Raw genomic sequence first — 113,863 nt, forward strand, 5'->3', positions numbered from 1 at the left:
TACGAGCGGGGCGGCGACGGGCTGCTGCGCTCCCGCGCCGACTCGGTGTACGGCTACTCCGACGCGCTGCGCGACGGCGTGGTCCGGCCGGTGCTCTTCCTGGCGTACTCCGGGGAGACCCGCTGGCGGACCAACGCGGGCGAGGAGTTGGCCGCCCGCCTCGGTGAGCCGATGACGCAGGATCTGGTGGCGCAGGCGTGGCGCACCGCCCTGGACCCCGCCGGGGACTGGATGCCACAGGTGCTGCGAGCCGCCGACGCCCGACTCACCGTGCTGCGCAATGCGGGGATGGCCGACGCCGGTGGTCTGATCATCGCCACCGACCAACAGACCGCCCGCTCGTACGCCAAACTCATCGAGCAGGTGACCGGCGAGAAGGCCGCCGTGGTGCTCTCCGACGACCTGGGCGCTTCCGCACGGATCGCGACCTTCGCGGCGTCCGACCAGCGCTGGATGGTCGCGGTGCGGATGGTGTCCGAGGGGGTCGACATCCCGCGACTCGCGGTCGGGGTCTACGCCACCAGCGCCAGCACACCGCTCTACTTCGCCCAGGCGATCGGCCGGTTCGTGCGAGCCCGCCGGCCCGGGGAGACCGCGTCGGTCTTCCTGCCCAGCGTGCCGCACCTGCTCGGGTTGGCCAGCGAAATGGAGACCGAGCGGGACCACGTGCTCGGCAAACCCAAAGAGTCTGACGGTTTCGACGACGACCTGCTGGAACGGGCACAACGCGACGACCAGGCCAGCGGGGAGTTGGAGAAGCGGTTCGCCGCGCTCTCGGCCACCGCCGAACTGGACCAGGTGATCTTCGACGGGGCGTCGTTCGGCACCGCGGCTCAGGCCGGCACCCCCGAGGAAGAGGAATACCTCGGCCTGCCCGGCCTGCTCACCGCCGACCAGGTCTCCCTGTTGCTGACCAAACGGCAGGCAGCCCAACTCGCCGCCCAGCGCCGCCGAACCGCCGACGGGGCCGCTCAACCGGCCGCTGCGCCCACCGCGGCGCCCCCGGCACCCATGAGCGCCGCCCAGCGTCGCGTGGCGCTCCGACGCCAACTGAACGCTCTGGTGGCCGCCCGACACCACCGCACCGGCCAACCACACGGCAAGATCCATGCCGAGTTGCGCCGACTCTGCGGTGGCCCTCCGAGCGCCCAGGCCACCATCGAGCAGCTCGAGGAACGCATCGCCACCGTGCAGACCCTCTGACCCACCCGCCCCACCGGCACCGCCCTCGCGCCTGCCAGCGTTCTGCGTCTGGGCTGCGCCTACTTTGCGCGTTTCCGTTTCCGTCTCCGGCTTCCGTTTCCGTCCGCGCTGCGTCAGCTCTGCGCGCCTGCGCTGCGACTGGACCGCAGCGGGCCGGTTTACGGGTCGCGGCGGGTCCGGGGCCGGTGACCTGCGGATGCCCGTCCCGGTGGCACTCAGCCGGCCAAGATCGTGCCCGATCCAGGATCGAGTGGTGTCGGCGCCGGTGAGGCCACTACTTCATGGATCGAGCACGATCTTGGCGCGGGGCGCGGGGCGCGGGGCGCGGGGCGCGGGGCGCGGGGCGCGGGGCGCGGGGCGCGGGACGCGGACATGCGAGGCGCGAGGTGCGGGGCGTGGGCGTGCGGGGCGCGAGGGTGGACCTGCGAGGCACGGGCGGGGCGTGCGGGCGCGGGCGTGCGGGGCGGCGGGCGCGGGCGTGCGGGGGCGAGGTTGCGGCGGGCGCGGACACGCGGGGCGCGAGGTGCGGCGCGCGGACGTGCGAGGCGCGAGGTGTGGCGCGCGGGCGTGCGGGGCGCGAGGTGCGGGGCGCGGGTAGGAAAAAGCCGACCGGAGGCACCCACGGGGTGCCTCCGGTCGGCTATGTCGGTTTGCGGATCTAGTTCGCCATCAGATCGGCGCCACGCCAGCTGAAATCGGGCTCCGTTGCGAACCGCTCGGTGATCTTCACGAGATCCTCCGCGTACTTGTTCGCGTGGTGCCCGCAGAACACCAGCTCACTCCCACCCACCAGGGTGATCCGGAGCTTGCCGGCAGCATTGCAGCGGTCGCACCGTTCATCGGCGGCTGGGGGCGCCACCGTCTCGGGCGGCGGCGTGAGGGTCGAGTTCATCGCCTTCCTCCTCTGGTCGTCACCGATGAACAATCTCTTCGGTCGTTGCTCACCTATCGTGCAACACCCTTGCTAGGCAGTGCCTTCCCTGTGTGCCCGCGGGGGACCGAGGTCACACCTGGCAGGGACAGTGTGCCGTGCACCCAGGGTGCCACGTCAACGATCACATTCGTGCATCCAGACGATCACCATCTGGTGTTGCACACCAGGTGATCAAAACGACACGTTCAGTTGACGAAACCCGCTCAGTCCAGGTAATCCCGGAGGACCTGCGACCGGGACGGGTGACGCAGCTTGGACATCGTCTTGGACTCGATCTGCCGGATCCGCTCCCGGGTCACCCCGTAGACCTGGCCGATCTCGTCCAGCGTCCGCGGCTGGCCGTCGGTCAGGCCGAAGCGCAGGCGTACCACACCCGCCTCACGCTCGGAGAGCGTCTGCAGCACCTGCTGAAGCTGGTCCTGCAGGAGCGAGAACGAGACCGCGTCGACCGCGACCACGGCCTCGGAATCCTCGATGAAGTCACCGAGCTGGCTGTCGCCCTCGTCGCCGATGGTCTGGTCCAGAGAGATGGGCTCCCGGGCGTACTGCTGGATCTCCAGCACCTTCTCCGGTGTGATGTCCATCTCTTTGGCCAGCTCCTCCGGAGTGGGCTCACGGCCCAGATCCTGGAGCAGCTCGCGCTGTATGCGGCCGAGCTTGTTGATGACCTCGACCATGTGCACCGGGATGCGGATGGTGCGGGCCTGGTCGGCCATCGCGCGGGTGATCGCCTGCCGGATCCACCAGGTGGCGTACGTGGAGAACTTGTAGCCCTTGGTGTAGTCGAACTTCTCCACCGCGCGGATCAGGCCGAGGTTGCCCTCCTGGATCAGGTCGAGGAAGGCCATTCCGCGACCCGTGTACCGCTTGGCCAGCGACACCACCAGTCGGAGGTTCGCCTCCAGGAGGTGGTTCTTGGCCCGCTCGCCGTCACGGGAGATCCAGCCCAGGTCACGGACCATGTCCCGGACGAGCTTCTCCTCGCCCTCGTCGGCCGCACGCAGCCGCTCGGCGGCGTAGAGCCCGGCCTCGATCCGCTTGGCGAGCTCCACCTCCTGCTCGGCGTTGAGCAGCGGAACCTTGCCGATCTGCTTCAGGTACGCGCGAACCGAGTCGGCGGAGGCGGTCAGCTCGGCGTCCCGCCGGGCCTGCTTGAGGGCCTCGGACTCCTCGTCGTCCCACTCGAAGTCGTTGTCGGTCGCCGAGGCGGCGGCGTCGGTCTCGGCGGCCTGGGCCAGCTCCGCCGGCTCCTCGACCACCACGTCCTCGATCGCGGCGGCCAGTTCCTCCGGATCGATCTCGCCGTCGGCACCCTCGCCCTTGGCCTTGGTGCCGGCCTTGGCACCAGCGGCGGCGACCGTCGCCTTGGTGGCCCGGGTCGACTTGGTGGCCTTCGTCGGCGTGGCGGCAGGGCCCTCGCCGGTGGCCTTACGCGCGGCGACCTTGCGCGGCGTCGACGGCGCATCGTCGGCGGCGGGAGCCTGCTTCGGGGCCGGCGCGGCGGCCTTCTTGGTGGTCTTGGCGGTGGTGGCTCGGGACGCTGGCGTTGTCGAGCGGGCGGCAGCGACACGGCGGCGGGTGCTCGCCGAGCCGTCGACCACGACGGTCACTCCCGCCTCGGAGAGCGCCCGCAGGATCTTCTTGGCCTGCGCCGGAGTCACCTCGGCGGACTCGACGGTGCGCGCGAGCTGGGCCGACGTGAGCTGACCACCGGCGCTCTGCGCGTGGGCGATCAGGGTGTCGGTGAGCGAGCGAACGTCGGCGCCGGTCTGGCGGGGTTCTGTCACGAATGACCTTCCGGAGGCGAAGAGCGGGCACGGCCGGGTCGTCCGGCACAGCGGGGGTCAACCGTGGCCGGGCGATGTGGTTGAGGGACCCTCGCGTCGCGGGCCGGCCGGTGACCGGCGGTCCGTGGCGCGTGGGCAGGGGTGAATTGTAACGCCGTCTGCGGCGATCATCCTGCGCCGCACTGTGTAACGACGGTGGGACCGCTGATTCGGCGCTGATGTGGACTTTGTAAGGATGATACTCGCGCGTGGCCGGGAACACCCCGGTCGTGCGGGAAGGGGACGTTGGGATGCACCGTTCGGCGCCGTCAAGTCGGGAACTACTGGCGATCGCCCTCGACGTGGCGCGGGCCGCGGCGGCCACCGCGTACCGGATGCGGGTCGAGGGTGTCTCCGTGGCCGCGACCAAGAGTACGGCCACCGACGTCGTCACCGCGGCCGACCGGGCGGTGGAGCGGCAGGTGCTCGACGCGCTGAGGCAACTACGGCCGGACGACGCGGTGCTCGGCGAGGAGTACGGCACGGGGGAGACCGGGCCGGTCGCGCCGGGCGGAGTGCGGTGGATCATCGACCCCATCGACGGCACCGTCAACTACCTCTACGGGCTGCCGTACAGCGCGGTGTCGCTGGCTGCCGAGGTGGACGGGGCGGTGGTCGCCGGCGTCGTGCGCAACGTGAACACCGGCGAGGAGTGGACGGCCACGGCCGGGGGCGGCGCCTGGCGCGACGGTGTGCGGCTGCGCTGCTCCGATGAGGCGGACCTGGGGCAGGCGCTGGTCGGCACCGGCTTCGGCTACGCCGCCGACCGCCGCGCGCACCAGGCCACGGTGGTGGCCGGGCTGATCGCACACGTACGGGACATCCGCCGGCTCGGCGCCGCCGCGTTGGACCTCTGCCTGGTCGCGGAGGGGCGGCTCGACGCGTACTTCGAGAAGGGCCTCGCGGCGTGGGACCTGGCGGCAGGTGGCCTGGTGGCCGCCGAGGCGGGTGTGCGCGTCGCCGGCCTGGCGGGTCGGCCGCCGGGACCGGACCTGGTGGTCGCGGCCCCGCCCGCGCTCTTTGCGCCGCTGCACGACCGGCTGGCCGAGTTGGACGCCGCCGGCGGCCCCTGATCGGCCGACCGGCGACGGGACCGGCTCGTTACGCGGTCACTTGGCGGCCGGCGACGGGCAGGAGCCCTTGGGCGCCTCCGGCGGGCCCGAGTCACCGAGGGACTGGTTGACCTCGGTCGTGGTGGCGAGCTGCTGGAAGTTGTTGCCGAGCACCACGTCCACGACGTCATCGGTGCGCTTCTCGTCGTAATCCCACTTGGCGTTGTTGAGGAAGTACGCCTGCAGCAGGTGCGCGGAACCGACGGCTTTGGGGCCGTAGCGCAGCACCGCCACGTTGGCGACTCCCTTGGGAGCGTTGCCGACCTTCTGGACCTGGAACTTCCGGTTGCGGAAGTCGTCCGCGACGGTGCCGGCCCGGCCAGGCTCGTCGGTCGCGTTCAACACATTGATCTTGACGTCCTTGGGCTCGTGCAGAGTCAGGTCGGCAAGCGGCCAGCCGTCCGGGCACCCCGCGGCCGTACCTGCGTTCCCCTGGCTGTCCCGGACGATGGCGGTGACCACGAATGCCAGAGCCAGCACCCCCAGCAGGCCGACGACGACGAGTGCTCGCACTCGCGCAAAACTCATCTGGGCACTCCCGGGACTTCAGGTGGGTGGCGGCAGCCGGCAACCATCGGACTGGCCGTCGGCCGTCGAATACGCCGCTGAGGTTAACGGTTGTCCGGCCGTCGCGTGGAAACAGCCCGACATGCCGGCGCGCCGACCGCGAACCAGGTACTACTACCCCTATCTTCGTGTCGCCTGAATCACATTGGGAACAACTTCGCGTGCGGGGGCGTACATCTCAGCCGCAAGGGCGGTATACATGCCTCGCCCAAGGGGGGGTAAGGTTCCGCGCTCGCAGGGGAGTCGCCCCAGCGAGCTCGACCCGTTCGGTCCTCGGGTCGGGTGCCCGACACAAGTGGTGGCCGGCCAGCGGAACCGAAACAGCGTCGTCCGGCGTTACAACCGGAAGCGACAACATCGATATGGGAGAGTGAAAACCGATGGCCACCGACTACGACGCCCCGCGTCGCGACGAGGTCGACCTCGGCGAGGACAGCCTGGAAGAGCTCAAGGCCCGGCGCGTCGACTCACAGTCGGGCGCGGTGGACGTCGACGAGGCCGAGGTGGCCGAGAGCTTTGAGCTGCCCGGTGCCGATCTGGCCGACGAGGAGCTCACGGTCAAGGTGCTTCCGATGCAGCAGGACGAGTTCCGGTGCGCCCGCTGCTTCCTGGTCCACCACCGTAGCCAGCTGGCAGTCGAGCGTAACGGCGAGCTGATCTGTCGCGAGTGCGTCTGACAACAACTACGACACCAGCGGCGGCCTCCTGAAAGGGGCCGCCGCTGCCGGTGTAGGCATGCGGCCGCGGTGGGTACCTGCTTGACTCGTAACGGGTAGCCACAGCACCGGGAGGTCCGATGAGCGATCGAGGCGACACCACCGACGGCGGCGCGGACGACCTCGGCGCCACTGGCGCGGACGAGCTCGGCGCCACTGGCGCGGACGAGCTCGGCGCCACCGTCGCGGCGTTGACCGCGGACGACATCGAGCCGGCCCGACGCCGTCAACTGCTGACCCGGATGGTCGGGCAGGCCCGGGTCCGGGGCATCTCCGACCTGTTCAAGCCGCGTGCCGCCGTGCGGTGGATGGTCGACACCGTCGCCGAGGTCGCCCCGCACGTACCTGTGCGGGACCTGGACACCCTGCGCGGGCACTTCCCCGGCCTGGACGACGCCGCATTGGCCGACAGGCTCATCCGCAACGCGTCCCGGACCACGGCCGCTATCGGCGCGGCCGGTGGGGGAGTCGCCGCCGTCGAGTGGGCGGTCGCGCCGACCCTGCTCTCCGCCCCGGTGCTGCTCGCCGCCGAAACGGTGGCCGTGGCGGCGGTGGAGCTGAAACTGGTCGGTGAGCTGCACCAGGTCCACGGTGTGGCGCTGCCGGCCGGGGGCAGCCAACGGGCGGTCGCCCTGGTGCACTCCTGGGCCACCCAGCGCGGGGTCAACCCGATGGTGCCTGGCGTGGGGGTGGGCGCGGTGCTCGGCACCGCCGCCCGCAAGGAGTTGCGGGACATGCTGCTGCGGCGCTTCGGTCGCAACCTCACCACGCTCGGGCCGTTCCTGACCGGTGCCGCGGTGGCCAGCTTCCTCAATCGGCGGGCCAGTCAGCAGATGGCCGACCAGCTTCAGGCGGACCTCCGCCGACGGGGCATCGCCCGGCCCGCGCCTCCGTCGGCCCTGCCGGGCCCGCCGACCGGCACCTGAGCGGGCCGTCGGCGTCGGGTCAGCCCGGCACCTGAGCGGGCCGTCGGCGTCGGGTCAGCCCGGCTCGCCGGCCGGAGGACCGGAGAGCGTCAGAGCGTCCCGTGCGGTCAGCACCGACTCGGCCAACTCGACCGGGTGCCGCGTGCTCACCACCCAGAACGGCGTCGGGTCGGCCGGATCGTCGAGCACCACCTGCACGGCGCCGCCGATCCACGGCCGCTGCACCACGAAGGCGAGCGGGTCCGCGCCAACCCCGAGCACCTCACGGCGACCGGCCGCGTCCAGCGGCACCACGTCGGCCACGAAGCGCACCGGTAGCCGGGCGTCGTCCACCCGCAGCTCCGAATCGGCGACCCCGACCCGGATCCGGCCCAGCCACCACATTCCGGCCGCGGCGAGCGGCAGCAGCACGGCGAACGGCAGCCAGGAACGGACGCCGGAGGCGCCCATCCAGATCTCGACGGCCAACAGCGCGGCGGCCACCAGCCCGGCCAGCCACAGCCACCAGGGCAGGTCCAGCCGTTCGGCGTACGCCGTGCGGGCGGCGACCGGCGGCTGATCGGTGGACGGGGAGGGCGACATGCTCACTCCTGCGAGGGTACGGCGCACGACGGCTCGGCGAACCGGCAGGATGGCAGGGTCACCCCGCGAATCGGACGGAAGAGGGGACCTGTGACCGACGTCGTACCCGTGCCCGTACAGCTGCTCGACTCTGAGCTGCCGCTGCCCACGTACGCCCATCCCGGCGACGCCGGGGCCGACCTGGTGGCGGCCGCGAACGTCGAGCTGCCGCCCGGCGGCCGTGCCCTGGTGCCCACCGGTGTGGCCATCGCGCTGCCGGAGGGGTACGTGGGCCTGGTCCATCCCCGATCCGGTCTGGCGGCCAGGCTCGGCGTGACGGTGCTCAACGCGCCCGGTACGGTCGACGCCGGCTACCGGGGTGAGATCCTGGTCAACCTGATCAACCATGATCGGGAGGTGCCGGCGAAGATCTCCCGCGGTGACCGGATCGCGCAGCTCGTGATCCAGCAGGTCGCACGGGCTCGGTTCGAGCCGGTGGCCGAGCTGCCCGCGTCCCGGCGCGGGACCGGTGGGCACGGGTCCACCGGTGGGCACGCCGGGCTGGTGCCGTCGCCGGCGGGCCAGGACCGGGTCGAGCAGCGGTCAGACGAGCCGGGCCGCGGTCAGACGGAAGAGATGGCAGGGTGAGCGTGAACAGCGGAGGGCGGGCGCAGTGATCTTCTCCCGAAAGCGGGCCGATGCCGAGCGGCAGACCCGTGACGAGCGGGCCACCGAGGTCCCGGACCAGGGTGCCGCGGCACCGTCGCTGGTGCGCGGCCCGTACGACATCTCCGAGAGCTACGACGACGTGCAGCGACTCGATCTGGGCAGCCTGCACATCCCGGCGATCGCCGAGGTCGAGGTGCGGGTGCAGGCCGACCCGCAGGGTGTGATCCAGCAGGTGGTGCTGGTGCATGGCGACAACGCGCTGCAGCTGGGTGTCTTCGCCGCCCCCCGGTCCGAGGGGATCTGGGACGAGGTGCGCGAGGAGATCCGCCAGTCGCTGCTCCGCGACGGCGCGAGCGCGCAGGAGGTCGACGGCGAGTACGGCCCGGAGCTGCACGCCCAGGTGCGTACCCCGGACGGCCCGACCAACCTGCGGTTCGTCGGCATCGACGGGCCGCGCTGGATGGTCCGTGGCGTGTTCCAGGGCCCGGTGGCCACCGATCCGGCGATGGCCGGGCCGCTCGTCGAGTGCCTGGACGGCCTGGTGGTCGACCGTGGCCAGGAGGCGAAGCCGGTCCGCGAGCCGCTGCCCCTGCGGCTGCCCCAGGAGATCGCTGACCAGGCCGGTGCCGAGGCGGGCGACGCCGCCGAGCCGCGCCAGGTCTGACCCGCGCGCACCGGCCCGCCGGAACCAGCCCCGTCGGCGTAGGCTGGCGGCACGGTTCCGGCGTCGCCGGGATCGGCGAGCGTGGAGAGGGTGACGCGGAGGTCATGACGACCGACGAGAGCCGGGTGTCGCTGCGGCGCATCCTGCAACGGTTCACCGCCAGCGAGGCTGAGATCGACGCGCAGGAGCTGCGCCGGGAGAGCGCCCAGTGCGGCGGGATCCCGGCCCAGCAGTGCTCCCGGGGCCAGTTGGTCTCGGTCGCTGGTCGGCTTCGCACGGTGGTCTACACGCCGCGCACCAATCTGCCCACCCTCGAGGCCGACCTGTACGACGGCACCGACGTGGTCACCCTGGTCTGGTTGGGTCGACGGCACATCGCCGGGATCGAGCCGGGCCGGCATCTGACCGCGCGTGGCCGGGTGGCGGTGCGTGATGACCGCAAGGTCATCTACAACCCCTACTACGAGCTGGACTCGCCGAAGTGACGGCGCTGCGGACGAAAGGCCGGCGATGACGACGGGACAGCACCGGGCGGCACAGCCGGAGACCGGCCCTCAGGACGAGGAGCGGCTGCCGACGATCGCCGAGCAGATGGCCGACCAGCTCGGCGGCTGGCGTGGGCTGGTCGAGTCCAGCATCCCGGTCGTGGTCTTCGTCGTCGCCAACATCATCGGTGAGCTGCGGCCGGCGGTGATCGCCTCGGTCGCCGTCGCGCTGCTGATCGCCGGGCTGCGGCTGGCCCAGCGCCGGCCGATCCGGCACGCCGTCAACGGGCTGTTCGGCGTCGCCATCGGCGCGGCCATGGCCTGGCGCAGCGGCGAAGAGCGCGATTTCTACCTCCCCGGCATCCTCTACGGCATCGGGTACGGCGTCGCCCTGCTGGTCTCGGCGGCCGTCCGGCAACCGCTGGTGGGCTGGATCTGGTCGGTGCTGGTCGCCAAGGGCCGCTCGGAGTGGCGGCACGACCCGAAGCTGGTACGGACCTTCACCCAGCTGACCGTGCTCTGGGGTGTGGTCTGGTTGGCGAAGGTGGGCGTGCAGGCGGGGCTCTACCTGGCCCACCAGGACACCGCGCTGGGCGTCGCCCGGCTGGTGCTGGGCTTCCCGCCGTACGCGCTGCTGCTGCTGATCACGGTCTGGACGGTGCGCCGGGTCACCCGGGAGCCGCAGCCGGCCCCTGTGCCCGGCGCCTGAGCGTCACCCGGCTGCCCCACTCGCGACCGCTGGCCTCAGCGTGAGCCGCGGGTCCGCTCGACGCTGTCCGGTCCCAGGATCACCGCGCGGACCGCATCCTCCACCTCGGCGGTGCAGACGAAGATCAACTCGTCGCCGGCCTCGATCGGGTCGTCCGGGCTGGGCACCAGGACCCGCTTGCCGCGCAGGATCGCCACCAGTGCGGCGTCGCGGGGCAGCGGCACGGCGTGGATCGGCTGACCGACGTAGGGCGCGGTCGGCGGCAGCGTGATCTCGACCAGGTTCGCCTCGCCCTGCCGGAAGGTCATCAGCCGGACCAGGTCGCCCACGGTGACCGCCTCCTCGACCAGTGCGGCCATCACCCGGGGCTTGCTCACCGCGACGTCCACGCCCCACTGCTCGGTGAACAGCCACTCGTTCTCGGCCCGGTTGACCCGGGCGACCACGCGGGGCACCGCGAACTCGGTCTTGGCCAGCAGCGACAGCACCAGGTTGGTCTTGTCGTCGCCGGTCGCCGCGACCACCACGTCGCACCCGGCGACGTTGGCCTCCTCCAAGCTGGTCAGCTCGCAGGCGTCAGCCAGCACCCACTCGGCGGCCGGCACCCGGTCGGGACGCAACATCTTCGGTTGGCGCTCGATCAGCATCACCTGGTGGCCGTTGTCGATCAGTTCCTGGGCGATCGAGCGGCCCACGTTGCCCGCGCCCGCGATGGCGACCCGCATGGCTCAGTGCCCCCCTTCCGGCGGCGTTGCCGCCACCGACGTGACCGTCGCCACGATGTCATCGCTGACCAGCATGAACACCTGGTCACCCTCCTGCAGGACGGTGGAGCCGGTCGGGAGCGTGCCGATGCCGAAGCGGATCAGATAGGCCACGCGCGCTCCGGCGGCCTCCTCCAGCGTTCGAACCGACCGGCCGATCCAGTCCTTGTGCACCGGCACCTCGACGATGGACACGGTGCTGGTGGGATCGCGGAAGATCTCCACGTTGCCCTCCGGCACCAGATGCCGCAGCATCCGGTCGGCCGTCCAGCGCACGGTCGCCACGGTGGGGATGCCCAGCCGCTCGTAGACCTGGGCCCGGCGCTGGTCGTAGATCCGGGCAGCGACCCGGGACACGCCGAACGTCTCGCGCGCCAGCCGGGCCGAGATGATGTTGGAGTTGTCGCCGCTCGAGACCGCCGCGAAGGCGTCCGCGCGCTCGATGCCGGCCTGGCGCAGCACCTCGCCGTCGAAGCCGGCCCCGGTCACCGTGATCCCGGCGAAGTCGGGGCCGAGTCGGCGGAAGGCGTCGGCGTCCTGGTCGATCACCGCCACCGAGTGCCCCCGGGATTCCAGGCTGTGGGCAAGGGTCGACCCGACCCGACCACATCCCATGATCACGACGTGCACGCTGTCCCTCCCAAGGTGCGTACCGCTCCCGCTGCGGTGACCTGATGAGTGCGAGCCTGCCACGTCCGGGTGCGAGGCGGGGACCGACCGTACCCCGTCGTGTCGGGCAGCGACGATCGCCCACCCCCGCGCCGCCGCCGTGGTGGTCGTACTCTTGGCGTTCGTGGCCAGTCCCACCTCGCTGCTGAAGCGGCTGCTCCTCGGTCGACCGTTCCGGTCCGACCGACTGCAGCACACCCTCCTCCCGAAGCGCATCGCGCTGCCCGTGTTCGCCTCCGACGCGCTGTCCAGCGTCGCGTACGCGCCTGACGAAATCCTGCTGACCCTCTCCATCGCCGGCGCCTCGGCGTTCCTGTTCTCCCCGTGGATCGCACTGGCCGTGGTCGTGGTGATGCTCACCGTGGTGGCGAGCTACCGGCAGAACGTGCACGCCTACCCCTCCGGTGGTGGCGACTACGAGGTGGCCACGGTCAACCTGGGTCCGAAATTCGGGGTCGGGGTGGCCAGCGCGCTGTTGGTCGACTACGTGCTCACGGTGGCGGTGTCGGTCTCCTCCGGGGTGGCCAACCTCGGGTCGGTGGTGCCGTTCGTGGCCACCCACAAGGTCCTGATCGCGGTGAGCGCGGTGGTGTTGCTGACCGCGGTCAACCTGCGCGGGCTTCGCGAGTCGGGCACGGCGTTCGCCATCCCCACCTACGGCTTCGTGATCGTGATGCTCGGGATGCTGCTCACCGGGCTGTTCCGGGTCTTCGTGCTGGGCGACGAACTCCGCGCGCCGAGCGCCGACCTGGTCATCCAGGCCGAGCACAGCGTGACCGGTTTCGCGCTCGTCTTCCTGCTGCTGCGGACGTTCAGCTCAGGCGCCGCCGCGCTCACCGGCGTGGAGGCGATCTCCAACGGGGTGCCGGCGTTCAAGGCGCCGAAGAGCCGCAACGCCGCCACCACCCTGCTGCTGCTGGGCACCATCTCGGTGAGCATGCTGGTCGGGATCATCTGGCTGGCCCGGCTGACCCACCTGCAGTTCGTCGAGGACCCGGCCCTCCAGATCGTCTCCGGCCCCGACGGGTACGTGCAGAAGACCGTCACCACCCAGCTTGGCGAGACGGTCTTCGGGTCAGGGTCGATCCTGCTCTACGTGCTGGCCGGGGTGACCGCCCTGATCCTGTTCCTGGCCGCGAACACCGCGTTCAACGGTTTCCCGGTGCTCGGCTCGATCCTCGCCCAGGACCGCTACCTGCCCCGCCAGTTCCACACCCGGGGCGACCGGCTGGCCTTCTCCAACGGCATCACCTTCCTGGCCCTGTTCGCGATCGTGCTGATCGTCGGCTTCCAGGCCGAGGTGACGAAACTGATCCAGCTCTACATCGTCGGGGTGTTCGTCTCGTTCACCGTCTCCCAGGCCGGCATGATCCGGCACTGGAACCGGCTCCTGCGCACCGAGCGGGACCTGGAGGCGCGTCGCCGGATGTACCGCTCCCGGGCCATCAACACGTTCGGCATGGGGCTGACCGGCACGGTGTTGGTGATCGTCCTGATCACCAAGTTCCTGCTCGGCGCCTGGATCGCGATCGTCGCGATGGCGGTGATCTACGTGCTGATGCTGGCCATCCGCCGGCACTACGACCGGATCGCGGTCGAGCTGACCCCGCCGGACGAGGGCCGGGCCGTGCTGCCCGCCCGCAACCACGCGATCGTGCTGGTCAGCAAAGTGCACCAACCGACGTTGCGGGCCATCGCCTACGCCCGGGCCACCCGGCCGGACACGCTGACCGCCGTTACCGTCAACGTGGACGACAAGGACACCCGGGACCTGCAGGCCGACTGGGAACGGCGGGAGATGGCCATCCCGCTCACCGTCATCGACTCGCCGTACCGGGAGATCACCCGGCCGATCCTGGACTTCGTCGCCTCCACCCGCCGCAAGTCACCCAGGGACGTGGTCACCGTCTTCATTCCCGAGTACGTCGTCGGCCGCTGGTGGGAGAACCTGCTGCACAACCAGAGCGCACTGCGCCTCAAGGGCCGGTTGCTCTTCGAACCGGGAGTGATGGTGGTCAGCGTGCCGTGGCAGCTCGCGTCGACAGCGAGTAAGAACCTGGACCGGCTGGACGCCACGCTGTCCCGGACCCCGGCGCGCGGACCGCGCGGCGGCGGCCTGCCACCGAACGACCTGCCGGTGGCCTCCGCACCGGCCCCCGAGAGCCGCCCGATCGACGGCGGCCCGGTCGGGACCAGCCGTGACTGAGCCGGGCGCGCGGCGGGCCGCGACATCAGTGCCCCCCTCGGCGTCTTCGGTGCCGTCGGTGCCCGAGCGTGGCCTGGCCGAGGCGGAACGCGTCGAGCTGACCGTCGATGCGGTCGCCCCCGGTGGGCACTGCGTGGCACGGGTCGACGGTCAGGTGGTCTTCGTCCGGCACGCGCTGCCCGGTGAGCGGGTCATCGCCGAGGTCACCGAGGTGCACCGGGGGTTCGTCCGGGCCGACGCGGTGACCGTGCTGGAACCCTCACCGGACCGGGTCGAACCGCCCTGCCCGTACGCGAAGCCGGGCGCCTGCGGTGGCTGCGATCTGCAGCACGTCGCCCCGGAAGCGCAACTGGCCTGGAAGACCGCCGTGGTGCGCGAACAGTTGGTCCGCCTCGGCGGGCTGACCGACGTCGAGCTGGACCGGCTCGGCGTCCGGGTCGAGGCGCTGCCCGGCGGGCTGCTCGGCTGGCGTTCCCGGGTCCGCTACGCCGTGGACGCCGCGGACCGGGCCGGCCTGCTCAAGCACCGCTCGCACGAGGTGGTACCGATCGACCGTTGCCGGATCGCCCACCCGGCCATCCAGCAACTGCCGGTGCTCAGCCCCACCGGGACGCGCTGGCCGGCTGCCGAGGCGGTAGAGACCGTCGCCAGCACCGGTGGGGACGTGACCGTCACGGAGGTCCGCGACGGGGTGCCCACCCCGGTGAGCGGCCCGACCGAGGTCCGTGAGGTGGCCGCCGCACGGGACTGGACGCTGCCCGCGTCCGCGTTCTGGCAGGTACACCCGGCCGCGGCGGACACCCTGTCCACGGCGGTGCTGGAGCTGCTGGACCCGCAGCCGGGCGAGATCGCCTGGGACCTCTACGGCGGCGCCGGGCTGTTCGCCGCCGGGTTGGCCGCCCGGGTCGGTGCGACCGGCCGGGTGACCCTGGTGGAGGCCGCGGCGCAGGGCGTCGCCGCCGCCCGGGAGAACCTTGCCGACCTGCCCACGGTCGAGGTGGTGTCGGCCCGCGTGGAGACCGCGTTGGCCCGCCGACGGATCACCGGCCCGGTCGACGTGGTGGTGCTCGACCCGCCCCGCGCCGGCGCGGGCGCCCCGGTGGTCCGCGCGCTGGCCGCCGCCGGCCCGCGGGCGGTCGCGTACGTGGCCTGCGACCCGGCGGCCTTCGCCCGGGACGTCCGCACCTTCACCGACCTCGGTTGGCGGCTGGCAGCGCTGCGGGGCTTCGACCTGTTCCCGATGACGCAGCACGTCGAGCAGGTCGGGCTGCTGCTGCCCCCGCTCGGGCGTTAGCAGGGGCCTTGGTCACCGCCGGTGGCGCTGTGCGCAACCCCACCGCGCCGGGCTGGCTCGCCACCCGGCCGGCGTACCCCCGGGTGTCGTGGCCGACCCGCCGCGCAGGCTGCGGATCCGGGCCTGACCAGGCGCGCCGGAGGTCGCCCTGGTGCCGGCCTGCGAACGCCTGATCGGGTGCCCAGCCGCCGGCCCCCCGGCCCAGCTCCGATGCCCGGGGCTTGGGCCGGGCTGCGGAGTACGGCACGGCCGATAGACTCTGCGGTCATGAGTGTTGAAGAGGACACGGCCAACCACGGCCGGCTGCTGGGGACGGTGCGCGGTCCGCAGGACGTCAAGCGGATGTCGGGCGAGGAACTGGACGTCCTTGCCGCCGAGATCCGGGACTTCCTGATCACCAAGGTCTCCCGCACCGGCGGGCACGTCGGACCCAACCTCGGTGTGGTCGAGCTGACGCTGGCCATGCACCGCGTCTTCGACTCCCCCCGGGACCGGCTGCTGTTCGACACCGGCCACCAGTCGTACGTGCACAAGATCCTCACCGGCCGGCAGGCCGGCTTCGACAAGCTCCGCCAGCGCGGTGGCCTCTCCGGCTACCCCAGTCAGGCGGAGAGCGAGCACGACCTCATCGAGAACTCGCACGCCTCGACCGCGCTCTCCTACGCCGATGGCCTGGCCAAGGCGTACGCCCTGCGTGGTGAGGCGCGCAGCGTCGTGGCCGTGGTCGGCGACGGCGCGCTCACCGGTGGCATGTGCTGGGAGGCGCTGAACAACATCGCGACCGCCGGCAACCCGCTGGTCATCGTGGTCAACGACAACGGCCGCTCGTACGCCCCGACCATCGGCGGGCTGGCCGACCACCTCTCCTCGCTGCGGCTCAACCCGGGCTACGAGAAGGTCCTCGACACGGTCAAGGACGCCCTCGGCTCCACGCCGGTGGTGGGCCGACCGATGTACGAGGTGCTGCACGCGGTCAAGAAGGGCATCAAGGACGCGGTCGCCCCGCAGGCCATGTTCGAGGACCTCGGCATCAAGTACGTGGGCCCGGTGGACGGGCACGACGTGGCGGCGGTCGAGGTCGCGCTGCGCGCGGCGAAGAACTTCGGCGGCCCGGTGATCGTGCACGCCGTCACCCGCAAGGGCTACGGCTACCGCCCCGCCGAGGAGGACGAGGCGGACTGCCTGCACGGCCCGGGCAGCGCCTTCGACGTCGAGACCGGCGCCCTGCTGGCCGCCCCGTCGGTGAAGTGGACGCACGTCTTCGCCGACGAGCTGCTCGCCGTCGCCGACGAGCGCCCGGACGTGGTGGGCATCACCGCCGCGATGGCCGAGCCGACCGGCATCGCCAAGCTGGCCCGCAAGTACCCCGAGCGGGTGTACGACGTGGGCATCGCCGAGCAGCACGCCGCCACCTCGGCGGCCGGGCTGGCGCTCGGCGGCCTGCACCCGGTGGTCGCGGTCTACGCCACCTTCCTCAACCGCGCCTTCGACCAGGTCCTGCTGGACGTGGCGATGCACAAGCTGCCGGTGACCTTCGTGCTGGACCGGGCGGGCATCACCGGCCCGGACGGCCCCAGCCACTACGGCATCTGGGACATGTCGGTCTTCGGCGTGGTGCCCGGCCTGCGGATCGCCGCCCCCCGTGACGCCGCCACGCTGCGGGAGGAGCTGCGCGAGGCGGTGGCCGTCGACAACGGCCCCACCGTGGTGCGCTTCCCGACCGGTGCGGTCACCGCGGACCTGCCGGCGCTGCGCCGGGTCGGCCCGGTCGACGTGCTGGCCGAGGCGGCACGTACCGACGTGCTGCTCGTTGCCGTCGGCTCCTTCGGCCAGCTGGGCATGGAGGTCGCCGCCCGGGTCGCCGAGCAGGGTTACGGGGTCACCGTCGTCGACCCCCGCTGGGTGCGTCCGATCCCGGCGGAGCTGGTCGAGCTGGCCGCACAGCACCGGCTCGTGGTCAGCGTCGAGGACGGCGTCCGGGTCGGCGGGGTGGGCGACGCGCTCGGCCAGGCGATGCGCGACGCCGACGTCCGCGTGCCGCTCAAGGACCTCGGCGTACCCGCCGACTGGCACCCGCACGGCACCCGCGCGCAGATCCTCGCCGACCTCGGTCTGACCGCCCAGGACGTGGCTCGCAACGTCACCGGCTGGATCTCCGGCCTGGACGCCACCCCGGACCGCCTGACCCCCGCCAGCCAGGCGTCCGCGCAAAACTGACCCACGGCACAACGACGGCGGGCGACCCCTCCCGGGGCCGCCCGCCGTCGCACGTCTGACCGCGCCCGCCCTCGCCCCTCGTGCCCTCTGCTGCGGGGCGTCGCGGGGGAGGGCGGGTGGGGTTAGTTTGGTTTTACTGAGCGGTAGTGGGTCTTGTCGGAGTTGGCGAGGCTGTAGGTCTGGGAGCGGGACGGGCTGGGGATGACCACCAGGCCGGGACGCTCGACCAGCAGAGGTGTTCCCGGTGGGACGGACAGGGAACTGTCCCGAGTGGCCCGCCAACTGAGCACCACCAGCGGCTGGCCGGGCATGGGCAACTGGTACGCCTGCAACGGGGTGGCCCGGTCGGCGGGCGACACGACGGGCGGGCCGCCGTCGGCCGGTCGGTAGACCACCGCGGTCATCGCACCGGCGTCGGTGTCCCAGCTCAGCTGCTGCAACTCGGCTGCCGCGCCACCTCCGAGGGCGACCTCGCCGAGCGAGCGAACCGTGAGCTTCGCCATTGGCCAGGACGTCGGCACCGAGCGCGGCGCATCGCGATCGCCGATCCGGCGCGGAATGCTGCCGAACGGACCCCGGTCACCGGCCAGTACGCAGGTGTCCAGGCCGGTGAGTGCCCGCCGTCCCGTGCCGGACTCGTCGCGGACCAGTGGGTAGCGCGGATCGACGGTGCCGGTGCCCAGGTCGAGCAGCCGGTCGGCGGCCCTTCCCCGGGGCAGCGACTCGGTGGCGCGCAGGGTCGCGGTCACACCGACAGCTGTGCAGGACGGTACGTCGACCGGCGCGCTGAGGCCGTCCGCGACGGTCAACGTCCGGTCCTGTGGCCCCACCAGGGTCTGCACCCGGGCCGAGACCAGGTAGCGCCGGCCACCCGGGGTCTGCACCGGCAGCACGTCGGAGTAGACGAGGTAACCCGGGTCGGTGTACTCGGTTGCGCGGGTCACCGCGTACCGGTCGCCGTCGCGGGTGAGTTGCAGCAGCCAGGAGGCGCTCTCGCCGGGCACGTCGGCGGCCACGATCGCCACCGGGGCGGCGTCGACCCGACCGGAGAAGAGGATGCCGGACGAGGGGAGGTGCACCCGGTCGTCGGCCGGCGAGCGCCAGTCACGGACCGCCTTGGTGACCGCCGCCGTTACCGCGGCGTCGCCCGAGAGGTCGCCCCGGGGCGGCCACACGGCCAGCGTGCCATCCAGGCTGTCGTACCCGACCCGCAGGTCCTGCGGCTTGCGGTCGGCTACCGGACCGCACGCCGTGGTGACCAGCAGCGCGCTCAGCAGTACGGCAGGCACCCTGCCGTACCGACGGCCTGGAGTCACCTGGCCCGCCCCCGATCGCCTCGCCGTCCCTGTCGGAAAGCGCCATAGTACGAGATGTCCGATGCGGGGCCTGAGGTGGCCGTCCGTCAGGCGACCACAGTGGACATCACCGGGGTTTTAGCATGTTTTCGTTGCTCCGGTAGACTCCGCCGACTGTGACGCCTGCCGAGTCCCGCGCCCTGCCCGCGCCGCACCCGGAGGCGGCAGCCGGCTCCGACGAGATGGTGAGCTATCGCACCCCGGTCGGCCTCCTCGCCGGCCCCGCCGCACTGACCGGCACCTCCACCGCACCGGTAGCGGCCCCCGACACCACCGAGGCCACGCTCGCCGCCCCAGCCGATGCCGCCACGGCGGCCCCCACCGAGGCACCGGCTCCCGCCGAGGCGCCGGCTGAGCCTGTCGCGCCGGCTGAGGGCGCACCGGCTCCCACCGAGGCGCCGGTCGAGCCTGCTGACGGTACGCCGGCCGTACCGACGCGGGCGTGGTGGCGTCGGTGGACTCGGCGGCGGCAGCACCTGGCGGTCGGCGGGCTGTTTCTGCTCGCCGCGCTCTGGGTGACCAGCCGGATCTGGCTGGACCCGTCCGGCCGGGTGGCTTCGCTCTACACCGGTGACCCGGCGCAGGTGCAGTTCTTCCTCGCCCACTCGGTACGCGTGGTGCTGCACGGTGAGTACCCGTTCTACACCGAGCAGTTCAACTATCCCGACGGCGTCAACCTGATGGCCAACACGGCCGTGCTGGCGCTGGGCATCCCGATGGTCCCGGTGACGCTGCTGTTCGGGCCTGCTGTCTCCTTCGTGTTGCTGGTGACGCTCGGCCTCGCCGGCACGGCCATGGCCTGGTACCTCATGCTCTCCCGCCATCTGGTGCGTACCCCGCTCGCGGCCGCGGTCGGCGGTTGGTTCTGCGGGTTCTCGCCGGCGATGCTCTCGCACGCCAGTTGGCACCCGAACATCATCAGCCAGTTCCTGCTGCCGTTCATCGTCTGGCGAGTGCTGGTGCTCACCCGTTCGCGCCGGCCGGTCCGGGACGGGGCAGTGCTCGCCCTGCTGGTCACCGCGCAGGCGTTCATCAACGAGGAGATCCTGCTCTTCACGGCGCTGGCGTGTGGCGTCTTCCTGCTGGCGGTGCTCGTGCAGGAGCCGGCCCGCTGGCGGACCGCCTGGCGGCCCCTGGGCGCCGGTGTGGTGACCTGTGGGCTGCTGGCCGGGGCGCTGCTGGCGTACCCCCTGTATGTGCAGTTCGCCGGGCCGATGGCCTATCACGGGCTCAGCGACGCGGTGAAGGACTACGGCAACGACATCGCCGCCTTCTTCGCCCCCGGCTCGCCCACCCTCGGCGGCAACCAGCGAGCCAACATCAACCTGGCGCCGAACTACTCCGAGGAGAACGCCTTCTTCGGCTGGAGCCTGTCGCTGCTCGCCATCGGCATCGTGGTCTGGCTGCGCCGGGAGTTGATCGTCCGGGCGCTCGCGGCGACGGGCCTGCTCTTCGCCGTGCTCTCGCTCGGCGAGCGGGTCTCCTGGTGGGACCGGGAGCTGGTCAATGGGCCGTGGCAGTGGTTGGTCCACCTGCCGCTGCTGGACGCGGTGGTGCCGACCCGGTTCGGTCTGATCACCAGCGTCGTGATCGGTCTGCTGCTCGCGCTCGCCGTCGAACGGGCCTGGGCGTTGCGGCCGGCGGACCGGCGCACCGTCCGGGTGCTCACCGCCGCAGGACTGGCGTTCGCGCTGCTGCCGATCGCCCCGATGCCGCTGCGGATGGTCGGCAGGCCGCCGGTGCCGGACTTCATCACCGCCGACCGCTGGCGGGCGTACGTCGGGCCGGACCAGACGCTGGTGCCGATCCCGGTGCCCAGCATGGGCAACACGCACGGCATGCGCTGGGCGGCGGCCACCAACCTCGACTTCAAGATCCCCGGCGGTTACTTCCTCGCACCCCGAAACGGCAACACCGGTGACGCCGGTCGGTTCGGCGGCCGACCCAGCGGGGTGGGCCAGATGTTGGAGGAGGTGGCGACCACCGGCCGTACGCCGAAGCTCGACGACCGGCAGCGCCGCCGATTCACCGACGAGTTGCGGCACTGGCGGGCGGCGATCCTGGTGCTGCCGGTGCGGCAGCAGAACGCGGAGCCGCTGCGACGCACGGTCGAGGAGTTGGTCGGCCCTGGCCGCCAGGAGCTGGATGTCTGGGTCTGGGACGTCCGGGCGCTGACCGACCGCTCGGTCTGATGACCACCGGGACGACGTCACCGGTCACCTCGCCCCCGGCGGCGGCCCGCGCGGCCCGGCCGGCCTGGCTGTCCGACGTGCTGGTGGTGGTCGGCTATCTGGGGCTGGCCGCGGTGCTGACCAGCGCGCAGTGGGGTCACCCGTGGCGGCTGTTCCACCAGGCGGGTGACCAGATCCTCTTCGAGTGGATGCTGGCCCACGCGGCCCACGCCCTGGCCGAGGGGGAGAACCCGCTCTATGGTGCTGCGCTGAACGCGCCCGACGGGGTCAACCTGATGGCGAACACCTCGGTGCTCGGCCTGGGTGTCCCGCTGGCCCCGCTCACCCTGCTCTTCGGCTCCCAGGTGGCGTTCTGCGTGGCGGTCGTCTGCTGCCTCGCCGGCACCGCTGCCGCCTGGTACGCACTGCTGCGCCGCCGACTGGTCAGCAGCCGGTCCGCGGCGGCGGTCGGCGGGCTGATCTGCGGCTTCGCCCCGGGCATGATCGCCCAGGCGGGCGCCCACCTGCACATCGCCGCCCAGTTCCTGGTGCCCGCGATCCTCGCCCTGGTGTTCCGGCCCGCCTCGAATCCAGCACGCCGGTCCGACGAGCTGCGCGGGTCCGACGGCCTGCGCGGGTCCGACGGGCTGCGCGGGTCCGACGGGCTGCGCCGGATCGACGGCCTGTGGCGATCTGACGGCGTGTGGCGGCCGGGCGTCGGTCTCGGGCTGCTGCTCGTCTGGCAGGTCTTCATCGGCGAGGAGGTGCTGGTCTTCCTCGCGCTCGCGGCCGGAGTGTTCGCGCTGGGCTACGCGCTCGCCGACCGGGCGGCCGCCCGACGGCTCGCTCCGGCCCTCTTCGGGCGGCTCGCGGTGGCGGCCGGGGTGGCGGCGGTGCCGCTCGCGTACCCGCTGTGGTTCCAGTTCTACGGCCCGCAGCACTACTCGGGCATGGCGTTCGCCACGCGCGGCTTCCAGTTGGACGCCGCGTCGTTCACCGCGTCGGCCCGGCAGACCGTGCTCGGTGACGACTGGCTGCCGGGGTTGCTCTCGCCGAACCCGACCGAGGAGAACTCGTTCTTCGGCCCGGGACTGTTGGTCCTCGCCGTGGTGATCGTGATCTGGCAGTGGCGACGACCACTGGTCCGGGCGCTGGCTGGTTGTGGAGTGGTCTTCGCCCTGCTCTCGCTCGGCACCGAGCTGCGGGTGGACGGCACAGCCACCGGCATCCCCGGGCCGTACCGGCTGGTCGCCGGGCTGCCGCTGCTCGACCTCGCGGTGCCGGCACGGTTCGCGCTGGTCTGCGTACCGGTGCTGGGTGTGCTGGTGGCGCTGTCGCTCGACCGGCTGCGTACCGCGCGCGGGCCGGCCACGGCGCCGGGCCTGCCGGTGCGGTTGCTGTGGGCCGGCGCGGTCGCCGCCGCGTTGCTTCCCCTGGTGCCGACGCCGATCCGGGTGGTGCCGGTCGCGCCGGTACCGGCGTTCCTCGCCGACGGTGGCTGGCGTCCCCTGGTGCCGCCCGGCCGGACGGTGGTCGCGCTGCCCCCGGTCACGGGTGCCGGGCGCAGTGCGGTGATGCTGTGGTCCGCCCGCACCGGTCTGGCGTTCCCCGCGCCCGGCGGTTACTTCATCGGTCCCAGCGGTCCGGACGACCCGGCGGCCCGCTGGGGTGCCCCGGACCGGCCCACGTCGGTGCTGCTTCGCCGGGTGGCCGAGTCCGGCGCGGTGCCGGTGCTCGCCGACGCCGACCGCGACCAGGCCGTCGAGGACCTGCGGCACTGGCGCGCCGCGGTGTTGGTGCTCGGCTGGCTGGAGCACGGTGACGCGGTGCGCCGGACCGTCGACGACCTGCTAGGCCCGGGTCGACCGGTGGACGGCGGGTGGATGTGGGACGTCCGGGACCGGGTGGGTTAGTCAACCCACAAGTGCGCGGACGTCCCAGACCCAGACGTCGTCGACCCGTTGCGGCGACCCGAGCAGGCCGGTGACCAGTTCGCGTAGCACCGCCTCGCGTGGGTGTGCCCCGAGCACCACCACCGAGGCCCGCCAGAACCGCAGGTCCTCGATGGCCTGGCGGCGGTTCTCGTCGGTGAGCACCGGGACCGCGCCCTTGTCCATCGTGGAGTAGATGAGGGTGCTGGTGGGCCGGTTCGGTGCGCCGAAGACGCCCTCGCCCAGCTCGTTGGGGCCGATGAAGTAGCCGCCCGGGACGGGGAACTCCTGCCCGGTGAGCGCACTCCAGCGCAGTGTCGGCAGGCCGTGCACGTTGCTCGGGATCGGCACCGGTACCAAGGTCCGGCCCGCCGGCACGTACGGCCGCCAGCCGCCCGCGGTGATGAAGTGCGGCGGCGGGTCGATCTGCTGGGCGGGCAGCGGCCGCGGAAAGAGCGGCAGCACGGCGAGGGCGACCGCCGCGTACCCCACCGGGCGCAGCCACCGACGGCGGACCGCGACCGGCGCGGGCGCGGCCAGCTCGTCGGACGTCGCCGGCTCGGCGGTGCGCTGGGCCGGCACCCGCGGCCGGTCGGCCACCGGGCGCCCCTGGCGGTGCGCGGCGTCCCAGGTCAACGCGAGCAGTACGCCCACCGCGGCGGCGACCACCAGCGTCAGTCGGGTCGGCATCATCATCTCGACCAGCGGCAGGTCGTCCGGCACGTACGACCACGGGCCGCGCACACCGGTCTCCATGCCGTCGAAGCGCACCCACGGCCCGATCGCGGCGACGCTGAACACCACGATCAGCACCGCGACGATCCGCGTGGCCAGCGACCGGCGCACGAGCAGCACCAGAGCCACCAGCGAGAGCAGCACCAGCGGCCAGCCGAACCAGGTGTTCTGCTCGGTCAGCCCGATCGTCTTCTCCACGGCCGGGTCGCCGGCCCAGGTGTCCCGAGCGAAGGTGACGAAGGCGACCAGGTCCTCGCCCCAGTTGTGGAAGACGCCACCCTGCAGCCCCCGGTAGGACTGCGGGCCGTTGAACTGGTACCAGATCGGGTATGCCGCGAGCACCAGGGTCAGTCCACCGGCGACGCCGAGCCCGGCCAGGAACGTGCCGGCGGCGGCCCGGGTGGCCCGCGGTCGCTGCACGGCGTACGCCAGCACGACGACCAGGCAGGCCAGCGCGGTGAGCAGCAGCATCTCCTCGTTGATGAAGATCTGGTACGTCACCAGGGCCCCGAGGACCAGCCCGTTGCGCCGCCACCGGCCCGGCTCACCGAGGCGTAGCACCCGCACCACGATCAGCGGCAGCAGGAAGTTGGACACGAAGTTGGGCTGCCCATTGGCATGGTGGATGACTCCCGGCGCGAAGCCGAGGAACGCGCCGCCGACGAAGGCCGCCGCCCGGGAGCGCACCAGGTGGCGGGAGAGCATCCAGTACCCGGTGCCGGCGGTGGCGGCGAGGGCCCCACCCAGGTAGAGCGCGTACATCACCTGCGGGCCGAGCAACATGGTCAGCGGGGCGAGCGGCAGGGTCACCCCGAGCAGCGAGGTGTTGGCGATCATGTTCACCCCGTCCGGGGCGTTCTGCCGGGCCGTGAAGAGTGGGTTCTCCAGGTGCCGCACCGAGTACGCGCCGTGCGCGAACAGCCACTCGAACCAACTGTGGTCGGTGGGCAGGTGCGAGGAGACCCGGCCGGTCACGTCGCCCCAGTAGTTGAGGCAGACGAAGATGCCCAGCAGCACATAGGCTCCGAGGGCCAACAGGTCGGCTCGGGCCGGACGGCGTCGAGGCCGCCGTGTCGGCTCGACCTCGGCCGGGTCGGCGTCGGTCACGGGATTCAGCGAAGGGTCTACCACCGGCACGGCCACGACGCGCCATCGTACAGGCGAGGGTCCGTCGCTTTTGCCGGGCCGGTGCGCTCACGGCCGGTTTGCCGGACGTCGACCTGTCAGCGAGCCGTACGTGGTGACGAAAGGGCGGTCGTTGTCGATCATCGAGTTGGGTGAAGTCAGGGAACTGCCGACAGTCGCGCCGCCGGTCCGCCGGCCGCGCGCCGCCGGCCGCCCGCTGCACAACGCCGCCGTGCTGCTGCTCGCCCTGGTGGTGCTGACCGGCACGACCGCGCTGTGGCGGTTGCGACCGTGACGGGCCCGGTGATCGACCTCGGCGAGCTGCGGCACGGGGAGGACGCGGACCCGCTGCCCCGTCCACCCCGCGCCAACGGCCGGCCGCTGCGCTGCGCGTTGGTCCTGCTGCTCGTGCTGGTCACCGTCGCCTCCGCCGGACGGCCGCCCCGGCGGAGCATGGTGACGATGCCGGCACAGATCGCCGCCGAGACCTTGCTCGCCGACGACCTGTTCGTGGTCCTCGACCCGAATCCCGCCCAGCCGACACAGCGGCGCTTGAACGCCTACCGGCTGCCCGGCGGCGGGCCGGCCTGGCAGACCGCGGTGCCGGCGGAAGGCCGGTCCTGGGGGATCATGTCGATGGCCGGGATACTGCTGGTCACGGCCTACGAGAGGACCACGACCGGTCAGGGTGCCCTGTCCCTGGCGTTCGATCGGGAGACCGGGGCGTACCAGTGGCAGCAGCCGGGCAGCCCCATCCGGTTGGCCGACGGCAACCTGCTGCTGCAGTCCGGCGACGAGGAGGAGCCGGTCAGCCTGCGCGCCGTCGATCCCTGCTGCGGCACCGTGCGCTGGCAACTGCTCGACGCCGCCGCCCACATCAGCCTCCGGGACAACGGCGGCGGGGCGGACCGGGTGGTCCTCAACCAGCCGGACGGGTCGATCGAGGTCCGTGACGCGAGCACCGGCGCCGTGCTGGCCCGCGGCAACCTGGGCGCACCCGGCGGCAGGTCGCCCGGTTTCGCGCAGGTGGTGAACGACCTCCTTGTGTTCATCAGCGAGTCACCGACCACGATCACCGCGTACGGACTGGACCGGTTGGACCGGCGCTGGAGCAGCACGACCGGCCCGGTCGACTACGTACAGGACTGCGGTCCCGTCCTGTGTTGGCAGACCCGCTCCGCCGGGCTGCGGGCCGTCGATCCCGCGACCGGCCAGGAGCGGTGGCGCAGCGACCGCTGGGCGTGGCTCTTCCCGTACGACGGGCGGCTGGTGGCCACCGTGCTGGACAGCTCGGCCACCGCCGTGCGGCAGCTCGCCGTGCTCGATCCGATGACCGGCCGCGAGCTTGCCGAACTGGGCAGTTGGGAGCTGGCCCACTTCGCCCTCGGCGGCCCGCTGGTCGGTGTGCGCCGACACCCGGACGGTGGGCTGCTCGTCGCGGACTTGGACGTCCGCACCGGAGAGGCGCGCCTGCGGGACGTGCTGCCGGACGCCGCCGGGATCTGCCAGGCGACCGCCGGCGCCCTGCTCTGCCCGCGCATCGACGGCTCGTACCGGCTGTTCGAGATACCCGACTGATCACCAGTTGGCCTGGGCGGGCGGCGGGGGCAGCGGCACCGACGCGGGTCGCAGCACGTACGTCACGCCCCCGCTGCCGCGCTGCCAGACCGCCTCGAACCGCTGCCGGGGCACGGTCCGGCGGACCGCGTCGTCGTCCGGGGCGTACGGGTCGTTGAGCACCGGGTCGCCGTCGACGGTGAAACCGACAAGCACCATCAGGTGGCCGCCGGTGTCGTAGGCGAGCCCCGGCACCTCGTCGGCCCGGAACGCGGCGGAGACGATCAGGGGGATGCCGGCCGCGATGAACGCCTCGGCCTCACCCAGTGACCGTAGCCGGGTGACGAACGCGTCCACCCCGTGCAGACCGGCGTACGCGGTGTTGAACGGCCAGTTGCCGGCCCCGGCGTACGCGTGGTCGTAGCAGTGCCGGGCGGCGTGCACCACCACCGGACGTGGGCCGGACGGCTCCACCCAGGCGTAACGCTCCGGTGCCGGCTCGGCACCCCAGTAGGCGAGCACCATGGACGTGCAGGTGGGGCTGCACCAGGAGTCGCCGCCGCCACCCCACTGCGGGTACTGGCCGGCGTGCAACCGTTGCGAGTACCGGGGCACGTCCAGCACCCGCCCACGGGCGTCGACCGAGTCGGGTCCCTGCTCGTACCCCTGGTCGGTCGCAGTGGCGCCGGTGGCGACCGCGCCGATGCCGCGCAGCACCGGGCCGGTCGGGCTGCCGGCCGGCCGGCACAAGGTCACCCGCGCCTGCCAACCGGTGACCGTCGCGCCGGTCACGATCAGGGTGTCGGTGTCGACCCGGGCGTCGCCGTCGCGTTGCCCCGGCACCGAGGTGCGTCGAACCGCGTGGTCGCCCGCAGCCCAGCGGGCCAGCAGATACCAGTCGGTGCTGGCGGCGTCGTCGTGCCAGCCGCGCAGCTCGACCTCGATCCAGCAGTCGTCCGGGGTGTCGGCGGTCCAGGACGGCACGACCTCGGCGACCGGGAAACCGACAGGCACCGGCGGTGCCGTCCAGGTCCCACGCTCGACGGCGCCGTCGAGGGTCAGGCCCCGATCGGTCGCGAGCAGACCGTCGCCGCTGCCGGCCGTCGTGTCCGCCGGCAGGTGGAAGCCCCGGTAGGCGATGTCGCGCCGGGTGGGTGGTGCCGCGATGGTCATGATCGGTCCGTCCGTCGCTCGGTGCCGCCGCACAGCATCGCGTACGCCGCGGTGGTCCGCAACGCCGCCCGGCGCGGGCGGCGAGGGACGATGGTTGCCAGCCGGCACTAGGTTGTCGGTGGTCAGCAGCGAGGAGGCCGGGGATGCGGGTACTGGTGGTGGAGGACGAGCGCAACCTCGCCGACGCGATCGCGCGCGGGTTGCGCAAGCGGGGGATGGCGGTCGACGTGGCGTACGACGGCGACGCCGGCCACGAGGCGGCGTTCGTCACCCGCTACGACGTGGTGGTGCTGGACCGCGACCTGCCGGGCGTGCACGGTGATCAGATCTGCGCCGATCTGGCCGCCTCCGGCGCGTTGACCCGGGTGCTGATGCTCACGGCGAGCGGCACGGTGGCCGACCGGGTGGAGGGGTTGCAGCTCGGCGCGGACGACTACCTGCCCAAACCGTTTGCCTTCGACGAGTTGGTCGCCCGGGTGCAGGCGCTGGGCCGGCGGGCCACCCCGGCCGCGCCGCCGGTGCTCGAACTGGCCGACCTGGTGCTCGACCCGGCCCGCCGGGTGGCGACCCGCGCGGGGGTGCCGGTCGACCTGACCAACAAGGAGTTCGGGGTGCTCAGCGAACTGCTCAAGGCGCGCGGCGCGGTGGTTTCCAGTGAGGAGCTGCTGGAACGGGTCTGGGACGCCAACACGGACCCGTTCACCACCATCGTCCGGGTCACCGTGATGACGCTGCGCAGGAAGCTCGGCGACCCGCCGCTGATCGAGACGGTGGTGGGCGCGGGCTACCGCACGGCCGAGGTGGGCCTGTGAGCCGCAGGGTGCGGCCCACCCTGCGGCTGCGGCTGACCCTGCTCAACGGGGTGCTGCTGGTCGGCGCGGGGGCGATCCTCGTGCTGCTGGCCTGGCTGTTGGTCCGTGACGCGCTGCGGCCCACCGACGAGCTGCTGCCCGGCACGGTCGTGCTGCTCTCCGACGGCCGACGGATGGACGCCGGCGAGTGGCAGCGGCAACTGGTCGACGCCGCGTCCGGGGAGTTGTTGGCCAAGGGACTGGTCGCGCTGCTGGCGATCAGTGTGGTCGGGGTGGCCGGCGCGTACGCGGTGGCCGGTCGGGCGCTGCGCCCACTGCACCAGGTCACCGCGACCGCGCAACGGCTCGGCGAGGCGACCCTGGACCAGCGGATCGGCTACTCCGGCGCCGACGACGAGGTGGCCGAGTTGGCCAAGACGTTCGACGCCATGCTGGACCGGATCGCGTCGGCGTTCGAGGCGCAGAAGCGCTTCGTGGCGAACGCCTCGCACGAGCTGCGTACCCCGCTCGCCGTCATGCGCACCGAGATCGATGTGACGCTCAGCGATGACGACGCGGACGCCGCCGAGTATCGACGGATGGCGACAGTGGTCCGGGACGCGTCCGAACGTGCCAACGGCCTGGTGGACGCGCTGCTGGTGTTGGCCCGCAGCGAGGCGCAGGCTGGGCGGCAGCTGGGCCGGCGTACCGAGTGTGACCTTGCGGCCGGCACCGCGAACGCGCTGTCGGCGATGCGCCGCGAGGTGGAGCGGATCGGCCTGCGGGTGCAGACGTCGTTGGAGTCCGCGCCCGTCGTCGGTGACCCGGGGCTGCTCGACCGGTTGGCCGGCAACCTAATCGAGAACGCGGTCCGCTACAACCACCTGCACGGCCGGCTCTGGGTGCGTACCGGCACCGACGGCGACCGGTCCTGGCTGGTGGTGGGCAACACCGGGTTCGAGGTGGACCAGGCCGACGTGCCGGGGCTGTTCGAGCCGTTCCGGCGCGGCGGCCGGGAACGCACCGGCGCCCGCGGCTCCGGCCTGGGGCTGTCCATCGTCCGGGCGGTCTGCACGGCGCACGGCGGCACGGTACGGGTCATCGCGCAGCCCGGCGGTGGCCTGGAGGTGACGGTCACCCTGCCGTCGGCGGACGCTCCGGCGGTCAACGGGTCGGTGCCCAGCCACGGCTGACGGGGTTGCGCGCAGCGCTCGGCCGCTGGCAAGATCACTGCGTCAGCCCAAGAAGCGAAGGGGGGTGCGTCGATGTCCACCAACCATGACTCCGCACCCCGGGTCTGCGTCGGCTGACTCCCGGAAGCGGAGCGTCCCATCCCGTTCGGAGGGAACACCCGTGTATCCACGGATCCGCAACATCAGTTTTGACTGCCACGACACGTACGCCCTGGCTGGCTTCTGGGAAGCCGTGCTCGGCTACGCCCCGCACGGCGAGAACGCCTCCGGTGAGCCGGAGGCAGCCCTGCTGCCGCCGGACGCCGCCACCCCGAACCTGTTCTTCCAAGAGGTGCCGGAGGACAAGGTGACCAAGAACCGGCTCCACATCTGCCTGGAACCCGTCGACCGGACCAGAGATGAGGAGGTCCAACGGGTGCTCGGCCTCGGGGCCACCCTGGTCACCGACTGTCGGAACGCCGATGGCACGGGTTGGGCGGTGCTCGCCGACCCGGAGGGGAACGAGTTCTGCGTGCTGCGCAGCGCCGGGGAACGTGTCGCCACCACCACTGTGGAGGAACAGCTGTGAGTTCGACGATCCACAACATCAGCATCGACTGTCACGACACGTACGCCCTGGCCGGCTTCTGGGCGCAGGTCTTCGACTGCCCCCGGCAACCTGACGACTTCCCCGGTGACCCGGAGGCCATGCTCCTACCGCCGGGCGGCCCGGAGGTGCTGTTCATCGCCGTGCCCGAGGGCAAGGCGGTGAAGAACCGGCTGCACCTCGACCTGCAACCCGCCGACCGGACCCGGGCCGAGGAGGTCGAGCGGTTGCTCGGCATCGGCGCGACGCTCGTCGCCGATCACGTCGGCCCGACCGGCGGAGGCTGGGTGCTGCTCGCCGACCCGGAGGGCAACGAGTTCTGCGTGCTCGGCAACAAGGCTGAGCGGGCGGCGGCAGCGGCGGCGCGGGCCGCGGCGGGAGTCGGCGAACCGGCCTGACCGCCGGCGTACGGCCCGCGGCCCCGGTCATCGAAGGTGGCCGGGGCCCCGGAACCACTCTGCCGGGGCGGGGATCCGACCGGCGAGTTGCGAGCGCGGTGAGGGCGGCCCTGATGGCGCACCCTGGCTTTCGGCGACCCCGGCGAGTTGTGCGGTGACCGAACCCCAGCCGTCCGCGAAGCCGATCTTCTCGTGCAGGTCACGAGCGGCGGGATCACCGTGGCGGACGATGACCCGGTAGTCCGTGCCGTCCGGGTGATCGGGATCCATTGCTGATTCTCCTGATCGGTGACGAGGCGTTCGAGGCGATCCGTGCGCTCCGGGCGCAAGGGCAAAGTATTTGCCCATGATCGACCGGGGGCGGCGGGGCGGGCGGCGGTGGTGTTAGATGAGCGGCCACAGCGAGCCAGCGAAAGGCGTGGGCAGATGGACACGACGGCGACGGAGCCGGTGCGGGCGTACCTCACCGCGACCGGTGAGCGGCTTCGGGCCGACGGCTGCGAGGTGCGGACCGAGGACTGGGGCGGCGTACCGGTGCTGATCGGGCACCGGGGCGATTTCCGGATGCGGTGGATGGCGACCAAGCTGCACCTGTTCACGGTTGCCGCACCGGCGACGCTCGTCACGGCGGACGCCCTGCAGAGGTTCACCGCCACGGCGATGGACTACGTGTTGGCCCGCAAGGGGCAGCTGCGTGGCTTTCAGAACGGCGTGGCGGTGTTCCCCGCCCTGGTCGGCACCCAGGTCGAGCCGGCGGCCTCGGCGTGGGCGCAGGGGGGTCAGCAGGTGAAGTTCGCCGCGGTGGCCCGGCCGGTGGCGGTGGAGGTCGGCAGCGGGACGGCCAGCGCATACCGCGGCAACCCGGTGCTCGGCTTCATCTACGCGGCCCACCTCCGGAGCAAGCTGAACGCGTACTTCCCGGTGGTCTGAGCCTGAGCGGTCCGGTGGAGTACGGCACGGGGCCTCGGCCACCCTGAGGTGGTCGGGGCCCCGGTCGCGTACGGCTCAGGAGCGCTGCTCGACCTGGCCCCGGATCGTGGCGAACTCGGCCTCCACCTGCTCGGCGGTCTTGAAGTAGATCACCACCATGCCCAGGCTGCCCCGGTCGACCCAGACGCAGACACCCAGTGGTACGTCTCCGGCGGCCTTGCCGTCGCCGCAGCGCGCGTCACCGCCGAGCGGGCCGGCCTCGGCCACCGCCATGTTGGTCACGCTCAGCTCGGTGGAGAGCCCGTTCACGGCGTCTTCCAGTTCTTTCTTCGGGTCCGTCATCAGGCCGGACACGGCGGCAACCATGACCAGATCCCTCTTGATCGGGTCACCGTAGAAGGCACCGATCGTGCTGGTCTCGTTCTGCACCTCCGACTTCATCTGGGTGACCAGATCGTCGGCGGCCGACTGCAGCTGCGGATCAGTGAGCTTCGGCCGGCCGGCGAGGGTCGCCGGCGCGACCACCCGGGTCTTGGTGGCGTCGACGACGTCGCCCACGTCGTCCTTGACAGCGAACCAGGTGATCGCCACCCCGCCGAGGCAGAGCACCAACACCACCGCCAGCACGATCAGCACGATCTTGCCGACGTTCGACTTCTTCGCCGGCGGCGGGCCGCCGGGCAGGTACGGGTCACCGTACGGCTGACCCGGCTGCGCGGGAGGGAAGCCCTGCTGCTGCGGTTGCGGCCAACCACCGGGCTGCGGCTGCTGCGGCTGCTGCGGCCAACCACCGGGCTGCTGCGGCGGCTGCGGCTGCTGCGGCCAACCACTGGGCTGCTGCGGCTGACCCGGCTGGCCGGGCTGCTGCGGCGGGGTGGGGGAATCGTGCGGCGGGCCGTAGGGATCGGCCGGCGGCTGAGACATCAGTTAGCTCCAGGTTGGGGGTGCAAAACGCGTGATCATAACCCAGGGCGGCTACCGGTGTTGTCCCTGCTGAAGCCCTCTACGACCGTCGGATGATCACAAACGGTCGCGGTGGCCGGCCGTCCACGAGGGACGATCCGACCACCGCGACGGTGGTGCTGCGAAGCCCTCAGGCGGGCAGGCTCGCCGCCCCGCGCGGCAGGAACCGCTGACCGGTGACCCGCTCGGAGGTGCCGGTCCGGTCCAGGTACGGGGTGACGCCGCCCAGATGGAACGGCCAACCGGCACCGAGGATCATGCACAGGTCGATGTCCTGCGCCTCGGCGACCACACCCTCGTCCAGCATCAGCCGGATCTCCTGCGCGAGCGCGTCGAGTGCGTTCTGGCGTACCTGCTCGGCGGTCAGCGGCTGATCACCGACGACGAGCAGCTTGGCGACCTCCTCGTCGATCTGGTCGTCGACCACGATCGGCCGGCCGGAGTCGGCGATCCGCTTGAGGTTCTCGCTGACGCCGAACCGGTCCGGGTACGCCGCGTGCAGGGTGCCGCCCACGTGGTACGCGACGGCCGGGCCGACCAGTTGGAGCAGGGCCAGTGGCCGCATCGGCAGGCCCAACGGGTCCAGTGCGCTGTTCGCCACGTCCAACGGGGTGCCCTGGTCGACGGCGGCGAAGACGGTGCCCAGGAAGCGGGTGAGCAGCCGGTTCACCACGAACGCCGGGGCGTCCTTGACCAGCACCGAGGACTTCTTGAGCTGCTTGCCGACCGCGAACGCGGTGGCCAGGGTGGCGTCGTCGGTCCGTTCGCCCCGGACGATCTCCAGCAGCGGCAGCACCGCCACCGGGTTGAAGAAGTGGAAGCCGACCACCCGCTCCGGGTGCTCCAGCTCAGCGGCCATCTCGGTGATCGACAGCGAACTGGTGTTGGTGGCGAGCACCGCCTCCGGAGAGACGATCTTCTCCAGCTCGGCCCAGACCTGCTTCTTGACGCCCAGGTCCTCGAAGACCGCCTCGATGACGAAGTCGGCGTCCGCGAAGGCGCTCTTGTCGACCGTGCCCGACACCAGCCCGTACAGCTTGGCGGCGGTGCCCTTGTCCATCCGGCCCTTGATGACGGCCTTCTCGATCTGGGTGTGCACGTAGCCGACACCCTTGTCCACCCTGGACTGGTCCAGGTCGCTCATCACGACCGGCACCTGGAGGCGGCGGGCGAACAGCAGCGCCAACTGGCTGGCCATCAGGCCGGCGCCGACGATGCCGACCTTGGTGATCGTGCGGGCCAGACCCTTGTCCGGTGCGCCGGCCGGGCGCTTGGCCCGCCGCTGCACCAGGTCGAAGGCGTACAGGCCGCTGCGCAGCTCCTCGGAGAAGATCAGGTCCGCGAGGGCCTCGTCCTCCGCGGCGGTGCCGGCGGCGAAGTCGCCGTCCTTCGCCGTCTCCAGCAGGTCCAGGGCCTTGTACGCGGCCGGGACCGCGCCGTGCAGCCGCTGGTTCAGCGTCTCCCGAGCGAAGTAGAGCACGCCCGCCCACATGTCCTTGTCGACCTCCGGCCGGGTCACGGTGGCCTGACCACGCACCACGCCGGCGGCCCACTCCAGGGACCGCTCCAGGAAGTCGGCCGGCTCCAGCAGCACGTCCGCGATGCCCAGCTCGGCGGCCTGCTTCGGCTTGAGCATCTTGTTCTGCATCAGCGGGTTCTGGATGATCACCTGGGTGGCGGCGGGGATGCCGATCAGGTTCGGCAGCAACTGGGTGCCGCCCCAGCCGGGCACCAGGCCGAGGGAGACCTCGGGCAGCGCGAGGGCCGCCGCGCCACCGGAGAGCGTCCGGTAGTGGCAGTGCAGCGCCAACTCCAGGCCGCCGCCCATCGCCGCGCCGTTGACGAACGCGAAGGTGGGGACCGTGCTGTCCTTGAGCCGGGCGAAGACCCGGTGGCCGAGCCGGCCGATCTCCAGCGCCTGCGCGCGATCGGCGAGCTGCGGCAGGCCGACGATGTCCGCGCCCACACAGAAGATGTACGGCTTGCCGGTGACCGCGATGAACGCCGGGTCGGCGGCGAGTGCGGCGGTGATCGCCTCGTCCAGGCTGGCCAGCCCGCCGGGGCCGAAGGTGTTCGGCTTGGTGTGGTCGAGCCCGTTGTCCAACGTGATCAGGGCGGCGGGTCGGTCCAACCCCGGTACGTTCACCTGGCGCAGCAGCGCCCGGGTGACGACCTCGTTCGGTGCCTTCACGCTGCCACCTTCGGTTCGCGACTGCGGGGCTCCCAGGCCCGGCTCACTCCTCGCGCTCACTTGTCGCCCTCCGTCCAGTGCGGGTTCTCCCAGATGACCGTGCCGCCCATGCCGATGCCGATGCACATCGCCGTGAGGCCGTAACGGACCTCGGGGTGCTCGGCGAACTGCCGGGCCAGCTGCGTCATCAGCCGTACGCCGGAGGAGGCCAGCGGGTGCCCGATGGCGATCGCGCCGCCCCACGGGTTGACCCGCGCGTCGTCGTCGGCGATGCCGAAGTGGTCGAGGAAGGCGAGCACCTGCACGGCGAACGCCTCGTTCAGCTCGAACAGGCCGATGTCGTCGATGCTGAGCCCGGCCAGGCGCAGCGCCTTCTCCGTCGACGGGATCGGGCCGACGCCCATCACCTCCGGCTCCACGCCGACGAACCCGAACGACACCAGCCGCATGGCGACCGGCAGGCCCAGCTCGCGGGCGGTGGCCTCGTCGGCGAGCAGGCTCGCGGTGGCACCGTCGTTCAGGCCAGCCGCATTGCCCGCGGTGACCTTGCCGTGGGGGCGGAACGGCGTCTTCAGGGTGGCGAGCTTCTCCAGCGAGGTGTCCCGCGGGGCCTCGTCGACCGTCGCCAGGCCCCAGCCGCCCTCCGCGTCACGGATGGACATCGGCACCAGGTCGTCCTGGAGCTTGCCGTTGGCGTACGCCTTCGCGGTCTTCTGCTGCGAGGCGAGCGCGAACGCGTCGGTGCGCGCCTTGGTGATGTGCGGGACCAGGTCGTGCAGGTTCTCCGCGGTGGCACCCATGACCAGCGCGGACGGGTCGACCAGCTTCTCCGCGATGATGCGCGGGTTGGGGTCGACGCCCTCACCCATCGGGTGGTGTCCCATGTGCTCGACGCCGCCAGCGATGGCGATGTCGTACGCGCCCATGGCGATGCCGCTGGCCACGGTGGTCACCGCGGTCATCGCGCCGGCGCACATGCGGTCGATGGCGAAGCCGGGAACGGTCTTGGGCAGACCGGCCAGCAGGGCAGCGGTACGGCCGATGGTGAGGCCCTGGTCGCCGATCTGGGTGGTGGCCGCGATGGCGACCTCCTCGACCCGCTCCGGCGGCAGCTGCGGGTTGCGCCGCAGCAGTTCACGGATGCAGCGGATCACCAGGTCGTCGGCGCGGGTGTTGGCGTACATGCCACCCGCCTTGCCGAACGGGGTACGGACACCGTCGACAAAGACGACATCCCGAACTTCACGGGGCACTTGAGCCTCCTTCTCGACCACAATTCGGCCTTCGTGCCGCCAGGCCTCACTCGGGCCGAATGAGGGTCGCCGACACGGGCACGTTGCCCCGGATGCTACTCGCCAGTAACCAGCCCCGTCCCCGCCCCCAACTGTGGCCCACCCCACAGTGCCCCCGAACCCCCTCCCGACCCCGCATCCGACTTATGTCGATCATGAGGTTGTGGTCACGACACGCCGCTGCGGGTGGCAATAACTTCATGATCGACGGGGGCGTGCGGGGGGCGGGGAGTGCGGGAGTCGGGGAGTGCGGGGGTCGGGATGGGGTCGTCGGTCAGGGGGTGGGAGGGTTCAGGGCTTCGGTCAGGTCTGGGGTGAGCAGCGCGATCTGCCACTCACGCGCGTTGAGGCCGCGCAGGGTCTCCGCGACCGTCTCCTCGGACAGCTCCTCCGGCGGGGTCCAGGCCAGCCGGCGAACCGAATCCGGGGTGATCAGGTTCTCCGGTGGCAGGTTGTGCTCACCGGCGATGCGGATGACCACCTCCCGGCTGCGAGCCAGTCGACCGGCCGCCACCGGGTCCCGTTCCGCCCAGCGGTGCGGCGGGGGCGGGCCCTCCACGGTCGGGGAGACCGGCAGCGAGTCCTCCGGCAGTTGCCGGGCGTCGTCGAGAGCGGCCAGCCAGGTGCGGGCCAACCGACGGACCGACCGACCGCCGAAGCCGGGCAGGGTCAACAGGGTCTTCTCGTCCTTCGGGTCCAACTCGGCGGCGGCGATGATCGCCGAGTCGGGCAACACCCGACCGGGCGCGGCATCCCGCCGGGAAGCGATCTGGTCCCGCGCGTACCACATCGAGCGGACGCGGGCCTGGGCCCGCGCACCCCGCAGCCGGTGAATGCCGGAGGTACGCCGCCAGGGCTCCGCACGGACCCGTGGCGGACGTGCCCCGGTGCGCACCAACGCGGCGAACTCCTCCGCGGCCCAGGCCGACTTGCCCTGCCGGGTCAGCTCGGCGTCGAGTGCGTCACGCAGGTCGGTGAGCAGCTCCACATCGAGGGCGGCGTACGTCAGCCACGACTCGGGCAGCGGTCGGCTCGACCAGTCGGCCGCCGAGTGGTGCTTCTCCAGGGTGAACCCGAGCAACTGCTCGGTCAGCGCGGCCAGCCCGACCCGCTCGAACCCGGCCAGTCGAGCTGCCAGTTCCGTGTCGAACAACCGGCGCGGACGTAGCCCCACCTCGGCCAGGCAGGGCAGATCCTGGCTGGCCGCGTGGAGCACCCACTCGGCCTCGCCGATCACCGCGTCCAGCGCGCTGAGGTCAGGCAGTGGCAGCGGGTCGATCAGCGCTGTGCCCGCACCGGCTCGGCGCAGCTGCACCAGGTACGCGCGCTGGCTGTAGCGGTAGCCGGAGGCCCGCTCGGCGTCCAGGGCGACGGGGCCGGTGCCGGCCGCGAAGCGGGCCACGACCTCGGCGAACTCGGCCGGAGCGGCCACCGGATCGGGGGTGCCGTCACGCGGGGCGATCAGCGGAACGGGCCCACCGTCGGCCGGGTCGACCCTCTCGCCCGCCGGCTGCGGCTGGGCCGACGGCGGGTGTTGGGGTGCGTTTCCCGGGGGTTCTTCGGCGGGCCGACGGCGCAGGGGTGGTTCGTCGGTCACCTGCCAACCCTAGTGCGCGCGGTGATCCGGTGGGTGCAGCCGGTCCGGCGTGTGTCGGTCAGGTGTCCGCAAGGTGTCCCTTCGGATGCCGGACATTGGGGGAGACAAAGCCCGTTCGCGCAGGTACGTTCCATCGAACCGCGACCCGTGACGCGTGACTCGTGACGGCTGCGGGGGCGACCACGGGGAGAGGCGCGGCGATCATGACGGCTGGCTTCGGTTCGGGGGACGGGCGACCGGCGGGTGCCGAGCCCGACGACTCGGGCGGCCCGGCGGCGGACCGGCCCGGGCCGCTGCCACCGCGCGTCGAGCCCTACCCGGGTGCCCAGCCGACCTGGTCGACGTCCCCGGCCGGCGGCACTGTCCCGCCCCGGCCCGTTCCGGCACCCCGCGCCGACCGGCCCGTCCCGCCCAACACCGGTCAGTGGGGCACCCCGTCAGTCGGGCCGTACGGCACGGGCGCTCCGACGGCGGCCAGCGGCTACCCACCGGCCGCACCCGGCTTCCCGGCGGCAAGTGGCTACCCGCCACCCGGCGGCGTCCAGCCCTCCGCCGCCGCTGGACACCCCGTGCAGCCCGGTTGGCCGGGTGCGACACCACCGGCCGTCCGACCCGCCCGCCGCCGCTGGCCGACCGTGCTCGCCACGTTGGCCATCGTCGCGCTGGCCGCGGTGGCCGGCCTGCAGGCGTACCAGCTCGACAGGCTCGGCCAGCGGCTCGCCGAGACCGACCGCCGTTTGGCGCAGGCCCAGGACGGCGACGGCGCCCGCCTCGACGGCCTGGACGAGCGCGCGGCGGCGTTGGAGAAGCAGGCGGGGGCCGCCTTCAATCCGGAGGCGGTGGCCAGCGCGGTGCTGCCCAGCGTGTTCCGGGTGCGGGCCGGCCAGTTCACCGGGACCGCGTTCGCGGTGGGCAAGCCGGCGGCCGACGGCGGGACCAACCTGTTCACCAACTTCCACGTGGTGGAGGCGGTCTGGGACGGCGGAGGCCGCGAAGTCTTCCTGGAACGCACCAGCCAGCGCTTCCCCGCGACCATCGTCAAGGTCGACAAGACAAACGATGTGGCACACCTGCGTACCAGCGGCAAGTTCACCGGCCTGGTCACCGCGCCCGCCGCGGCGAAGTCCGGCCAGCAGATCGTCGTCGTCGGCGCTCCGCTCGGCCTGGAGGACAGCGTCACCACCGGTGTGGTGAGCGCGTTGCGCCCCGCCCAGGGCGGGTCCGGGCCGGCGATCCAGTTCGACGCCCCGATCAACCCGGGCAACTCCGGCGGGCCGGTGATCAACGGCAGCAAGCAGGTGGTCGGCATCGCCACCGCCAAGGCCCGCAACGCCGAGGGGATCGGGCTCGCCGTACCGATCAAGGTCGCCTGCGACGGGTTCAAGATCTGCTGACCCACCCCCACCGCGCCTGCCGACGCGGGACCTGCCCACCTCCAGGAGCGAAGATGACCCAACCACCGCCCGGGCCGGAGGGTCCGCCGCCGGCCCTCCCCACACCGCCCGATGGGGACCGGACCGTGCCGCAGCAAGCCGTTCCGCAGTCGACCAGCGACGACCCGACCGTGCCGCACCCGGTCGGCCAGCCCACACCAGAGCCGTACGCCCCGGGCCAGGCCCCGCCGCAGTACGGTGCCCATCCGCCCGTGCCAGCGCAGTACGGCGGACCGCAGGGCCCGCCGGGTTATCCGGCCAGCACCCCGCCGTACGCCGGCCCGGTCTCCGCGCCGCCGGTGCCCGGTCCCGGGTACGGGCAGCCGCTGTCCGCGCCGCCGGTCTCCGGCCCCGGGTACGGGCAGCCGCTGTCCGCGCCGCCCGGGATGGCGCCGGCGTACGGCCCGGCCGGTGCGTCGTCAACCGGCCGAGGTCCTGCCCTGCTGGTGCTGGCCCTGGTGGCGGCGCTGCTCTTCGTCGTCAGCGCGGTGATGACCGGGCTGTTCGTGACGAAGAACAACGAGCTGAACCGCACCGAAAAGCGCCTCACCGGTCAGGTCAGCCAGCGCGACGACACCATCGCCGCCAACACCGCCGAGATCACGAAGCTGAAGACCGATCTGCAGGCCATGCAGGAGAAGCTCGACAACACCGAGCAGGACCTGACCGGCACCCGCAACGACCGCGACGAACAGGCCCGGCAGAAGGCGGTCATCGCGAGCTGCCTGGACAAGCTGACGACCGCGCTGGGAGCGGCGGCGGCAGGCAACAAGGGCGCGTACGACGCGGCGATGAAGGACCTCGACAAGGTCTGCGACGAGGCGGAGGACTACCTCTGAGCCATGCCGCCTCGGCTTCGGCCCCGGTCGTCATGGGCGTGGGGCGGGCTCGGGTGGGTCAGGCCGCGCCGGCGGGGCGGCGATCGGACAGGGCCGTGACCCCGGGTGGTGGCAGGCCGGCGGTGGAGGCGAGCAGTGCACACCAGCCGAGCAGGTGTGGGGTCAGCTCGTCGTCGACGGGCGTCCACGAGGCGCGGATCTCGATGTCGCCGACGGTCGGTGGGCCGGCGAGGTCGCCGAACCGGGTCGACATGGTCTGCGTCACCGTCCCGCCGATCGCCCGGTGGCCGGCGCCCTGGGTGTCCAACGCGTCGGTCAGCCACGTCCAGCCGACACCGGGCAGCAGCGGGTCGGCGGCCAGGTCGACCTCCAACTCGGCGGTCACATAGGTGACCAACCGCAGGGTGCCCTGCCACGCCTCGTGACCGATGGGGTCGTGCAGCAGGATCAGCCGGCCGGTGGCCACCTCGTCGCCGTCGCGCAGCACGGTCGCGGAGAGCGCGAACGTGAACGGAGCCAGCCGCTGGGGTGCGCCGACCTCCTCCAGAGTGATCTCCGGCCGGGGGGCCGCCGACCGCAGCCCGGCGACCGCGCGGGCGAACGTCTCCGGGAGCGCGATCGGGGGGGCCATGTCGGGCAGCCTATGCCGCCGTCGGCCCCCCTGCTTCGACGGCGCGCCGACACCCGACCGGACGGCCGTTCCGCTGCGCCGGGGCCCGGAGCGCCGGGATGCCCGGTCGAGCCAGCCGGGCCGCCGCTCGGGCGTTGACAAGGGGGTCCCTGCTCCACCACGGGCGTGGACCAGGTCTCGTTCCTTTCACCCCCGGCGGGGTGGGGGCGGTGGGCGTGGCACGATTGCGGCGATGACCACGGACACCACGGGCACTGCCGCCCGAGACGGAGAAACCCGCCCCGGCGGACCGGCCGACTCGCCCTTCATCCGGGCCTGCCGACGCCGGCCCGTCCCGCACACCCCGGTCTGGTTCATGCGCCAGGCCGGTCGCTCCCTGCCGGAATACCGGGAGATCCGGGCGAGCGTGCCGATGCTGGAGTCCTGCCGTCGCCCGGAGTTGGTCACCGAGATCACCCTCCAGCCGGTGCGCCGGCACGGGGTGGACGCGGCGATCCTGTTCAGCGACATCGTGGTGCCGGTCGCCGCGGCCGGGGTCGACCTGGACATCGTGCCGGGCACCGGCCCGGTGGTCGCCGAGCCGATCCGCACCGCCGCCGACGTCGAGCGGATCCGCCCGATCACCCGCGACGACGTCTCGTACGTGGATGAGGCCGTCCGGCAGCTGGTGGTCGAGCTGGGCGACACCCCGCTGATCGGTTTCGCCGGCGCGCCGTTCACCCTGGCCAGCTACCTGGTCGAGGGCGGGCCGTCGCGGACCCACGCGAAGACCAAGGCCCTGATGTACGGCGATGAGGCTCTGTGGCACGCGCTCTGCGGCCGGCTGGCCGAGGTGACGCTGGCCTTCCTGCGGGTGCAGATCGAGGCCGGCGTGTCCGCCGTGCAGCTCTTCGACTCGTGGGCGGGCGCGCTCTCCGAGGCCGACTACCGCCGTTTCGTGCTGCCGCACTCGACCGCCGTGCTGAGCGGGTTGGTCGGCGCCGGGGTGCCGCGGATCCACTTCGGGGTGGGCACCGCCGAGCTGCTCGGCGCGATGGGCGAGGCCGGCGCGGACGTGGTCGGCGTCGACTGGCGTACCCCGCTGGATGTGGCCACGCACCGGATCGGCCCGGACAAGGCGGTGCAGGGCAACCTGGACCCGTGTGTGCTGCTCGCGCCGTGGCCGGTCGTGGAGGCCGAGGTGCGCCGCATCCTGGAGCAGGGCAGGGCGGCCCCCGGGCACGTGTTCAACCTCGGTCACGGGGTGCTGCCGGAAACCGACCCGGAGGTGTTGACCCGGGTGGTCGCGCTGGTGCACGAGCTTTCCAGCCGCCGGGTCGACCAGGGCTGAGGCGGCAATGCGGCAGCCCTGGCGGGTGGCGGTGGTCGGCGGCGGGATCGCCGGGTTGGCCGCCGCGGTCCGGTTGCGCGACCGCGCACCGGCCGGCACCGAGATCACGGTGTACGAGCAGTCCGGCGCGCTGGGCGGCAAGCTGCGCACCGGGGAGTTGGCTGGTCAGCCGGTGGAGCTCGGCGCGGAGTCGTTCCTGATGCGCGACCCGACGGGCAGCGAGAGCGCGGCGGTGGCGTTGGCCCGGCGGCTCGGGCTGGCTGATCGGATCGTGCACCCCACGGTCGGGCAGGCCGCGCTGGTCATCGACGGAGGGCTGCGCCCCATCCCGGGCGGCACCCTGGTGGGCGTACCCGGGGATCTGGACCTGGTGCGCACGGTGGCCCGCCCGAGGACGGACGCCGACACCGACGGTGGTCGGCCGCTGGTCGGGCCCGACGCGGACGTGTCGGTGGGTGCGCTGGTCCGGTCCCGCTTCGGCGACGAGGTGGTCGAGCGGCTGGTCGACCCGATGCTGGGCGGCGTGTACGCGGGCCGCGCCGACGATCTCTCCCTGGTCACGACGATGCCGGCACTGGCCCGCACGGCCCGGGTGGAGCACACCCTGACCGGCGCGGTCCGGGCCGCGCAGGCCGCCGCGCCGCGAGCACCCGGCGCCCCGGTCTTCGGCACCCTGGTCGGTGGGCTCAGCACCCTGGTCGAGGCGGCGGTGACGGTCAGTGGCGCGACGGTACGGCGAGACGCCGCCGTCCGCGAGCTGACCCCGACCGACACGGGTTGGCGGCTCACGGTCGGCCCCACGCGTGATCCAGAGCTGGTCGACGTGGACGCCGTGGTGCTGGCGGTGCCGGCACGACCGGCGGCCCGGCTGCTCGCGGGCCCGGCCCCGGCGGCCGCGGCGAGCGTCGGGGAGCTGGACTACGCGAGCGTCGCGTTGGTCACCCTGGCGGTGCCGCAACCGCAACTGCCCGAGTTGTCGGGTTTCCTGGTGCCCAGCACCGAAGGGCTACTGATCAAGGCCGCCACCTTCTTCACCACGAAGTGGGGGCACCTGCGCCACCCGGACGGGTTGGCGTTGGTGCGCGCGTCGGTGGGCCGGTACGGCGAGGAGGCGCACCTGCAGCGCCCCGACGCGGACCTGGCGACCACCGTGCACCGAGAGCTCTCGGCGGTGCTCGGCACCCCGCTGCCCGCTCCGGTCGACGGGCACGTGCAGCGGTGGGGCGGGGCGCTGCCCCAGTACACCCCCGGGCACGCCGACCGGGTCGCCGCCGCGCGGACGGCGTTGCGGGCCGCACACAGCACCCTGGTCCTCGCCGGCGCCGGTTACGACGGCGTCGGCATCCCGGTCTGCGTCCGCTCCGGCGAGACGGCGGCCGAAGAGATCATCACAGCACTGGGAGGATCGGCGAGATGACCGAGCAGACCAACGCGGCCCGCATGCGGGAGCTGAACGACAGCATCCGCTACACGATGTGGTCGGTGTTCCGGGCCAGCGCCCCGCTGCCGTCGCTGCGGGACAACGTCACCGGTGAGGTCGAGTCCCTCTTCGAGGAACTGGCCGGCAAGGACGTGGCGCTCCGGGGCGTGTACGACGTCTCCGGTCTGCGTGCCGACGCGGACGTGATGATCTGGTGGCACTCCGCCTCCAGTGACGCGCTGCAGGACGCGTACCTGCGGTTCCGCCGCACCACGCTGGGGCGGGCGCTGACCCCGGTCTGGTCGCAGATGGCGCTGCACCGGCCGGCCGAGTTCAACAAGAGCCACATCCCGGCGTTCCTGGCCGGCGAGGAAGCCCGCCACTACATCTGCGTCTACCCGTTCATCCGCTCGTACGAGTGGTACCTGCTGCCCGACGCCGAGCGGCGCGAGATGCTGGCCGAGCACGGGAAGATGGCCCGCGGCTACCCGGACGTACGGGCCAACACGGTCGCCTCGTTCGCGTTGGGTGACTACGAGTGGATGCTCGCGTTCGAGGCCGACGAGTTGCACCGGATCGTCGACCTGATGCGTGACCTGCGCGCCTCTGCCGCCCGCCGGCACGTCCGCGAGGAGGTCCCCTTCTACACGGGCCGCCGACGCACGATTGCCGAGATCGTCAACTGCCTGGTCTAACCCGGTTCACAGGGGGCGGAGCATGACTTGTTCGCGGCTCACGCCGTCGGGCAGGAGATCGCCCAACTCGTCGGTCTGGTGGAAGCCGGTGCGACGGTAGAGGGCCTTCGCCCGCGCGTTGTCGGGCATGACGGTGAGGCGTAGCCGGTCGGCGCCGCTCTCGCGGGCCCAGCGCGCCACCGTGTCCACCAGGAGGTTGCTGACCTTCCGGCCGCGGGCGTCGGGGTGCACCCACATCGAGATCAGTTCCATCATCAGTGGGTCCGCCGTCGGTACGCCGCTGGCCATCCCGACCGGACGTCCGTCCAGGACGGCCACCAGGTTGTGTGAGCCGGGGATGCTCAGCCGGTCGCGCCAGCGTTGCTCGCGGTCGCCCTCGCCCTGCCAGTCGGCGAGCCGGGATCCGAACGCCTCCGGCGCCTCGGTGAGGGCGGCCAGCCGCAGGTCGCGCCAGGTTTGCCAGTCGTCGGGGGTGAGCACCCGCATTTCGATCATGTGGGGATGATGCCCTGTGGCGGTGTGCGGGCGCCATCGAAAACCCACCGGCCGGTGCCGCACCCCCGCCCGGGTGCGGCACCGGACGGGGTCAACTGGTCGCCGTGCAGGAGACCAGCGGAACCGGGTTGCTGCCGTTCCACGAGCCGAGGAAACCGAACGTGGTGCTCGCTCCGGCGGCGAGGGTGCCGTTGTGGCTGACGTTGCGCGCGGTGACCAGCGTGCCGTTGGTGCTGACGGTGGTGTTCCACGACGAGGTGACCTGCTGGCCGTTGTTGTAGTTCCAGCTCACCGACCAGCCTCGGGTGGGCGAGCCGCCCGCGGTCACCTTCACCTCAGCCTGGAAGCCGCCGGACCACTGGCCGGTGACCTGGTACGTCGCCGTGCAGGCCCCAGCCGGCGGCGGGGTGCTCGGCGGCGGGGTGGTCGGCCGCGGAGAGGTGGGCGGGGCCGTGGTGGGCGGGGCCGTGGTGGGCGGGGCCGTGGTGGGCGGGGGAGTCGTCGGCGGCGGGGTGCTCGTCCCACCGAAGGTCACGTCGCTGCACAGGTAGTACGACTGGTCCAGGTGGCTGGCCTGCCAGACGGTGTAGACGATGTGCCGTCCGGTGCGTCCGGACGCGCTGACCGGGATCTGGATGGAGACCCCACCGGTGTCCTGATCCCACTGCGAGGCCGGGGTGTTGCCGATCTGACCGGCCAGCTCCAGGTCGTCCCAGCCGAGCGGTTCGGTGAGCGCGTTGAAGCCCTGTTTGGTCACGTACACCCGGATGTAGTCGGCGCCGTGACTGGCCTGGTCGAAGAAACGGAGCCGGAAGTTGTTCGACACCGAGGTGGTCTTCCACGCGCCGATGGTGTCCAACGAGTTGTAGCGCGGGCTCTGGGTGCGCCCGCCGCTGCACAGTTGGCCGTTGGGGACGGCGGCCTGGTGGTTGCCGCCGACGCCCTCGCGGAACAGGCCGTTCCAGTTCCACATGGCGGCCGGGTCGGCCTGCCAGGCCTGCCAGCACATCGGGTCCTCGGTGGCCATTCGGGGGTTCTGGAAATCGCTGCCCCAACGTTGCCAGCAGCTGTAGTTGCGCGAGGCCGGGTCGACGACCGAGCCGTGCGCCGAGGCGGGCTGGACCAGCATCGTCATCAGCGCGGTGGCCAGCAGGAGCGTGGCGGCCGACGCGACGGCGAGTGGCCGGAGCACGCGTGGTGATCGTACGAGAATGGACATGGAGCCCCCGGGGGGATGAGGTCGGACGACGACACCCGGACCGCTGGGAGTTGCCCACTCCCGGGCCTATTCGCTGGCTCCCGCGACGGCTCTACCCGGCACCATGCCAGGTTGATAGTCAGGCGTCAATGGGTTCGCGTCGCATCGGCGTGTGTGGGATGCCGTCCTCGACGTACTCCGCGCCGCTGACCGTGAAGCCGTGCCGGGCGTAGAACGGGACCAGGTGCGACTGGGCCTCCAGCACGCAGGGCTGGTTGCCCAGCACCTCCAGCGCCGCCGTCATCAGCCGGCCGGCGTGCCCGCCGCCGCGGGCTGCCGGCGCCACCACGACCCGACCGATCCGGGCGGTGCCGTCCGGGTCGGCCAGGATCCGCAGGTACGCCAGCGGCGCGCCGCCGTCGGTCAGCCAGAGATGCCGGGTGCCCGGCTCCACGTCCCGCCCGTCGAGTTCCGGGTACGGGCAGTGCTGCTCCACCACGAACACGTCGATGCGCAGCTTGAGTAGATCGTGGAAGGTGCGGGCGTCCAGGTCGGCGAAGGAGGCCGTCCGGATTTCGGTGGTCTGCTGGGGCACCCACCGATGGTAGGCCGTGGCGTCCGGCCGGGCCGCGCGCGCCCGACCCGGCCGGATCCGCTCACCGGGTCTTCGGACCCGCGGGCGTCAGGTAGGTGGCGGCCACGGCGGTGAGCAGCAGTACGCCGCCGCCGATGACCGGCAGCGGGAGCGGCTCGTGCAACAGCGCCACCGCCAGTGCCGCGGCGGTGAGCGGTTCGAGCAGGGTCAGTACGGCGGCGACGCTGCCCGGGGTGGTGCGCAGCCCGGCGTAGAACAGCGCGTACGCCACTGCGGTGGTGACCACGCCGAGGTGCAGCAGCAGTGCCACGGTGTCGAGGCGTACCGGCGTGCTGACCCCGGCGACCAGGGCGAACGGTGCCAGGGTCAGTGCTCCGACCGTGGTGGAGATGGTGGTCAGGGTCATCGGTTCGGTGCGCTGTGACACCTGCCGGCTGATCAGGGTGGTCACCGCGTACCCCAGGCCGGAACCGGCCGCCGCGAGCAGGCCGAGCAGTGGGGCGGGCGCCGCGGCGCCGGGATCCGTCGTGGCGCCGGTGATCAGGACGAGACCGGCCACGGCAGCGATCAACGTGCCGAGTCGCAGCGGGCCGGGGATCCGTCGGGCGCGCACCGACTCCCAGGTCGCGGCGAGCACCGGGGCCAGGCCCAGGCTGACGACGGTTGCCACGCTGACGCCGGCCCAGGCCACGGCGGCGAAGTAGAGCGCCTGGTAGAGGCCGAGGCCGACGCCGGTGAGCAGCAGCGGTACGGGTGCCGCGCGCAGGGCGGCCAGGACCGTGCCGAGCCGACCGGCGGTGCACGCCAGCAGGACGAGCGCGGCGATCGCGAGGCGGTGGAAGCCGATGCTCACCGGGCTGAGACCGGTGCTTTCACGCAGGAGTTGCACCGCCACGCCGGTGGTGCCCCACAGCACGCCGGTGACGGTGATCTGGATCAGGCCGGTGCGGGCCTGGGTGACCGCCGGGGCCGAAGCGGCCGACGGCGCGGTACGGGAGGTGGACGACACGGATGCGCTCCGAGGGGTGAGCCGTTGACGGGGACGACGTCGACGGAGCGCGTACGGCGAGATGGCCGAGCGGGGTCGGTCACCCGGTCGGCGAAAGGCGTGGCGCTCCGCTCAGGAGCGCGGTGGGGGCAGGACGCCCAGCAACGGCCGCATGGGGACGACCGTACCGCAGGGCGCGGCGCGGTCAGGCTGGGCGTGCGCCGACGGCGTCGCGGATCTCGGCGCCCACCGTGCCCTCGACGGCGCGGGCGCAGTGCCCGCAGCAGAAGAAGCGGCCGTTGACCTCGACACCGTGCCCAACGATCTTGACTTGGCAGTGCTCGCAGATCGGTGCCAATCGGTGGGCCGCGCACTCGAACGAGTCGAAGGTGTGCACGTCGCCGCTGACGGTGTGCACCTCGAACGCCATCCAGTAGTCGTTGCCGCAGACCTCGCACGTTGCCATGGTCAACCTTCCGCATCAGGACATATACGAACAGATTGCCTCAGACGAAGGCGTCGATGACGTGAAATGTCGGTGTTCCATGACCCGGGCGGCGTGTCGGCCCCGGCGTGTTGCCCGTTGTGCCGGGTGAACCGCCGCAACCCCCGGAGGATCACAGTGATCAAGCGCAACAGGCTCTTCGGCAATCAGACCCGGGTGACCTTCTGTCTGCCCCGTGACGCCCCGCCCGGTCCGGTGAGCGTCGTCGGCTCCTTCAACGGCTGGGAACCGGGCCGGCACGAGTTGGTGATCCGCCGCGACGGCACGCGGACGGTCACCGTGAAGCTCCCGCCCGGGGAGCACCGGTTCCGCTACCTCGCCACCGGTGGTGTCTGGTTGGACGACGAATCAGCCGACCAGGTCGACGACCGCGGCAGCCTGCTTCGACTCTGAGAAGAAAACTCGTCACCATCGATGTATTTATCGATGGAGGTCTTTACTGTTAACAATGTTTAAATTACGTTGAGGGCACCTCACCAGAACTGGAGAAGGAGCCGCCCCGATGCGTAGAAAAATCACCGTCCCGCTGGTGGCGGCGGGTGCTGTCGCCGCCACCCTCACCGTCGCCGCCCCCGCGCAGGCGCACGGTTACGTCTCCGCCCCGCCGAGCCGGCAGGCGCTCTGCGCGCAGGGCCGGGTGCCCGACTGCGGGCAGATCAAGTACGAGCCGCAGAGCGTCGAGGGGCCCAAGGGCCTGCGCAGCTGCAACGCCGGGATCGCCCAGTTCGCCGTCCTCAACGACGACAGCCGGGGCTGGCCGGCCACTTCGGTCGGCAGCTCACTGACCTTCACCTGGGTGAACACCGCCCGGCACGCCACCAGCAACTGGGAGTACTGGATCGGCAACACCCGGGTCGGCGTGGTCAACGGCAACGGCCAGCAGCCGGGGGCGACGGTCTCGCACACCGTCAACCTCGGCGGGTACTCCGGCCGGCAGAAGATCCTCGCCGTGTGGAACATCTCCGACACCGCGAACGCCTTCTACTCCTGCATCGACGTGCAGATCGGCGGCGGAGGCGGACCGGCGCCGACCCCCACCCCGACCACCTCACCCACCCCACGGCCCACCCCGACCACCGCGCCGCCCACGACGCCCGCCCCGGGCGGCAGTTGGACGACCGGCCGGGCGTACCAGGTCGGCGACCAGGTCACCTACGGCGGGCGGACGTACCGCTGCCGGCAGGCGCACACGGCGATCCCCGGGTGGGAGCCGCCGAACGTACCGGCGCTCTGGCTCCAGGTCTGACCGCACGGGTGCGGCCGCTGGTCGCACCCGTGTCGCCGCCCTAGCGTGAACGGAGCACCGGCATGTCCCGCCGTACCCGTCTGGCGTCCCTCGCCGCCGCGCTGCTGCTCACCAGTGCCTGCGCCGGGTCGCCCACGTCGAGCCCGTCAGCGGTGCCACAACCAGCTCCCGCGGACCCGGCCGGGTCCGCGGGAGCTGACTCCCCGGCCGACGCCGAGATGAGCGGCATCGACGTGGTGTTCCTGAGCACGAGGGTCGGGCACAGCCAACGCACCCTGCAGATCGTCCGGCTCGCGCGCGACCGGGTACGCGACGACGCGCTGCGTACCCTGGTCGCCGCCATCGAGTCGACCGAGGCAGATGAGCTGTCCACGATGCGTGGCTGGCTGCCCACCGCCGGGCCGGGCGCCAGCGCGGCCGTACACCAGCACGAAGGCCATGGTGACGAGGCCGCGCTCGACCGGCTGCGGACCGCGCCCGACGCGGACGTCGACCGGATGCTGCGCGAGGTGCTCGCGGACCACCAGCGGGCGGCGGCCGACCTGGCCCGCGCTCAGGTCGGCGTCGGCCGAAACGAGCGGGTCCGCGACCTCGCCCGGCGGATCGAGCAGTCCCGCACCGCCGAGGTCCAGTTGCTCAGGGGTACGCCGTGAGCGCGCGCCGGCGGCACCCCACCCGGACAGCTCAGGTCAGCGGGGTTCCAGCCGGATGGAGACCGAGTTGACGCAGTGCCGGGTGTCCTTCGGGGTGAAGCCCTCGCCGTGGAAGACGTGCCCGAGGTGGCTGTCGCAGCGGGCGCAGCGGATCTCCGTGCGGGCCATGCCGAGGCTGCGGTCCACGATCTCCTTGACCCGGCCCGGGATGGCATCGTCGAAGCTCGGCCACCCGCAGTGCGAGTCGAACTTCGTGTCGCTGGAGAAAAGCTCCAGCCCGCAGGCTCGGCAGTTGTAGACGCCAGCCGTCTTCGTGTCCACGTACTCGCCGGTCCACGGGCGTTCGGTGCCGTGCTCCCGCAGGACGTGGAACTCCTCGGGGGTCAACCGGACCCGCCACTCGTCCTCGGTGCGGGGCAGCTCGTTGTCGTCAAGACTCACCCCTCAACGGTACGTCGAACGTCGGGGCTGTGGCATATGGTCGCGAGATGGCTGGCACAAAGGCTGCGGTCGCCGAGGTCGACGTGGCCGGGCGCAGCGTTCGACTGAGCAGTCCCGATCGGGTCATCTTCCCGCAGCGGGGCTTCACCAAGGCGGACGTCTTCCACTACTACCTCGCGGTCGGCGACGGGATCATGCGCGCCCTGCGGGACCGGCCCACCACGCTGCAACGGTTCCCCGAGGGCGTCGAGGGCGAGATGTTCTTCCAGAAGCGGGTGCCCACGCGGGGCGTGCCACCCTGGGTGACGACTGCGGAGATCACCTTCCCGAGCGGTCGGAGCGCCGCGGAGCTCTGCCCGATCGATCTGGCGCACGTGGCCTGGGCGGCCCAGATGGGCACCATCGTGTTGCACCCGTGGCCCGTGCGCGCCGCCGACGTCGACCGACCCGACGAGCTGCGCATCGACCTGGACCCGCAGCCCGGCACCGACTTCGCCGACGCGGCGCGGGCCGCCGGGGAGGTCCGCGCGCTCCTCGACGAGCTGGGTGTGACCGGTTGGCCGAAGACCTCCGGTGGCCGGGGCGTGCACGTCTATCTGCGCATCCAGCCCCGTTGGACGTTCACCGAGGTGCGCCGGGCCACCATCGCGCTGGCCCGGGAGGTGGAACGCCGCCACCCCGACCTGGTCACCACGGCCTGGTGGAAGGAGGAGCGCGGCAGTCGGGTCTTCGTCGACTTCAACCAGATGGCTCGGGACCGGACGATCGCCTGCGCGTACTCGCTGCGGGCCAACGCGCGGGCCACCGTCTCGACACCGGTCACCTGGGACGAGCTGCCCCACGTCGACCCGGACGACTTCGACCTGCGGACCGTCCCGGCCCGGCTCGCCGAGCGCGGCGACCCGCACGCCGGCATCGACGACGCCCCGTGGGACATCACGCCGCTGTTGGAGTGGGCCGACCGGGACGCCGCCGCCGGTCAGGGCGACCTGCCATACCCGCCGGACCACCCGAAGATGCCCGGCGAGCCCAAGCGGGTGCAGCCGAGCCGCGCCAAGCGCGCCCCCGAGGACGAGAGCGCCTGAGCGCGCTGGAGGCGAGGCCGGCCGGGCTGCCTGGGGCCGGCAGGTCACCGTCCCCGTTAGGGACCAGCCGTGCCGGTGTCGCGCTGTGCTCGGGGAGCGCACACGACACGCAAGTCACCGATCAGCCGTGATAGCCGTCCGGCGTCGCTCATTCGACGGCTTCGCGCTGGCGCCGCCGGTAGACACGGTTCTTGTTCCGTGCCCCGCACAACTGCATGGTGCACCAGCGGCTGGAGCCGTTGCGCGACTGGTCATAGAAGACCCACCGGCAACTGTCTGCCTGGCACACCTTCAGCCTGGAGAGCGTGCGGTCGGCGTCGCCGAAGGCCAGCGCCACCAGGATCGCCGCGAGCGCCCCGGACAGCCCAGTGCCCGTGGGAGCGATGGTGAACCGCTCGCCGACCACGACCGCGAGCGGCAGGTCGGCCGCGGCTTCGGCGAGCACGCGGCGGCCTCGCTCCCGGCGGTCGAGTCCCGGTGACTCGTCCTGCGGGCCGGGCCGACCGTGGTGTGCCGGGACGCTCAGCAGGTCACGCAACGCCTCCCGGAAACGCAGCACACGCCCTACGTCGTCGGGTCCCAGCCCTCCTTCGCGGACCGCGTGGCCCTTCGCGGCCAGCCAGGTGGTCAGGCCACCGGGGTCGGCGAGGTCGTCCCAGCCGCCCTCGAAGTCCACGCTGTTGCAGAAGTCCTGTACGAGACGGAGCCGACCGGGTGCGGGGCGACGCGCGTCGGCGTCCTCGGTAGTCACAGATACCAGCATAACCAGTTGACCGGCATCGCCACGCATGATCTACTTCTCGGCGATGCCAGTGAAAACGCCAAGCAGGTATCGGCCTCCATGGACCGATGTCGAGCCACTCCAGACCTCGCACCAGCTCCCGCCCGGATTCGGCCTGCTCTGGGCCGGCCAGGGCGTCAGCGAGTTCGGCACCGCGATCGCCGGGCTCGCCCTGCCGCTCCTCGCGGCGCTGCACCTCGGCGCGGATTCCGTACAGCTCGGTTGGCTCGGCGCGGCCACGATGCTGCCCTGGCTGCTCGCACTGCCGATCGGCGCCTGGATGGACCGGGTGCCGGCGCGGCCGGTCATCGTCACGGCCGAACTCACCCGCGCCGCGGCAACCCTGCTCATCCCGGCCCTGTGGCTCGCCGGTTCGCTGTCCCTGCCGCGGTTGTACCTGCTGGTCGCGGTGATCGGCCTGGCCCAGGTGTTCTTCGAGACCGCCTGGGGCACCGCGCTGCCGCGGATGGTGGGCCACGGCGCCCTGCTCGCCGCGCACAGCCGCCTCGAATCGGTCCGATCGGCCACGTCGGTCGGCGGACCGGGGGTCGCGGGCCTGCTGATCCGCGCCGTCGGCCCGGCCGCCGCCCTGGTCGTCGACGCACTGAGCTATCTGGTCAGCGCCGCCACGACCTGGCGAGCACTCCCGCACGCCCCGGCGACGGTCGGCGACCAGCCCCGTGAGCCCCTGCTCACCGCCATCCGCGCCGGGCTCACGGTGATCACCCGGACGCCGATGTTGCGGGCGATGGCGCTCCAGGCCGCAATCTGGAACTCCGTCACCGGCGCCACCCAGGCACTGTTCATGCTCTACGCTCTGCGCGTACTCGGCCTAGGCCCCGGCGGCATCGGCGTGCTGCTCATGATCGGCGGCGTCGGCGCGCTGCTGGGCTCGACCACCGCACCCATGCTGCTACGGCGGTTCGCCTTCGGACCGACCTACATCGTGCTGGTCCTCGTCGCCTGCCTGGGTACGCTCCTGACCGCGGCGGTCACCCGACCCCTGCCGGTGGCGCTGGCGCTGGTCGGCGTCGGGGAGTTCCTCGTCGGCGTGGGCATCGCGGTCACCCGGGTGCAGGCCGTCAGCCTGCGCCAGACCATCACCCCAGCCCCACTGCTGGCCCGCATGCTGGCGACGTACCGGCTGCTGGCCTTCGGCACGATTCCGCTCGGCAGCGTTCTCGGCGGTTTCCTGGGTGGAGCGCTCGGCCTGCGCGCCGCCCTGCTGCTCATCGCCATCGCCGGGGTGGCCGCCGCCGTCCCGCTCCTGCTCTCCCCGATCCGCACCCTGCGTACGCTTCCCCACACCAGCACCGAAGGACCCCTCCTGTGACCACGATCCGCGTTGCCCACTCCGACGAGATCCCCGGGCTCGTCCAGTACCCGAACGATGCCGAACGCAACGCCGCGACCGGCACGTACCTGACCGACCTGCTCGCCAAGGGCTGCACCCGGCCGGAGTGGTGCCTGGTGGCCGAGGACGACGGCCGACTGGTCGGCAGTGTCGTGCTGTGGACCATGCCCGGTAACGAGATGCCCATCGACGTGGTGCTCCTGGAGGCCCCCTGGGACGACCCCGACCTGACCGTCGGACTCGCGCTGCTCGCGGAGGCGGCCACCCTGGCCAGGACGCTCGGCGCCACGGAACTCGGTCACGTGGTGGACTCGCCGGCCCAGGCACCACAGTTCCAGCGCCATCCCGAGGAGCGCGCGGAACTGCTGCGCCGGGCCGGATTCACCGTGGCCCGCGACGGCCGGCGCTTCCGCTGGCTGGCCGGCGGGGAACTGCCCGCACAGGACGGGCGGCTTCGGTTCCGGTCCCTCGCCGAACTGGGCCCCGAACCCTTCGTCGACCTGTTGGAGACCCTGCTCGCCGAGACCGCCGACGCGCGGCTGACCGAGGACGTACGGCGGCACGGCCTGCGCAAGGCCGCGGAGCTGCTGTTCGAGGAGTCAGCGGAACTAGACCACGAGCCGCAGTGGTGGGAGATCGGGTACGACGCTGACGGCACCCAGGCCGTGATCAGCCTCCCGGCGCACAGCCCCGCCTTCCCCGTGATCGGCTTCGTCGGTGTCGCTCCCGCGCACCGGGGCAAGGGCTACAGCTCGTCGGTCGTGGCACGGGGAACGGCGATCCTGGCCGAGAACGGCGCCACCGAGATCCGGGGCGACTGCGACGTAGAGAACGTCGCGATGTTCAAGGGCTTCCAGCGCGCCGGTTACGACAACTTCGCCAACCGGATGGAGTTCACCCGCCCGCTCTGACCCGTACCCCGCGACGCCGCCGGACTGCCCTGGTCCGGCGGCGTCTACGCCGTGTGGCTGCCCCGCCGACATCGCTGCCACAGCGCCGAGGTCAGGCCGGGTCCGGACCGATCCGTACGGCACCACCTGATCGACCTGCTTCACCGAGGAAGAGATCGCCGCCCTCGACGCACGGAGTCACCGGGTGGCACCGGCGGATCGGTCCCACGAGGCGACTGACCCGCCGACGACCACGCTCCCCGGCCTGGCGACCTCGCGGCGCATGCGGACCGCGTCCCGGGACCGAGCCCGAACGCACGCTCGGCGGCCAGCACTTCGATCAGGCCCGGAGTGATTTCCTCGTCGGCCAGTTCCCGGAACCACAGCGGGCGTGGGGCCGGCGTTCCACGGCACTTGTTTCGGCACCACATGGCTGGATTCGCGAAGCCGCGCCACCTGCGGCGCTTCTGGGCTCTGGTATGTACGCGGCCGCGATGGGTGTGCGTACCGTCCATCCGAGCGCTCGATAGAGGACGGGAGGGCAGCACGCAAGTGGGTCGGATTTCCTACGATCTTGATCCAGGTTCCAGGTGCGTTCTGGTGTCGGCCGAGCCAAGCAAGCGTCTGCTCGTCGGGATCGTGCAGCACGTACCGCAGGCGGTGGGCGTGGAGTCCCACGTCGACACGCCACCCACCGGGTACCTCAACAGGTGGGGGAGCGGTTCGGGAGATGACCCAACCCCGTACCCATGCGCTCACCAGGCTGGCCAGGCCGCCATGGGGCCCACTCCCGATCTCTTCAACCAACACGATCGTCCACCCTTGCTTGGCCTTATTGAGCGCCGCCACCTTATTGCAAAGTAGTGGCAACAAGATAGGCGAGTGTTGTGTGAACGATTGACTTTCGATAGGTAACGAGCGAAACTCGATGCATGGTTACAGAGCATCGAGCGGTTGCCGCTCTCCGAGTGTTCCTCGTGGTGCTGTTCGGGGTCCTGGTTGTGTTCCAGACCTTCTCGCTGCCGGGGCAGTTCGCGTACATGGCCGCGGAATCACCGGAGGACGCCTATCTCCGGTGGCCGGCGACCGTCGTCGCGGTGTTCTGGGTGCTGTGCGTCCAGGTGGTCATCGTCTCGACCTGGAAGTTGCTCAGCCTGGTCAAGAACGACCGCATCTTCACCGAAGCCTCTTTGAAATGGGTGGACGCGATCGTGTGGGCCATCGCCGCCGCGTGGGTGGTGCTCGTGGGTGTCTTCCTCTACGTCGGGTTCAAGGCCGACGACCCCGGAGTGCCGCTGCTGCTGTTCCTGCTGACGGTGGGAGTCACCGTGCTGGGGCTCCTCATGGTGGTGATGCGTGCGCTGCTGCGGCAGGCGACCACGCTGCGGTCCGACATGGAAGCGGTGATCTGATGCCCATCGTCGTCCGCATCGACGTCGAGCTGGCCAAGCGCAAGATGAGCGTGGGGGAGTTCGCCGAGCGGGTCGGGCTCACGCCGGCGAACGTGGCGGTGCTGAAGAACGGCCGCGCCAAGGCCGTCCGCTTCAGCACGCTGGAAGCAATGTGCCGGGTGCTCGACTGCCAACCCGGAGACCTGCTCGAGTGGGTCGAGGACGAAACCCCATGAGGTACGTCCTGACAGTCGTCGCCATTCTCGGGGTCGTGCTCGGCGTCGCCGCCATCGCGCACGGGGAGGCCGACGACTCGCCGGGTCTCCAGGTCCTGGGCCTCGCGCTCGCGATCGGCGCGGTGGTGTTCGGCATCCGGAACCTTCGGGGCGGCAGCTGACCGCCCAGGCGCGGGGGCCAGGTTGAGCTGCCTCCCCGGAATAACGATCACATAACGGGCGCGAACCTTTCCCGGTGCGTGGCCTGTCTTGATGGTCGTCGGCCCATTGGGGCCAGGGGAGGCGTCGGATGAAGTTGGTGTGGAGGCGTGCACGCGAGGCGCGCGGGCTGCTGGTGGCTGCGGTGATCGCGGCTCTGGTCGCCGTCGCGTTGGTCACCGGGCTGTCCGACTACAACCGCCGGGCGGTGGACGCCGGGCAGCGGGCGCTGGTCGCCGCCTCGCCAGCGGAGGAACGCGGTCTCCTGGTCGGTGGTTCGAGCGGCAGCGACGCGGCCGAGTTCGCCAACCGCGACAAGGCGGTCCGCGCCGAGTTCGCCAACGGGCTCGCCGGGGTCCCGGTCAGCGTCGCTGTCGCCCGGTACGGCACCGGACGGGAGCTGACCGGTTCCCTCGGATCCGTGCCCCGTACCGGCGACGAGCCCATCTTCGCCAACCTGGCCACCCTCGACGACCTCGCCGCGCACGCGGAGTTGACCAGCGGAGCGTGGCCCCGCCCGGGGGCGAACCCGATGCAGGTGAGCCTCCCGGAGCGGGCCGCGGTTGCGCTGGGCCTGAGCGTCGGCGAACGCATCCCGGTGCGCGACCGGGCCACCGAGCGGCGCGGCGAGTTCGTGCTCGCCGGCACCTGGCGGCCCCGCGACCCGACCGACGCGTACTGGCTGCTCGCCCCCGGGGTGGGCGCGGGCAGCGCCCCCTCCGGCACCTCCTACGGGCCGTTCGCACTCGACCGGGCCGACTTCGAGGCGATCTTCCCGGGCGCGGTGTCGGTGTCCTGGCTTGCCGAACCGGATCTCGGTGACGTCGACACCGCCGACCTGCCCGCCGTACGGAAGGCCCTCACCGCGGCCGGCACGGCGGTGCCGGAGGCCGCCCAACTGGGCTCGTCCGCACAGACCGCGACCAAGATGGCGGGGCTGCTGGACCGGATCGCCCGCGCCGACCTGGTGGGCCGCTCCTCGCTGGCCACCCCGCTGCTGCTCATCCTGGTGCTCGGCGGGTACGCGTTGGTGCTGGTCGCCGCCCTGCTGCACGAGGACCGCCGCCCGCAGACCGCGCTGCTGCGCGCCCGGGGCGCGGCCCGCCGGCAGTTGGCCGGTCTCGCCGCCCGCGAGGCCACCCTGGTGGTCGCCCCGGCCGCCGTGCTCGGGCCACTGATCGCCGTGGAAGCGCTGCGGTTCGTCCGGCCCGGCGGGTCGGCGGAACTCTCCGCCGCGGGCGGCAACACCGCCCTGGTCTGGGCGGCCGCCGTGGCAACCGCGGTGGGCTGCCTGGTGGCCATGGTCGCGCCGACGCTGCGCCGTACCGGAACGTACGTGGCCGACATGGCCGCCCGATCCCGCCCGACCCGGGCGGCGAGCGTCCAGCGGGCCAGCGTCGACCTGGTGCTGGTGGCGCTCGCCGTGCTCGCCTGGGTGCAACTGCGCCGGTACGCCTCACCGCTGGCCGGCTCGAACGGCCGGCTCGGGCTCGACCCGCTGCTGGTCGCCGCCCCGACGCTCGGCGTGCTGGCCGGCGCCGTGCTGGCGCTGCGGGTGCTCCCGCCGCTGACCCGGTTCGCCGAGCGGTTCGTCGACCGACGTCCCTGGACCGCCACCATGTTCGGCATGTGGCAGGCCGGACGGCGCCCGCACGCCGGTCCGGTACTGCTGCTCGCCCTCGCCGTCGGTGGCAGCACCCTGGCCTGGTCCCTGATCAGCACGGGGGAGCGATCGCAGGTCGAGCAGGCCGGCCACACAGTCGGCGCCGACCTGCGGGTCACCGAGCGCGGCGGTTCCGCTCCGCCGACCCGGGCCGCTCAACTCGCCGCGCTGCCGGGCGTGGAACGTGCGCTCCCGGCGTGGCGCGACGAGGTGCGGGTCGGCCGCGAGGACCTGCCGGTAACCGTCGTCGGCGTCGACCCGGCCAGCGCCCCTGGCGTCGTCCGTCTCGCCGACCGCCTCACCGACGAGCCGGCGTCGGAGCAGTACAAGCGGATGATCGATGCGCGCGGGGTGCCTGCGGGTATCGAACTACCCGCCGACGCGCGCGCGATCACCGGCACGGTCCGTACCCCGGTGAGCAACGCCTTCCGGTCATTCCGGGTCGCGGTGGCGCTGCTGGTCACCAGCTCCGACGGGCTTGCCCTGCGGCTGCCGGCGGCCGACGCCGACAGTGACGGCCGGGCCACCCAGTTCACCGTGCAACTACCCGACGTGGGCGGGGCGCGGCTACGGCTGGCCGGGTTCGAATCCGACGGCGGGGTGGCGGCCGGCAACGCCTACCGACTCCAGGTGGACGGGTTGGCGGTGGTCAAGGCCGACGGCGCAACCCAGCCAGCCGAGCTGAGCGGCGACTGGGCGATGACGGCACTCGGCATGAAACCCGCGCCGGTGCGGACCACCGGTACCGGGTTCGCCGCAGTCCGCGCCGTGGAGGTGATTCCCGGCGGCCAGTTCGCGTACCAACCGCCCACCCGGTTCGCCGTCGTGCCCGCCGGACCGAGCGCGGCCGTCCCGGTGCTGATGACCTCCGCGGTACGCGAAGCGATGAGCCTGCGCATCGGCGACTCCGTCGACCTGACGCTCTCCGGGGTGTCACTGAAGGTCCAACTGATCGGTGAGCTGGCCTCGGTGCCGACCACCACCGGCGAGGGGGTGCTGCTCGACCTGCCCGCCGGGGTCGACGCGGTGATCCGGGACGGCGGCACGGTGCGGTCCATTCCGGAGTGGTGGGTCGGCACCGACGACGCGTCGGCCGCCGCCCAGGCCGCCATCGAACTGCCCGGCGTGACCGTGCTCGACCGGGAGAAGGTGATCGAGTCGGCCGCCGAGGACCCGTACTGGCGTGGGTCGCGTACCGGGATGCTCGCCGCCGCCCTCGGCGCGGTGCTGCTCGCCATCGTCGGCCTGATGGTGGACGTGTGGGCCACCGCCCGGCGCCGGCTCGGCGAGTTCGCGGTTCTGCACACCCTCGGCGCCACGCCCCGGCTGCTGGCCCGGGCGCTGCTGGCCGAACAGACCTTCCTCGCCGGCATCGGGGTAGGCGTCGGTCTGCTGCTCGGTGCCGCGGTCGGGGCCACCATGGCCCCACTGGTCATCCTCACCCCGGCCGCCGGCCGGCCGATTCCCCCGGCGGCGTTCGCGCTTCCCTGGGTGCCGATCGGTCTGACCGCGGTCGGTCTGCTGCTGGCGGCGCTCGCCTTCAGCGCGTTCATCGCCGCCGGCATCCGTCAGCGGGTGGCGGCGGTGCAGTTGCGAATCGGGGGAGAACGATGAGCGTCGGCGCGGCTGTCCGGCGGGTCCGGGCGTACGGAGGGCAGTTCCTGCTCCTGGCGGTGTTGACGCTGGTGGTCACGCTCCTGATCAGCGGCGTACCCCGGCTGGTCAACCGGCTCGCTGAACAGGGGCTGCGGGCGCAACTGAACAGCGAGCCGGCAGCCCGTCGGGACATCTCCTACACCAGCGGCGTGGTGAGCGCCCTCGCCACGCAAAGCGCGACGAACAACGCCCGTCAGCGGTTCGACGCCCTGGCCGCGGGGATGCCGCCGCAGGTGCGTTTGGCGGTGAACGAGCGGTGGTACAACGTGGACGCCGAAGCGGCCCGGGTGGTCGGGCCGGACCTCGCGGCCCGCAACCTGCTGGTCGACCTGGGCCTCCGGGCCGTGCCCGACATCAAGGAGGCCGCCACCCTCGTGGAGGGGGCGTGGCCGAGCGAGACGTACGTTCCCGACCGGCCGATCGAGGTGGTGCTGGACGTCGACGTGGCCGGCAAGCTCAACCTGCGCACCGGCAGCCAACTGCGCATCGGCAGGGCCGAAGGCAAGAACAGCCTTGTCGACGATTCCCCGCTGACCGTGGTCGGGCTGTTCCGCCCCGTCGACCGTACGGGCGGCAGCTGGGACGGGTTGCCATCGATGCTGCGGATCACCGACCCGATCGGGGACGGTGAGCCGTTCATCGTCACGGGTGCGGTCGCCCCGTCGACCCTCGACAAGCGGGCTGCGGCGGGTTGGTCGATCCGGTACAACTGGCGGTATCGACTGGGCGTCGACAGCATCGATGCGCGGAAGCTGGACCAGCTGATCGACGGTCTGCAGGAATCGCAGCGCAGCAAGCCGGCCGACCTCTCGTTGGCCCAGGGCATTGATATTCCGTTGCGGGCGTTCGCCGCGCAGGTGAACGCCGCCCGGACCCTGCTGGCGGTGATCGCGGCCGGCGTACTGGCAACCCTGGCCGGGCTGATCCTGCTCGCCGCGACCCTCGCCACCCGGCGGCGCCGATCGGAGTTCGTGCTGATCCGTGCACGAGGTGGCGGGGCCACGGCCGGCGCCCGCCGCAGCCTCGCCGAGTCACTACTCGTGGTGCCGGTCGCCGCCGTGCTCGGTTGGTGGCTGGGCACCCTGCTCCCCGGCGCCCCGGACCCCATCACGCCGTACGCGATCGGCGCGACCGTCCTGGTCACCCTTGCGTTGCCGCTGGCCACACTGGCCGTGCCGACCGGCGGGGCGTCCCGCCGTGACCTGGTGCGGATGCGCCCGTCGACCCGCCGGCTCACCGGCGAGCTCTTCGTGCTGGGGCTCGCAGTGCTCGCCGCAGTGCTGCTGCGTCGACGCGGCCTCACCCTCGGTGAGGTGGACCCACTGCTGGTGTCGGTGCCGGTGCTGCTCGCGATCGCCGCGGCGGTGCTCGCGCTGCGGGCGTACCCCTGGCCGTTGCTGCTGGTCAGTCGGCTGGCCGCGCGGACCCGGGGCAGCGTCACCTTCCTCGGGACGGCGCGGGCCGGTCGATCGGCTGTCGCCGCCCCGCTGGTCGTCGTGGTGCTGGCGATCGGCACTGCGGCGTTCTGTGCGGTCGTCGCCGCAGGCGTCGACGCGAGCCGGGACCGGGCCGCCGAGCAGATCGTGCCCGCCGACGCGGTGATCCGCGGGGAGCGCTTCGCCCCCGACACGGTCGACGAGTTGGGCCGCCTGCCGGGGATCCGGGCCGTGACGCGACTGCTGTACGCGTCTGACGAGCAGTTGGCATCCGACGAGCTCGGAACCAGCCCTCGGCTCGGGGGGACGGCTGTGCTGCTGGTCGACGGATCGGGACTGGCCACGGTGGCCCGGGAATCCGAGGTGGACCTGGCGCTTCCGGAGCCGTTGCGCACCGCCCGGCCCGAACCGGGGCCGCTGCCGGCGATCGTCTCGCCGGCGGTCGCCGCCGATCTGACCAAGGCCGGGCTGGACCGTTCCGCCTTCATCTCGGTGCAGGGCCAGCGGTACGAGTTCCGGGTGGCCGGCAGCGAGGAGAGTTTCCCACTGCTGTCGGCGAACACCAGCCGGTTCGTGATCCTGCCCTGGCAGGCGCTGCCGGCGCGAAACACCACACCGGTGGCGACCAGCCTGCTGGTCGCCGGGGATCGACTGGACGCGGAAGCGCTACGCCGCGCCGGCGACCAGGGGCAGCTGCGTTACCAGCAGGAAGGGGCGGTCACCGGGCGGGAACGGCCGATCGGGGTCGTCGTCGACACCCGGGCCGACGTCCGGCGCGATCTCGGTAACGGCGGTGCGAACGGCGTACTGGCCTTCGGGTTCGTGGCCGGCGCCGCCGGTGGTTCCGTGCTCGGGCTGCTGGCCATCGCGTTCACCGTGCTGGCCGGCGCGCGAGCCCGCGGCCAGGTGCTGTCCCGGCTGCGTACCCTCGGTTTGTCCCGCCGGCAGTGGCGCGGGCTGCTGCTGGTCGAGCTTGCCCCGCTGGTCGGGGTGTCGGTGCTGACCGGCGCGCTCGTCGGTGCGGTGCTGCCCCTGCTGCTCAACCCGGTGCTCGGCCTGTCCGCCTTCACCAGTGGTATGCCGGTCCGAGTGGCCTTCGAGCCCGGCCTGGTGGCCGCGGTGCTCGCGCTCGGGGTGGTCGCCCTCGGCTTCGCGGTCGCCGTCGAGGCCCTGAACAACCGCCGGTTGCGCCTCGGTGAGGTGCTTCGGCTCGGAGAGGAGAGCTGAGATGACCGCTACCGCCCAGACTTCACTGGTGCCCGACCTGGCTGCCCTGCAGCAGCGGGCAGCGCTTCGCGCCGCCGAGCGGGCCGGCGGGCAGGACCGGCTGCGCGGGCACATCGTCTGCGACGGTCTGGTGCGCATCTTCAAGACCGAGGGGGTGGAGGTGGTCGCCCTGCAGGGGCTCGACCTGGTCATCGACCGGGGTGAGCTGGTGGCGATCGTCGGCGCGTCCGGTTCGGGAAAGTCGACCCTGCTCAACATCCTCTCCGGCCTGGACACGCCGACCGCCGGTATCGCCCGGGTGGCCGACTACGACCTGCTCTCGCTGTCCACGAAGCGGCGGTTGAGCTACCGGCGGGAGCTGGTCGGCTTCGTCTGGCAGCAGACCGGCCGCAACCTGCTGCCGTACCTCACCGCGTTGGAGAACGTCGAGCTGCCGATGCAGCTGACCGGCAAGCTCGGTGGCAAGGCCCGCCGGCAGCGGGCTCGGGAGCTGCTCGACATGGTCGGTGTGGGTTACTGCGCGGATCGGCGGCCGGGGCAGCTCAGCGGTGGCGAACAGCAGCGGTGCGCGGTGGCCGTGGCGGTGGCCAACGACCCGGAGGTGCTCTTCGCCGACGAGCCGACCGGTGAACTCGACGAGGCGACCGGCGCCGAGGTTTTCGCCGCGCTGCGCACCATCAACGCCGAGCTGGGCGTGACCATCGTGGTCGTCACCCACGACCAGGCCGTTGCCACGCAGGTTCGCCGGACCGTCGCGATCCGCGACGGTCGGACCGCCTCCGAGGTACGCCGAACCGCTCGGATCGGCGAGGACGGCAACACCGAGTTGGTCAGCGAGGAATACGCGGTGCTGGATCGAAACGGCCGGATGCAGCTGCCGGCCGCGTTCGTCGACGCGCTCTCGCTGAAGGAGCGGGTCCGGCTCGATCTGGAACCGGACCATGTGCAGGTGCGGTCGGGTGACCGGGCTTCGGACGAGCGGGGGGCAGGGGCATGAGCCGTCGGGACATGGTGGTGACCGGCGCGGCCGGGTTCGGTGGTGGGCCTGCGGCGCACCCTGCCGAGGTGGTCCGGGTCAGTGGTGTGAGCCGTACCTTCGGCCGGGGCGAGCACGCCGTGCACGCGGTGCGGGATGTCTCGTTCAGCGCCAACCGCGGCGAGCTGGTCGCCATCCGGGGCCGGTCCGGCGCCGGAAAGACAACGCTGCTGAACCTGGTCGGCGGGTTGGACCGGCCGGACAGCGGCCAGGTGGTGGTGGCCGGGCACGAGGTGACCTCGGCCGGTGAGGCGGAGCTGCTGCGGCTGCGCCGGGGCACCGTCGGGTTCGTGTTCCAGACCTTCGGGCTGGTGCCGATCCTCTCCGCCGCCGAGAACGTGGGCGTGCCGTTGCGGCTGGCGCAGGTGCCGGCCGCTGAGCGGGAGCAGCGGGTCGCGGTGCTGCTGGAGCTGGTCGGCCTGGGCGGGCACGCGGCCCAGCGCCCGTACGAGCTTTCCGGTGGTCAGCAGCAGCGGGTCGCGGTGGCCCGAGCACTGGCCAACGAGCCGGACCTGCTCATCGCCGACGAGCCGACCGGCCAGCTCGACTCGGAGACCGGTCGGTCCATCATGGACCTGCTGCGCGCGGTGGTGCACGCCCGCGGCATGACCGCGCTGGTGGCCACGCACGACCCGGCCCTGATCGACCTCGCCGACCGGGTACTCGTCCTGCGCGACGGCCGCCTGGTCGAGGCGTGACCCGACTGCGGCTCGCGCGGCGGGTCGCGGCTCGGGGACGCGGGGCGCGGCTCGCGGCTCGGGGGCGTGGGGCGTGGACTCGGCATGGGTCTTAGTCCCACCGTGGCTGCCCGCCGGACTCGCGGACCGGTTACCGATACGAGCCACGGGTCATCTGCTCGGGCCGGCTCTGCCTGGTCGCCTCCCCGCCCGAGCTGCGCGCCGATTCGATCAAGGTCGAGTGCAATCGCCGTTTCGCCGCAGCGGTGCAAGGAATGCGATGGCACCGGGCTACGGACTTCACGGCGCCATCGCGCTGACTCGGGTTCGGCTATCATGTCGAACTTCAGCGCCCAAGATCGATGGGGCCTCAGGGAAACACCTCACGGGGAGCTCCGCTAAACGTGCTCGACGCCATCAGTCCCACCAGTTCAGTGGCCCCCGCGGCGCCGCCCCCGGCGAAGCGCCCCCGCCTCGCCGTCCTCGATGGCTTGCGCCTGGTCGCCGCCGTCTCGGTGGTGTTTTGCCACTACACGGCGTCCAATGACGCCTGGGACCAGAACGCCAAGCAGCTGTTTCCCTTCCTGCACCAGTTCTCCCAGTACGGGTGGCTGGGCGTCGAGGTGTTCTTCCTGATCAGCGGATTCGTCATCTGCATGTCCGCCTGGAACAAGTCGCTCGGTGACTTCGTGGTGTCCCGGGTCGCCCGGCTCTACCCGGCGTACTGGATCGCCATCGTCCTGGCGGTGACGGTGATCAGCATCTGGCCGTCCGTGCGGTACGTCCGGTCCTGGACCGACGTCGCGGTGAACCTGACCATGCTGCAGGAGGGCCTCGGCGTCAGGAACGTCGACGGCGTCTACTGGACGCTCTTCATCGAGCTGAAGTTCTACCTGCTTTTCGCGATCGTGGTCGGCTTCGGCGTCACCTATCGGCGCTGCGTGCTGTTCTGCGGCCTGTGGACGGTCGCTTCGCTCGCGGCCACGGTGGCGGGCGGTGACCTGCTCGTCATGTGGGCCGAGCCGCTCTACTCTCCCTACTTCATAGCGGGAATCGCCCTCTACCTGATCTACCGCTTCGGGCCGACCGCGGTGCCGTTCGGCATTCTCGGGCTCTCGTTCATCCTGGCGGAATTGACCGTGACCCGTCGGGTCGCGCGGTTGACGTTCGACACGACGAACGAGCACCACCCCATCGCCACGTGGCCGGCGCAGGCCGTCGTCGCCGTGGCGTTCTGCTTCATGACGCTGCTCGCCCTCGGCGCCTTCAACCGCATCCAGTGGCGCTGGCTGACCACGGCCGGCGCGCTCACCTATCCGCTCTACCTGCTCCACCAAGACATCGGGTTGACGGTGCTGCACGCGCTGCGCGACGACGTGCCGCCCTATGTCCTGGTGTTCGGCACCCTGCTCGCCATGCTGCTGCTCGCCTGGCTGGTGCACCGGTTGGGGGAGCGGCCGTTGGCCCGGCTGGTGGAGCGCGTCATGCGCAACGGTATGGCGGATCTTCGCCGCCACTCCGCCGATCCGCCGCCCCGGCGCGACCGCGTGTCGGTGCCGCCGGTCGCTCTCCCGCAACCGGAGCCGGTCGGCGCCGGATCCAGCCTGCGGCCCTGAGCAGCCGGCGCCCGGGCCGACAGTGGTCCGGGCGCCGGCCGTTCCGGTCAGGCGGTGACCCACTCCTGCGGGGTGAGTACACCCTTGGCCACCGAGAGGCGGATCGAGCGGAGCCGCCCGTCGGCGCCGACCACCGCCACGGTGGGCAGCCCTGTCGCGTCCGTCTCGATCGCCGGTGTACGCAGCACGGGGCTGCCGCCCAGATCGACCCATCGAGTGTGGAAGGCGTCGCCGGACGCGGGCTGCAGGCATACGCTGATCCGCCCGGCATCGTTGCGCTGCGCGATCACCACGCCCTGGTCGTCGTTGAGCACCATGGCGGCCAGTAGTCCGATGCCGCCGTCCCCGCCGAGGAAATGCGCCGTCGGATCCCAGCGGCCGCCCGGCCTCTCCTGGCGGTACGCCACGACCCACGCGGTGTTCGGCTGCCGGACCAGCAACAACAGTCGGCCGTCCGGCAGCTCGACCACGGTCGGCGGCCCGGCGGGCGCCGGCAACAGCGTGTTGTACGCGGGTTTGATGGCGCCCTCGGCGTTCTGCTGACTCCATCGCACGATGCCCGGCTGGACGCCGTCTCCGACGGAGCCGCCGTAGAGCTCGATGGTCCCGCGACCGGTCCGGATCGCGTGGTAACCGTCCTGGGATCGGCCACCGTGGTCCAGCCAGGGACCCCAGGTGCCGTCGAGCTCGCGGACCCGGGCGCTCATCCCGGAACCGAAATTGCGGACGAAGAAGCGAAGCCGGCCCTTACCGTCCACGACCGCCGCCGGTGAACCGATCTCGCGGCGCTTGATCGGATTGGGGCCCGAGCCGTTGTACGGGTTACCGAGGTTCTCCCAGTCGGCGAACTCGCCCTGCCGGTCCGTCTCGCTGGCCAGCACGACGTCACGGAGGTGGCCGTAGATGTTCGCGGAGAAGGTCGCCCGAATCCCGAAGGCGTGCAGTCTGCCGTCGGTGTCTCGGACCACCTCCAGCAGCGGGAGAAACGCCTCCTGGTCAGCTCCGGCGGAGCCGCCGAACGATTCCGGACCGGTCCAGGTCCCGGAGCCGGCGGCCGATTCGAGCCAGCGGACCGGGCGCCCGTCGAGCACGCCGAATGCGGCCAGCCGGCCGTCGCGCATGCGGCGCAGCCAACTGGTCGAACCGTGGTACCGGTAGGTGGTGCTCTGACCGTAGCCGCGGTTGTACGAACGGTTGCCCAGCTGCCGGTCCCCGCACAGCAGGGGCTGGTCGCACGTGTGGCCGTCCTCACCGCCGTAGATGCTCAGGTACTTCACCTTTTCGGCGAACGCCGCGCCGCTGAGGTTGAAAGGCCAAAGCTTGTTCCAGTAACCGCGGTAGCTCTCGGTCGTCACCCGCTGGGGATGGCCGGCCACGTCGTAGCGCCGCAACGCTTCCATGGCGAACAACGCGGCGGCCGTGTGGTCCTCGTTGTCGCAGTAGTGCGTCGGCCCGTCGCCGTACTTGGTGTGATCGGGATCAGGGTCCATCACCCGGACCACGCTCGGCTGGTTCGCCTCGAGCAGGTCGACCAGCGTGGTGAGCAGTCCTTCCCGGGTGAAGCGATAGGAACCACTCGCGGCCGGAATGGGGCTGTCGGTCGGCCGCAGGGTCTCCTGTGCCTCGGAGTCGCCGGTCCACAACGTCCGCAGGCGAACCCGCGCGTCCCCCGGACCCATGCGCAGATTGAGAAAGATCAAAGTGACCGGCGCGCAGCCCTCCTCAAGGGTGTTCACCTCGGCGACCACGCCGTCGCGGACATCGAGCGTGGTGCGCTTCCAGACCGCGTCCCGGCGACCGGTGACGATCGCGGAATAGGCAGCTCGCAGGCCACTCTGCCGGCCCGTCGTGTAGCCCTCGAAATCCTGCGGGTAGTCCAGCCGGTTGCGGTCCGAGGTCGGCACGTTGCGGCCGTCCGCCTCGCCGGCCGTGAGATAGACGCAGACCACCGCGGTGCCGGACCGAAGCGTTTGCAGCAGGTCGGGGACCATGAAATACAGGTCATCGTCGGTGTGGGCGAGGATCTGCAGGTGGGTCAGCTGGCGCGCGGGACTCACCGGAAGTTCGCCCTTTTTCGATGCGCCTCGAAACAGCCTCATCGAACTCCCCGCAATCGTCGGTGGCCGGCCAGCTCTTACGGCCCGGGAATCTACCAGCCGACGGGGTCTTGGTCCTTGGCTAACCGTCGATCGGTATGAGCATGGAGGACTCGGGGAGGAGGGCGTCGCCGCGGGGCAGCACCGGCGGGCGGTCAGAGCGTGAGCTTCATGCCCTCGTGGCTGGCCACGAAGTCGAGGCCCAGGTAGAAGCGGTGCGCGTCCTGGCGGGTCTTGTCAGTGGTGAGCTGCACCAGGGCGGAGCCGCGCTGCCGGGCCTGGTCGATGGCCCAGGTCATCAGGTCTCGGCCCAGCCCCTGGCCGCGCCGGTCGGAGCGAACCCGGACCGACTCGATCAGGGACCGCTCGGCACCGTGCCGCCCGAGCCCGGGGATGTAGGTGATCTGGAGGCAGCCGACCAGCTCACCGCCCTGCTCGGCGACGATCAGTTGGTTGCGCGGGTCCGCGCTGATCTCCGCGAACGCCCGCTCGTACGCCTCGTCGACCTCGGTGAAGTCACGCGCCTTGCCCAGGACGTCGTCGGCGAGCAGGGCGATGACGGCGGGCAGGTCGGCCCGGACCGCCTCCCGGTAGGTCACGTCGGTCATGCCGCTGAGCATGACACAGCGACATCGGCGGATGGGTCGGTGCCCATTGCCGGGAGGGGGCAGCATGGGACGGCATGGACCTTCTGCTGCTGCCGTTCCGATGGATCTACCGGGCGTTGGTGTGGTTCGCGAACTCACCCCGCACGCTGATCACGTCGTACCTGCTGATGATCGTGGTGGCGGGGGTCATCTACGGCGAGGTCGAGCACCGCAGCCCCGCCGACGCCGTCTGGTGGGCGGTGGTGACCGCGTCCACCGTCGGGTATGGCGACATCTCGCCGACCACCTGGGCGGGCCGGACGCTTGCCGCGCTGCTCATCTCGACCATGGTGTTGCTGGTGATCCCGCTGATCACCGCACACTTCGCCAGCCGACTCATCGTCGATGACGACGCCTTCGTGCACGAGGAGCAGGAGCAGCTCAAGACCGACATCCGCCGGATGCGGGCGCTGCTGGAGGAGTTGGCCACCCGGCAGGGCATCGAGCTGCCGCCGCTGCCGCCGACCCGGCCGGTCACCGGGCCGGGCAGCGTAGCCCCTCCCCGGGGACGGTCAGGTCGATCAGGTAGGCGTCCACCGCCGAGGTGATGCAGGAGGTCTGCGGGTACGCGGTGTGCCCCTCGCCCTCCCAGGTGAGCACCCGGCCGACGCCCAGCATCGACGCGAGCCGTGGGGTCTGCTCGTAGGGCGTCGCCGGGTCGCCGGTGGTGCCGACCACCACGATCGGCGGCGCGCCGTTCGCCCGGCCGGTCGGGTACGGGTCACGCCCACCCGGCCACTCGACGCAGCTCAGCATGCCGACCGCCAGCGCCGGCCCGAACAGCGGATACTTCCCACGCCACTCCGCCTGCAACTGCCGGATCTGCTCCCGGCTCGGCTTCTCCGTCTCGTCGGCGCAGTTGATGGCCAGGTTGGCGTCGAACAGGTTCGAGTAACGCCCGTCGTCGCCCCGGCCGGCGTACGCGTCGGCGAGCCGGAACACGTCCTTCGGGTCACCCGCGGCCAACTGGTCGATCGCCTTGGCCAGTTCCTGCCAACCGGACTCGGTGTAGAGCGACGAGATGACTGCGTAGAACACCCAGCCGGCAGTTGCCTCCCGCCCGTTGGCGCCGCGTACCGGGGAGGCCTTGGCCTTGTCGATGGCCGAGGTGACCGCGGCCCGCGCGTCCGGGGCGATCGGGCAGCGGTCGGCGTTCGCCGCGCACCAGCGGGTGAAGTTGTTGAACGCCCGCTCGAAACCGCGGGCCTGACTCTCCGAGCCCTCCACCAGCCGCTGCTGCGGGTCGACCGCGCCGTCGAGCACCAACGCACGCACCCGCTGTGGGTAGAGCTGGGCGTATGTGGCACCGAGCAGAGTGCCGTAGGAGTAGCCCAGGTAGGTGAGCTTGTCGTCGCCCACGGCGGCGCGCACCGCGTCCATGTCGCGGGCGGCCTGCTCGGTGCCGTACAGCGGCAACTGGTCGCCGTACCGATCGCCGCAGCCACGCCCGATCCGCTGGCTCAGGCCCACGAAGCCGTCGAACGCCGACTGGCTGGCCGGATCCGGGTCGAAACCGAAGCTGGCGTCCAGGTCGGCGTCGGAGATGCACTTCACCGGGCTGGACCGGGAAACCCCGCGCGGGTCGAAACCGACGATGTCGAAGCGCTCGGTGATCGAGGTGGGAAGCCCGCCGAACTGAGGGCCGAAGGAGAGGTAGACGGCGGTGTCGACGCCGGAGCCGCCCGGGCCGCCCGGGTTGACCACCAACGAGCCGACCCGGTCGCGCTGCTTCGTGGAGCGGGCCCGCAGCAGGGCGATCTCGAAGGTCTGCCCGGCGCCCGGGCCGGTGCTCGCGCCGCCGCCGGTGCCCCAGTCGCGAGGCACCGCGATCCGCGCGCACTCGTAGCGCATGTCCGGTGCGCCGCGCCCGACCAACTCGTCGGGCACCTCCGGGCAGGGCCGCCAGGTGGGCGCGCTGCCGGTCGCTGCGGCCGCGCCCTCCACCTCGGTGCGTGGCGCGAACGCCGGCAACGTGCACCCGGCGGTGAGCAGCGCCGCGACGGCGAAGGCGGCCAGAGTACGACGGACCCGGCGACTGGTCGCCATCCGAAGCTGATGGGCGGTGCGCGTCACGAGGTCCTCCGGAATCGAGTCGACGGCCAGGCTACGCCGAACCGGTGGCGGCCCGGTCCACGGTGGTCGCCGGATCGCCGCGCAACACCTCGTCCACATCGAAGCGGATCGGGCGGTCGAGCTGGTCGTAGCGGCAGGATCGGGGATCGCGGTCCGGGCGCCAGCGGACGAACTGGGCGGTGTGCCGGAACCGTTCGCCCTCCATCGCGTCGTAGCCCACCTCGACCACCAGCTCCGGGCGCACCGGCTCCCACTCCAGGTTCTTCGTGCCGGTCCACCGGCTCACCCCGCCCGGGATGCGTTGGCCGCGCTCGTGGTCGCCATGCACCCACGGGTGCTCGCCGCCGATGTCCCGGTAGGGCGCCAGCTCGTCGAGCAACTCGGCGCGGCGGGCCATGCTGAACGACGCGCTCACCCCCACGTGGTGCAGGACCCCGGCGTCGTCATAGAGGCCGAGCAGCAGCGAACCCACCACCGGGCCGGACTTGTGCCAGCGGAACCCGGCCACCACCGCGTCGGCGGTGCGGGCGTGCTTGACCTTGAACATCAGCCGTTTGCCCGGTTCGTACGGCAGGTCGGCCGGCTTCACGATCAACCCGTCCAGGCCGGCGCCCTCGAAGACGTCGAACCAGCGGCGGGCGGTGTCGGGATCGGTGGTGACCTGGGTGACGTGCACCGGCGGGCGCACCCCGGCCAGCGCCTCGACCAACCGCTCCCGGCGGCGCGGGTAGGGCTGGTCGAGCAGCGCCTCGTCGCCGATGGCCAGCAGGTCGAACGCGACGAAGTCGGCCGGTGTGGTCTCGGCCAGCATCTTCACCCGCGACGCGGCCGGGTGGACGCGCTGGGCCAGCAGCTCGAAATCCAACCGGGCCTGGCCGCTCGACCCGTCACGCCGAATCACGATCAGCTCACCGTCGACCGCGCACCGCTCGGGCAACTGCCGGCGCGCCTGATCGACCACCTCGGGGAAGTAGCGGGTCATCGACTTGCCGCCCCGGCTGGCCAGCTCGACCTCGTCGCCGTCGCGGAACACGATGCACCGGAACCCGTCCCACTTGGGCTCGTAGGTCACCCCCGGCGTGGTGGGCAGCTTGGCGACACTCTTGGCCAGCATCGGCTCGACCGGAGGATTGATCGGCAGGTCCACGGCGACCAGTCAATCAGACGGTACCGACAGTCGTGAGGCAGATCACCGTGGGTGCCGGGGTGGCGTGTCCGCCCACGCGCCGCTCGTCCCCACCGGGCGAATCGAATAACCGCAGGTCAGAGCTACTTTCGCGAGGTGTCCGAGTGGGTCTGTGACTGCTGCGGGCGGTGGCGGGTGAGCGTCGAGCTGATCCGGGGCCGCTACCGCTACCGGCTGACGCGCCGTTACCCGCAGCGGTTCGGCGGCGGACGGAACGTGCTCGGAGAGGTCGGTTCCGTGCCGGAGCTGGAGGAACTGCTGCGTCGGCGTACCCCTCTGAGCCTGGCCGACCTGCGCGAAGCCGCCTGATCCCGCCCGGGTTGCGTGCTGCTGTCACGATCCACCTGGCGGCCTCGTCTGCGTCCGTGGCGGGTGCCGGACGGCACCGCCGGGGAGGGGAGACAATGCGGTTCGAAGCCGCTACGGAGATCGCTGCCGACGTCGAGCAGGTTTGGTCGGTGCTGGTCGACGTGCCGCGCTGGCCGGAGTGGACGGCCTCGGTGACCCGGGCCGAGCGGGGGGAGCCAGGGCCCCTTGCCGTCGGCGCGACAGCCCGGTTGATTCAGCCGAAGCTACGGCCGGCGGTGTGGCGGGTCACCGAGCTGACCGAGCAGCGGGAGTTCGTCTGGGTCTCCGACGCCCCGGGCGTGCGGACCACGGCCGAGCACCGGCTGCTGCCGCTGCCCGACGGACGCACCCGCGTCGAGCTGGCAATGAGCCAGTCCGGGCTGCTGGCCGGCCTGATCGGTCGGCTGTACGGTGAGCTGTTCCGCCACTACCTCCGGTTGGAGGCCGACGGGCTCAGGAGCCGGAGCGAGCGGGGCTGACGGCCAGCTTTCCGCAACGCCGGCGGGATCCCCTTGCGGGCGAGCTGTCGGGAGTCAGAATCGGGCGAACGAGCGGATCGGGGCGCGCGGACCATATTTCGGCGCCCGGATGCCGGCGGCCCCCAGCAGCAGGCACACCCGGCCCCGGTGACCCCGGAACGGCTCCAGCAGGGCCAGCATCCGGGCGTCGTCGCCCCTCGGCTCGCCTGCGAGCGCCCAGGCCACCGTGTTCGGGACGTGATAGTCGCCGACGCTGACCGCGTCCGCGTCGCCGTACGCGACCCGGACCACCTCGGCGGCCGTCCACGGCCCGATACCGGGGATGGCGGTCAGCCGGCGGGTGGCATCGGCGGCGTCGGCGCTGCGCTCCAACCGGTCGGCGAGCGCTGCGGCACGACGCAGTGTGTCGGCGCGACGCTGTTCGACCCCGAACGGATGGAACACCCAGTACGGGGTGGCGGCCACCGCGGCGGCCGCGGGCGGCAGCAGCAGCGGCTGCAACGGGCCGGGTGCCGGCTCCCGGAAATGCCGCACGGTCGCCGCGTACGCCCGGTACGCCTCCTTCACGGTGACCTTCTGCTCGAAGACCGCCCGCAGCAGGTGCGGGAAGACCTGCCCGGTGGCGGGCATCCGGAGCCCCCGGTGCTCCCGGGCCAGCCGGGCGACCAGCGGGTGGGCCCCGGCCAACTCGGTGAAGCCGGCCAGGTCGTCGCGCAGCCCGGCGATCGCGTCAGCGCGCGCCAGGACGTGCTCGGCGCCCGGCCCATAGCCCTCCGCGAGCAACTCACCGCCGACGGGTCGCAGCGCGAGGGTGGCCGGCCCGTCCGGGGTGCGGGTGGCCCACCAGAAGGCGCCCGCGACGACGCGCGCGCACGGGTCGTACGGGCTGAAGGTGAGCGCACGGACGGAAGCCGCCAGCCGGTAGCCGACCGGCGGGTGCAACACCCTGGTCGCGGCGGGTTCGGTGTCGGTCACCCCGCTACTTTGCCAGGTCAGGGTCTGGCCCTGGCAACCGCCGTACCGGTCCCGCCATCGGTTGGGGAGAAACGTGAGGGCACGTTCAGGCAGCCGTAACGGTGGCAAGAACCACCCGAACGGCCAGGATTCTTCCGGCAAAGCAGAGCAGAACTCGCTTATGCCACCAGAGCTTGTGGGTCAGGTATCGATCATGTGGTTGTTTGATGTCCTGCAGGTAAAAACACTGTCCCGGGTCACCTGCGGCGGCCACCATCGTCCCCGCTCGGGCGACCGTGGCCCGGCCCGGAGATCGGTGTCCGTCGACAGCCGCCCAACACGGCGAGCGATCGGCGCTAGATCGCCACGCAGTGCCAACGGGGGATCTGTGGAAAGGCATGCAGTGATGGCTGCACGAGTGTGTGTCGGACGGCCCAGCGCATGATCGCCCTGAAGGTCTACCGACTTCTGCCGCCGCAGGTGCGGCGGCGCCTGCTCGGTGTGCTGCCAGCCCACCGGCGGATCGGCCTGGTGCAGACGCTCTCCCGGCCGCGCGGCGGCGACACCGTGCATCCCCTGGGCGCCCGGGTGACCGTGTCCGACGGCGGCGTCCGAATCAAGGCCGAGGTGGTCGCCACAGCTACGCCGTTGGAACAGTGGCACCGCAACCTCACCGCCGTCACCACCGCGCTGCACGCTGCCGGCATCGACTACCACTGCATCCGTAACGATGACCACCTGCGCAGCACTGTCGCAGTCCTCGACGACCATCGGCCGGCGGTGCAACACCTCATCCGCTCCGCGCCGGAGTTGTCGGGAGCCAACGTCCGGGTGGTGCAGGTCCAACCCGGTCGGGACCAGCCGGACGCCACCCCGACCGAGGTGTTCCAAGTCTGCTTCCCGGTCACCGACGCCCGAGCCGGTGTGGTCCTCGGCGCCCAGTTCGCCTGCGAGATCGAGTTCTGGAGCCGGCGCGGGGACATGGTCCGCGCGCCCCGACGCAACGGTGTCGTCGACGAGGCGCCCGCCCGGGCACAACCGGTCCGGGTGGCCGCGGCCTTGATGAGTCACTTCGTGCCCGAGGCCGACGACCACACCTACGGCACCCGCCGCGATCTGTCCGTCCGGGCGCCGGACCGCGTTGGCTTCCCGATCGACGCCGTCTACACCTGGGTGGACGGCTCCGACCCGCAGTGGCAGAAGCGGAAGTCGATGGCACTCGGTGCCCCCGACGGCCCGCTGCACGCGGTGGCAGCGAACTCCTCGCGCTACCACAACCGCGACGAGCTGCGGTATTCGATGCGGTCGCTGCACAGCTTCGCGCCCTGGCTGAGGCGGATTTTTCTGATCACCGACAGTCAGTTGCCGAGCTGGCTCGACCCGAGCCATCCCAGGATCACGCTCATCTCACACGCGGAACTCTTCGCCGACCTCGGCGGCCGGTCCTCGTACAACTCGCACGCCATCGAGTCCCGGCTGCACCGCATCGACGGTCTGGCCGAACACTTCCTCTACCTCAACGACGACGTGTTCCTCGGGCGTCCACTGCTGCCGAACCACTTCTTCCACGCCAACGGGATCGCGAAGTTCTTCCCCTCACCGGCGCAGTTCGGCCTGGGCGAGGCGAATCCTGAGGACCCGCCGGTGAAAGCCGCCGGAAAGAACAACCGTCGACACATCCAGCGGCAGTTCGGCGTGACCATCACGCAGAAGATGAAACACACCCCGTTCGCGCTGCGACGCAGCATCATGCAGCAGATCGAGGGCAGGCTGCCGGAGGAGGTGATGGCCACCGCCCGGCACCGGTTCCGTCACCACGGCGACCTGTCCATCCCGTCGTCGCTGCACCAGTACTGGGCGTTCCTGACCGCGCAGGCCGTCCCCGGCGACATCGAGTACGAGTACGCCGACCTGGGCCACCCCTCGACCCCCGCCCGACTGGCCGAGCTGCTGGCCCGCCGGCACCGCGACGTCTTCTGCCTCAACGACACCGACTCCGACCCGCGGTCGTTCGAGGAGCAGGAAAAGATGTTGGCCGACTTCCTGCCGCGCTACCTGCCCTTCCCCGCCCCGTTCGAGCTGCCCGACGACGTGGTGGCGGAGCGGCGGTCCGTGGGTGCCGGTGAGCTGTGGCGGCGGTCGTACCGCTCGGTGGTGGATGCCCGTCAAGGCACCCCGATCGACGCGCCCACCATGCCCAACACCATGCTAAGCACGGCCACCGACTTCAGGGGCTTTGCGCCGAGGATGGATGGCTGACCCACCGCATCGTCCCTGCCCGCGTTTTTCGGCCATCGTCTGTAGTGGAGCCCAGCTTGGTACGCCCCGCACCTCAACCGCCATCGTCGGAGCCGCCGCGGGCGCTCGCCGAGCCGTCGGGGCTTGTCGACGTCTACCGTCGGGTGCTGAGCGCACAGACCCGTCGTGCGATCGCGACGAAGGTGAGTCCGCGGGCACGCCACCAACTCAAACAGTGGGTCGCACGGGCATCCCGAGACGCCCTGGTGGCGGGGCGCCGGGGCGAGCGGTTGGCCCGACGGCAGCCGGAACTGCTCGCCGGTGGTGACCGGGCGGTCGTGACAGCGGACCGGGCGTCGCGAATTGCCCTCGTCGACCCGGCAGCCACGCCGCTGCGGGCCCGGGCGGCGAACCTGACCGCCGTGACGGCAGCGCTCGACGAGGCTGGCATCGAGTACTTCCAGGTCCGCGGTCGGTCACCTCGTGCGTCCGTGGTCGCCGTCGACGTCGCCGACCGCAGCCGTGCGCACGCCGCGCTCGCGGCTGCTTGCGCCCGAGTTCCCGGCTACGTCTCCATACCTCGGCAGCACGGTGAGCGGCCCCCGGCCGCGGGCTTCGAGCCACGGACGTGGGATCGGGTCGCCGACGCTCCGGTGCTACGACTGACCTGGTACTTGACGGATCCGCGGCACCGTCTGGTGCTGGGGCCGGCGTACGGCTGTGACGTCGAGTTCTGGACCCGGCAGGAGGACGTCCTCGTCGCCCCTCGCCGTAACCCGGTGGCGGAGCAGGTCCAGGTGTCGTCGCCTCCGGTCCTCGTACCCGAGTCGCTGTTCACCGGCCTGGTGCCGCCCACCGACAGCACGACCGTTCGAAGCCGGCCGGAGTTCGCCGGCCGGTCCCCGGACGACGTGGCCTTCCCCATCGACGTCGTCTACACCTGGGTGGACGGCACAGATCCGGACTGGCTACGTCGACGCGCCGCCGTGACCGGAATTCCCTACCACGCCGAGGCGGCGAGTCCGGCTCGGTTCCTCAGCCGCGACGAGCTGCGCTACTCACTGCGGTCGGTGCATCTGTTCGCGCCGTGGGTGCGGCACATCTACCTGGTGACCGACGACCAGGTGCCGAGTTGGTTGGACCCGTCGGCGCCGGGAATCCGCGTGGTCAGCCACCGGGAGATCTTCACGGACCCATCGGTGCTGCCCACCTACAACTCGCACGCGATCGAGAGCCAGCTGCATCACATCGACGGGCTCTCCGAGCACTTTCTGTACTTCAACGACGACGTCTTCCTCGGCACCGAGGTGCTTCCCCAGGATTTCTTCCTGGCCAACGGCATCTCCCGCTTCTTCCCGTCGCCGGCGCTCGTGCCTCCGGGCGCGCCGAGCGCTGAGGACATCCCGTCGTCGGCCGCTGGGAAGAACAATCGGGCACTGCTCGCCGAGCGCTTCGGCACAGTGCTCAACAAGAAGATGAAGCACATGCCGCACGCGCTGCGGCGCAGCGTCCTGTACGAGATCGAGCAGGAGTTCTCGGCACCGCATCGTGGGACCGCCGCGAGCCGGTTCCGCGGCATGACCGACATTTCGGTCGCCTCGTCGCTGCACCACTACTACGCGTTCCACACGGGCCGGGCCGCGCCGGGCGAGCTGGAATACACCATCGCCGAGTTGTCCCACCCCGACACTCCCGCGCGGCTCGCGCACCTGCTGGCCCACCGGGACCGGCACGTCTTCTGCCTGAACGACGCCTTCTCCTCCGAGGCGGACCTGACCGCCCAGCTCGCGGTCCTCACACCCTTTCTGGACACCTACTTCCCGGTGCCCAGCCCGTGGGAGAAGGCCTGACATGGTTGCCGCCCTCGTTGCACGCCATCGCGCGGCGACCCGTCGTCGCTATCCCAGACCGGGGGTAACGCCATGTTCTGGTTGAGACAGGGCGTCGGCCGGGCCGCCTCCGCGCCGGCGCACCAAGCCGCGGCCTACCTCCGCGACGGCACCGGCACGACCAGCCTGTCCTGGCAGCCGGCGGGGCGTGGGGTGTCCACGACGTGGTCCACCTCCGGTGTCCCCTTCGTCGGTTCCCCGGCCGTGGCGGTGGACGCCAGCGGACGAGTCGTGGCCGCGGTCGTCGGGGTGGATGGACGACCGCGGGCGTCCCGGCAGCGACGGGCGGGCAGTGATGGACAGTTCGGCGACTGGACGGCCATCGGGAACAGGCGGGGACAGGCATGAGCGGAGCTGGCATGAACGGGGCGCATCTGCGCGAGCTGGCGTCCGACGCGCTGCGGCGCTGGCCCCGGCTGCGGGTCGCCCTGCGCCGGGCCGACCGGCAACTGGTTCGGCAGGTGGCGCAGCTGAAGGGCACGATGCGGGCACCGGCTCCCCGGCGGATCTTTCGGGCCGCCCTGCCGGCCGGACCGTCGATCCAGGCCCGCTTCGTGGGCGTGCTCGACGGGCACACCCTCAACCTGGACCTCGAGGTGCCGCCCGCGCTCGCCGCCGACGTCGTCGGTGCCGAGCTGCACCTCGTCCACGGCAGTACGCGGCTCACCGTGCCCGCTGACCTGCGTCACGCTGGCGACGGTCTGGCCGTCTCCGCCGCCGTCCTGCTCTGCGCTCGGCCGGGCGGCCTGGACCTGCCCCCGGGTGGCTCGTGGCGGGTGGAGTGCTGCCTGATCAGCGAAACGGGTGGGGGAGACCCCGTCCGGGTGGTCGGAGGCGCGACCGAACGAGCTGCCGGCCCCACCGTGTCGGCCCCGCCCTGTCCCGACTCGGGATACCGGTACCGGCCGGTGACCGACCAAGCCGGCCGGCTCGCGCTCGCCGTCACGGCTCCCGGAGCGTTGGCCGAACTCACCGACGTCCGACTGGACTGGACCGGGGCGAGCCTTCAGGTGCGGACGGTCGGTTGGCAGGCCGACGGGCCGGTGGAGGTGGGGCTGGAGTCGCGCGGTGGCGGCGAGTCTCTCCGCGTCCAAGGTGAACTGGTCGGCCCCGACCTGCTGCGGTTCAGCCTGCCGCTGTCGGCGATGACGGAGGCCGGGCACGTTCGGGAGCGGATCTTCGACGTCCGGCTGTACGCCGAGTCCCGCCGGCTGCGTGTCGGCATGGTGCTGCACGACCTCGCCAACCCCAAGAAGTCCCTGCGGCCGCCGGCGGCGATCGTCTGGGCCGCGCCCGGCCGGTCGGTCCGCGTACGCCCCTACTTCACCCCGGCAGGCAGTCTCGCCCTGGCCTGCCTGCCCATTCAATCCCGCTCGACGGACGGCAACTCATGAAGATCACCTATCTGCTCACCTGGGCCGATGCCATCGGTGGCACCGAACGCACCGTCCTGCGGCAGGCGAACTGGCTGGCGAGTCGGCACGAGGTGGAGATCATCGGCGTCCTCCGCACCCGCGACGAGGTGCCCTTCGAGGTGGATCCCGCCGTTCGGCTGGTGCACCTTCTCGACACCCGTGACGGCGTGATCCGGCCAGTGCGGGGCGGGATGCCCGATGCCGTCGCCGAGACGCTCGCCGCCGCGCCCAGCACGCTGGTGCAGCGACACTGGGAGGGCGCGTTCTCGGCGCTGTCCGACCTCGAACTCGAACGCGTGCTCGGCGAGACCGACGCCGACGTGGTGGTCACCACCACCCCCGCGTTGCTCGCCGTCGCCGCGAAGCTGTTGCCCCGACGCGTGGTGATCGTCGCGCAGGAGCACCGTGTCGCCGAGCTGCGGGGTTCCTCCGGTGAGCCGTTCGGGCTCTTCGCCGCCCGGGCCGACGCGATCGCGCTGCTCTCCCGACCGACCCGGGACTGGTTCGCCGACCTGCTGGCGGACGCCGCTCCCCGGCTGGTCGTGCTGCCCAACCCGATCGAGGAGGGCTACCGGCCGCGATCGACCCGGGAGACCCGCACCGTGGTCATGGCGGGTCGGTTGAGCCCCGAGAAGCAGTTCGAGCACGCGATCGCCGCCTTCGCCCAGATCGCTCCGGACCATCCCGACTGGCGGCTGCGTATCTTCGGCGGCGGGTCACGGTCGCGCTTGGAGGAGCGGATCGCCGGCCTCAAGCTCGGCAATCAGGTTCAACTGCTCGGCCCCACCGAGAGCATCGAGGACGAGTGGGCCAAGGCGTCGGTGGCGATGGTGACGTCCCGCGTGGAGTCGTTCGGTCTCACCCTGATCGAGGCGATGAGCGCTGCGGTGCCGGTGGTGGCGTACGACTGCCCCAACGGCCCCCGCGAGGTCGTCGAGGACGGTAAAACCGGCTTCCTGGTCGCCCCGGACAACATCGACGAACTAGCCGTCGCACTGCGCAAGCTCATCGAGGACGATGGCCTGCGGCACGCGATGGGGCACGCGGCCCTGCGCGATGTGGAGCGGTTCTCGGTCGAGCGGGTGATGCCGCAGTGGGAGCAGCTCTTCACCGACCTGCTGGCCGACCGTGGCAGTCCTGGATGGACGGAACGTCGATTCGACGCGGTTGCGGCCAACCAGGCCCGCAGGGCGGCACCCAACGTGGTGCCGAGCAGGGCCGCCGCCCGCAGCGTGGGCACGGTCGATGTCGAGGCATGGGCGGCTGGAGTCGAGGCCGGACGCGAGGACCTGATCTGGACTCGGGGGCAGTTGACCCGCCTGCGGGACTCCACGCCGTACGAGGTCGCACGGGACAACCTCGACCTGACGGTGGAGAGTCTCGACACCGCGGGCATCGACTACTTCCTCGTCCGACAGATGTCGCCGACCTTCCGGGTGGCCGTTCGAGAGGAGGCCCGACAGTCCGTCGTGGCCGCCCTCGCCCGCCGGTACGCCGATCGCCCGGTCTACGTGGAGGCCTTTGACCAGCGCAACCGCACGATGGGGGTCTGGCCGGCCGCAGCGACACCAGGGGTCACCGCGATGGCCACAGCCTCGTGGCTGCGCGTGTTCGAACCCGCGATGACCCTGTCGCAGACGCTGCGGATGGGCACCATCTACGGGTGTGCCGTGGAGTTCTGGCACACCGCCGAGGACGGAACGGACCTCTGCGGCCCATCGCGGACCCTGGTGGGAGACCGGTTGGCAGCCGAATCCCTCACCCCTGCCGTGGTGACCGTGGGCAGGCAGAGTTACCGATCCGTCGACCCGTTCACGCGGCGGCTCGCTGACGAGATCACCTTCCCCATCGATCTCGTCTACACCTGGGTGGACGGAGCGGACCCGGCCTGGGCGCGCCGTCGGGCGCAGACTCTGGGGATCGGGTACTCCGAGCAGGATTCGCTGCAGGGCGCCGCACGTTTCCGCAGCCGGGACGAGCTGCGGTATTCGCTGAGGTCGGTCGACCTCTTCGCACCGTGGGCGAACAGGATCTGGATCGTCACCGACGATCAGGTGCCGGAGTGGCTCGACACCACACATCCCAAGGTCCAGATCGTCGACCACCGGGAGATCTTCACCGACCCTGGGGTTCTGCCGACGTACAACTCCCATGCCATCGAAACTCAGCTGCACCACATCGAGGGGTTGTCCGAGCACTTCGTCTATCTCAACGACGACGTCTTCTTTGGTCGTCTGTTCGGCCCCGACATGTTCTTCAACCCGGGTGGGCTGCCCAAGTCGTTCCGTAGTCCCACGCAGATCCCGCTCACGCTCCCCAACCCTGACGACGAGGCGTTCGCGGTGGCCGGCAAGAACAATCGGCGGCTGCTGGAGGAGGCCTTCGGCAAGACGCTGATCCACGCGTTCCTGCACGCTCCGCACGCACATCGACGCAGCACCCTCTACGAGGTCGAGGCGGCGTTCCCGGAGGCGGTCCGACGGACGGCGGCCAACCGGCTCCGGTCGACCGACGACGTGTCCATGCTCTCGTCCCTCGCGCACCACTTCGGGCTGATGAGCGGACGGACGACGGCGGGTTCGGTCCGTTGCACCTTTGCCAACGTCGGCCTGGCCGCTCACCTGCCGCGGCTGGACAGCCTGCTGGCGAGCCGGGCGTTCGACGTGTTCTGCCTGAACGACTACCACGACGGCGACGTGCCGGCGGAGGATCAGGCGAAGGTCCTCGAGGCGTTCCTCGGTGCCTACTTCCCCATCGCCAGCCAGTTCGAACGGGGGAGTGAGCGCAACCTCCGGCTGTCCACCGCCGCGTGGCGGTGACGGCGCCGCTGAACCTGCGGACACGACGGTGGTCGGTCGCGCCCTCCCCGGCGACGACCGACCACCGCGTCCTGGTGCCAAACGGACTCAGTACGAGTAGCCCGCGCCTCCGGCGTCGGTCGAGCCGCTGTTCGCCGGCGGCGCGACCGCCTTCGGCGTGGAGGTGGGCAGGCAGCTCAGGTTCTTCTTGCCGTCCGGCTGAACCACGAACCAGGTGCCACCAACAGCCTGGCCCTTCCACTGGCCGGGCTTCTTGTCGCCGATGTAGCGGTACACCGGCCAGCCGGCGATGGTGAGCTGACGGGTGCCGTCCTGGCGGGTCACGCTGCTGACCTTGTCGTCGGAGACACCGGTGAGCTGCGGGTTGCCGTCGGTCAGCGCCGGCGGCCACACCTCCGCGCACTTGTCGACACAGTTCGACGACGGCGGGTCGGCGGTGTCCTTGTCGAAGCGGTACAGGATCCAGCCGTCCTGGTCGGTGACCACCTTGCCCATCCGGGCGACGCTCTTGCCGTTCAACTGCTCGGTCAGGTCGACGTTCGCGGGCGGCGCGTCGGCGGCCGGCGCCTCCGCGGACGCCGACGCCTCGGGTTCAGCCGTCGCGGTGGGCTCGGCCGCGGCGACGGCGACCGGCTCGGCCGCGCTCGAGTTCGCCCCGTCGTAACCCGCGGGAGCGCAGGCCGTTAGTGCGACCATCGCGCTCGCGACGATGACGGTCCGCTTCATCTGTGCCACGTGCCCTCCTCATTCTTGGCAGTTCACCCATAGGTACGGAGAGCGGGCTGTCAAGGTTGAAGCAGTAACAGTGGTCAATTTCACGCGAATTGATTGAACTGATTCGGGCTGGCATACGTACGTCCCCAGCACCGGAACACTCCGAAACAACAGATCGGCGCCGGCCATTGTGAAAATGGTCGGCGCCGATACGTTCCGCGAGACTACAACGGCACCGTGACCAGCGGGCTCGCTACACCGGTCGCATCCACCGACTGCACCTGGAGCTGCTTGATCTCCTCCGCCAGGGCCGACGTCGAAGCACTCAACTCAAGGCCCTGCGGTCGGGTGTTGGTGCCGTAACCCTCATTGGGCACCGACCAACTCGACACAACCTCGGTGCTGCCGTTCTTCCGCACCACCACCAACCGGCACGTACGCGGGCCGGGCAGCTTCCGCAGGCTGAAATTGATCCGGGTGCCATACTCCCGCTTCACCAGGAACATGGTGGTCTGCACACCGGTGGTCGGGTCGGTGGCCTCGACCTGGTCGCCTTCCTCCTCAGTGCCGCCAACACCCGGGCCGCTCGGCGGGGCCGTCGGCCCGTTCGTCGCCGGGTCGCCCGGTGCGCTCGGCGTCGACTCGGCGAGCACCCCCGGCGACGGCTCGCTGCCGGTCACGCTGACGAAGCCATACCCGGTCAGCCCACCGAAGACCACCACCGCGGCGGCCGTCGCGAGCATCTGACGAAACCGGGTGCGCCGGCGGTCCGCCCGCACCGCGCCCAGCGTCCGGTCCAGCAGCGCCGGATCCGTCGCGGTCTGCTCCAGCGCCATCATCGTCTCGCCGTCGATGTCGGAGAGCAGCCCCACCACCGGAACCATCGTCTCCAACTCGGCCGCACACGCCCAACAGGTGGCGAGATGCTCCTCGAACCGCTCAGTGTCCTGCTCATCGAGCACGCCCAGCGCGTACGCCGCGACGTCCATGTGGTCTGGCCGGCTCATTCTGTCACCCCCCGCTCCTGCAGAGCCGTGCGCAGCGCGCGCAGCGCGTAGTAGACCCTCGACTTGGCGGTGCCCAGTGGCAGCCCCAACTCCTCGGCGGCCTCCGGCACCGTCCGGCCCCGAAAGTACGTCGAGATCAGGATCTCCCGGTGCGACTGACTGAGCGTACGCAGCGCGTCCGCCACCGTCATGGTCCGCAGCACCCGGTCGGTGCTGTCCGCCTCGGCGAACGCGGTGAGATCCCGGTCGTACGTCTCCGGCGGGCGGGCCTCCTGGCTGCGGTGCTCGTCGATGGCGATCCGGCGAGCCACCGTGACCAACCACGGCCGCAGCGAACCCTGTCCCTGCGTGCCCAGGCGGTGCGCGTTGCGCCACGCCCGCAGCAGGGTCTCCTGGACAATGTCCTCCGCACGCTGCCGGTCCCCCCCGGTGAGTCGCATGACGAACATCAGCAACGGCCCGGCGTGCTCGGCGTAGAGCAACCGGATCAGCTGGTCGGAGTGGCTGGCCTCGGTCGACGTCGCCTGATGGCGCCCGGGCGCCGGTCGCGGCGTCACCGGACCATTCTGGCGAGACGTCGCGCGCGCGTCGACCCCTCGGGCTGACGACGTCGGCCGCGACGAGGACCGCGCCGACAACCAGTCCGCGCGTACCGCATCGCCATGCCAACCGGCCGCCACCGCGTGCATGCAGACCTCCGGGATGTCCGTGACCATCGCCGGCCCACGAAGCGGGCCGCCCGGTGGTACGCAGCGCCGCCCCGAGCGGATCAACGAACGGCGAAAAAACTTCTGCGTGGCCGTCGGATCGGGCGGTCAGCGGCGGACGGAGAACAGGCCTGGCGGTGGCGGATCGGAGCCGGTGGCATCCGCGTCCCGCACCACCTGCGAACCGCCGGCGAAGCGGTCCAACTCGTCGCCGGCCACCACCCGGCCGGGGAACCAGTCGCCAGCAGCGCGCCGGGTCAGCTCCGGCACCGGCGGCGTCACCCGCCCGGCGACCAGCACCAGATTCCCGTACCGGCGGCCACGCAACACCGCCGCGTCGCCGATCAGGCAGGCCTGCGGCAACACCGAACGGACCGTGGCGACCTGCCCACGCGCGTGCCGCAGCGGCGGGCCGTCCGCCAGGTTCGCCAGGTACCAGCCGGCGGGGCGGAGCACCCGCGCCACCTCGGCCGCGTACTCGACCGACGTGAGGTGCGCCGGGGTACGGGCACCGGCGAAGACGTCGGCGACCACCACGTCGTAACTGGCGTCCCGCGTGGAGGTCAACACCGCCCGCGCGTCCTCCACCCGGACCCGCAGCCGGGCATCGGACGGCCACGGCAACACCCGGCGGACCAACTCCACCAGAGCGCCGTCCACCTCGGACACCCGCTGGGTGGAACCGGGCCGGGTGGCGGACACGTACCGGGGCAGGGTCAGAGCGCCGCCGCCCAGATGCAGCACCCGCAGCGGCTCACCCGCCGGTGCGATCAGGTCCACCGCGGCGGCCAACCGCCGCACGTACTCGAATTCCAGATGAGTGGGATCGGTCAGGTCGACGTGCGACTGCGGCGCGCCGTCCAACAGCAGCGTCCACGAGCCGGCCCGGTCCTGGTCCGGAACAAGCTCCGCCTGCCCCGTGTCCACCTGCTCGACCACCCGGTCACCCGCCCGTTTACGTCCCATCCCGACCAGTATCCGTGTTCAACGGGCGGCGCGGGCCGCAGCGGTCAACGCGCGGTGCAGCAGTCGGGAATCGCCGAGCAGGGCACGCAGTCGGCGCTCCAGCCCGGCGATCGGGATCAGATTCTGTGGGGCCCGCGGATCCTTGTACGGGGTGGAGGCGAAGCGCGGCAGCGTGACCAGCGACAGGTCGGCCAACTCGATCGCCGCCTCGACGGGCAGGTCGGCAGAACACTCCACCCGGACGATGCCCGCCCACGGCGCGCCGACCGCCACCGGCAGCCGCAAATACCACGACCAGCCACCCCAGGCGGTGCCCAGCCGGAACACCGGCGAACGCTCACCCGACGCCATACCGGTCACCACCGCCGTCAGCCGGGCATCCAGGTACTGGCTGTGCTGGGTCTTGATATACCCGAGCGTGCGCGGCAACTGCCGGCGACTACGCAACGGGCCGTCCACCACCAGCAGGTCACCGTCGACCCGGGCGGCATCGGACACCGCCACCTCCAGCGCGGTCAGCGGACCCTGCACGGCGGCCGGCAGCTTCGCCAGCTCACCGGTGCCACCCACCCGGTGCACCGGGTAACGAATCGCACCGGCCACCACGTCCTGCGCCGACGGGCTCGCGGTGAACAAGCCCCGACCAACCCGGGTACCGGCCAACTGCGCCGCACCCCGACCGAGGTCGCACCGGACCACCCCGGCCGCGTACGAGGCGGCCAGACCGGGGAACGACCCGCCGTCGGACTCCGCCGTCCAGATGCTCGCGTCGATCCGGCGAACACCGTCGACGAGCAGCACCACGTCGGGTGCCCGCACCCCTGGGCGTACCCCGATCGCCCGCCAGTCCACGGCGGGCAACTCCACGTCCGCCTCGACCTGCGCGCTGCTCGGCGTGGCCGGTCCGGCAGCGGACGCCTCGAACGACGCCCCATACGCCGGATCCCACGAGTCGACAAAGAACGCGGCGTCGCTCAACGCGTGAGCCTTTCGTTCGCGACTGCGGGGCTCCGCTTCGCTGCACTCCTCGCGCTCACCGGTGTGAGCCTTTCGTTCGCGACTGCGGGGCTCCGCTTCGCTGCACTCCTCGCGCTCACCGGTGTGAGCCTTTCGTTCGCGACTGCGGGGCTCCGCTTCGCTGCACTCCTCGCGCTCACCGGCCCGTCCGTTCGACCCGCGCCGACCGGGCATCCTTGCGCACCTCGAAGCGGACCGGGATCCGCTCGGCCAGCGCCGGCACGTGGGTGACCACGCCGACCATCCGGTCGCCCCGGGCGGCCAGGTTTTCCAACGTGGCGGCGACCGTGTCCAGGGTGGCCGCGTCGAGCGTGCCGAAGCCCTCGTCCAGGACGATCGACTCCAGGCTCGCCGCCGTGGTCGACATCCCAGCCAACTGCTCGGAGAGCGCCAACGCCAGCGCCAGCGACGCCTGGAACGTCTCACCCCCGGAGAGGGTGCGTACGCCCCGGCGCAGCCCCGCGTCGTGGTGGTCGACCACGACGAACTCGCCCTTGTCGTGCACCAGCTCGTACTGACCGGAGGAGAGCTCCCGCAGGATCCCCGACGCGCCGTCGACCAGCAGGTCCAACGCCTCGGCCAGCAACCACCGCTCGAAGTTGTTGGCCCGCAGGTGCCCAGCCAGCGCGCGCGCCACCTGTGCCTCCCGCTCGTGCCCGGCCCGCTGCTCGCGCAGCGTCCCGGCCTGCTCGCGGCGTTCCCGCAGCCGACGCCGGTCGGCATCGGCCCGCTCCACCGCCACGGTCGCGGCGTGCACCGGGTCCTCACCGACCGGCACGTCGGCGGTGGCGAAGAGACCGGCGATACGCTGCTGCACCGCGTCTGCCACCGACTCCGCCTCGGCGACGGCGACAGCCCGGCCGGCCCGGTCGGCGCGGCGGCGGTCCGCCTCGCTCGTCGCCCAGCCGGTCAGCGCGGCCCACGCCACGGCCACGTCGTCCCGGTCGGTCGCGGGCGGACCGAACCGGGCCAGCCCGTCGCGGGAAGTGTCGAAGGCGCGCCACGCCGCCCGCAGCCGCTCCTCGGCGGCGTCCACCCCGGCCCGGGCCTGGCGAGCGGTCTCGCGGCCAGCCCGGACCGCCGTCGCCGCCTCCTCCAGGGCACGCCGCAACCGGGCATGCTCGGCCAACTCCCGGCGCAGCACCGCGGGCTCGGCGGCGCCGGCGAGCTGCCCGTCCAGCTCGGCCAGTCGGGCTTCCAACTGCTCCTGGCGAGCCCGCGCCTGCACCAGCAGCCGCTCCAGGTCACGCGCCGCCGCGTCCCGCTGCTGCACGGCCGTCTGCGCGGCCTTGGTCGCGGCCCGCGCCGCCTTGCCCGCCGCCGTCGCGGCAGCCACCGCCGAATCGGCCGGCACCGCCGGCACCCGCGCCACCGGCTGCTCACAGACCGGGCAGGCCGCGCCGGCATGCAGGTGCACCCGCAGACTGACCGCCAGGTCGGTGGCCTTCGCCTCCTCGTGCGCCCGGAAGGCCGCCTCCAGCTCGGCGTCGGCCCGCTCGGCCGCCGCGCGGGCGACGGCCAGCGCGGCCACCGCCGTGGCGTGCTCGTCGTTCGCCGCGCTCACCGCAGCGCGGACCGTGTCGACCTCGCCGGACAGCCGGTCCCGATCGTCGTACGCCCGCAGCAGCAGTCGCACCGCGCTCTCGTCACCGGCACCGGCCAGCTCGCCGCGCAGCTTCTCCTCCCGCTCCTCGGCCAGCGACACCCCGGTCGCCGCGGCCTCGGCCTCGGCCCGCGCAGCGGTGACCGCACGAGCCACCTCGGTCACCCCACCGGGTGCGCGCACCCCGGTCAACACGGTCAGCTCGTCGTCGAGGGCGGTCAGCGCCGCCGCCGCCTCCCGGGCGGTGGCCCTGGCCGCCGCCAATTCCGGCACCGCCGCGGTCACCGCGGCGGCCAGCTCGGTCATCCGGTCGACCCGGGCATCGGCGTCGGCCAACGCCTCGTCGTCCACGCCGGTGAGCCCGGCGAGCAGCTGATCGACCGCGTCGAGCCGGGCGTCCGCCTGTGCGGCGCGCGCCGTCGCCTTCTTCTGCACATCCTCGTAGACGCCGAGCCCGAGCAGGTTGACCAGGATCTGCTGCCGGGTCGCCGGCTTGGCGTGCAGGAAATCAGCGAACTGCCCCTGTGGCAGCACCACACAGCTGGTGAACTGCTCGTACGGCAGCCCGACCGCATCCAGCACCGCCTGCTCCATCTCGGCGGGAGTGCCGGCCACCACCTCGCCGAGGTCGTCCGGGCTCAACCCGGTGTCCAGCTTGGTCACGTCGAAGCCGGCCGGCATCAGCTGCAACCCGGCGTTCGCGGTCTTGACGTTGCCCCGGCCGTCCCGGCGCACCACCCGGGTGGCCACATAGCGGGCCCCGCCAGACTCGAAGACCAACCGCACCCGGGCCTCGGTCGCCGACGGCGCGAGCGCGTTCGCCAACCCTCGGGCGCCACCCCAGCGGGGCACCATGCCGTAGAGGGCGAAGCAGATGGCGTCCAGCACCGTGGACTTACCCGAACCGGTCGGGCCGATCAAGGCGAAGAAGTCGGCATCGGTGAAGTCGATTGTCGTGTCGTCCCGGAAGACCGTGAACCCGGCCATGTCCAACCGCATCGGACGCATCAGTGATCGACCTCCTCGAAGAGCTCGTCGAAGAGCTCCCGGACGCCCTCGTCGGCGTGGCCCCGGCTGTCCAGGTAGTCGGCGAACAACTCCCGCGGCGAACGCCCGGAGCGTTGCGCGATGCGGGCACCGCTGCCCGGCGCGGCCAGCAGCTCCGGGTCGATCCGGATCTCCAGCGCCCGGGGGAGCAGCTCCTGGACCTCCTCGCGCAGGCCGGCGCGGGGTTGCTCCCGCACGTACACCCGCAGCCAGGCGTCCGGTGCCTCGATCTCGGCGAGCTGGGCCAGGGTGCCGCGCACCGTACGCAGCGCGCTCGCCGCGGTCACCGGCACCTCACGCACCCGCGCGGCGGTGCTGGCGGTCACCTCGACCAGCGTCACCGAGGGGACGTTTTCCTGCTCACCGAAGTCGACCGCGAGCGGGCTGCCGCTGTAGCGCACCGGGCAGGGACCTACGACCCGCTGCGCCCGGTGCAGATGGCCCAGCGCCACGTAGTGCGCGGTGGCCGGGAAGACGGTGGCCGGGACGGCGTAGCCCAGCACCGTGTGCGCGTCGCGTTCGCCGCCGCCGGTGGTCGCGCCGGTCACCGTCAGGTGCGCGGTGACCAGGTGCACCCGGTCCGGTTCGCGGAACCCCTCGGTCAGACGCTCCAGCACCCGGCCCAGGTGGTCGGCGTACGTCTGGTTGGTCTCCGCCGCGGTCAGCTCGTACATCTCCAGCGCACGCACCGCGTACCGCTGGGACAGGAACGGCAGCGCGGCCAGCTGCCACCGCTCGCCGCCGGCCGTGGTGCCGTCGATGACGTGCTCGTCCGGGTTTTCCCGGACCCCGCCGCGCAGCGTGATGCCTGCGGCATCAGCCCAGGGGCGCAGCGCGTCCAGCGCGGGGCCGTTGTCGTGGTTGCCGCCGATCGCGACCACGTCCGCGCCGGTGCGACGCAGCGCGGTCAGCGCCCGGGTGACCAGGCGCGTCGCCTCCGAGGTCGGCGCGGCGGTGTCGTAGAGGTCACCAGCGACGATCACCAGATCCGGCTGCTCGGCGCGGGCAATGTCGATCACCCCGGCCAGCACCGCCTTGTGCTCCTCGGCCCGGGACTGCCCCTTGAGCACCTTTCCCACGTGCCAGTCGGAGGTGTGCAGGATCTTCATGACTGTGCTGGCCTTCCGTTCGCGACTGCGGGGCTCGCAAGCTCACTCCTCGCGCTCACCTGTGCTGGCCTTCCGTTCGCGACTGCGGGGCTCGCAAGCTCACTCCTCGCGCTCACCTGTGCCGGCCCTACCTAGAACGGGATGTCGTCGTCGGTGCTGCCGCCGCCGGAGCCCACCACGGCGAACGGGTCGGCGGACTGGGTGATCGAGCGCAACGTCTCGGATGGTGCCCGGCCCGCCTCGGAGACCCGGGTGGCCCAGGCCGGGAACGGGAACTCCAGGCAGAGCGGCACCGGGATGTCCGGCTGGTTGACGAACATGGTGCCCGGTTTGGCCAGCAGCGCCCGCTGTCGCTGCGCGGGCGGGAGGAAACCGTACTCCGGGCGGGAGGCCTCGGCCGGGTCGAGCCGGCCGACCACCCGGATCGCCGAGTTGGTGACGATCCGCCGCTCCACCTCGCTCGCCGTCTGCTGCGCGCCGATCAGGATCACCCCGAGCGAGCGGCCCCGCTCGGCGATGTCCAGCAGGACCTCCTTGATCGGGGAGGAGCCCTCGCGGGGGGCGTACTTGTTGAGCTCGTCGAGGACGACGAAGAGCAGCGGCTTGGCGGTGCCGGACTTCTCCTTGCGCTCGAACTCGCTCTTGAGCGTCACACCGACCACGAACCGCTGCGCGCGGTCGGGAAGGTTGTGCAGGTCAACGACGGTGACCTGCGCCGACTCGCTGGTGTTGATCGAATGCGGGCGGCGGGTGGCGAGGTCACCGCGGATCAGCCGGGCGAGGTCCTTCTTGCTGCCGATCAACCGCCGGGCGAACGCGTTGACGGTGCCCAGACCGACCGCGCTGCCGGCCCAGTCGGAGCGGGTCTCGTCGTCGTTGAGCTGGTCGACGATGTGGTCGACCAAATCACCGTAGGAGCCGAGCCGGACCCCGTCGATGCTCACCCCACCGTCGGCGGGCTGGGCGTAGCGGGCCAGGTGCGCGGCCACCGAGTGGACCACCATCGTGTACTGCTGGCGCTCGTCGTCGGCGTCGGCGAAGACGTAGGGCAGCAGGCGGTCGGCACAGAACTCGTCCAGCGTCCAGTAGAACGAGTCCACCCCGGTGAGCCGGCTGCTCACATCCGGCGTGCCGGCCGCGTCACCGACGCGGGGCGGGGCGTACACCCGCACGTCCGGGAAGGCGCCGGCGCTCAGACCGAGCTTCGCGTACGCCGCGCGGGTGGGCTCGTCGAGGCGGGTGTTGGGATGGTCCAGGAAGAGCAGGTCCTCACCCTTGACGTTGAAGATCAGCGCCTTGGCGTTGACCGCGTCGCCGCCCAGCACCCCGGAGCGGAAGACCGAGTAGAGCAGGAAGGTGGCGAAGCTGGTCTTGGTGGCCACCCCGGAGATGCCGGAGATGGAGACGTGCGCGCCCCGGCTGCCGTCGAGGAAGTCGGCGTTGAGGTAGACCGGGACCCCGTCGCGACCCATCCCCATCGGGATGCGCCGCTCCATCCGGTCGAAGTGCAACGCACGCGCCCGGGCGTCGCCCTCGGCCCGGTGCACCACCGCACCCGGGGTCGGCGGCACGTAGAGCTCCGGATCGACCCGCGTGGTGGTCACCTCGGCCGCCTCCTGCACCTGCGCCGGCAGCGTGCCGTCGGCGATGGCGAACACGTCGGAGTCGAACTGGGCGCCCTCGTGGCGAGCGCGGACCTGGGTGACGACGCCGGCGATCGTCACCGGCTCCCGGTCGGGCAACTCTCGCCGGGTGACCACGACATCGTCGAGCTGGAGGTAGCTGCCGGGTGCCACGGCCGTCCAGAACTGCAACGGAGTGGCGTCGGCGGTGCCCAGCACCCGCCCGACCGCCTCGCCAGGGCTGTCGAGGTCGGCGTCGGTCATCGGGTGACCTGGGTCGGTCGGGCATCACGGTCGGCGCGCATGCCCTGCATCCTGCCCGAGGAGTACGACAGGTCGCCACGCGACGCGGCGGACGACACCCTGGCCCGTCACGCACCTGACGGTGGGTGTGTGACCGAGAACAGTGTGTCGCTGTCTCGGTGTGTGCGGGTCATCATCGACCACTCAACCTCGCTGCCGGCGGTCGCGTTATCTAGACATGGAGCCCGCATGAATGACGACTTCGGCACCTTCGTCTCGACCAGTGGTCCCCGGCTCCTGCGTTTCGCCGTTCTGATCACCGGCCAACGAGCGGACGCCGAGGACCTGTTGCAGGAGGTTCTCCTGCAGGCTTACCCGCGCTGGCGTGTGGTGCGGGAACGGCAGCCGGAGGCCTATCTGCGCCGAGCCATGATTAACCGGCTGATCAGTCGCTGGCGCTCGCCGTGGAGCCGTCGCCGGGCCGCCGAGTTGCCGGACGACCTCGCGCAGCCCGATGAGCTGGGCCGGGTGGACGACCGCGAACTGCTGCTGGAGGCGCTGCGTCAACTGCCGCCCCGGATGCGGGCGGTCGTGGTGCTCCGGTACTGGCTCGGTTGCACCGAGGCCGAGACGGCCGCCGAGTTGGGCTGTTCCGCCGGGTCGGTGAAGAGCCAGGCGTCCCGTGGCCTGCACCGACTTCGGGTTGGTCTGGAAGGCGTCGCAGCGATCCCGATCGACGTTGCGAAGGAGGAGAACCATGCGTGATCACGACGTTGCCGAGATGCTCGATCGCGCTGTGGCGACAGTCGAGCTGCCAGCAGGCTTCACCGCACGGATCATCGCGGGCGGCCGAGCTCGACGCCGACGACGCCTCCTGCTCTCCGGCGGCGCGCTGGTGGTCGTGATGGCGCTGGCAGCCCTGCTGGTGGCACCGGATGGGCCGGCGGGCCGGGGGCGTGGTGAGGCGATCAGCGTCGCGGGCCCGAGCATCGAGCCCCGTGTCCTGGTCGGGATCGTCGGCTCCGACGGCAGGCCGGCCACGGCTGAGCGGGTGGTCGCGGTGGGCCGGACCGGAACGGAGACGCTGGTGGTGCTGCGCCGTGCCGCGCGTGCGGGGGAGATGACGAGTGGGGGTCACGCGGCCGAGGTGTGGATCGTGGCCGATGGCGGCGACCAGAGCAGGTCCCTGGACTATCTGTCGTACGACCTGGCCTGCGTTGACGGTGACCAGGTCTGCGACGACGTCCGGTCCACGGGTGGCGGGCTGGGGCTGGCGGTCGCCCGCCGGTCGGGTGGGCGGCTCTTCGTCCTGGCGCAGGCACCCGAGGGTCGTACCGTCGAGGTTGTCGCGAACGGCGTGCGGCACCCGGTCGGCGCGGCGCCACGCGGCGCCGTCGTCGAGGTGGACGCCGACGAGCCGTACGACGAGGTGCAGGTGTGGGCGACCATGGCGGACGGCCGGCGGTACCGGATCGTGTGGGCGCCCGGTGCCGTGCTGCCCGACTGATTGCCCGGGAGTCGACCGGATGCTCAGGGGCGGGCGTGGCGGAGCAGGAGGACGCCGTCCTCGGCGGAGAGCACGTGCCGTAGGGGTAGCAGCCGCGGTGGCACGGTGTCGCCTGCGGTGATCCGGCCCGGTCCGGGGCCCGCCAGCAGTGGCGAGACGGTCAGGCACAGCTCGTCCACCAGGTCGGCGGCGGTGAGCGCGCCGAACAGGTGTGGGCCGCCCTCGCAGAGCAGTTGGGTCAGCCCGCGGCGGTGCAGTTCGGTGAGACCGACGGCCAGGTCGACCCGGTCGGTGCCGCAGCGCAGCAGGTCGGCGACGTCGGTCAGGCCGGGTGGCGGGTCGGCGTCGGCATGGGTGAGCACGATCGGGCGGGTCGGCGCGTCGGCGAAGGCGGCCTGCGCTGGATCCAGGTCGAGTGAATGGGAGACGACCACCAACGTCGGGTACTCGGTCAGGCCGTGTTCGCGGCGCCAGGCGCGGCGCCGCTCGTCGAGGCGGACCGCCCGGTACCCCTCGTGGCGAAGCGTGCCGGCGGCCACCACCAGCGCGTCGCAGACCATCCGCAGCAGGCCGAACACCCGCTTGTCCGGCTCGCCGGAGAGCCCGGCGGAGTAGCCGTCCACGGTGACCGCGCCGTCGAGGCTGGTGACGAAGTTGACCCGGAGTCGGGGCTCGTCGGCGCGGTCGTAGAGGGCGGTCAGCGCGTCGTCGTCGAGCGGCTGCGTCGAGGGCTCCGGCCAGAGCCGCCGGATCGGGATTCCGACGGTCATTCGCTGGCCGGACCGGTGACCGGAGGGGTCGGTTCGGCGGTACGGTGCTGGCAGTCGCACCAGTTCCGGCCCGGGCAGTCGTCGTGCCGCCGGGCCCGGCACGCTCGGCAGATCATCGTCGCAGCCTAAGCCGTGGGAGGACAGGACAGCATGCCGCGTCAGATCTTCCAGCTGAAGATGTCCCTCGCCGGCGTCCGCCCGCCGGTGTGGCGCCGGGTGCTCGTGCCGGCCGGGTACACGCTGGACCGGCTGCACCGGGTGGTGCAGCACGCGATGGGTTGGCGGGACTGCCACCTGCACTCGTTCGAGATCGACGCCGTTCAGTACGGCGAGCCCGACCCGGATGGGGAGTTGGCGCTGCACGACGAGCTGGACGTGCGGCTGGACGCGGTGCTCGGCAAGGGCAGTCGGTTCTCCTACACGTACGACTTCAGTGACTGGTGGGAGCACGACCTGGTCGTGGAGGACGCGCTGACCGTCGATCCCGACGAGCGGTACCCGGTCTGCCGCGACGGCGAGCAGGCCTGCCCGCCGGAGGGTATCGGCGGGCCGTCGGGCTATCAGGCGCTGCTTGTCGCGTTGGCCGACGAGGGAGACCTCGCTGACCCTCGGCACGCGATGCTGCGCGACTGGGCGGGCTCCACCTTCGATCCGTCCCGCTTCGATCCGCGCCGGACAACGACCCTCCTCCGCCGCTTCTGCTGACCCCCCGCCCCGGCCCGGCGGGCCCCCGCCTCCCGGCCCCGCCCCCGGCACTGTCGATCAAGAGGTTCGCGTCACCAGAGCCGCGATTTCTGACCGAAATCTCTTGATCACCCGGTTGGGGGCGGCGTTGTGGGTGGGGTCAGCGGTGCATGAGTGATCAGCGGTAACGATCTGGGAACGCTCCCATCGCCCTATTGACACTCCCGTTACCCGCCGGCAATCTCATGGGAGCGCTCCCGAGGTGGCCTGTGTCACTCACCCATCCCCGGCCTCGCGCGACGGGCACCCCCCACCACACACATCCAGCCTCACCACCGGAAAGAGGGGTCAGCGAATGAGTGTCACCACGCGGCGTACCCGCCTGGCGGCCGCTGCCCTGGCCGCGATCACCGCAATCGGCGGTCTCGCAGCCTGCGGCAACGACGACGACAAGCCGGCGGCCGGCGAGAAGCCGGCCAAGCTGGTCGTCGACACCTTCGGCGAGATGGGCTACGACGAGCTCGTCAAGCAGTACGAGAAGGACACCGGCATCAAGGTCGAGCTGCGCAAGACCGCGCAGCTCGCCGAGTACCGGCCGAAGCTGGTCCGCTACCTGGCCACCGGCAAGGGCGCGGCGGACGTCACCGCCCTGGAAGAGGGCATCCTCAACGAGTTCAAGCCCAACGCGCGCAACTGGTCCGACCTCGCGCCGCTGGTCTCCGACCACTCCAAGGACTACCTGCCCTGGAAGTGGGAGCTGGGCAAGGCGCCGGACGGTCGACTGATCGGCCTCCCGACCGACGTCGGCAGCCTCGCCGTCTGCTACCGCAAGGACCTGTTCCAGGCTGCCGGCCTGCCCACTGAGCGCGACCAGGTGTCGGCGCTCTGGCCGGACTGGAAGGGCTTCCACGACGCAGGCCTGAAGTACAAGCAGGGCAGCGGCGGCAAGGCGTTCATCGACTCGATCACCGCCGTCTCCAACGGTGTGATGTTCCAGGGCAACGGTGACCTGTTCTACGACAAGGAAGACAACATCATCGCGGACACCAGCCCCGCGGTGAAGAACGCCTGGGACACCGCCACCTCGATGGCGGACATCTCGGCCAAGGCGCAGACCTGGTCGCCGGAGTGGTCCGGTGGCTTCAAGCAGGGCACCTTCGCGGCCACCTTCTGCCCGTCCTGGATGCTCGGCATCGTGTCGGACAACTCCGGTCCGACCAACAAGGGCAAGTGGGATGTCGCGTCCGTGCCGGGCGGCGGCGGTAACTGGGGCGGCTCGTGGCTCGCGGTTCCGGCGCAGAGCAAGTACCCGAATGAGGCGGCGAAGCTCGCCGAGTACCTCACCAACGCGAAGAGCCAGGTCGAGGCCTTCAAGCTCAAGGGCCCGCTGCCCACGAACCTGGAGGCGCTGAAGAACGACGCGTTCACCAGTTACACCAACGAGTACTTCAGCAACGCGCCGACCGGCAAGATCTTCGGGGAGAGCGTCGCCAAGATCCAGCCGACCCACCTGGGCCCGAAGCACCAGGCGGTCAAGGAGAACGCACTCGAGCCGGCCCTGCGGGCGTTCGAGAGCGGGCAGGCCGACAAGGCGAAGGCCTGGGAGCAGTTCACGAAGGACGCCAAGACTCAGGGTGCCTTCTGAGTGATTCCCTGCCGGTGGCGTTCGGGGCTTCCCGGACGCCACCGGCCGGTCCCCTCCGCGTAGCGCCCTGCGCGAGGGCCCCCGGGCCTCGCCGGAAAAGGAATTTCGCATGAGCCTGTCGGCCACGACGGCACCGCCGTCGCCAGCAGCACCGCCTTCTCCCGACCTCCCTCCCCGGCAGCGCCGGGGAAGGCTTTTCAACCGCCTCGATGTCAAGTACTCGCCATACCTCTACATCGCCCCGTTCTTCCTGATCTTCGGTGTGTTCGGGCTGTACCCGATGGTGCGTACCGCCTGGATGTCGCTGCACGACTGGGACATGATCGGCGACCACTCGTTCATCGGCTTCGACAACTACACCCGGCTGTTTTCCGACGAGTACTTCTGGAACGCGCTGGTCAACACGTTCGGCATCTTCGCCCTGTCGACCATCCCGCAGCTGTTGCTCGCCCTCTTCCTGGCGAACCTGCTGAACCGGACCTTCCTGCGCGCCAAGACCTTCTTCCGGATGGTCATCTTCATGCCGAACGTGGTGTCGGTGGCCGCGGTCGCGATCGTCTTCGGGATGCTGTTCCAGCGGGAGTTCGGCCTGTTCAACTGGCTGCTCAGCTTCGTCGGTGTCGACCCGGTCGACTGGGACGGGCAGCGGTGGAGTTCCTGGTTCGCCATCTCCACCATGGTCAACTGGCGGTGGACCGGGTACAACACCCTGATCCTGCTCGCCGGCATGCAGGCGATCCCGAAGGACCTCTACGAGGCCGCGGCGATCGATGGCGCCAGCCAGTGGCGGCAGTTCTGGCAGATCACCCTGCCCATGCTCAAGCCCACCTTCATCTTCGTGGTCATCCTGTCCACGATCGGTGGCATGCAGCTCTTCACCGAGCCCCTGCTCTTCGCCAACGGCAACATCCTCGGCGGCAACCAGCGGCAGTTCCAGACGCTGGCCATGTACATGTACGAGATGGGCATCCAGAACCTGAACACCGCAGGCTACGGAGCTGCGGTCGCCTGGGCGATCTTCATGATCATCGTCGTGGTGTCGCTGTTCAACTTCCTACTCGTCCGCCGCTCGGCGAAGTGAGGAGAGAGCGATGATCTCGGCTTCCCAGCGCCTGTGGCGCACCAGCCCGCTCACCTACGTGGCGCTCGTCCTGGCGGCGCTGCTGTCGATCTACCCGTTCTACTACATGATCGTGATCGGCACTCGCAGCCTGGACTCCATCAACGACGTGCCGCCGCCGCTGACCCCCGGCGGAGCGTTCGGTGACAACTTCGGGCGGGTGCTCGACAACGACGCCGCCAACTTCCTCACCGGCATGATGAACTCGATCATCGTCTCCTCGGTGGTCACCCTGTCGGTGGTGCTCACCGGGTCGCTGGCCGGGTTCGCCTTCGCCAAGCTGCGGTTCAAGGGCAGCAACGTCCTCCTGCTGGCGATCATCGTCACCATGATGATCCCGACCCAGATGGGGCTCATCTCGCTCTGGGGCATGATGCAGGACCTGGGGTGGTACGACACCCTCTACGCGGTCACCGTGCCGTTCCTGGTCACCGCCTTCGGTGTGTTCATGATGCGGCAGTACGCCAGCCAGGCGATCTCCGACGAGCTGATCGAGGCCGGTCGCGTCGACGGGGCGAGCACGTTCCGGATCTACTGGAGCATCGTGCTGCCCGCGCTGCGTCCCGCCGCCGGTGTCCTCGGTCTGCTGACCTTCATGGAGACCTGGAACTCGTTCATCTGGCCGTACGCCATCCTCACCCCGGAGAACCCGACCCTGCAGGTCTCGCTCTCCTTCCTCTCCTACGCCTACTACACCGACTACTCCCAGGTGTTCGCCGCCACGGCGATCGGCACGATCCCCCTGGTGCTCGTCTTTCTCGTGTTCGGCCGCCAGATCATCGGCGGGATCATGGAAGGTGCCGTCAAGTCGTGAGCAACCCCGCCAGCCCACTCGCCGTGGATGTCCTCGACGAGCGCCCCGGGCTGACCTTTCCACCCGGTTTCCTGTGGGGGGCCGCGACCGCGGCGTACCAGATCGAGGGGGCAGCGGCCGTGGACGGCCGCACCCCGTCGATCTGGGACACCTTCAGCCACACCGACGGCCGGGTCCTCCTCGGGCACACCGGCGACGTGGCCTGCGACCACTACCACCGGCTCGGCGACGACGTCGCGCTGATGGCCGAGGTGGGCCTCAAGTCGTACCGTTTCTCGGTCTCCTGGTCCCGGGTCCAGCCCGGCGGCACCGGCGCGGCCAACCCGCAGGGTCTGGATTTCTACCGGCGGCTGGTCGACGAGTTGCTGGCCAAGGGCATCGAGCCGTGGCTGACCCTCTACCACTGGGACCTGCCACAGCCCCTGGAGGACGCCGGCGGCTGGCCGGCTCGGGACACCGCGGCCCGCTTCGCCGACTACACGACGCTGGTCGCCGACGCGCTCGGTGACCGGGTGCGCTACTGGACCACGCTGAACGAGCCGTGGTGCTCCGCGTTCCTCGGCTACGGCTCCGGCGTGCACGCCCCCGGCCGCACCGACGGAGCGGACGCGGTGCGGGCCGGGCACCACCTGATGCTCGGACACGGCCTGGCCGTGCAGGCACTGCGGGCCGCCCGGCCGACCGCCGAGGTGGGCGTGACGGTCAACCTCTACCCGGTCGACCCGGCCAGCGACACCCCTGCCGACGCGGACGCGGCCCGGCGGATCGACGCGTTGGCGAACCGGTTCTTCCTCGATCCGTTGCTGCGCGGGTCGTACCCGGAGGACCTGGTGGCCGACCTGAGCGCGGTGACCGACTTCGCCCACGTGCAGGACGGCGACCTGGCGACCATCTCCGCGCCGCTGGACCAGGTCGGGGTCAACTACTACAGCCGGCACGTGGTCGCCGCACCGGTCGAGGGCGGCGAGGCCGACCCCGCCCCCTCGTGCTGGCCGGGCAGCGAGGATGTCCGGTTCGTCACCCGCGGCGTCCCGGTCACCGACATGGGTTGGGAGATCGACGCCCCGGGCCTGGTCGAGACGCTGCGCCGGGTGCACGACTACACCGACCTGCCCCTGTACGTCACCGAGAACGGCTCGGCGTTCGTCGACACGGTGGTCGACGGGCAGGTCGACGACGTCGACCGGCTGGCCTTCTTCGACGCCCACCTGCGTGCCGCGCACGAGGCGATCGACGCCGGAGTGCCCCTGCGGGGATACTTTGCCTGGTCGCTCATGGATAATTTCGAATGGGCCTGGGGTTACACCAAGCGCTTCGGCATGATCCACGTCGACTACGACAGTCAGGTACGCATCCCCAAGTCCAGCGCCAAGTGGTACGCCTCGGTGATCCGGCGCAACGGTCTGGCCGCACAATAGGCTCGGGCCAGCCATCAGGACGGTCCTGGCGTCCACCTCTCGCAGGTGGCGCCGGGCCCGCCCGCCGTCGGAGGAGCAGACGATGACAACGCAGCGCACCCGGTCGCTCGGGCGCCCGACCCTCGATGCGGTCGCGGCGCGCGCCGGCGTCGGCCGGGGCACGGTCTCCCGCGTGGTCAACGGCTCACCACAGGTCAGCCCGGAGGCCCGGGCCGCGGTCCAGCAGGCCATCGCCGAGCTGGGGTACGTGCCGAACCGGGCCGCCCGTGCGCTCGTCACCCAGCGGACCGACTCCGTCGCGCTGGTGGTGTCCGAATCCGGTGAGCGGGTCTTCACCGAGCCGTTCTTCGCCGCGATCGTACGAGGCATCAGCTCCGGGTTGCTGGAGACGCCGATGCAGCTCTGGCTGGCCATGGCACAGTCGCCCGTCGAGCGGGAGCGGGTCGAGCACCACCTGACCAACCAGCACGTCGACGGCGTACTGCTGCTGTCTCTGCACGACGCCGACCCGCTGCCGACGCTGCTGGAAGAGCGCGGCCTGCCCGCCGTGCTCGGCGGTCGGCCCGCCCGGATGCTGCAACCCGGTGCCCAGCCGGCCTGGTTCGTCGACGTGGACAACGTTGGCGGGGCCCGGCAGGCGGTGGAGTACCTGACCAGGCAGGGGCGGCGCCGCATCGCCACCATCGCCGGTCCGCAGGACATGGGTGTCGGCCTGGCCCGGTTGACCGGCTACACCGAGGCGGTCAAGACCAACGGGGCCGGCGTCAACCCCGACCTGATCGTCTACGGCGACTTCAGCGAGGGCAGCGGCGCGTCCGGGATGCGCCGACTGTTGGACGCCTGCCCGGATCTGGACGCGGTCTTCGTTGCATCGGACCTGATGGCGTTCGGCGCGTTGCGCACCCTGCGCGAGGCCGGCCGGCGGGTGCCCGAGGACGTCGCGGTGATCGGCTTCGACGACGCGACGATCGCCCTCCGGGCGGACCCGCCGCTGACCACGGTCTTCCAGCCGGTGGAAGAAATGGGCCGGCAGATGGCACGCCTGCTGGTCGCCCGAATTCGTGGCGACGACATCCCCGCCCCACACATCGTCCTGGATACCCAACTGGTCCACCGCGCCTCCGCCTGACCCGGTCCACCCGAGCCCGGCCCACCCCGGCCTGGCGTGGCCCGCTCGGCGTGGCCCGCTCGGCCTGGCGTGGCCCGCTCGGCTCGGCGACCCCGCGCCTTGACGACGGGCGTGATCCACTCCGCTTCGCCGATGTGGCGGTATCTCGTGCCGCGAATACCGCCACATCGGCGACATGGAGTGGATCACGCCCGAGTCGACCCTCGACGACTCCTGGGGGTGCGCCAAGGGGACGAGGCAGCCCACCCCCTAGGGGCAAATCGGACAGATGTCCCAACGGCAGCCCACTGCCGACCAGGCCTGATCGGGTTGCCGCAGGGGGCGCGGGAGGATGTGCGGCCGCGCGGCAGATTCGGGGTTGGCGGAGTCAGGCGGGGGTGGCGGTCCAGCGACGGAGTTCGCGCTTGGCGAGGGAGTTGCGGTGGACCTCGTCGGGACCGTCGGCCAGGCGCAGGGTGCGGGTCTGCGCCCAGAGGGCGGCCAGGGGAGTGTCCTGGCTGACGCCGGCGCCGCCGTACCCCTGGATGGCCTTGTCGATCACCCACTCTGCCATCGCCGGAGTGCCGATCTTGATGGCCTGGATCTCGGTGTGTGCGCCCTTGTTGCCGACGGTGTCCATCAGCCAGGCCGTCTTCAGCACCAGCAGCCGGGCCTGTTCGATTCGTACCCGCGACTCGGCGATCCACTCCCGGACCACGCCCTGCTCGGCCAGCGGCCGGCCGAACGCGATCCGCCCGAGCGCCCGCTTGCAGAGCAGCTCCAATGCTCGCTCAGCCATTCCGATTAATCGCATGCAGTGGTGGATCCGGCCGGGACCCAGTCGGGCCTGGGCGATGGCGAAGCCGGTGCCCTCGGCGCCGATCAGGTTCTCCGCGGGCACCCGGACGTCGGTGAAGTCGATCTCGGCGTGCCCGCCGTGGGAACCGTCGGTGTAGCCGAAGACGGTCATGCCCCGGCGGACGCTCACCCCGGGGGTGTCCCGGGGGACCAGCACCATGCTCTGCTGCCGGTGCCGGTCGGCGTCCGGGTCGGTCTTGCCCATCACGATGAAGATCTCGCAGCGCGGGTCCATCGCACCGGACGACCACCACTTGCGCCCGTTGATGACGTACTCGTCGCCGTCACGGGTGATCCGGGTGGCGATGTTGGTGGCGTCGGAGGACGCGACGTCCGGCTCCGTCATGCAGAACGCGGAGCGGATCTCGCCCTCCAGCAGTGGCATGAGCCAGCGCTTCTGCTGCGCTTCCGAGCCGAACTCGGCCAGCAACTCCATGTTGCCGGTGTCCGGTGCCGCACAGTTGACCGCCTCCGGCGCCAGGTGCGGGCTGCGCCCGGTCAGCTCGGCCAGCGGCGCGTACTGGAGGTTGGTCAGGCCGGCGCCGTAGCGCGGGTCGGGCAGGAACAGGTTCCACAGGCCGCGCTTGCGGGCCTCCGCCTTCAGTTCGGCCAGCACCGGGGTACGCGACCACGGGTCGCCGGCGGCGACCTGCTCGGCGTGCACGGCTTCGGCCGGGTAGACGTGCTCGGTCAGGAACCGGGTCAGCTCGTCGCGTAGTTCCTCGGTCCGGCTGTCGTATGAGAAGTCCATCACCGCTCCCTGGCGGCGGTCAGCCCGTGCGCGACCAGCGGTGCCACCATCTCGCCGATCCGGTCGAAGCCCTCGCCGAGCGTCTGCCCGAGCGTGTGGCGGTAGTGGATGCCCTCGCAGATGACCGCGAGCTTGAAACAGCCAAGCGCCACGTGCCAGTGCAGCGGCCCGACGTCCACGTCGCTGCGCCGGGCGTACCTGTCGATCAGCTCGCCGCCGGTGGGGAAGCCGGCGCGCGGGCCGAGCCCGTCGGCCACCGGGTTGCCCGCGGCGGTGTCGCTGCCGCCCAGCACGTCCCAGTACGTCAGCAGCAGCCCCAGGTCGGCGAGGGGGTCGCCGAGGGTGGCCATCTCCCAGTCGAGCACCGCGTGCACGGCCACCGGGTCGGCCGAGGCGAGGAGATTGTCCAACCGGTAGTCGCCGTGCACGATCCGGCCGGCGTTCGCGCCCTCCGGGGCGGTCGCCGCGAGCAGGTCACGCAGCTCGTCGATGCCGGGCAGCGGGCGGCTACGCGAGCGGTCGAGCTGCCCGCCCCAGCGGCGGACCTGCCGCGCCAAATAGCCCTCCGGGCGGCCGAAGTCGCTCAGACCGACCGTGGACGGCTCGACGCTGTGCAGGGCGGCGAGCGTGTCCATCATCGCCAGGGCGAGGGCGCGGCGGCGCTCGTCACCCAGCGGGTCGGTCTGCGCGCGGGTGCGGAACACCTCGCCGGGCATCCGCTCCATCAGGTAGAACGGCGCGCCGATCACCTCCGGATCGGTGCACAGCAGCAGTGCGCCCGGGACGGGCACCTCGGTCGGCGCCAACGCCGAGATGACCCGGAACTCGCGGGCCATGTCGTGCGCGGTGGCCAGCACGTGCCCGAGCGGAGGGCGGCGCAGCACGACCTCCCGATCGCCGAGGTGCAGCAGGTAGGTGAGGTTGGACTTGCCGCCTGCGATCAGGTTGGCCCGCAGCGGCCCGACCGCCAACTCGGGTCGGTGCTCGGCCAGATAGCCGGCGAGCCGGTCCAGGGAGAGGCCGGCGGGAGAGGTGGGGACGGCACCCGGCCGCCACGCATCGACGGCCGGATCACTCATCGGACTAGTTGATTGCAGCTCGCTCACGTTGTCAAGGTCAGATTTTCCGCTCGGGACATGCCTCTGCAACAGGGACGAAATGGTCAACAGCCAGGCTGGGACGCAGCCTGCCGGCCGCTCTTCGCCGGCCCGCCGAGCGGAGGGACAGACATGTTGCTGCGAGTTCGGGTCACCCTGCCAGACCGTCCGGGCACTCTCGGCCAGGTCGCCCGCACACTGGGCGTCTCCGGGGCGGACATCGTCCAGGTGGTGGTCCTCGAACGTCTCGGCGGGCGCGCGGTGGACGACTTCACGGTCGTCTGGCCGGGCGCGGCGCGGGTGGAGCGACTGCTGGCTGGCCTCGCGGCGATCCCGGGGGTGCGGGTGGACGGTGTGTGGCGGGCGATCGGCGCGCCCACCACCACCGGCCAGGACGCGGAGCTGTTGGCCCAGGTCGCGGCCAACCCGGCCGACGGGCTGGCCACCCTGGTCGACGCGGTGCCCGGGCTGCTGGCAGCCGACTGGGCCGTCGCCGCCGTGGTGCCGGTCGACTGGGCCTCCCGGACCGCGAGCGGCGGGGCGACCGTGGGGTACGCGAGCTGGCGTGCACCCGTACCCCTGCGGTTGCCGGAGGTGACTCCGCTGCGCGGCCGGTCGATGACCACGCCCGACGGCACCCACCACGCGATCGTGCCGTTCGGCCGGGCGGGCCTGGTGCTGGTGGTGGCCCGCGAGCACAGCGAGACCCTCTCCGCCGCGGCGTTCCACAGCACCGAGGTGGACCGGCTCACCCAGCTGGTCCGGGCCAGCGCGGTGATCCTCGGTGACCGGCTCGACCTCGTCGGGACGCCCCCGGTGGTCGCCGGCCCCTGAGCGGTCCGAGGAGTTCCCGGGCCGACACCGCTGAGCAACCGGGCGGCAACAGGCGGGGGTGAGGCTCTTGGGTGGGGAAGGGAGCCAACCATGACGTTGTGGCGGATTCGAGCCACCGTGGACGACCGGCCGGGTTACCTGTCGGTGCTCACGGCGAGCCTCGCGCTGCGCGGGGTCAACATCCTCACCGTGCAGGTGCAACCCACCGAGCAGGGCGCGGTGGACGACTTTCTGGTGGACGCGCCGAACACGCTCGACGAGGCTGAGCTGATCGCCGCCGTGGAGCGCGGTCGGGGGCGGGACTGCTGGGTTGCGCGCAGTGAGGCGCGCGGCCTGGCCGACCAGCCCACCCGGGTGCTGGGGCTGGCCAACCGGCTGGTGCGTGACCCGGACGCGACGGGCGAAGCGTTGCGGGCCCTGCTCGGCGCCGACTCGGTCAGCTGGCGACCCGCCTCGACCGGCGTCGAACGGGGAATCACCGACGCCACCATGCTGCTGACCGACCCGGCGGGCGGTTCGTTCGCGCTGCGCCGGGTCGCGCCCGCCTTCACCCCGGCGGAGTACGCCCGGGCGCAGGCCCTAGTGGAGCTGGCCGCCACCGTGGTCCGTCGGGCCGCCGAGCAGATCACCCTGGTGCTGCCCGACGGTGCCGAGGTCGCCGTGCGGCCCGCCTGCGCGGACGACCTGTCCGGCGTCGTGGAGTTGCACGAGGCGTGCTCGCCGCGCAGTCGGCAGCAGCGTTACCTGGGCGGGGCGGCGCTGCCGCAGTCGGCCCGACTGCGTCGGCTGCTGGAGCCGAGTCGAGGGCTGACTCTGGTCGCCACGGCCACCGGAGCCGACGGCGCGGCGGAGTCGGTGGTCGCCCTGGCGAATCTGCTCGGCGAGGGTGACGAGGCCGAGGTGGCGCTGCTGGTGCGTGACGACTGGCAGCGGCGGGGGCTCGGTTCTTCGCTGCTGCGCCGCCTGGCCCAGCATGCCGACCGAGCCGGGTACGCGGCGCTGGTGCTGCACGTCCAGGCCGACAACGGTCCGATGTTGCGGACGCTGCGCCGACTGAACCGGTCCAGCTCGGCGGAGCGCGACGGCACCCTGCTCACCCTCACCGTCCCGCTCGCTGGGGACAGGAAGGGCACCCTCTCGACGCCTGGTTCGTAGGACAGGCCCTGTCACCGCGTGGGGCGTTCCCGGCGGCCGGATACGCAGAACCGGTTGCCCTCCGGGTCGGCGAGCACGACGTACGGGGTTCGGTCGGGTGCGGGTCGGTGGGGTAGTGCCGCCAGTCCACCCGTTGGGCGCCGAGCGCGAGCAACCTCTGCTCGATCATCGCCATCTCGCGACGGTACGCCGCCGGCCCCCTGTCACACGCGCCGCGCGTGGACAGGGGGCCCCTGACGATCTCAGGTGGTGGGGTAGCTGTTGTAGTCGGGGAAGTTGCCGTAGAGCCGGCTGTCGCCGCCCACGGTGACGGCGTGCACCAGCAGGTCGCCGCCGACGAACGCGCCCTTCCAGGAGGCCCCCCGGCCGCCGAACGGCTCGTCCCGGTCACCCCGCGAGCGCGGCTTGTTGATGCCCACCTTGAACGCCTGGAGGTCCACCGCGAGCTTGCTGGCCTCGTCGGTGTCGTCGCAGGCCAGGGAGGCGACCAGCGCGCCGTTGGAGGCGTTCATCGCGGCCAGCAGTTCGTCGGTGGTGTCCACGACGACGATCGTGTCGACCGGCCCGAACGGCTCGGCGTGCATCAGCCGGGACCGGCCGGGTGGGGCGAGCAGCACCGACGGTGCGACGTACGCCGAGGTGTCCTGCCCGGGCAGGAACGGCGCGCCGGTCAGCTTGCCCCGGTGCAGCGGCACCGCTCCACCGCGAACCGCCTCGTCGACCTTGCGGTGCAGCTCGTCGGCCTTGGCGGCGCTGATCAGCGGGCCGAAGTCCAGCTCGGGCAGCGGGTCGCCGGCGGTCCAGTCGTCGCCGACGGCGAGCGGGTGGCCGAAGCGGACCGAGCGTACGACCGGCAGGTACATGTCGAGGAACTCGTCGACCAGATCGCGTTGGACCACGAACCGGGGGTACGCGGTGCAGCGTTGCTTGCCGTACTCGAAGCCCTTCTTGAGGTGGGTGGCGAGCAGGTCCCACTGGGAGAAGTTCCAGATGCCCCAGGCGTTGAGACCCTCCTGCTCGATGAAGTGCCGCTTGTCGCTGTCGAGCAGCGCGGCGGCGACCTTGCCACCGTTGGAGCGGCCACCGACGAACGCGACGGCGCCGATTTCGGGCGCCCGGACGAGCACCTCGGACAACTCCTCGCCACTGCCGGAGACGAGGGTGGCGGGCAGGCCGGCCCGGCGCATCAGCGCGTGCGCGACGGTCAGGCAGACCGCGCCGCCCTGGGACGGGGTCTTGGCGATGACCGCGTTTCCGGCCAGCAGCTGAACCAGTTCGGCGTGCACCAGGACGCTCATCGGGTAGTTCCACGACGCGATGTTGCTGACCGGCCCGGGGAGCGGCTCTCGGCCGTCGGCCAGCATCCGGTCGATCTCGTCGGCGTACCAGTGGACGCCGTCCAGCGCCCGGTCCACGTCGGCGCAGGCCAGCCGCCACGGCTTGCCGATCTCCCAGACCAGCAGCAGCGCGAGCAGGTCGCGGTGGGCGGTGAGTGAGTCCAGTGCGTCGGCAACCCGGGCCTTACGTTCGGCGAGCGGGGTCTGGGCCCAGGCCCGGTGCGCGGCGGCGGCGTGCGTGACCGCGGCGCGGGCGGCGTCGGCGTCGAGCCGGCGCAGGTTGATGACGACGGTGTTGTCCACCGGGGTGCGCACCGGGGCGGGTTGGCCGACTGCTCGCCAGTCGCCCTCGACGAGGTTGTGCAGGGTGGTGATGCCGTCGACCTCGGCGCCGAACGCCTCCGGGGTGGCGGTCACCGCGCGGGCGAGGACGTCGGACCAGGCGGTGCCCTCAGCGAGTCGTAGTGCCATCGCGTTCTCCTCAGGGGTTGACCGGGGAGCGGCGGCGTCGATGGCACCACTGGTGATCGGTACTGTCTCGCGCCGGGTAGTGGGTCGGCAACAGTACGTTTGTCTGGCTGGACGTCGTGATGCTCGTACGGGCCGGATATCGAGACGGAGGCGCACCGTCCCAACAGGAGGCATGCCGGTGGTCGTATCGGCCAGCATCGATGATGTGACCTAGCTCCGGACGGCGCCGATCGGGTTGCCCGTCGGTGCGTACGGGTGGCCGAAGTGGATCGAGCGCCAGGTAACGCGACCGGCCGCCGGACGGTGTCCGGCGGCCGGTCGAGGCGTGCGGTGATCAGCTGGTGAAGGTGATCCGGTCCCGGCGGCGCCGCATCATCAGCAGGGCGCCGCCGCCGATCAGGGCGAGACCGCCCAACGCGATGCTGGTGGCAGCCGCGCCGGTGAGCGGCAGGCTGCCGTCGTCCTCGTCGCCGCCCGCGCCACCCGAGGACGGGGTGGAGGACCCTGCCGGGGCGGTCGACTCCGACGGCGATGAGGAACTCGACGGCGTCGGCGAGCCGGTGGTCGGGGTGGGGGACCCTGTCGGGGCGGTCGACTCCGACGGCGATGAGGAACTCGACGGCGTCGGCGAGCCGGTGGTCGGGGTGGGGGTCGGCGACTGGCTTGACCCGGTGCCCGCACAGGTGTGGCTCAGGTTGAACTTGCCGCCCTCGCCGCTGACCGTGGCGGTGCCGCCGGTCAACGTCCACCCCGCCGGGGTGAAGAGGTAGGCGTGCTTGACCTGCTTGTCCCCGCCGCCGTTGGCGGCGAGAAAGTCGGTGTACGGGTCCGTGGTGTCCGGCACGGTCACCGTCACGGAGGTGCCCGCCGTATTCCTGTAGGTGAGGGTCAGGCTCTGGAAGTCGCCGGCCCGGTTGGTGGGCAGGACGAAGTGCCAGCCGTCCTGCCCGGAGGGCAGGGCCGCCAACCTGGGGTCCTTGCACTCCTGCTGGAATTTTCCGGCTGTCGCGCCGACGTGGGCCGGGTTGAGTGGGACGCTGCCCAGTGCCCAGGCGGCCGGGGAGGCGATGGCGAGGCTGGCCGTGACGGCGGCCGTGCAGACGGCCGCACGTGCGAGGCGCCGACGCTGGGGCATGTTGATTCCTTCGGATTGATCGAGGGGGCGGCACATGATCCCATGCACGGGACCCGTCGGCGACATCGGTCAATCGGCTTGAGCTGGGACGACGTGCCGGACAAGAAGTTGGTCCCGGGCCGATTCTCGGTGTGATCATGCGCGTGTCGCCGTAACGCGTACGGGCGCTGTGGCGCTGCGGGGCGCGCGGGCTTTCCAACCGGCGGTGCGCACATTACATTGTCAATCATCCATGGGAGCGCTTCCATGGCACACGCCGCCACCGCCGCCAGTGGCCGTGCCGTCCGACGCCGTCCCGCGTTGGTGCGACCGCTCGCGGCGCCTCCGACAGGAGACCGCCATGCGCCACCCCACCCGGCCGGTCCCCGGCCGCTTCCGGCCACCGGCCACCGACCAGCCCTGGCCACGCCGGCTGCTGGCCGCCGGCGTCGCCCTGTTCGCCGGGCTCGCCCTGGCGGTGGCCGCGCCGCCGTCCGGGCCCGCGTCCGCCGCGCCGGCCTTCAACTACGCGGAGGCGTTGCAGAAGTCGCTGTTCTTCTACGAGGCGCAGCAGTCCGGCCGGTTGCCCGACTGGAACCGGGTCTCCTGGCGCGGCGACAGCGCGCTCACCGACGGCGCGAACGTCGGGCTGGACCTCACCGGCGGCTGGTACGACGCCGGCGACCACGTCAAGTTCGGCTTCCCGATGGCGTTCAGCGCCACGATGCTCGCCTGGGGCGCGGTGGAATACCGCAGCGGCTACACGGCATCCGGGCAACTGCCACACCTGCTCAACAACCTGCGCTTCGTCAACGACTACTTCATCAAGGCACACCCGTCGGCCAACGTCCTCTACGGACAGGTCGGCAAGGGCGACGACGACCACAAGTGGTGGGGTCCGGCCGAGGTGATGGCGATGGCGCGGCCCGCGTACAAGATCGATGCGAGCTGTGGCGGCGCGGACCTGGCGGGGGAGACGGCGGCGGCGATGGCCGCGTCCTCGATGGTGTTCCGGCCCACCGACGCGGCGTACGCCGACCGGTTGCTCGGGCACGCCCGGCAGCTCTACACGTTCGCCGACACGGTGCGGAAGTCCTACCACGAGTGCATCACCGACGCGACCAGCTTCTACCGCTCCTGGAGCGGCTGGCAGGACGAGCTGGTCTGGGCCGCGATCTGGCTGCACCGGGCTACCGGCGAGGCCAGCTACCTGGCGAAGGCCGAGAGCGAATACGACAAGCTCGGCACCGAGAACCAGTCCACCACCCGCTCCTACAAGTGGACCATCGCCTGGGACAACAAGCAGTTCGGGGCGTACGTGCTGCTGGCGAACCTGACCGGCAAGCAGAAGTACGTCGACGACGCCAACCGCTGGCTGGACTACTGGACCGTCGGGGTGGACGGGCAGCGGGTGCCGTACTCGCCGGGCGGGATGGCCGTGCTCGACTCCTGGGGTGCGCTGCGTTACGCGGCCAACACCTCCTTCGCGGCACTGGTCTACAGCGACAAGACCACCGACACGACCCGCAAGGCGCGCTACCACGACTTCGCCGTCCGGCAGATCAACTACGCGCTCGGCGACAATCCGCGCAGCTCCAGCTACCTGATCGGGTTCGGGGCAAACGCGCCGAAGAACCCGCACCACCGCACCGCGCACGGCTCCTGGTGGGACAGTCAGACCGTCCCCGTGGGGACCCGGCACACCCTCTACGGCGCACTGGTCGGGGGCCCGTCCTCGGCGAACGACGCGTACAGCGACAGCCGGTCGGACTACGTGATGAACGAGGTGGCCACCGACTACAACGCCGGCTTCACGTCCGCGCTGGTCCGGCTGACCTCCGAGTACGGCGGCAGCCCGCTCGCCGGTTTCCCGGTCGCCGAGACGCCGGACATCGACGAGCTGACCGTGGAGACCACGGTGATGCAGGCCGAGCCCCGGGCCACCGGGCTCAAGGCGATCGTCTACAACAAGTCGGCGTTCCCGGCCCGAGCGCTGACCGACGGTCGATTCCGGTACTACTTCCGGCCCGACGGCACCGGCCCGGTCCAGGTCACCGCCGGCTACACCCAGGGCTGCCCGTCCCCGACCACGGCTAAGCAGTTCAGCGGTGACATCTGGTACGTCGAGGTGGACTGCACCGGGCACACCATCGCGCCCGCCGGGCAGTCGCAGCACCGGATGGAGGTCCAGTTCAAGATCGGCGTGCCGGAGGGCGGCACCTGGGACCCCACCAACGACCCGTCGTACCAGGCCACCGCCGGGCCGAACCGGAAGGTGCCGCTCTACTCCGGCACCACCCGCGTCTGGGGCGACGAGCCGGGGCCGGCCGTGCCGGACACCACCGCGCCGAGCGTGCCGGGCAAGCCCGTGGCGTCCGGCCTCGCGCCCCGCTCGGTCACCCTCAACTGGGCGGCGTCCACCGATACCGGCGGCAGCGGGCTGGCCGGGTACGAGGTCCGCGAATTCCTGGTCGGCAACAACGTGGTGGTGAACCGACCCGTCACCGGCACCACGCTCACCATCTCGACGCTGCTGCCGGAGCGGACGTACGAGTTCTCGGTCGTCGCCCGTGACGGCGCGGGCAACACGTCGGCGGCCTCGTCGGTGCTCACCGTGACCACGCCTCCCGCCGGCAGCGCCGACACCACCGCGCCGAGCGTGCCGGGCACCCCGGTCGCCTCGGCGGTCACCGCCACCGGTCTCAGCCTGAGCTGGGCGGCGTCCACCGACAACGTCGGCGTCACCGGCTACCGCGTCTACCGCGAGGCCGGCGCCACCGACCCGCTGGTGGGCTCGCCGACCGGCACCACGCTGGCGGTGTCCGGGCTGACCGCCTCGACGGCGTACCAGTTCTACGTGGTCGCCGTGGACGCGGCCGGCAACACCTCCGCGGCGTCCGCGCCGGTCGCGGTGACCACCGCGCCGCCGCCGGTCGGCGGCACCTGCACGGTCGGGTACGCCACCACCGACTGGAGCACCGGCTTCACCGCCACGGTGACGATCACCAACACCGGCACCAGCGCGATCAACGGCTGGACGCTGCGGTTCAGCTTCCCGGGCGGGCAGACCGTCAGCCAGGGCTGGTCGGCGACGGTCAGCCAGAGCGGCGCGGCGGTCACGGCAGCGAACCTCTCCTACAACGGCACGATCGCGCCCGGCGCGTCGGTGAGCTTCGGCTTCAACGGCGCCCACACCGGCACCAACCCGAAACCGACCGCCTTCACCGTCAACAACACCGCCTGCACCGTCGCCTGAACCGCACCGCAACGAGATCTTGGACAGTTGCCGTTCTCGTCGGAACGGCAACTGTCCAAGATTTACTTCCGTTGACGTGGGACGGGGTAGCGGGAGCCGCTACGTCGACCCGTGTTCCCGCGAGATCTCATCGGACGACCGGCGATAACCTGTCGCGATTCGGGGCAAGCTGGCCTCGTGGCGGAGTTGCTGACCGTCGGCCACGGCACAGCCGACCGGGTGCGGCTGGGGGAGTTGCTGATCGGGGCCGGGGTGGCCCTGGTGGTGGACGTGCGGAGGTACCCCGCCAGCCGCACCAACCCAGACGTACGGCGGGAGGAGCTTGAGCGGTGGCTGCCCGAGTACGGGATCGACTACCGCTGGGAGCCGAGCCTGGGTGGACGCCGGCACGTCCCGGCCGGCGAGCCCGCGCCGGACACCTGGTGGAAGGTCGCGGCGTTCCGGGCGTATGCCGCGTACACCCGCACTCCGGAGTTCGACGTCGCCCTGACCGGGGTGCTGGCTGACGCGGCCCAGCGGACCACTGCGGTGATGTGCAGCGAGAGCCTCTGGTGGCGCTGCCACCGTCGGTTGATCGCCGACGTCGCGGCTCTCGGTCGCGGAGTGCCGGTGGCCCATCTCCTGCCGAGCGGGCGGCTCAGCACCCACCAACCCGCCGAGGGCGCCCAACGACTCCCCGACGGGCACCTGCGCTGGGACGGTTGAGGCTCCCGCTCACTCCACGAGATCGTCGTTACCGCTGCTCGGCGGCGCCGGCGGGATGCGGCGCGGTGAGCGCGCGCAGGACGTGGGCGATGAGGGAATCGAGGTGGCTGGGGTCGGGCATGCCGAGGTGAAGGGCCATGCGGTGGTAGAGCGGGCCGTACAGCAGGTCGAGCGCGACGTCGAGGTCGGCGTCCGCGGGTAGCTGGCCGGTCTCCTGGGCTCGGCGGAGCCGTTCCTTGAACGTGGCGATGCGCGGTTGGATGAGGCGTTCCCGCAGGTCGCGGGCAAGGTCTGGGTCGTGCAGTGCCTCACCGATCAGTCCGATGGCGGGCGAACTGTGCGCCGGGGTGAGCAGGCCGATGACCTCGGTCAACAGGGCACGTAGGTCGGTGGCCAGATCACCGCTGTCGGGCGGGTTGGCGGCGACACTCGCTGCCTCGTCGAGGAGCTCTAGGACGACCGCGCCCTTGGACGGCCACCACCGGTAGATGGTCTTCTTGCTCACCCCGGCACGGGTGGCGATGGCCTCGATGGTCAGCCGCCCGTAACCGCCCTCGCCGCAGAGTTCCTCGGTGGCGGCGAGAATCGCCCGTCGGCTGCTCTCACTGCGCCGCGCGGCGTTCGGTGCTTTGGACATCCCCCTATTTTAGGGGAAACGGAACGTGTCGTGTTGACACCGGTCGCGTTCTTGATCATTATCTCGGGGAAACGACACGTGTCGTTTACCTCTGTCCAGACCGGGTCGGCCGGTGTTCGTTCTTGGAGGCTTCGTGCCCGTTGGTTATGTGTTCACTGTGGCGCTGCTCGCCTGGTGCACCTTCTTCGCCGTTGTCGCGCCGCGCCGACCCCAACCGCTGGCGACCCTGAGTTTCTGGTTCGGTCTGATCCTCAACGAGGTGCCGTTCCTGGGCGTCCTGGCCCTGCTGGCCTCCACGGCACTGGCCGCCGCCCAGGGCGATCTGGAGTCATCGGGCGCCAAGGTGACGGCCGCGATCGCGGCCGTCACCCTGGCCGGGCTGGCGGTCTCCGCCTGGCGGGGCGTGCGGACCGATCGGGTGGTCAGGCAGGCCCTCGACCAGGGGCTGGGAGCCGACTGGCGAAATCGTGTGCAAGCACCGCTGCGCAGGCACCGGCCCTGGGCCCGCATCCTGCTGCTACCGGGCCTGATGGGGCGGCGTGACGTGGAGCGGATCCCCAACATCAGCTACGGGGACGCCGGACGCCGGAATCTCCTCGACATCTACCGCCGCCGCGACGCGCCGCAAAACGCGCCGGTCCTGATCTACTTCCACGGCGGCGGCTTCACCAGCGGAGCGAAGAACCGCGAGGCACGGCCGCTGCTGTACCAACTCGCCAGCCGGGGATGGGTGTGCATCAGCGCCAACTACCGGCTGCGGCCGCAGACTTCTTTCCCCGGCCATCAGATCGATGCCAAGAAAGTCATCGCCTGGGCCCGCGAGCACGCCTTTGAGTACGGTGCCGATCCGTCGCGGCTGTTCGTGGCGGGCAGCTCTGCCGGCTCCAACCTGGCGGCCATGAGCGCACTCACCCCGAACGACCCGGCGTTCCAGCCCGGATTCGAGTCCGCCGACACCTCGGTCACCGCCGCGATCTGCCTCTACGGCTACTACGGCTACTACTTCGGCGAAACGCCCGACCAGGCGCCGTCCCCGAATCAACCATGGGCCTATCTCCACCGCGACGCGCCGCCGTTCCTCATCGCCCACGGCACCAAGGACGCCCTGGCAACCGTCGAAGCCGCCCGCGACTTCGCCGGCCGGCTGCGCCAGACCTCCTCCAACGCCGTGGTCTACG

At 71.6% G+C, this 113,863-nt stretch carries 101 protein-coding genes (2 of these 101 cut by a window edge); 60 read left to right on the plus strand and 41 right to left on the minus strand.

Annotated features, from left to right (window positions below; translation table 11 throughout):
• Window positions 1-1,203, plus strand: partial view of a DEAD/DEAH box helicase gene (locus tag JOD64_RS21945; protein ID WP_204943928.1) — the 3' portion only. The gene continues 531 nt to the left of window position 1, outside the view; the window shows 1,203 of its 1,734 coding nt (coding positions 532-1,734); its start codon lies beyond the left edge, outside the window; its stop codon occupies window positions 1,201-1,203.
• 658 nt (window positions 1,204-1,861) lie between these two features.
• Here JOD64_RS21945 and JOD64_RS21950 read toward each other — a convergent pair.
• Together JOD64_RS21950 and JOD64_RS21955 are read right to left on the minus strand one after the other, a co-directional pair.
• Window positions 1,862-2,095, minus strand: coding sequence for a DUF7455 domain-containing protein (locus tag JOD64_RS21950; RefSeq protein ID WP_007456919.1), 234 nt, complete (start codon window positions 2,093-2,095; stop codon window positions 1,862-1,864).
• 245 nt (window positions 2,096-2,340) lie between these two features.
• The gene (locus tag JOD64_RS21955; protein WP_204943929.1) at window positions 2,341-3,924 is read right to left on the minus strand and encodes an RNA polymerase sigma factor; all 1,584 of its coding nucleotides are present in this window, start codon (window positions 3,922-3,924) and stop codon (window positions 2,341-2,343) included.
• Between the two features lie 290 nt (window positions 3,925-4,214).
• Between JOD64_RS21955 and JOD64_RS21960 the strand changes: the two genes are divergently transcribed.
• Window positions 4,215-5,036 carry an inositol monophosphatase family protein gene (locus JOD64_RS21960; protein WP_204943930.1) on the plus strand — a complete coding sequence of 274 codons (822 nt, stop codon included), beginning with the start codon at window positions 4,215-4,217 and terminating at the stop codon, window positions 5,034-5,036.
• 36 nt (window positions 5,037-5,072) lie between these two features.
• Here JOD64_RS21960 and JOD64_RS21965 read toward each other — a convergent pair whose 3' ends face one another.
• On the minus strand, window positions 5,073-5,588 hold the full coding sequence (locus tag JOD64_RS21965; RefSeq protein WP_204946182.1) for a LytR C-terminal domain-containing protein: 516 nt from the start codon (window positions 5,586-5,588) through the stop codon (window positions 5,073-5,075).
• Between the two features lie 434 nt (window positions 5,589-6,022).
• On the opposite strand from JOD64_RS21965, the gene JOD64_RS21970 reads away from it, so the two are divergent.
• A complete protein-coding gene (locus JOD64_RS21970; protein ID WP_007075406.1) occupies window positions 6,023-6,319 on the plus strand; it encodes a DUF4193 domain-containing protein in 297 nt (98 codons plus the stop codon).
• 119 nt (window positions 6,320-6,438) lie between these two features.
• Window positions 6,439-7,284, plus strand: a complete 846-nt coding sequence (locus JOD64_RS21975) for a hypothetical protein (protein ID WP_204943931.1) — start codon at window positions 6,439-6,441, stop codon at window positions 7,282-7,284.
• 54 nt (window positions 7,285-7,338) lie between these two features.
• Here JOD64_RS21975 and JOD64_RS21980 read toward each other — a convergent pair whose 3' ends face one another.
• Window positions 7,339-7,872, minus strand: a complete 534-nt coding sequence (locus JOD64_RS21980; RefSeq protein ID WP_372434176.1) for a DUF3093 domain-containing protein — start codon at window positions 7,870-7,872, stop codon at window positions 7,339-7,341.
• An 84-nt stretch (window positions 7,873-7,956) separates the two neighbouring features.
• Between JOD64_RS21980 and dut the strand changes: the two genes are divergently transcribed.
• The 4 genes from dut (at window position 7,957) to JOD64_RS22000 (ending at window position 10,372) form a co-directional block, all read left to right on the plus strand.
• Complete coding sequence (dut, locus tag JOD64_RS21985; RefSeq protein ID WP_204943933.1) at window positions 7,957-8,493, plus strand: dUTP diphosphatase; 537 nt, start codon at window positions 7,957-7,959, stop codon at window positions 8,491-8,493.
• A gap of 25 nt (window positions 8,494-8,518) precedes the next feature.
• Window positions 8,519-9,178, plus strand: a complete 660-nt coding sequence (locus JOD64_RS21990) for a DUF3710 domain-containing protein (protein ID WP_204943934.1) — start codon at window positions 8,519-8,521, stop codon at window positions 9,176-9,178.
• Between the two features lie 104 nt (window positions 9,179-9,282).
• Window positions 9,283-9,663: an OB-fold nucleic acid binding domain-containing protein gene (locus tag JOD64_RS21995; RefSeq protein WP_184182888.1), complete on the plus strand. Its 381-nt coding sequence runs from the start codon at window positions 9,283-9,285 to the stop codon at window positions 9,661-9,663.
• A 25-nt stretch (window positions 9,664-9,688) separates the two neighbouring features.
• Window positions 9,689-10,372, plus strand: a complete 684-nt coding sequence (locus tag JOD64_RS22000; RefSeq protein WP_204943935.1) for a DUF3159 domain-containing protein — start codon at window positions 9,689-9,691, stop codon at window positions 10,370-10,372.
• 35 nt (window positions 10,373-10,407) lie between these two features.
• On the opposite strand, the gene JOD64_RS22005 is transcribed toward JOD64_RS22000, so the two are convergent.
• Both JOD64_RS22005 and JOD64_RS22010 read right to left on the minus strand, forming a co-directional pair.
• Entirely contained in the window at window positions 10,408-11,097 is a 690-nt protein-coding gene (locus JOD64_RS22005) for a potassium channel family protein (protein ID WP_204943936.1), read from the minus strand.
• 3 nt (window positions 11,098-11,100) lie between these two features.
• Complete coding sequence (locus tag JOD64_RS22010; protein WP_204943937.1) at window positions 11,101-11,766, minus strand: potassium channel family protein; 666 nt, start codon at window positions 11,764-11,766, stop codon at window positions 11,101-11,103.
• 163 nt (window positions 11,767-11,929) lie between these two features.
• On the opposite strand from JOD64_RS22010, the gene JOD64_RS22015 reads away from it, so the two are divergent.
• The 3 genes from JOD64_RS22015 to dxs all read left to right on the plus strand — a co-directional run bounded on the left by JOD64_RS22015 (window position 11,930) and on the right by dxs (window position 17,522).
• Window positions 11,930-14,011, plus strand: a complete 2,082-nt coding sequence (locus JOD64_RS22015) for an APC family permease (RefSeq protein ID WP_204943938.1) — start codon at window positions 11,930-11,932, stop codon at window positions 14,009-14,011.
• Between the two features lie 58 nt (window positions 14,012-14,069).
• Window positions 14,070-15,305, plus strand: coding sequence for a class I SAM-dependent RNA methyltransferase (locus JOD64_RS22020; RefSeq protein ID WP_204943939.1), 1,236 nt, complete (start codon window positions 14,070-14,072; stop codon window positions 15,303-15,305).
• Between the two features lie 267 nt (window positions 15,306-15,572).
• The gene (gene dxs / locus JOD64_RS22025; RefSeq protein WP_204943940.1) at window positions 15,573-17,522 is read left to right on the plus strand and encodes a 1-deoxy-D-xylulose-5-phosphate synthase; all 1,950 of its coding nucleotides are present in this window, start codon (window positions 15,573-15,575) and stop codon (window positions 17,520-17,522) included.
• A gap of 122 nt (window positions 17,523-17,644) precedes the next feature.
• Here dxs and JOD64_RS22030 read toward each other — a convergent pair whose 3' ends face one another.
• Window positions 17,645-18,838 (minus strand): hypothetical protein, encoded by a 1,194-nt coding sequence (locus JOD64_RS22030; protein WP_204943941.1) that lies wholly within the window; start codon window positions 18,836-18,838, stop codon window positions 17,645-17,647.
• 221 nt (window positions 18,839-19,059) lie between these two features.
• Between JOD64_RS22030 and JOD64_RS22035 the strand changes: the two genes are divergently transcribed.
• Entirely contained in the window at window positions 19,060-21,069 is a 2,010-nt protein-coding gene (locus JOD64_RS22035; RefSeq protein WP_239561527.1) for a DUF6311 domain-containing protein, read from the plus strand.
• Complete coding sequence (locus JOD64_RS22040; protein ID WP_204943943.1) at window positions 21,069-22,961, plus strand: DUF6311 domain-containing protein; 1,893 nt, start codon at window positions 21,069-21,071, stop codon at window positions 22,959-22,961. The genes JOD64_RS22035 and JOD64_RS22040 overlap by 1 nt, the downstream gene beginning before the upstream one ends.
• On the opposite strand, the gene JOD64_RS22045 is transcribed toward JOD64_RS22040, so the two are convergent.
• The gene (locus JOD64_RS22045; RefSeq protein WP_372434177.1) at window positions 22,962-24,821 is read right to left on the minus strand and encodes a DUF6311 domain-containing protein; all 1,860 of its coding nucleotides are present in this window, start codon (window positions 24,819-24,821) and stop codon (window positions 22,962-22,964) included.
• Window positions 24,822-24,951: 130 nt separating this feature from the next.
• On the opposite strand from JOD64_RS22045, the gene JOD64_RS22050 reads away from it, so the two are divergent.
• Both JOD64_RS22050 and JOD64_RS22055 read left to right on the plus strand, forming a co-directional pair.
• Entirely contained in the window at window positions 24,952-25,134 is a 183-nt protein-coding gene (locus JOD64_RS22050; RefSeq protein ID WP_204943944.1) for a hypothetical protein, read from the plus strand.
• Window positions 25,131-26,417: an outer membrane protein assembly factor BamB family protein gene (locus JOD64_RS22055; protein ID WP_204943945.1), complete on the plus strand. Its 1,287-nt coding sequence runs from the start codon at window positions 25,131-25,133 to the stop codon at window positions 26,415-26,417. Before JOD64_RS22050 ends, JOD64_RS22055 begins: the two co-directional genes overlap by 4 nt.
• Here JOD64_RS22055 and JOD64_RS22060 read toward each other — a convergent pair whose 3' ends face one another.
• Complete coding sequence (locus JOD64_RS22060; RefSeq protein WP_204943946.1) at window positions 26,418-27,569, minus strand: C39 family peptidase; 1,152 nt, start codon at window positions 27,567-27,569, stop codon at window positions 26,418-26,420.
• A gap of 143 nt (window positions 27,570-27,712) precedes the next feature.
• Between JOD64_RS22060 and JOD64_RS22065 the strand changes: the two genes are divergently transcribed.
• The 4 genes from JOD64_RS22065 (at window position 27,713) to JOD64_RS22080 (ending at window position 30,537) form a co-directional block, all read left to right on the plus strand.
• Window positions 27,713-28,381 (plus strand): response regulator transcription factor, encoded by a 669-nt coding sequence (locus tag JOD64_RS22065; protein ID WP_204943947.1) that lies wholly within the window; start codon window positions 27,713-27,715, stop codon window positions 28,379-28,381.
• Entirely contained in the window at window positions 28,378-29,553 is a 1,176-nt protein-coding gene (locus JOD64_RS22070) for a sensor histidine kinase (RefSeq protein WP_204943948.1), read from the plus strand. Before JOD64_RS22065 ends, JOD64_RS22070 begins: the two co-directional genes overlap by 4 nt.
• A 160-nt stretch (window positions 29,554-29,713) precedes the next feature.
• Window positions 29,714-30,121 carry a VOC family protein gene (locus JOD64_RS22075; RefSeq protein WP_307813550.1) on the plus strand — a complete coding sequence of 136 codons (408 nt, stop codon included), beginning with the start codon at window positions 29,714-29,716 and terminating at the stop codon, window positions 30,119-30,121.
• The gene (locus JOD64_RS22080; RefSeq protein ID WP_204943950.1) at window positions 30,118-30,537 is read left to right on the plus strand and encodes a VOC family protein; all 420 of its coding nucleotides are present in this window, start codon (window positions 30,118-30,120) and stop codon (window positions 30,535-30,537) included. The genes JOD64_RS22075 and JOD64_RS22080 overlap by 4 nt, the downstream gene beginning before the upstream one ends.
• Before the next feature lie 27 nt (window positions 30,538-30,564).
• On the opposite strand, the gene JOD64_RS22085 is transcribed toward JOD64_RS22080, so the two are convergent.
• A complete protein-coding gene (locus tag JOD64_RS22085) occupies window positions 30,565-30,807 on the minus strand; it encodes an SRPBCC family protein (protein ID WP_204943951.1) in 243 nt (80 codons plus the stop codon).
• A 156-nt stretch (window positions 30,808-30,963) separates the two neighbouring features.
• Between JOD64_RS22085 and JOD64_RS22090 the strand changes: the two genes are divergently transcribed.
• Complete coding sequence (locus JOD64_RS22090; RefSeq protein ID WP_204943952.1) at window positions 30,964-31,467, plus strand: levansucrase; 504 nt, start codon at window positions 30,964-30,966, stop codon at window positions 31,465-31,467.
• A gap of 75 nt (window positions 31,468-31,542) precedes the next feature.
• Here JOD64_RS22090 and JOD64_RS22095 read toward each other — a convergent pair whose 3' ends face one another.
• The 4 genes from JOD64_RS22095 to JOD64_RS22110 all read right to left on the minus strand — a co-directional run bounded on the left by JOD64_RS22095 (window position 31,543) and on the right by JOD64_RS22110 (window position 37,510).
• Window positions 31,543-32,391 (minus strand): hypothetical protein, encoded by an 849-nt coding sequence (locus JOD64_RS22095; RefSeq protein ID WP_204943953.1) that lies wholly within the window; start codon window positions 32,389-32,391, stop codon window positions 31,543-31,545.
• A gap of 169 nt (window positions 32,392-32,560) precedes the next feature.
• Entirely contained in the window at window positions 32,561-34,657 is a 2,097-nt protein-coding gene (locus JOD64_RS22100; RefSeq protein WP_204946184.1) for a 3-hydroxyacyl-CoA dehydrogenase NAD-binding domain-containing protein, read from the minus strand.
• Between the two features lie 20 nt (window positions 34,658-34,677).
• Window positions 34,678-35,874, minus strand: coding sequence for a thiolase family protein (locus JOD64_RS22105; protein WP_204943954.1), 1,197 nt, complete (start codon window positions 35,872-35,874; stop codon window positions 34,678-34,680).
• 313 nt (window positions 35,875-36,187) lie between these two features.
• Complete coding sequence (locus JOD64_RS22110) at window positions 36,188-37,510, minus strand: ribonuclease D (protein ID WP_204943955.1); 1,323 nt, start codon at window positions 37,508-37,510, stop codon at window positions 36,188-36,190.
• A gap of 203 nt (window positions 37,511-37,713) precedes the next feature.
• Here JOD64_RS22110 and JOD64_RS22115 point away from each other — a divergent pair, with 203 nt between their 5' ends.
• Window positions 37,714-38,904 (plus strand): S1C family serine protease, encoded by a 1,191-nt coding sequence (locus JOD64_RS22115; RefSeq protein ID WP_204943956.1) that lies wholly within the window; start codon window positions 37,714-37,716, stop codon window positions 38,902-38,904.
• A gap of 53 nt (window positions 38,905-38,957) precedes the next feature.
• Window positions 38,958-39,782 (plus strand): hypothetical protein, encoded by an 825-nt coding sequence (locus JOD64_RS22120; RefSeq protein ID WP_204943957.1) that lies wholly within the window; start codon window positions 38,958-38,960, stop codon window positions 39,780-39,782.
• Between the two features lie 58 nt (window positions 39,783-39,840).
• Here the strand turns inward: JOD64_RS22120 and JOD64_RS22125 are convergent, their stop codons facing one another.
• Complete coding sequence (locus JOD64_RS22125; RefSeq protein ID WP_204943958.1) at window positions 39,841-40,413, minus strand: DUF3000 domain-containing protein; 573 nt, start codon at window positions 40,411-40,413, stop codon at window positions 39,841-39,843.
• A 232-nt stretch (window positions 40,414-40,645) separates the two neighbouring features.
• Here JOD64_RS22125 and hemE point away from each other — a divergent pair, with 232 nt between their 5' ends.
• From hemE to hemQ, 3 genes are read left to right on the plus strand one after another with little or no spacing between them, the layout of a single operon-like run.
• Window positions 40,646-41,743, plus strand: a complete 1,098-nt coding sequence (gene hemE / locus JOD64_RS22130) for a uroporphyrinogen decarboxylase (RefSeq protein ID WP_204943959.1) — start codon at window positions 40,646-40,648, stop codon at window positions 41,741-41,743.
• Window positions 41,744-41,750: 7 nt separating this feature from the next.
• On the plus strand, window positions 41,751-43,160 hold the full coding sequence (gene hemG, locus JOD64_RS22135) for a protoporphyrinogen oxidase (RefSeq protein ID WP_204943960.1): 1,410 nt from the start codon (window positions 41,751-41,753) through the stop codon (window positions 43,158-43,160).
• Window positions 43,157-43,858, plus strand: a complete 702-nt coding sequence (hemQ, locus tag JOD64_RS22140) for a hydrogen peroxide-dependent heme synthase (protein WP_204943961.1) — start codon at window positions 43,157-43,159, stop codon at window positions 43,856-43,858. The genes hemG and hemQ overlap by 4 nt, the downstream gene beginning before the upstream one ends.
• A 6-nt stretch (window positions 43,859-43,864) precedes the next feature.
• On the opposite strand, the gene JOD64_RS22145 is transcribed toward hemQ, so the two are convergent.
• The 5 genes from JOD64_RS22145 to JOD64_RS22165 all read right to left on the minus strand — a co-directional run bounded on the left by JOD64_RS22145 (window position 43,865) and on the right by JOD64_RS22165 (window position 47,600).
• Window positions 43,865-44,353, minus strand: a complete 489-nt coding sequence (locus JOD64_RS22145; RefSeq protein ID WP_204943962.1) for a GNAT family N-acetyltransferase — start codon at window positions 44,351-44,353, stop codon at window positions 43,865-43,867.
• Between the two features lie 91 nt (window positions 44,354-44,444).
• Window positions 44,445-45,572, minus strand: coding sequence for a lytic polysaccharide monooxygenase auxiliary activity family 9 protein (locus tag JOD64_RS22150; protein ID WP_204943963.1), 1,128 nt, complete (start codon window positions 45,570-45,572; stop codon window positions 44,445-44,447).
• 118 nt (window positions 45,573-45,690) lie between these two features.
• Window positions 45,691-46,146 carry a GNAT family N-acetyltransferase gene (locus JOD64_RS22155; RefSeq protein WP_204943964.1) on the minus strand — a complete coding sequence of 152 codons (456 nt, stop codon included), beginning with the start codon at window positions 46,144-46,146 and terminating at the stop codon, window positions 45,691-45,693.
• Between the two features lie 61 nt (window positions 46,147-46,207).
• The gene (locus tag JOD64_RS22160; protein WP_204943965.1) at window positions 46,208-47,155 is read right to left on the minus strand and encodes a DMT family transporter; all 948 of its coding nucleotides are present in this window, start codon (window positions 47,153-47,155) and stop codon (window positions 46,208-46,210) included.
• A gap of 184 nt (window positions 47,156-47,339) precedes the next feature.
• Window positions 47,340-47,600, minus strand: a complete 261-nt coding sequence (locus JOD64_RS22165) for a metallothionein (RefSeq protein ID WP_204943966.1) — start codon at window positions 47,598-47,600, stop codon at window positions 47,340-47,342.
• 156 nt (window positions 47,601-47,756) lie between these two features.
• On the opposite strand from JOD64_RS22165, the gene JOD64_RS22170 reads away from it, so the two are divergent.
• From JOD64_RS22170 to JOD64_RS22180, 3 genes are all read left to right on the plus strand, one after another.
• Window positions 47,757-48,032 (plus strand): isoamylase early set domain-containing protein, encoded by a 276-nt coding sequence (locus tag JOD64_RS22170; protein WP_204943967.1) that lies wholly within the window; start codon window positions 47,757-47,759, stop codon window positions 48,030-48,032.
• Between the two features lie 109 nt (window positions 48,033-48,141).
• Entirely contained in the window at window positions 48,142-48,885 is a 744-nt protein-coding gene (locus JOD64_RS22175) for a lytic polysaccharide monooxygenase (protein ID WP_204943968.1), read from the plus strand.
• Window positions 48,886-48,947: 62 nt separating this feature from the next.
• Window positions 48,948-49,538 (plus strand): DUF305 domain-containing protein, encoded by a 591-nt coding sequence (locus JOD64_RS22180; protein ID WP_204943969.1) that lies wholly within the window; start codon window positions 48,948-48,950, stop codon window positions 49,536-49,538.
• 36 nt (window positions 49,539-49,574) lie between these two features.
• Here JOD64_RS22180 and msrB read toward each other — a convergent pair whose 3' ends face one another.
• Window positions 49,575-49,979, minus strand: a complete 405-nt coding sequence (msrB, locus tag JOD64_RS22185) for a peptide-methionine (R)-S-oxide reductase MsrB (protein ID WP_204943970.1) — start codon at window positions 49,977-49,979, stop codon at window positions 49,575-49,577.
• A 47-nt stretch (window positions 49,980-50,026) separates the two neighbouring features.
• On the opposite strand from msrB, the gene ligD reads away from it, so the two are divergent.
• Window positions 50,027-51,064 (plus strand): non-homologous end-joining DNA ligase, encoded by a 1,038-nt coding sequence (gene ligD, locus JOD64_RS22190; protein ID WP_204943971.1) that lies wholly within the window; start codon window positions 50,027-50,029, stop codon window positions 51,062-51,064.
• 148 nt (window positions 51,065-51,212) lie between these two features.
• Here the strand turns inward: ligD and JOD64_RS33145 are convergent, their stop codons facing one another.
• Entirely contained in the window at window positions 51,213-51,815 is a 603-nt protein-coding gene (locus tag JOD64_RS33145; protein WP_307813553.1) for a CGNR zinc finger domain-containing protein, read from the minus strand.
• A gap of 55 nt (window positions 51,816-51,870) precedes the next feature.
• Here JOD64_RS33145 and JOD64_RS22200 point away from each other — a divergent pair, with 55 nt between their 5' ends.
• The 10 genes from JOD64_RS22200 (at window position 51,871) to JOD64_RS22245 (ending at window position 65,225) form a co-directional block, all read left to right on the plus strand.
• Entirely contained in the window at window positions 51,871-53,178 is a 1,308-nt protein-coding gene (locus JOD64_RS22200; protein WP_204943972.1) for an MFS transporter, read from the plus strand.
• Complete coding sequence (locus tag JOD64_RS22205) at window positions 53,175-54,110, plus strand: GNAT family N-acetyltransferase (RefSeq protein ID WP_307813554.1); 936 nt, start codon at window positions 53,175-53,177, stop codon at window positions 54,108-54,110. The genes JOD64_RS22200 and JOD64_RS22205 overlap by 4 nt, the downstream gene beginning before the upstream one ends.
• Before the next feature lie 911 nt (window positions 54,111-55,021).
• Window positions 55,022-55,501 (plus strand): DUF2975 domain-containing protein, encoded by a 480-nt coding sequence (locus JOD64_RS22210; RefSeq protein WP_204943973.1) that lies wholly within the window; start codon window positions 55,022-55,024, stop codon window positions 55,499-55,501.
• Window positions 55,501-55,716 (plus strand): helix-turn-helix domain-containing protein, encoded by a 216-nt coding sequence (locus JOD64_RS22215; RefSeq protein WP_204943974.1) that lies wholly within the window; start codon window positions 55,501-55,503, stop codon window positions 55,714-55,716. The genes JOD64_RS22210 and JOD64_RS22215 overlap by 1 nt, the downstream gene beginning before the upstream one ends.
• Window positions 55,713-55,877: a hypothetical protein gene (locus tag JOD64_RS22220; RefSeq protein ID WP_204943975.1), complete on the plus strand. Its 165-nt coding sequence runs from the start codon at window positions 55,713-55,715 to the stop codon at window positions 55,875-55,877. The genes JOD64_RS22215 and JOD64_RS22220 overlap by 4 nt, the downstream gene beginning before the upstream one ends.
• Window positions 55,878-56,005: 128 nt before the next feature.
• A complete protein-coding gene (locus tag JOD64_RS22225; RefSeq protein ID WP_204943976.1) occupies window positions 56,006-59,191 on the plus strand; it encodes an ABC transporter permease in 3,186 nt (1,061 codons plus the stop codon).
• Window positions 59,188-61,896 carry an FtsX-like permease family protein gene (locus JOD64_RS22230; RefSeq protein WP_204943977.1) on the plus strand — a complete coding sequence of 903 codons (2,709 nt, stop codon included), beginning with the start codon at window positions 59,188-59,190 and terminating at the stop codon, window positions 61,894-61,896. The genes JOD64_RS22225 and JOD64_RS22230 overlap by 4 nt, the downstream gene beginning before the upstream one ends.
• Before the next feature lies 1 nt (window position 61,897).
• On the plus strand, window positions 61,898-62,893 hold the full coding sequence (locus JOD64_RS22235; RefSeq protein WP_204943978.1) for an ABC transporter ATP-binding protein: 996 nt from the start codon (window positions 61,898-61,900) through the stop codon (window positions 62,891-62,893).
• An 11-nt stretch (window positions 62,894-62,904) separates the two neighbouring features.
• On the plus strand, window positions 62,905-63,630 hold the full coding sequence (locus JOD64_RS22240; RefSeq protein ID WP_204946186.1) for an ABC transporter ATP-binding protein: 726 nt from the start codon (window positions 62,905-62,907) through the stop codon (window positions 63,628-63,630).
• Window positions 63,631-64,013: 383 nt separating this feature from the next.
• Window positions 64,014-65,225 carry an acyltransferase family protein gene (locus JOD64_RS22245; protein ID WP_307813556.1) on the plus strand — a complete coding sequence of 404 codons (1,212 nt, stop codon included), beginning with the start codon at window positions 64,014-64,016 and terminating at the stop codon, window positions 65,223-65,225.
• A 47-nt stretch (window positions 65,226-65,272) separates the two neighbouring features.
• Here JOD64_RS22245 and JOD64_RS22250 read toward each other — a convergent pair whose 3' ends face one another.
• Window positions 65,273-67,282 (minus strand): PIG-L family deacetylase, encoded by a 2,010-nt coding sequence (locus tag JOD64_RS22250; RefSeq protein ID WP_204943980.1) that lies wholly within the window; start codon window positions 67,280-67,282, stop codon window positions 65,273-65,275.
• A gap of 194 nt (window positions 67,283-67,476) precedes the next feature.
• Window positions 67,477-67,929 carry a GNAT family N-acetyltransferase gene (locus JOD64_RS22255; RefSeq protein ID WP_204943981.1) on the minus strand — a complete coding sequence of 151 codons (453 nt, stop codon included), beginning with the start codon at window positions 67,927-67,929 and terminating at the stop codon, window positions 67,477-67,479.
• Window positions 67,930-68,003: 74 nt separating this feature from the next.
• Between JOD64_RS22255 and JOD64_RS22260 the strand changes: the two genes are divergently transcribed.
• The gene (locus tag JOD64_RS22260) at window positions 68,004-68,516 is read left to right on the plus strand and encodes a potassium channel family protein (RefSeq protein WP_204943982.1); all 513 of its coding nucleotides are present in this window, start codon (window positions 68,004-68,006) and stop codon (window positions 68,514-68,516) included.
• Here the strand turns inward: JOD64_RS22260 and JOD64_RS22265 are convergent.
• Both JOD64_RS22265 and JOD64_RS22270 read right to left on the minus strand, forming a co-directional pair.
• The gene (locus JOD64_RS22265; RefSeq protein ID WP_204946187.1) at window positions 68,443-70,014 is read right to left on the minus strand and encodes an alpha/beta hydrolase; all 1,572 of its coding nucleotides are present in this window, start codon (window positions 70,012-70,014) and stop codon (window positions 68,443-68,445) included. The two genes, JOD64_RS22260 and JOD64_RS22265, sit on opposite strands and share 74 nt — an antisense overlap.
• A gap of 58 nt (window positions 70,015-70,072) precedes the next feature.
• Window positions 70,073-71,188: an ATP-dependent DNA ligase gene (locus JOD64_RS22270; protein ID WP_204943983.1), complete on the minus strand. Its 1,116-nt coding sequence runs from the start codon at window positions 71,186-71,188 to the stop codon at window positions 70,073-70,075.
• Window positions 71,189-71,323: 135 nt separating this feature from the next.
• Here JOD64_RS22270 and JOD64_RS22275 point away from each other — a divergent pair, with 135 nt between their 5' ends.
• Window positions 71,324-71,536, plus strand: a complete 213-nt coding sequence (locus JOD64_RS22275; RefSeq protein ID WP_110563419.1) for a hypothetical protein — start codon at window positions 71,324-71,326, stop codon at window positions 71,534-71,536.
• A gap of 95 nt (window positions 71,537-71,631) precedes the next feature.
• On the plus strand, window positions 71,632-72,054 hold the full coding sequence (locus JOD64_RS22280; protein ID WP_204943984.1) for an SRPBCC family protein: 423 nt from the start codon (window positions 71,632-71,634) through the stop codon (window positions 72,052-72,054).
• Between the two features lie 54 nt (window positions 72,055-72,108).
• Here JOD64_RS22280 and JOD64_RS22285 read toward each other — a convergent pair whose 3' ends face one another.
• Complete coding sequence (locus JOD64_RS22285; protein ID WP_204943985.1) at window positions 72,109-73,029, minus strand: DNA-3-methyladenine glycosylase family protein; 921 nt, start codon at window positions 73,027-73,029, stop codon at window positions 72,109-72,111.
• 420 nt (window positions 73,030-73,449) lie between these two features.
• Between JOD64_RS22285 and JOD64_RS22290 the strand changes: the two genes are divergently transcribed.
• The 5 genes from JOD64_RS22290 (at window position 73,450) to JOD64_RS22310 (ending at window position 81,369) form a co-directional block, all read left to right on the plus strand.
• Window positions 73,450-75,267 carry a stealth family protein gene (locus JOD64_RS22290; protein WP_204943986.1) on the plus strand — a complete coding sequence of 606 codons (1,818 nt, stop codon included), beginning with the start codon at window positions 73,450-73,452 and terminating at the stop codon, window positions 75,265-75,267.
• A gap of 245 nt (window positions 75,268-75,512) precedes the next feature.
• A complete protein-coding gene (locus tag JOD64_RS22295; protein WP_204943987.1) occupies window positions 75,513-77,096 on the plus strand; it encodes a stealth family protein in 1,584 nt (527 codons plus the stop codon).
• Window positions 77,097-77,168: 72 nt separating this feature from the next.
• Complete coding sequence (locus tag JOD64_RS22300) at window positions 77,169-77,483, plus strand: hypothetical protein (RefSeq protein ID WP_204943988.1); 315 nt, start codon at window positions 77,169-77,171, stop codon at window positions 77,481-77,483.
• 11 nt (window positions 77,484-77,494) lie between these two features.
• Entirely contained in the window at window positions 77,495-78,529 is a 1,035-nt protein-coding gene (locus JOD64_RS22305; protein WP_204943989.1) for a hypothetical protein, read from the plus strand.
• Window positions 78,526-81,369 carry a stealth family protein gene (locus tag JOD64_RS22310; protein ID WP_204943990.1) on the plus strand — a complete coding sequence of 948 codons (2,844 nt, stop codon included), beginning with the start codon at window positions 78,526-78,528 and terminating at the stop codon, window positions 81,367-81,369. Before JOD64_RS22305 ends, JOD64_RS22310 begins: the two co-directional genes overlap by 4 nt.
• 87 nt (window positions 81,370-81,456) lie before the next feature.
• Here JOD64_RS22310 and JOD64_RS22315 read toward each other — a convergent pair whose 3' ends face one another.
• From JOD64_RS22315 to JOD64_RS22350, 8 genes are all read right to left on the minus strand, one after another.
• Complete coding sequence (locus JOD64_RS22315; protein WP_239561545.1) at window positions 81,457-82,095, minus strand: hypothetical protein; 639 nt, start codon at window positions 82,093-82,095, stop codon at window positions 81,457-81,459.
• Between the two features lie 212 nt (window positions 82,096-82,307).
• Window positions 82,308-83,090, minus strand: a complete 783-nt coding sequence (locus JOD64_RS22320) for an anti-sigma factor family protein (protein ID WP_204943992.1) — start codon at window positions 83,088-83,090, stop codon at window positions 82,308-82,310.
• Entirely contained in the window at window positions 83,087-83,779 is a 693-nt protein-coding gene (locus JOD64_RS22325) for a sigma-70 family RNA polymerase sigma factor (RefSeq protein ID WP_184183025.1), read from the minus strand. The genes JOD64_RS22320 and JOD64_RS22325 overlap by 4 nt, the downstream gene beginning before the upstream one ends.
• Window positions 83,780-83,905: 126 nt before the next feature.
• Entirely contained in the window at window positions 83,906-84,763 is an 858-nt protein-coding gene (locus tag JOD64_RS22330; RefSeq protein WP_204943993.1) for a spermidine synthase, read from the minus strand.
• Window positions 84,764-84,781: 18 nt separating this feature from the next.
• A complete protein-coding gene (locus JOD64_RS22335) occupies window positions 84,782-85,741 on the minus strand; it encodes a hypothetical protein (protein WP_204943994.1) in 960 nt (319 codons plus the stop codon).
• A 175-nt stretch (window positions 85,742-85,916) separates the two neighbouring features.
• Window positions 85,917-88,391 carry an AAA family ATPase gene (locus tag JOD64_RS22340; protein ID WP_204943995.1) on the minus strand — a complete coding sequence of 825 codons (2,475 nt, stop codon included), beginning with the start codon at window positions 88,389-88,391 and terminating at the stop codon, window positions 85,917-85,919.
• Window positions 88,391-89,539 (minus strand): exonuclease SbcCD subunit D, encoded by a 1,149-nt coding sequence (locus tag JOD64_RS22345; RefSeq protein ID WP_204943996.1) that lies wholly within the window; start codon window positions 89,537-89,539, stop codon window positions 88,391-88,393. The genes JOD64_RS22340 and JOD64_RS22345 overlap by 1 nt, the downstream gene beginning before the upstream one ends.
• A gap of 131 nt (window positions 89,540-89,670) precedes the next feature.
• Window positions 89,671-91,425, minus strand: coding sequence for an ATP-binding protein (locus JOD64_RS22350; RefSeq protein WP_196921762.1), 1,755 nt, complete (start codon window positions 91,423-91,425; stop codon window positions 89,671-89,673).
• A 228-nt stretch (window positions 91,426-91,653) separates the two neighbouring features.
• Here JOD64_RS22350 and JOD64_RS22355 point away from each other — a divergent pair, with 228 nt between their 5' ends.
• On the plus strand, window positions 91,654-92,169 hold the full coding sequence (locus JOD64_RS22355) for a SigE family RNA polymerase sigma factor (protein ID WP_204946188.1): 516 nt from the start codon (window positions 91,654-91,656) through the stop codon (window positions 92,167-92,169).
• Window positions 92,162-92,911, plus strand: coding sequence for a hypothetical protein (locus JOD64_RS22360; RefSeq protein WP_204943997.1), 750 nt, complete (start codon window positions 92,162-92,164; stop codon window positions 92,909-92,911). The genes JOD64_RS22355 and JOD64_RS22360 overlap by 8 nt, the downstream gene beginning before the upstream one ends.
• A gap of 23 nt (window positions 92,912-92,934) precedes the next feature.
• Here JOD64_RS22360 and JOD64_RS22365 read toward each other — a convergent pair whose 3' ends face one another.
• Complete coding sequence (locus JOD64_RS22365) at window positions 92,935-93,681, minus strand: pyrimidine reductase family protein (protein WP_204943998.1); 747 nt, start codon at window positions 93,679-93,681, stop codon at window positions 92,935-92,937.
• Between the two features lie 150 nt (window positions 93,682-93,831).
• On the opposite strand from JOD64_RS22365, the gene JOD64_RS22370 reads away from it, so the two are divergent.
• The 6 genes from JOD64_RS22370 to JOD64_RS22395 all read left to right on the plus strand — a co-directional run bounded on the left by JOD64_RS22370 (window position 93,832) and on the right by JOD64_RS22395 (window position 100,491).
• On the plus strand, window positions 93,832-94,386 hold the full coding sequence (locus tag JOD64_RS22370; RefSeq protein WP_204943999.1) for a plasmid pRiA4b ORF-3 family protein: 555 nt from the start codon (window positions 93,832-93,834) through the stop codon (window positions 94,384-94,386).
• A gap of 334 nt (window positions 94,387-94,720) precedes the next feature.
• On the plus strand, window positions 94,721-96,010 hold the full coding sequence (locus JOD64_RS22375) for an ABC transporter substrate-binding protein (RefSeq protein WP_204944000.1): 1,290 nt from the start codon (window positions 94,721-94,723) through the stop codon (window positions 96,008-96,010).
• Window positions 96,011-96,119: 109 nt separating this feature from the next.
• Window positions 96,120-97,091: a carbohydrate ABC transporter permease gene (locus tag JOD64_RS22380; RefSeq protein ID WP_204944001.1), complete on the plus strand. Its 972-nt coding sequence runs from the start codon at window positions 96,120-96,122 to the stop codon at window positions 97,089-97,091.
• Between the two features lie 10 nt (window positions 97,092-97,101).
• Window positions 97,102-97,944, plus strand: a complete 843-nt coding sequence (locus JOD64_RS22385; RefSeq protein WP_204944002.1) for a carbohydrate ABC transporter permease — start codon at window positions 97,102-97,104, stop codon at window positions 97,942-97,944.
• The gene (locus JOD64_RS22390; protein ID WP_204944003.1) at window positions 97,941-99,362 is read left to right on the plus strand and encodes a GH1 family beta-glucosidase; all 1,422 of its coding nucleotides are present in this window, start codon (window positions 97,941-97,943) and stop codon (window positions 99,360-99,362) included. The genes JOD64_RS22385 and JOD64_RS22390 overlap by 4 nt, the downstream gene beginning before the upstream one ends.
• 82 nt (window positions 99,363-99,444) lie before the next feature.
• Window positions 99,445-100,491: a LacI family DNA-binding transcriptional regulator gene (locus JOD64_RS22395; protein WP_204944004.1), complete on the plus strand. Its 1,047-nt coding sequence runs from the start codon at window positions 99,445-99,447 to the stop codon at window positions 100,489-100,491.
• Window positions 100,492-100,858: 367 nt separating this feature from the next.
• On the opposite strand, the gene JOD64_RS22400 is transcribed toward JOD64_RS22395, so the two are convergent.
• Complete coding sequence (locus tag JOD64_RS22400) at window positions 100,859-102,079, minus strand: acyl-CoA dehydrogenase family protein (protein WP_204944005.1); 1,221 nt, start codon at window positions 102,077-102,079, stop codon at window positions 100,859-100,861.
• Entirely contained in the window at window positions 102,079-103,158 is a 1,080-nt protein-coding gene (locus tag JOD64_RS22405) for a phosphotransferase family protein (protein WP_204944006.1), read from the minus strand. Before JOD64_RS22405 ends, JOD64_RS22400 begins: the two co-directional genes overlap by 1 nt.
• A gap of 150 nt (window positions 103,159-103,308) precedes the next feature.
• On the opposite strand from JOD64_RS22405, the gene JOD64_RS22410 reads away from it, so the two are divergent.
• Window positions 103,309-104,010 (plus strand): ACT domain-containing protein, encoded by a 702-nt coding sequence (locus tag JOD64_RS22410; RefSeq protein ID WP_204944007.1) that lies wholly within the window; start codon window positions 103,309-103,311, stop codon window positions 104,008-104,010.
• 90 nt (window positions 104,011-104,100) lie between these two features.
• Window positions 104,101-105,165 (plus strand): GNAT family N-acetyltransferase, encoded by a 1,065-nt coding sequence (locus JOD64_RS22415; RefSeq protein ID WP_204944008.1) that lies wholly within the window; start codon window positions 104,101-104,103, stop codon window positions 105,163-105,165.
• A 242-nt stretch (window positions 105,166-105,407) separates the two neighbouring features.
• Here the strand turns inward: JOD64_RS22415 and JOD64_RS22425 are convergent, their stop codons facing one another.
• Together JOD64_RS22425 and JOD64_RS22430 are read right to left on the minus strand one after the other, a co-directional pair.
• A complete protein-coding gene (locus JOD64_RS22425; protein ID WP_204944009.1) occupies window positions 105,408-106,973 on the minus strand; it encodes an aldehyde dehydrogenase family protein in 1,566 nt (521 codons plus the stop codon).
• Between the two features lie 334 nt (window positions 106,974-107,307).
• The gene (locus JOD64_RS22430; RefSeq protein ID WP_204944010.1) at window positions 107,308-108,108 is read right to left on the minus strand and encodes an LPXTG cell wall anchor domain-containing protein; all 801 of its coding nucleotides are present in this window, start codon (window positions 108,106-108,108) and stop codon (window positions 107,308-107,310) included.
• A 340-nt stretch (window positions 108,109-108,448) separates the two neighbouring features.
• On the opposite strand from JOD64_RS22430, the gene JOD64_RS22435 reads away from it, so the two are divergent.
• Together JOD64_RS22435 and JOD64_RS22440 are read left to right on the plus strand one after the other, a co-directional pair.
• Entirely contained in the window at window positions 108,449-111,343 is a 2,895-nt protein-coding gene (locus tag JOD64_RS22435) for a glycoside hydrolase family 9 protein (RefSeq protein ID WP_204944011.1), read from the plus strand.
• Window positions 111,344-111,520: 177 nt separating this feature from the next.
• Window positions 111,521-112,048, plus strand: a complete 528-nt coding sequence (locus JOD64_RS22440) for a DUF488 domain-containing protein (protein WP_204944012.1) — start codon at window positions 111,521-111,523, stop codon at window positions 112,046-112,048.
• 28 nt (window positions 112,049-112,076) lie between these two features.
• Here JOD64_RS22440 and JOD64_RS22445 read toward each other — a convergent pair whose 3' ends face one another.
• Window positions 112,077-112,685 (minus strand): TetR/AcrR family transcriptional regulator, encoded by a 609-nt coding sequence (locus JOD64_RS22445; RefSeq protein WP_204944013.1) that lies wholly within the window; start codon window positions 112,683-112,685, stop codon window positions 112,077-112,079.
• Window positions 112,686-112,842: 157 nt separating this feature from the next.
• Between JOD64_RS22445 and JOD64_RS22450 the strand changes: the two genes are divergently transcribed.
• Window positions 112,843-113,863 carry the 5' portion of an alpha/beta hydrolase gene (locus tag JOD64_RS22450; RefSeq protein ID WP_204944014.1) on the plus strand. 134 nt of this gene lie beyond the right edge of the window, so only the first 1,021 of its 1,155 coding nucleotides appear in the window; it begins with the start codon at window positions 112,843-112,845; its stop codon lies beyond the right edge, outside the window.

The organism is Micromonospora luteifusca (genome assembly GCF_016907275.1).
GTDB classification, from domain to species: Bacteria; Actinomycetota; Actinomycetes; order Mycobacteriales; family Micromonosporaceae; genus Micromonospora; species Micromonospora luteifusca.

What these genes read in the sequence shown, in the direction of transcription:
- JOD64_RS22265 (WP_204946187.1), bottom strand. Translation starts at nt 70,014, where the DNA reads ATGGCGACCAGTCGCCGGGTCCGTCGTACTCTGGCCGCCTTCGCCGTC.
- JOD64_RS22095 (WP_204943953.1), bottom strand. Translation starts at nt 32,391, where the DNA reads ATGTCTCAGCCGCCGGCCGATCCCTACGGCCCGCCGCACGATTCCCCC.
- JOD64_RS22000 (WP_204943935.1), top strand. Translation starts at nt 9,689, where the DNA reads ATGACGACGGGACAGCACCGGGCGGCACAGCCGGAGACCGGCCCTCAG.
- JOD64_RS22040 (WP_204943943.1), top strand. Translation starts at nt 21,069, where the DNA reads ATGACCACCGGGACGACGTCACCGGTCACCTCGCCCCCGGCGGCGGCC.
- JOD64_RS22180 (WP_204943969.1), top strand. Translation starts at nt 48,948, where the DNA reads ATGTCCCGCCGTACCCGTCTGGCGTCCCTCGCCGCCGCGCTGCTGCTC.
- JOD64_RS22280 (WP_204943984.1), top strand. Translation starts at nt 71,632, where the DNA reads ATGCGGTTCGAAGCCGCTACGGAGATCGCTGCCGACGTCGAGCAGGTT.
- JOD64_RS22255 (WP_204943981.1), bottom strand. Translation starts at nt 67,929, where the DNA reads ATGACCGACGTGACCTACCGGGAGGCGGTCCGGGCCGACCTGCCCGCC.
- JOD64_RS22430 (WP_204944010.1), bottom strand. Translation starts at nt 108,108, where the DNA reads ATGCCCCAGCGTCGGCGCCTCGCACGTGCGGCCGTCTGCACGGCCGCC.
- JOD64_RS22365 (WP_204943998.1), bottom strand. Translation starts at nt 93,681, where the DNA reads ATGACCGTCGGAATCCCGATCCGGCGGCTCTGGCCGGAGCCCTCGACG.
- JOD64_RS22320 (WP_204943992.1), bottom strand. Translation starts at nt 83,090, where the DNA reads ATGAGCCGGCCAGACCACATGGACGTCGCGGCGTACGCGCTGGGCGTG.
- JOD64_RS22340 (WP_204943995.1), bottom strand. Translation starts at nt 88,391, where the DNA reads ATGCGTCCGATGCGGTTGGACATGGCCGGGTTCACGGTCTTCCGGGAC.
- JOD64_RS22400 (WP_204944005.1), bottom strand. Translation starts at nt 102,079, where the DNA reads ATGGACTTCTCATACGACAGCCGGACCGAGGAACTACGCGACGAGCTG.
- JOD64_RS22120 (WP_204943957.1), top strand. Translation starts at nt 38,958, where the DNA reads ATGACCCAACCACCGCCCGGGCCGGAGGGTCCGCCGCCGGCCCTCCCC.
- JOD64_RS22125 (WP_204943958.1), bottom strand. Translation starts at nt 40,413, where the DNA reads ATGGCCCCCCCGATCGCGCTCCCGGAGACGTTCGCCCGCGCGGTCGCC.
- JOD64_RS22380 (WP_204944001.1), top strand. Translation starts at nt 96,120, where the DNA reads ATGAGCCTGTCGGCCACGACGGCACCGCCGTCGCCAGCAGCACCGCCT.
- JOD64_RS22065 (WP_204943947.1), top strand. Translation starts at nt 27,713, where the DNA reads ATGCGGGTACTGGTGGTGGAGGACGAGCGCAACCTCGCCGACGCGATC.
- JOD64_RS22385 (WP_204944002.1), top strand. Translation starts at nt 97,102, where the DNA reads ATGATCTCGGCTTCCCAGCGCCTGTGGCGCACCAGCCCGCTCACCTAC.
- JOD64_RS22230 (WP_204943977.1), top strand. Translation starts at nt 59,188, where the DNA reads ATGAGCGTCGGCGCGGCTGTCCGGCGGGTCCGGGCGTACGGAGGGCAG.
- JOD64_RS22425 (WP_204944009.1), bottom strand. Translation starts at nt 106,973, where the DNA reads ATGGCACTACGACTCGCTGAGGGCACCGCCTGGTCCGACGTCCTCGCC.
- JOD64_RS22395 (WP_204944004.1), top strand. Translation starts at nt 99,445, where the DNA reads ATGACAACGCAGCGCACCCGGTCGCTCGGGCGCCCGACCCTCGATGCG.
- dxs (WP_204943940.1), top strand. Translation starts at nt 15,573, where the DNA reads ATGAGTGTTGAAGAGGACACGGCCAACCACGGCCGGCTGCTGGGGACG.
- JOD64_RS22005 (WP_204943936.1), bottom strand. Translation starts at nt 11,097, where the DNA reads ATGCGGGTCGCCATCGCGGGCGCGGGCAACGTGGGCCGCTCGATCGCC.
- JOD64_RS22035 (WP_239561527.1), top strand. Translation starts at nt 19,060, where the DNA reads ATGGTGAGCTATCGCACCCCGGTCGGCCTCCTCGCCGGCCCCGCCGCA.
- JOD64_RS22330 (WP_204943993.1), bottom strand. Translation starts at nt 84,763, where the DNA reads ATGGGACGTAAACGGGCGGGTGACCGGGTGGTCGAGCAGGTGGACACG.
- JOD64_RS22360 (WP_204943997.1), top strand. Translation starts at nt 92,162, where the DNA reads ATGCGTGATCACGACGTTGCCGAGATGCTCGATCGCGCTGTGGCGACA.
- JOD64_RS22215 (WP_204943974.1), top strand. Translation starts at nt 55,501, where the DNA reads ATGCCCATCGTCGTCCGCATCGACGTCGAGCTGGCCAAGCGCAAGATG.
- JOD64_RS22445 (WP_204944013.1), bottom strand. Translation starts at nt 112,685, where the DNA reads ATGTCCAAAGCACCGAACGCCGCGCGGCGCAGTGAGAGCAGCCGACGG.
- JOD64_RS22235 (WP_204943978.1), top strand. Translation starts at nt 61,898, where the DNA reads ATGACCGCTACCGCCCAGACTTCACTGGTGCCCGACCTGGCTGCCCTG.
- JOD64_RS22165 (WP_204943966.1), bottom strand. Translation starts at nt 47,600, where the DNA reads ATGGCAACGTGCGAGGTCTGCGGCAACGACTACTGGATGGCGTTCGAG.
- JOD64_RS22210 (WP_204943973.1), top strand. Translation starts at nt 55,022, where the DNA reads ATGGTTACAGAGCATCGAGCGGTTGCCGCTCTCCGAGTGTTCCTCGTG.
- JOD64_RS22200 (WP_204943972.1), top strand. Translation starts at nt 51,871, where the DNA reads ATGCCAGTGAAAACGCCAAGCAGGTATCGGCCTCCATGGACCGATGTC.
- JOD64_RS22145 (WP_204943962.1), bottom strand. Translation starts at nt 44,353, where the DNA reads ATGATCGAAATGCGGGTGCTCACCCCCGACGACTGGCAAACCTGGCGC.
- JOD64_RS22225 (WP_204943976.1), top strand. Translation starts at nt 56,006, where the DNA reads ATGAAGTTGGTGTGGAGGCGTGCACGCGAGGCGCGCGGGCTGCTGGTG.
- JOD64_RS22290 (WP_204943986.1), top strand. Translation starts at nt 73,450, where the DNA reads ATGATCGCCCTGAAGGTCTACCGACTTCTGCCGCCGCAGGTGCGGCGG.
- JOD64_RS22325 (WP_184183025.1), bottom strand. Translation starts at nt 83,779, where the DNA reads ATGCACGCGGTGGCGGCCGGTTGGCATGGCGATGCGGTACGCGCGGAC.
- JOD64_RS22345 (WP_204943996.1), bottom strand. Translation starts at nt 89,539, where the DNA reads ATGAAGATCCTGCACACCTCCGACTGGCACGTGGGAAAGGTGCTCAAG.
- JOD64_RS21960 (WP_204943930.1), top strand. Translation starts at nt 4,215, where the DNA reads ATGCACCGTTCGGCGCCGTCAAGTCGGGAACTACTGGCGATCGCCCTC.
- JOD64_RS22410 (WP_204944007.1), top strand. Translation starts at nt 103,309, where the DNA reads ATGTTGCTGCGAGTTCGGGTCACCCTGCCAGACCGTCCGGGCACTCTC.
- JOD64_RS22355 (WP_204946188.1), top strand. Translation starts at nt 91,654, where the DNA reads ATGAATGACGACTTCGGCACCTTCGTCTCGACCAGTGGTCCCCGGCTC.
- JOD64_RS22315 (WP_239561545.1), bottom strand. Translation starts at nt 82,095, where the DNA reads ATGAAGCGGACCGTCATCGTCGCGAGCGCGATGGTCGCACTAACGGCC.
- JOD64_RS22300 (WP_204943988.1), top strand. Translation starts at nt 77,169, where the DNA reads ATGTTCTGGTTGAGACAGGGCGTCGGCCGGGCCGCCTCCGCGCCGGCG.
- ligD (WP_204943971.1), top strand. Translation starts at nt 50,027, where the DNA reads ATGGCTGGCACAAAGGCTGCGGTCGCCGAGGTCGACGTGGCCGGGCGC.
- JOD64_RS22090 (WP_204943952.1), top strand. Translation starts at nt 30,964, where the DNA reads ATGGACACGACGGCGACGGAGCCGGTGCGGGCGTACCTCACCGCGACC.
- hemG (WP_204943960.1), top strand. Translation starts at nt 41,751, where the DNA reads ATGCGGCAGCCCTGGCGGGTGGCGGTGGTCGGCGGCGGGATCGCCGGG.
- JOD64_RS21970 (WP_007075406.1), top strand. Translation starts at nt 6,023, where the DNA reads ATGGCCACCGACTACGACGCCCCGCGTCGCGACGAGGTCGACCTCGGC.
- JOD64_RS22260 (WP_204943982.1), top strand. Translation starts at nt 68,004, where the DNA reads ATGGACCTTCTGCTGCTGCCGTTCCGATGGATCTACCGGGCGTTGGTG.
- JOD64_RS22350 (WP_196921762.1), bottom strand. Translation starts at nt 91,425, where the DNA reads ATGACCGACGCCGACCTCGACAGCCCTGGCGAGGCGGTCGGGCGGGTG.
- hemQ (WP_204943961.1), top strand. Translation starts at nt 43,157, where the DNA reads ATGACCGAGCAGACCAACGCGGCCCGCATGCGGGAGCTGAACGACAGC.
- hemE (WP_204943959.1), top strand. Translation starts at nt 40,646, where the DNA reads ATGACCACGGACACCACGGGCACTGCCGCCCGAGACGGAGAAACCCGC.
- JOD64_RS22115 (WP_204943956.1), top strand. Translation starts at nt 37,714, where the DNA reads ATGACGGCTGGCTTCGGTTCGGGGGACGGGCGACCGGCGGGTGCCGAG.
- JOD64_RS22220 (WP_204943975.1), top strand. Translation starts at nt 55,713, where the DNA reads ATGAGGTACGTCCTGACAGTCGTCGCCATTCTCGGGGTCGTGCTCGGC.
- JOD64_RS21995 (WP_184182888.1), top strand. Translation starts at nt 9,283, where the DNA reads ATGACGACCGACGAGAGCCGGGTGTCGCTGCGGCGCATCCTGCAACGG.
- JOD64_RS22305 (WP_204943989.1), top strand. Translation starts at nt 77,495, where the DNA reads ATGAACGGGGCGCATCTGCGCGAGCTGGCGTCCGACGCGCTGCGGCGC.
- JOD64_RS22310 (WP_204943990.1), top strand. Translation starts at nt 78,526, where the DNA reads ATGAAGATCACCTATCTGCTCACCTGGGCCGATGCCATCGGTGGCACC.
- JOD64_RS22175 (WP_204943968.1), top strand. Translation starts at nt 48,142, where the DNA reads ATGCGTAGAAAAATCACCGTCCCGCTGGTGGCGGCGGGTGCTGTCGCC.
- JOD64_RS22415 (WP_204944008.1), top strand. Translation starts at nt 104,101, where the DNA reads ATGACGTTGTGGCGGATTCGAGCCACCGTGGACGACCGGCCGGGTTAC.
- JOD64_RS22405 (WP_204944006.1), bottom strand. Translation starts at nt 103,158, where the DNA reads ATGAGTGATCCGGCCGTCGATGCGTGGCGGCCGGGTGCCGTCCCCACC.
- JOD64_RS22150 (WP_204943963.1), bottom strand. Translation starts at nt 45,572, where the DNA reads ATGTCCATTCTCGTACGATCACCACGCGTGCTCCGGCCACTCGCCGTC.
- JOD64_RS22375 (WP_204944000.1), top strand. Translation starts at nt 94,721, where the DNA reads ATGAGTGTCACCACGCGGCGTACCCGCCTGGCGGCCGCTGCCCTGGCC.
- JOD64_RS21975 (WP_204943931.1), top strand. Translation starts at nt 6,439, where the DNA reads ATGAGCGATCGAGGCGACACCACCGACGGCGGCGCGGACGACCTCGGC.
- JOD64_RS22370 (WP_204943999.1), top strand. Translation starts at nt 93,832, where the DNA reads ATGCCGCGTCAGATCTTCCAGCTGAAGATGTCCCTCGCCGGCGTCCGC.
- JOD64_RS22435 (WP_204944011.1), top strand. Translation starts at nt 108,449, where the DNA reads ATGCGCCACCCCACCCGGCCGGTCCCCGGCCGCTTCCGGCCACCGGCC.
- JOD64_RS22085 (WP_204943951.1), bottom strand. Translation starts at nt 30,807, where the DNA reads ATGGATCCCGATCACCCGGACGGCACGGACTACCGGGTCATCGTCCGC.
- JOD64_RS22060 (WP_204943946.1), bottom strand. Translation starts at nt 27,569, where the DNA reads ATGACCATCGCGGCACCACCCACCCGGCGCGACATCGCCTACCGGGGC.
- JOD64_RS21950 (WP_007456919.1), bottom strand. Translation starts at nt 2,095, where the DNA reads ATGAACTCGACCCTCACGCCGCCGCCCGAGACGGTGGCGCCCCCAGCC.
- JOD64_RS22240 (WP_204946186.1), top strand. Translation starts at nt 62,905, where the DNA reads ATGGTGGTGACCGGCGCGGCCGGGTTCGGTGGTGGGCCTGCGGCGCAC.